The sequence below is a fragment of the Streptomyces sp. NPDC005423 genome (assembly GCF_040606415.1).
In the GTDB taxonomy this organism is placed as follows: Bacteria; Actinomycetota; Actinomycetes; order Streptomycetales; family Streptomycetaceae; genus Streptomyces.
In genome coordinates this window covers 1-111,711 of sequence record NZ_JBEXET010000017.1, presented here as the reverse complement: position 1 = coordinate 111,711, position 111,711 = coordinate 1, and the positions used below count along the sequence as shown (strand labels likewise).

The following is a 111,711-nucleotide window of genomic DNA, read 5'->3' as shown; positions in this document are numbered from 1 at the left end:
CAACGCCTGTGTGCCCACAGCCGTAGGTCTACGACCGTGGGCCAACGTCCGTGGGTCAATGTCCGTGGGTCAACGTCCGTGGGTCAACGAGGCGTGGGTCAACGTCCGTGTGCCAACGACCGTAGGCCAACGTCCGTAGGCCAACGTCCGTGGGTCAACGACCGTAGGTCAACGGGCGTGTGCCCACAGCCGTAGGTCTACGACCGTGGGTCAACGACCGTGTGCCCACAGCCGTAGGCCAACGCCCGTCGGCCCGCCATCAGCCGTACGCCAACGCCCACCCCTCCCCGCCAACAACCCTGCGCAAAAAGGCAGTTCTACGGCTACGGCTACGGGTACGGCGCCGGCTCCGGCTCCGGCTCCGGTTCCCGCGGTGGGGTGGGCGTGCCCGGGAGCCGTACGGTCGCTACCGTGCCGCCGCCCGGGGCGCGGGACAACGTCACCTCGCCGCCCGCCTGTTGTACGGTCCGGGCCACGATCGACAGGCCCAGGCCGGAGCCGGGCAGTGCGCGGGCGCTCGGGGAGCGCCAGAAGCGGTCGAAGACGTGCGGGAGTTCGTCGGCGGGGATGCCGGGGCCGTGGTCGCGGACGGTGAGGACGCCGTCGTTGAGCTGGACCTCGACCGTGCCGCCCTCGGGGCTGAACTTCACCGCGTTGTCGAGGATGTTGACCACCGCGCGCTCCAGCGCGGACGGCTCGGAACGGACGAACCAGGGCTGTACGTCCGCCGTGATCGTCAGCTCCGGGCCGCGCAGCCGGGCCCGGCGCAGGGCCGCCTCCACGGTGTCCTGCAACGCCACCACCTGGACGCGTTCGCCCCGCTGCCCCTCGGAGCGGGAGAGTTCCTGCAAGTCGCCGATGAGCGAGGCGAGTTCGGTCATCTGGGCCTTCACCGAGGCGAGCAGTGCCTTGCGGTCGGCCGGGGGGATCGGGCGGCCGGTCTCCTCGCTGCGGGTGAGGAGTTCGACGTTGGTGCGCAGCGAGGTGAGGGGGGTGCGGAGTTCGTGACCGGCGTCGGCGATGAGCTGCTGTTGCAGTTCGCGGGAGCTGGCCAGGGAGGACGTCATCGAGTTGAAGGAACGGGAGAGGCGCGCCACCTCGTCGTCGCTGTCGTCCTCGACCGGGATGCGGATGGTCAGGTCCTCGGTGCGGGCGACGTGTTCGACGGCCTCGGTGAGCTTGTCGACGGGGCGCAGACCCGCGCGGGCCACGGCGAGACCGGCGACGCCGGCTCCGAGCACGCCGATGCCGGAGACGAGGAGGAGCAGCAGCGCCAGTTCGTTGAGCGTGGACTCGGTGCCCGCGAGGGGCAGGGCGTACAGGAGGGCGGCGTCCGGGACGACCGTACGGTTGCCGTTGCTGTCGAGGGTGACGAGCGGTGTCGTCAGCACCCGTACGGACTTGCCGTTCTTGTCGACGCCGTTGTGGACGACGCTCTCCGTCGGGTTCTTGGCCACGCCGGTGTCGTCGCCGGTGACCTTCACGGTGCCCGGCGAGTCCGAGGGGACGCAGGACGACCCGTTCGACCGCACCACCTGGAAGTAGTACTCGGAGGGCGGGTGCAGGCCGTTGGTGTCCGGGGCCGACTGGGTCTGGCCGCAGTTGTTGATGGCGTCCATGAAGCTGCGCTGCTGCGGACGGGCCGCCGAGGTCTTGAGCTGGTTGTCGACCTGGGCGTACAGCTTCCCTTGCACGATGAACCAGCAGGTCACCGAGACCGCCGCCACCGCGAACGCCACCGCCGCCGCCACCAGCATCGCCAGCCGGGACCGGATCGGCAGGGTCCGGAAGCGGCGTACGAACCGGCTCACTCGGCCCCGCCCTGGCGCAGGACGTACCCCACGCCCCGGACCGTGTGGACGAGGCGCGGCTCGCCGCCGGCCTCGGTCTTGCGGCGGAGATACATGACGTAGACGTCGAGGGAGTTGGAGGACGGTTCGAAGTCGAAACCCCAGACCGCCTTGAGGATCTGCTCGCGGGTGAGGACCTGCCGGGGGTGGGCGAGGAACATCTCCAGGAGGGTGAACTCGGTACGGGTCAGCTCCACCGGGCGCCCGGCGCGGGTCACCTCGCGCGTCGACAGGTCCATGCGCAGGTCGGCGAAGGTCAGCGAGTCGTCCTCGGGGGCGCCGGCCGCGGCGGCCGCCGCGTAGGAGCTGCGGCGCAGCAACGCGCGGACCCGGGCGAAGAGTTCGTCGAGTTCGAACGGCTTGACCAGGTAGTCGTCGGCGCCGGCGTCGAGCCCCGTGACCCGGTCGCCCACCGTGTCGCGGGCGGTGAGCATCAGGATCGGCGTGGTGGTGCCGGCGCCCCGCATCCGGCGGGCCGCGGTGAGACCGTCCATCCGCGGCATCTGGATGTCGAGGACGACCAGGTCGGGCTGGTACGCGGTCGCCTTCTCCAGGGCGTCCGCGCCGTCGACGGCCACCTCGGTGTCGTACCCCTCGAAGGCGAGGCTGCGCTGGAGTGCTTCGCGCACCGCCGGCTCGTCGTCGACGATCAGGATGCGCTGGGTGTCACGGTCGCCTTCGGCGGGGCTCATGGGCTGGGTTCCTCGGATGCGGTGGGACGACGGGAGGCTGAACGCTTTCAGCCTCGCATGCTTCCCGGCCGGCGCGTGTAGGGGGCGAGCGGGTGCGGGCTCAGCCCCGGGCCGCCGCCGTACGGCGGCGGGTGCGGGGGGCCGTGGTGCGGCGGGCCGGAGCGCGGGTGACCGCGACCTCCGGCGCCCGTGCCGCCGGCGCGTGCAGTTGGTACGCCACCGCGAGGGCCAGGCCGAGACCGGCCGCGCCGGCGTCCTGCACCGTGTGCGAAACCTGCTTGATCATGACGTACTCCCTACGGGGTGGTTGCGGACCGGACGGGCCGGAGTCAGTTGTTGTCGGTGCCGCCGGCCCGCAGCGTGGCGAGGTCGGCCTTGACGGTGTTGATCGGGATGGCGAAGCCGAGGCCCACGCTGCCCGCGTCGGACGACGAGGACGAGGAGGACGAACTGGCCGAGTACATCGCGGAGTTGATGCCGATGATGTCGCCGCTCGCGTCGATCAGCGCGCCGCCGGAGTTGCCCGGGTTGAGGGACGCGTCGGTCTGGAGCGCCTTGTACGTGGTCGTGGAGGAGCCGGTGTCGCCGTTGAACTGCTGGCCGCCGAACTGGAACGGCCACTGGCCGTCGCCGCCCTGGCTCTGCCCCTGGCTCTCGTCGGTCGAGACCGTCACGTCACGGCTGAGGGCGGAGATGATGCCGCTGGTGACCGTGCCGGTCAGGCCCTCGGGGGAGCCGATCGCGACGACCGTGTCCCCGACCTGCACACCGGCGGAGTTGCCGAGGGTGGCGGGCTTGAGGCCGGAGGCGTTGGCGAGCTTGAGGAGGGCGAGGTCCTTCTTGCTGTCGGTGCCGACGACCTTGGCCGTGTACTCCTTGCCGTCGCTCGTCCTGACCTTGATGGTGGAGGCGCCGGAGATGACGTGGTTGTTGGTGACGATCTCGCCGTTGCTGGTGACGACCACGCCGGAGCCGGTGGACGTGCCGTTGCTCAGCGTCGCGTTGACCTCGACCACGCTGGGGGCGACGGTCGCCGCGATGGTGGCGACGTCACCCGTCTTGCTGGAGGGCACGACGCTCGTCGTGGTGCTGCTGGTGGCGATGGTGTTCTTGCCGGTCAGCTCCTGGAAGCCGTAGGCGGTGCCGCCGCCGATCGCCGCGGCGACGATGGCGACCGCCGCCAGCAGGGCTATCGGGCCGCGGGTCCGCTTCTTCGGCGCCGGGTCGGGCGTGACGGCGGTCAGGAGAGCCGTACCGCCGCCGTGTCCGTCACCGTGGCCGCCACTGTGTCCGTCGACCCCGTGTCCGTCGACTGCGGGTCCGTCGACTGCGGGTCCGTCGACTGCGGGTCCGGCGACCCCGTGGCCGGCGCCGGGGGCGTGGCCGTCGGCACCGAACGCGGTCTGCGGGGCCGGGGCGGGGGCCGGGGCCTGCGTGGACCACGCCGTGCCGGCGGGCTGCGCGGACCCGGCGGGCTGCGCGGGCTGGTAGGCCGGCGGGGCCGGCCACTCCGGGTTCACGGGGGAAGAGACGTGCTGCTGCTGGGGGTACGCCTGCGGCTGGTCGCCCTGGGGGGTCTCGTACTCGCCGCTGCGGCGGAAGCTCTCGGTCATGGAACAGAGACTCCCGCCTGATCATGAGAGCTGACTGAGTCCCCGCTGAGAAGCCCGGCAGAACCTCGTATGCCCGATATAAAGCCGCCCGAGGCCCGGGATACGGGGGAAGTGGAGGGTGCGGGGGAGTGAGGATCAGCTCGGTGCGGGGCGGCTGCAAGTCGTACGCCATCTCCGGCGACCTGACCCCATCGACCTGACCGGCGATCTGACCGGCGACGGCCGCGCCGACCTCCTGGTCCGCGACTCCTCCGGCGTCCTCTGCCTCTACGCCGACACCCGGAGCGAGCACAGCCCGTGGAAGGCCCGCGTCCAGGCCCGCACCGGCTGGGACTTCACCCCGTACGTCGTCCGGCGGCTCAGCCCACGCAGCCGCAGGACCGCCGGGTCACCAGCCGGGAGGGGAACACCCGCAGCCGCTCCCGGCGGGACCCGGCCACCCGCAGCCCGTCGTCGAGGACGAGGTCCACGGCGGCCCGGGCCATCGCGGAACGGTCCGATGCGATCGTTGTCATCGGCGGGTCCGCGAGCGCCGCTTCCTTGATGTCGTCGAAGCCGATCACGCCGAGCTCCCGGGGCACGTCGATGCGCAGCTCGCGGGCGGCCCGCAGCACCCCGATCGCCTGGTCGTCGGTGGAGCAGAAGACGGCCGGCGGGCGCCGGGGCCCGGCCAGGATGCCGAGGGCGACCTGGTAGGCGTCGTAGCGGTTGTACGGCGCCTCGAAGAGCCGGTCCTCGGTGGGGAGTCCGGCCTCGGACATCGCGCGCCGCCACCCCTCGACATGGTCGGAGACGGGGTCGCCGACGGCGGGGGTGTCGGCCGTACCGCCCATGCAGGCGACGTACTCGTAGCCGTGCTCCAGGAGGTGGCGGACGGCGAGCTGGGCGCCGCCCAGGTCGTCGGTGACGACGGCGACGTCGTCGATCGCCTCGGGCCGCTCGTGCAGCAGCACCACCCGGGCGTCCCACGCCTCGATCTCGGCGGCGGCCAGGTCGTTCAGCGCGTGGCTGACGAGGATCAGGCCCGAGACGCGCATCCCGAGGAAGGCGCGCAGATAGTGCACCTCGCGCTCGCCGACGTAGTCGGAGTTGCCGACCAGCACCATCTTCCCGCGCTCGGAGGCGGCCTGTTCGACCGCGTGCGCCATCTCGCCGAAGAAGGGCTGGCGCGCGTCCGGCACGATCAGTCCTATGAGGTCCGTCCGCCGCGACGCCATGGCCTGGGCGACCCGGTCGGGCCGGTACCCCAGTTCCTTGATCGCGGCGAGGACGCGCTCGCGCGTTGCCGGGGCGACCGGCCGGGGTCCGTTGTTGATGACATAACTGACTACGGCGGTCGAGGTACCCGCCAGCCGCGCCACATCATCCCGAGTCACCTTGGCCACCCGCGGAGTCTACGCGGATGGACCGGCTCTGGGCAGGGCTTATCGAAGCTTCCCCGGGTGCGAACGAGGAGCGCGTCCCCGCCGTGAGCCGCGTTACGCCTCGGCGGGGATCTCGGTGGCGTCCAGGGCGGCCGACTCGTCCGTTTTCTCCGGCTTCGGCGGGGTCGCCTTGGCCCGGGAGTCGTCCGTGGCCCGGTCGGCCTTCTCCGGGGTGACGAAGCGGTAGCCGACGTTGCGGACGGTCCCGATGAGCGACTCGTGCTCGGGGCCGAGCTTCGCGCGCAGCCGCCGCACGTGCACGTCGACGGTCCGGGTGCCGCCGAAGTAGTCGTAGCCCCAGACCTCCTGGAGCAGCTGGGCGCGGGTGAAGACCCGGCCCGGGTGCTGCGCCAGGTACTTCAGCAGCTCGAACTCCTTGAAGGTCAGGTCGAGGACCCGGCCCTTGAGCTTGGCGGAGTAGGTCGCCTCGTCCACCGACAGGTCGCCGTTGCGGATCTCCATCGGGGAGTCGTCGCTGACGATCTGCTGGCGGCCCATGGCGAGCCGCAGCCGCGCCTCGACCTCGGCGGGTCCGGCGGTGTCGAGGAGGACGTCGTCGATGCCCCAGTCGGCGGTGACGGCCGCGAGACCGCCCTCGGTCACGACGAGGATGAGCGGACAGCCAGGACCGGTGGAGCGGAGCAGCTGGCACAGGCTGCGCACCTGCGGGAGGTCCCGGCGGCCGTCGATCAGGATGACGTCGGCACCCGGGGTGTCGACGAGGGCGGGGCCTTCCGCCGGAGCCACGCGCACGTTGTGCAGCAGCAGGCCGAGGGCGGGAAGCACCTCCGTGGACGGCTGGAGGGCGTTGGTCAGGAGCAGCAGCGAACTCATATGTCTGGTTCCTCCTCGGTCCCTGCGAGGACGCTTACGGCACTACGGCACTACCTGTGCGGACCCGGTTCGCCCCGTACACCTGCGGTTTCCCGTTTCGTATACAACGCTTCCGAAAGCACAAAAGGACCCGGGGGCAACTCTGCCCAGGTCCTCTGTTCAGGAGAATAGCCCACATGAGCACTGGTAGGGCAGGTCATGCGGCACGTTCCACCGTTCGTCCGCACTCTGAGACGAGCAGACGCACACCTTTGCGGACGTTCCTGACCACGGTCGACGGGGTGGCGATCGATTCCGTATACGAACCCGGTGCGGTCGTATACGACACCTCGCGGCCACCCGCCGGCGACCTCGTGTTCGTCGTGGCGCACGGTTTCACCGGCGACGTGGACAAGCCGCACGTACGGCGGGTGGCCAGGGCTCTCGCGCGGTACGGGGCCGTGGTGACCTTCTCCTTCCGCGGCCACGGGGCCTCCGGCGGGCGCTCGACGGTCGGCGACCGCGAGGTGCTCGACATGGCCGCCGCGGTCCGCTGGGCCCGCGGGCAGGGGCACGCGCGCGTGGTCACCGTCGGCTTCTCGATGGGCGGCTCGGTGGCGCTGCGGCACGCGGCGCTGCACGCCCCGGACGCCCCGGACGCCCCGGACGCCCAAAGGGAAGAGGACGCGCACGCGGGAGCGCACACGGACGCGGTGGTCTCGGTGAGCGCCCCGGCCCGGTGGTACTACCGGGGTACGGCCCCCATGCGGCGCGTCCACTGGCTGGTGACGCGCCCGGAGGGCCGGTTCGTCAGCCGCTACGGATTCCGCACCCGTATCCACCACCGCGACTGGAACCCCGTCCCGCTCTCCCCGGTCGAGGCGGTCCCCGGGATCGCGCCGACCCCGCTGCTGATCGTGCACGGCGACCGGGACGGCTACTTCCCCGTCGACCACCCCCGGATGCTCGCCGCGGCGGCCGCCGGCCACGCCGAACTCTGGCTGGAGCCCGGCATGGGCCACGCCGAACACGCCGCCACCGACGACCTGCTGGCCCGCATCGGTCGCTGGGCTGTCGGTCAGGGCGGCTAGCCTGGCGGTGTTGACGCCGATCGATTACTGAGGAAGCAGATGCCAAAGGTCACGGTGCGCTACTGGGCGGCCGCGAAGGCCGCGGCGGGGTTCGCCGAGGAGCCGTTCGACGCGGTCACCCTCGCCGAGGCGCTCGCCGAGGTCCGCGAGCGGCACCCCGGGGAACTCACCCGCGTACTGGCGCGATGCTCGTTCCTCGTCGACGGTGACCCCGTGGGCACCCGCGCACATGAGACGGTACGGCTGGCCGAGGGCGGCACGGTCGAGGTGCTCCCGCCGTTCGCAGGAGGATGAGCGATGAGCAACCAGCCGTACGAGGGCTACGACGAGGGCCACGACCCCTACGCCCCGCACCCCCCGCACCCCCCGCACCAGCCGCCGCAGGCGTGGCCGGGGCAGCAGCAGTCCTATGACGACCCGCAGGCGGCCCAGCAGTACACGCAGCAGTGGCAGGGCCAGACCTGGGAGACCCAGATCCAGCCGACCACGGCCCCCGTGCCCGACCCGGCGTACCCGTCCCCCCAGAACCAGCAGCAACAGCAACAACAGCAGAGCTACGGCGTGACGGGCCACCCGCTGCCGCCGGAGGCCCCGGGGCAGCAGGGCCAGTACGGGCAGCACGCACAGCAGGGCCAGTACGGGCAGCAGGGGCAGCAGCAGGCCCAGGGCTGGAACTACCAGCAGCCCCAGTCCTACGCGCAGCCCCAGCAGCCCTACTACCCCCAGGCACCCGCCCCGGAGGCGCCCGCGCCCGCCGCCCCCGCGCCCGCCCCGGGCGCCGAGGAGGGCGCCGGTTACGGTCCCGCCACCGTCGTCGGCAACGCCCGGGTCACCGACGCCCAGCGCGCCCGCCTCGAAGGGCGTTCGCCCGTCATCGAACCGGGCATGCAGCCGGCCGCGCTCACGGCGGTGCTGGGGCTGCTGCTGTCCGTGACGGCGGCCGTCGGCTCGTACGCGCTGCTCGTGCCGCTGGTCGTCCTCCAGGCGGTCACCGCGGCGGGGTGGTTCCGGCTGAACGGCATGTGGCCCGCCCGGCAGGGCATCGCGCTGGCCTTCGCGGGCGCGGTCGTCGCCGACGCGGCCCTGCTGGCGGCCGGCCGGGAGCACGGCCCCGCCGCGATCCTGGGCACCCTCGGCGTCTGGGTCCTGCTCGCCCTCGTCATGCAGCTCCGTTCGCACGCCGACCCGGACGAGCGGATGTACGGCCTGACGGCGACGGTCACCTCGGCGGCCCTGTCGATCATCGCGGCCGGCCATCTCGCGGCCGACCCGGACGCGGTCACGGTCGGCGCGGCGGCGGTCGCGGTGGCGGTGCTGGCCCGCGCCCTCCCGCTGCCGACCCCCGCCTCGGTGATCGTCTCGCTGCTCGCGGCGGCGGGCGCGGGCATCGCGGTCGGCGGGGTGACGCACTTCGGTACGAAGGGTGCCGTGCTCGGCGCCGGGGCGGCGGTCTGCGCGCTCATCGGCCACCGGGTGGCGAGCTACGACTACCCGTCCCGCTTCGTCCACTTCACGGCGGGTGTGGCGCTGCCCCTGGCGGCGTCGGCACCGGCGGTCTACGTCCTGGGCCGCGCGCTCGGCTAGCGGAACAGGTCGAGCGTCCTGTCACAGGTGATCGACAATTCCGCTACGGCCGCCCGCCCAGGGTTACGCTCGCGCTCGGCGGTCACCCGGCCGCCGGTCACCGCTGTCCCGTCAAGGTGGGGGAAACACCGCATGCGCGCGCTGCGAATACTTCTGGTCGTCGTCGTGATCCTGGGCGGCCTGTTCGTCCTCGTCGATCGCGTGGCGGTGCACTTCGCGCAGGGCGAGGTCGCGGACCGGCTGAAGAGCCGGGAGAACCTGGCCGTCACGCCGTCCGTGTCGATCGAGGGCTTCCCGTTCCTCACCCAGGTGGCCGGCGGCGACCTGGACGACGTGAAGATCGGCATCAAGGAGTACGAGGCCTCCACCGGCACCGCGAGCGGCTCCGGCACCGCCACCATCCGGATCGACGACCTCAAGGCGGACATGAAGGGCGTCGAGTTCTCCGGCGACTACAGCTCCGCCACCGCGGACACCGCCACCGGCAGCGCGAACATCACCTACGCCGAGCTGCTGAAGGCCGCCAAGGGTGACGCCACCACCGTCGCCCCGGGTGTCACCGCACAGGTCATCGGCCTCTCCGACGGCGGCAACGGCAAGATCAAGGTCGCCGTGAAGGCGAAGGCGCTGGGGCACACGCTGCCTCCGATGTACGTCCTGAGCACGGTCACCGTCGTGGGCGACACCGTGAGGGTGCACGCCGACGGGCTGCCCGCCTTCGCCGGGGTCCAGCTCGCCGAGGCGAAGGTCCGGACGATCACCGACTTCCAGCAGACGATCGACCAACTCCCCGGCGGCATCAAGCTGGACAGCGTCGTCGCGGCGAAGAACGGCGTCGACATCACGGTCCGGGGTTCGAAGGTCAAACTGGCCGGGTAGTGGCTCGGGGGCGGGGCTAGGGGCCTCGGGGGCGGCCGGCGGCGGTCCGCCCGCCGACATCCGGCGCGGAACCGGGCACGACTGTCCGACAGGCGAGACATCCCCGTCCGTACCGCAGATGGCCCCAGCCGCGGCTTCGGATACATCACGGGTACTTCGGGCCGGAATCCGTGCGGCAGCGACCCTCACGCCTCCTCTTTCTCACATCGCGGACGATCGCGTCTCAAAATACGACACGCCGGTGACATGTCCCGCTGTCCGTCCCTACGATCGGGACCATGAAGAAGCGCCAGGCGGATCTCACGAAGCGGCGGGCAGTAGACCTGTGCCGCGTCGCCGCCATGCTCTGTCGCACCTTCTGAGCGGAAACGCAGACTTCCGCGTTCACTCCCCGCGCCCTGCTCAGGGCACCCGTGCGCTGCCCCCGTACGAGCGCGCACCTCTGTCTCCCGCACAGCACCGCCGCAACTGCCCCGGAGGAGAACGAACATGAGCCGCAGCGACGTCCTGGTCGACGCAGACTGGGTCGAGGCCAACCTCGACAACCCCGATGTGGCCATCGTCGAGGTCGACGAGGACACGTCCGCCTACGAGAAGAACCACATCCGCAACGCGATCCGGATCGACTGGACCGCGGACCTCCAGGACCCGGTCCGCCGTGACTTCGTCGACCAGGAGGGCTTCGAGAAGCTCCTCTCGGCGAAGGGCATCGCCAACGACACCCTGGTGATCCTCTACGGCGGCAACAACAACTGGTTCGCCTCGTACGCGTACTGGTACTTCAAGCTCTACGGCCACGACAACGTCAAGCTGCTCGACGGGGGCCGCAAGAAGTGGGAGCTGGACGCCCGCGAGCTGGTCGAGGAGGTCCCCGAGCGCGCGAGCACCCAGTACAAGGCCAAGCCGCAGAACACCGCGATCCGCGCCTTCCGTGACGACGTCGTCGCCGCGATCGGTTCGCAGAACCTGGTCGACGTGCGCTCGCCCGACGAGTTCTCCGGCAAGCTCCTCGCGCCGGCCCACCTCCCGCAGGAGCAGTCGCAGCGTCCGGGCCACGTCCCGTCCGCCCGCAACATCCCGTGGTCGAAGAACGCCAACGACGACGGCACCTTCAAGTCGGACGACGAGCTCAAGGAGCTCTACGTCGACGAGCGGGTCGACCTGGCCAAGGACACCATCGCGTACTGCCGCATCGGTGAGCGTTCCGCGCTCACCTGGTTCGTGCTGCACGAGCTGCTCGGCGTGGAGAACGTCAAGAACTACGACGGCTCCTGGACCGAGTACGGCTCCCTCGTCGGTGTCCCGATCGAGCTCGGCGCCAACAAGTAACCGCTGCGACCTGAAGGAAACCCAGACATGTGTGGAGCGAAGGCCGGTGGCCCCGACGCCTCGACGATCAAGCCCGGTGAGACCACGATCCAGGGCCAGGTGACGAAGGACGGCGAGCCCGTCGTCGGCTACGTCCGCCTGCTGGACTCGACCGGCGAGTTCACCGCGGAGGTCCCCACCTCCGCGACGGGCCAGTTCCGTTTCTACGCCGCCGAGGGCACCTGGACCGTCCGCGCCCTCGTCCCCGGCGCCACCGCCGACCGCACGGTCGTCGCCCAGACGGGCGGCCTCGCGGAGGTCGCGATCACCGTCTGACAAGCAAGCGGAAGGGCCGTGCCCGGGTCGCATCCCGAGGCACGGCCCTTCGTCGTCTCCGGGCCTACCCTTGAACCATGTACGCACGTCGCCGCCACGCGGCACCTCTTGATGGGCCCCTCGCACTGCTTCGCAGGCTTCGGGGCGCCGCGGCGGCCGCCGGCCGCCGGTAGCGGAGGGGTGTGACCCGTGCGGCTGTCCTCGGTGCGGGCCTACCCTTGAACCATGTACGCACGTCGCCGCCACGCGTATTTCGCCATGATGGGGATCTGTATCGGGCTCTTCGTCCTGGCCTGGGGAGTCGTGCGGATCTGGTCCGTGCCCGCCGCCGTGGGGATGTGCGTGGTGGCGATGGTGATCCCGCCGCTCGCCGCCGTCGTGGCCAACCGCCGCGGCCCCGACGACCGCTGGTGGGACGACCCCTCCGGCGACCCCAAGTCCGACGACTGGTGGGACGAGCTGGACGGCAAGAAACGGCGCCGCTGAGAGCGACGGCTGGGCTACTCTGCGTATTCACAGCCCAGTTCACGGAGGTGCGATGCCGCCGCGCAGGATGGTCACCGGCCGGAGCCAGGAGCCGAGGCGGCGCTACGCCGAGGAGTTGCGGTCGCTGCGCGCCGAACACGGCCTGAGCCTCCGGCAGTTGGCGGAGGTGGTGGGCTGGGACCCTTCCCTCTTCGGCAAGTTGGAGAGCGGTGCGACCCTCGGCAGCCCCGAGGTGGCGCAGGCGCTCGACCAGTACTACGGAACGCCGGGCTTGCTGCTCGCCTTGTGGGAACTGGCAGTTGGCGATCCGACGCAGTTCAAGGAGCAGTACAGGCGGTACATGGCCTTCGAGGCTGAGGCGGTGAGTCTTTGGCACTACGCCGCCAGCGCACCACCGGGCCTGCTCCAGACCGCCGGGTATGCGCGCGAAGCGCTCGCAGCCGGCGGTGCTAAGGGCAAAGAGCTGGAGCAGCAGGTCGAAGCACGAACAGGGCGAAGGAAGTTGCTGGAGGGCGAGGAAGCGCCGCCGTTTCGTGCCGTCCTCTCCGAAGCGGTGCTGCACATGGGACTGCGGGACCGGCGGGCGTGGCGGGAGCAGTTGGGATTTTTGGCGGAGATGGCCGAGCGGCCGAACATCACGCTTCACGTCCTGCCATTCGGCTCCGGAGTGCACGGCTTGACGAACACCGGAGTGATGTTCCTGCGGCTGCTGGACGGTCGTACCGTGGCCTATGCCGAGAACGATGTACGCGGTGAACTGCTCGAAGAAGCAAGCAGAGTTGAGCGCCTACAGCGGACTTATGATGCGGTACGCGACCTGGCGCTGTCCCCGGCCGAGTCGCTGCAACTCATCCTGCGGATGTTGGAGGAAGTCCCGTGCCAGCTATCGACTTGAGCAGCGTGACGTGGCGCAAGAGCAGTTACAGCAACACGGACGGCGGCGAATGCATAGAGGTCTCCGACGACTTCCTGAGCACCGCCGACTGGCGTAAAAGCAGCTACAGCAACTCTGAAGGCGGCGCATGCGTCGAGGTCGCCGACAATCTCCCCGCTCTTGTCCCCGTCCGTGACAGCAAGAACCCCGCCCACGGCACCCTCCTCTTCGCCGAGGGCACCTGGGCGATGTTTGTCGGTGCCGTCAGGGGCGGCGGGCTCAACGGCTGAGCCAGGCGCAGCCGTTCAGTAGACGAGGGCCTGCGTCTCGTCCGCCAGCGCCTCCTGGACGAAGACCTGCGCACCGGCGATGCGTACGCCCTCCAGGACGTCCTTCTCCGTGATGTCGCGGCGGGCCGCGCACTGCGTGCACAGGGTGACCCGGCCCGCCGCGATGACCGAGTCGAGCAGATCGGGCAGCGGCGCCGCGTGCGGCAGCTCGAACCCGGCCGCGCGGCCCGGCAGCGCGAACCACGCGGACTCCCCGGTCAGCCAGAGCGAGACGTCGACCCCGCTCGCCACGGCCACGGCCGCCACCGTGAACGCCTGGGAGCACCGCTCGGGCGCGTCGGCCCCCGCCGTCACCTTGATCACCAGCTTTTTCGCCATGCCCGAATCGTAATCAACTCCCTTACAACTCAGGGCAACCACGGTGGGTCTCCTGTGCGCGTGCATACGAAATGTACGCGTCACGTTCGTTGGGGGACGTCTTGGAAGTACCTGAAACAACAGTGGAGCCGGAGCCCGAAGCGGAGCCCGGACCCCCGTCGCGTCGCCCCGGGCGGATCACGCTTCTGATGGCCGCTGCCGCCGTACTCGGTGTCGTCGCCGGTACCTGCACGGGTTTCCTCGTCCAGGCGCACCGCGCGCCCGACCAGTTGCCCTCGCTGTCGCAGGCCACGCTCGCGCAGGCGAAGGGCAACGGTCCCGAGCCGCTGTCCGCTGCCGGGGACCGTGCGGTCAAGACCGACGGCGACCTGCGCAAACTGCTTCTGAAGAAGCCGAGCGACGCGCGGTCGACGGTCACCGGTCCCGGTGACGGCTGGCTGGACCTCGCCGACTACGCCGAGGAGTTCACGCAGCCCGACGTCGCCTTCCGCTACCAGATAGCCCAGGAGTTCCGGCGCGCGGCCGTCGCGAAGTGGTCGCAGGGCACGCGTAACGTCGAGATCGCCCTGGTGCAGTACCGGCAGGAGGACACCCGCGGGGCGTCCGACGCCGCCACCGACGCCTACTACTACGGCGAGCGTGAGTCCCACAGCCACAGTTGGGGCATCCCGGGAACGGGCGACGGGATGGTGTTCGTGCACGACTCCCGGACCGCCGGCGGCTACCAAGCCGAGGCACACGCCTGGCGCGGCGATGTCGCCATGGCGATCTGGGTCTACGACTCCAAGCCGGTCACCAAGAAGACGATCATGGATCTTGCCGAGCGGCAGATGGGGCGGCTGTGACCGAGAAGCAGTTTCTGGAGGAGACGCGGGAGGAGGCACCGGCCGAGGCGCCCGTGCCCGCACCCGTGCCCCCGGAGCCCGAGAGCACCGTGCCGGAGAGCACCGTGCCCGAGTCGGCGCCCCCCGCTCCGAAGCCGGCCGTGCGCAAGGGCCGTATCGCGGCGATCGCCGGTTCCGCCCTGCTCGCCGTCGCGCTGATCGGCGGCGTCGGATACACCGTGGTGACCGTGAACGGCGCCGACCGGGACGCCGGGGCCCCGACCTGGAAGTGGCCCGAGGCCGCTTCGAAACCGGACGCGAAAGCGCCGACGGCCAAGGGGCTGAGCGGCACGCTCGTGCCGTACGCCTCCAGCGGGTACGTCCGCGGCCCGGACATCGAGCAGTTCGGCTCCGAGGCCGAACTGAGCGGGCGCGAGGCCACCGCGTTGCGCAAGCAGGAGATCAGCGGTCTTCCCCGTTCCCAGCGGCTTCTGCTGGAGAAGCAGATCGACCGGGAGCAGATCAAGGGCCTGGCCATGCGCAGCTACCTCAACGTGGCCGGCGCGACGGACTCCACGGTCGAGGCGGCGCACGCCTACACCATCGACGTACAGCTGGCCCAGATGGACGAGCACGCCGTACGGAACATCGCCACCTACCAGGACGCGGTCCTGAACGCCCTGACCGTCTTCCGCAAGGGGCCTGCCGTACCCGGCCACAAGAACGCGCGGTGCGTCCTGCCGACCAAGGAGGCGGGGGAGAAGCTGACCGGGATGATCTGCTCCGCGTACGAGGGCGATGTACTCGTGACGCTCACCGCGTCCGGGACCAGCTCGATGGACTCGAAGGGGATCGCGTCGTTCCTGCGCGAGCAGCTCGACCGGATCAAGACGACGGGGACAGCGGTATGACCGAGCAGCAGCAGGCCGTGATTCCGCCGCCTCCCGGAGAGCCGCCGTCGGTGCCACCCGGCCCCGAGCAGCGCTCCGAGCCACAGCCCGAGCCACAGCCCGAGGCGGTGTCCGAGGCGGTGTCCGAGCCGCAGCCCCCGTCGCGCGGGAGCCGCCGTGGCCTGCGCGCCGTCCTGCGCTGGACCGCGGCCGTCGTGGTGTTCGCGGCGGTCGGTTCGGGGACGGCGTACGGCATCACCCGGATGGACCGTACCGACGTGCCCGGTCTCGCGACCACGTCGGACGGGCGCTGGGCGTTCCCGGAGCTGACCCTGCCGCCGCTGCCGAAGGGCAGCCCGGCGCCGTTCGACAAGGCGAACACGACGGAGTCGCACTACGCGGACCTGCGGGCGCTCGTGCTGCCGGCGCCCCAGGGCGCGACGGTGGACAAGGCGCTCGCCGGGACGGACGGCTGGCTGGCGACGAAGGGGTTCCTGGCGGAGTTCTCCGCCAGGAGCGACCGGGAGGAGCTCGCGCAGAAGCTCACCGACGACGGTCTGCGGCACCTCGCGGCCCGCGGCTGGACCACGCCGGACGGCACGCACACCAGGATCTACCTGCTCCAGTTCGACACCGCGGCCGTCGCCGAGGAACTGGTCACCGGCAACCTCTCCGGCTACGCGGCGCCGACGTACCCCATGCGGGGAGCCGACAGCTACGCGTCGGACGACCAGTTCCCGGACGCGGCCAAACTGCCGAACGTCTCGGACCTGCCGTACACCGAGTCGAAGCCGTACGGCGCCGAGCAGGTCCGGGTGGCCTATCTGTCCGCCGGCGACACCGTCGGAGTGATCGTGCAGTCCCGCGCGGGGCAGGCGGAGGCGGTGCCGTTCCAGCAGACGGTGACCCTCCAGAGCCAACTGCTCGACTGAGCCGCACCTCGCAGTGAGCACCGGGTCCCGGCCGACTAAGCTGGGGCCCGGTCCTGTGTACGTATCGCACCACGTTCATCCGAGGAGCACCCCGTGGAGACCTTCTACGAAATCCTGCTGGTCCTGGTCTGTGTCGGCGTGCTCGCCTTCGCCGGACTGACCGTGAAGAAGCTGTACCAGGGCCAGCGCTGACCCCCATCGAGGAACTGCCGACGCCATGATCGAGATTCCGTCCGACCTCCACAAGGACCTGGTCCCCCTCGTCTTCCTGCTCGGCGACTGGGCCGGAGCGGGTGTGCACGACTTCCCCGGCTCCGAGAAGTGCAACTTCGGGCAGGAGGTGTCGTTCTCGCACGACGGGCGCGACTTCCTGGAGTACCACTCCCGCACCTGGGTGCTGGACAACGACGGGAACAAGGTCCGCCCCCTGGAGACCGAGTCCGGCTTCTGGCGCGTCGACGCCGACCGCAAGGTCGAGGTCACGATGGTCCGCGACGACGGCGTGGTGGAGATCTGGTACGGCGAGTTGGCCAAGCAGAAGCCGCAGATCGACCTGGTCACGGACGCGGTCGCCCGCACCGCCGCCTCCGGCCCGTACACCGGCGGCAAGCGCCTCTACGGCTACGTCAAGAGCGACCTCATGTGGGTCGGCGAGAAGCAGACCCCCGACGTCGAACTGCGCCCCTACCTGTCGGCCCACCTGAAGAAGGTCGTCACCCCCGAGGACGTCGAACGCTGGGCGAAGGCCCTCCCGGACGACATGCCGGACGACGGCATCGCCTTCTTCAAGTAGTCCTAGACTCTGGGGTGTGGTGAGCACCGACTGGAAGAGCGATCTGCGGCAGCGCGGTTACCGGCTGACCCCGCAGCGGCAACTCGTGCTCGAAGCCGTGGACACCCTCGAACACGCGACCCCCGACGACATCCTCGTGGAAGTGCGGAAGACGGCGTCGGGGGTCAACATCTCCACCGTCTACCGGACCCTGGAGCTGTTGGAGGAGCTGAAGCTGGTCAGCCACGCGCACCTGGGGCACGGTGCGCCGACGTACCACCTCGCCGACCGGCACCACCACATCCACCTCGTCTGCCGTGACTGCACGAACGTCATCGAGGCCGATGTCGAGGTGGCCGCCGAGTTCCGGGCCAAACTACGGGACACCTTCGGGTTCGAGACGGACATGAAGCACTTCGCGATCTTCGGCAGCTGCCGGGAGTGCGTCCGCGGGAGATCGACCGCGGAGTCCGCACCTACCGAGTCGTAGGCTTACGGGTATGAAGAGCCCTCTGCTGTCCCTGCCCGGCGCCGTATCCGGCGAAGGCGTGGACGAAGGTGTCGCCGCCCACTACGGGGACCTGTTCCGCGAGCAGCGTGCCCTCGCCGACGGCACCGGTTTCGTGGACCTCGCCCACCGCGGTGTGGTCGCCGTCACCGGCCCGGACCGGCTGAGCTGGCTGCACCTGCTGCTCACCCAGCACGTCAGCGAGCTGCCCGTGGGCCTGGCCACCGAGGCGCTCGTACTCTCCGCGCACGGACACATCGAGCACGCCCTGTACCTCGTCGACGACGGCGAGACGGTCTGGGCGCACGTCGAACCCGGCACCCAGGACGCGCTGATCGCGTACCTGGAGTCGATGAAGTTCTTCTACCGCGTCGAAGTGACCGACCGCACAAGCGAGTTCGCGGTCGTCCACCTCCCGGCCGGCTCCATCGCGGAGCTCCCCGAGGGCGTCGTCGTACGCGAGACGGCGTACGGCCGTGACCTCTTCCTGCCGCGCTCGGAGCTGGAGGCGTACGCGGAGAAGGCCGGTCCGCCGGCCGGGATCCTGGCGTACGAGGCGCTCCGGGTGGAGCAGCACCGGCCGCGGCTCGGCTTCGAGACCGACCACCGGACCATCCCGCACGAGCTGGGCTGGATCGAGTCGGCGGTGCACCTCCAGAAGGGGTGCTACCGCGGGCAGGAGACGGTCGCCCGGGTGCAGAACCTCGGCAAGCCCCCGCGCCGGCTCGTCTTCCTCCACCTGGACGGCAGCGAGGTCTTCCTGCCCGGCCACGGCACGGTGCTCCGCCTCGCCGACGAGGGCGCCGACGGCCGCGCGCTCGGCTTCATCACGACCTCCGTACGCCACCACGAGCTGGGCCCGATCGCCCTCGCCCTGGTGAAGCGGAACGTTCCGCTGGATGCGCGGCTGCTCGCCGACACCACGGCGGCGGCCCAGGAAGTCGTCGTAGAGCCGTAGCCGTAGAGCCGTAGAGCCGTAGAGCTGTAATAACCGTACGGCCGTGGGGATTTGGGGCCGTGGGTCGGTGCGGGGAGCGCGGGGGCGGGGATGTGGGGGCCGGTGCGCGGGAGCCTGTCGCGGGGGCCTAGATCTCGACCAGCACCGTGAACGGGCCGTCGTTCGTGAGCGAGACGCGCATCGCGGCGCCGAAGCGGCCCGTCGCCACCGTCGCGCCCAGCGAGCGCAGCACCGCGACCACCTCCTCGACGAGGGGCTCGGCGACCTCGCCGGGGGCCGCCGCGTTCCAGGTGGGCCGGCGGCCCTTGCGGGCGTCTCCGTAGAGCGTGAACTGGCTGACGACCAGCAGCGGGGCGTCGATGTCGCTGCACGACTTCTCGTCCTGAAGCATGCGAAGTGACCAGAGTTTGCGGGCCAGTTGGGCCGCCTTCTCCTTGGTGTCGGCGTGGGTGACGCCGACCAGGACACAGAGCCCCTCGCCGTCGATCGCCCCGACCGTCTCGCCGTCCACGACGACGCTCGCGCCGTCCACCCTCTGCACCACCGCACGCATGGGGACATCATGCCCTGCGCCGGGAAAGCGGCCGACGAGGGGACCCGGGGAGTGCATTTATCTTCCCTAACCCCCCATCCGGGGCCGTTCGGGGGCACTCGGTCACATAGCGGCCACACGGGGTGGCACGATGCTTCCCACACGCGGGTCGATGGGACGGTAGAGGCACATGAGTTCACCGAGTACCGGGCGGTCCCCCGGGCCTGTCCCGACGGTCCGCGAGGGCGGCCACCGCGCTCGCCGGCCGCCCGGGCAGCGCACCGACAGCCCGCTGCCGGCCGTCGACCGGTCCGAGCCCGACCTGACCGTGCTGCGCCTGCCGGAGCTGCGCACCCTGCGCCGGGACGCCCAGCGCGACGAGGCCGACCTGAGTTACGTACGACGGCTGCTCCAGGGCCGTATCGACATCCTGGGGGCCGAGCTGGCGCGGCGCGGACACGCGGCGCTGCTCGAACCCGCCGAGCGGTCGGTCGTCGACCGGCTCTCCGAGATCCTCACCGACGCACCCGCCCGGCAGCGTTCCTCGGCCCGGCATGTGACCCTGGGCACCCCGCGCGGCGAGGAGTACCGGCTGCTGGCGGCCGAGATGCTCGCCGAGGTCGAGCTGTCGGACCTGGGCGCCCGGACGGACCTGGAGCTGAGGAGCGCGATGGGCCGGCTGGTCCGCTACGAGCAGACGGCGTCCCGGCGCCGCCAGCTGCTCCAGCACACCGCCGACGGGTGCGGCGCGGAGATCGCCCGCAGGTACCGTGAGGGTGAGGCGCAGGTCGACGACCTGCTGATGTGACGACGACACGGTGAGGTACGCGGTGCACAGGACGGCCGAGATTCCCGACAGCGCGCCCCCGGTGCTGGCCGAGGTGGTGCGGTCCGGTTTCGTGGAGGGGCGGCACCGGGGGAGCCTGGTGCTGCTGGCCGCGGACGGTTCGGTGGAGCTGGCGCTCGGCGATGTCACCGCACCGGTCTTCCCGCGCTCCGCCAACAAGCCCATGCAGGCGGCGGGCGTACTGCGGGCGGGCCTCGACCTCGCGGGGGAGCGGCTGGCGCTGGCGGCCGCGAGCCACTCCGGCGAACCGTTTCACCTCGCTCTGGTCCGTACGATGCTCGACGAACACGGCCTGTCCGCAGGGCAGTTGCGGTGCCCGCCGGACCTGCCCCTCGATCCGGTGGAGGCGGAGACCTACCTGGCGGCGGGCGGGGTCCGCGACCGGGTGGTCATGAACTGCTCCGGCAAGCACACCGCGATGCTCGCCGTGTGCGCGCTGCGGGAGTGGCCGCTGGACTCCTATCTCGACCCCGGCCATCCGCTCCAGCGGCTCATCCACAGCGGTGTGGAGGAGGCGGCGGGCGAGCCGGTGGCCGCGGTGGGCACGGACGGCTGCGGCGCACCCCTGGCGGCGATCAGCCTGACCGGCCTGGCCCGCGCCTACCGCTTCTTCGTCCGCGCCGCCCCCGGCAGCCCCGAACGCCGGGTCGCCGACGCCATGCGCGCCCACCCCGGCCATGTCGCGGGCACCCGCCGCCCCGACACCTGGCTGATGCGCGACCTGCCCGGCACCCTCTCCAAGATGGGCGCGGAGGCCGTCCAGGCCCTCGCCCTCCCCGACGGCCGCGCCCTCGCCTTCAAGGTGCAGGACGGCTCGGCCCGCGCCCTGGGCCCGGTCCTGGCCCGCGCGTTGACCCTGCTCGGCGTGGACGCGCCGGTGGTGGAACGGGTGGGCCGGGCGCCGGTGCTGGGCGGGGGCGACGAGGTGGGGGAGATCCGCGCGGTGTTCTGAGGGCGCCGGGGGACACCGGGGCCGGGCCGGGCGCGGGACCGGCAGGAACGGGGCCGTGGGGCGGGGACGGGCGGGGAAAATCTCCGCGACACCCGCTCCCCGCCGACCTACCGTGATCCCATGACCCGCCGCCCCGAGATCGCCGTCCGCCCCGTCACCGAATCCGAGATACCCGACTGGATCCGGGCCCTGAACACCGGGTTCCTGCGCACCCCGCACGTCAGCGGGGCGGAGATCGCCGACCGCGGCTCGTACCTCGTCCCGTCCCGCACCCTGGGCGCCTTCGACGCGGGACGGTGCGTGGCGACGCTCCGATCGTTCCCGCAGGAGCTCACGGCGGTGGGCGGCACCCCCGTCCCCGCCGACGCCATCACCAACGTCACCGTCACCGCCACCCACCGCCGGCAGGGCCTCCTCACCCGCATGATGGCCCTGGACCTCGCCGCCGCGAAGGAGCGCGGGGACGTCGTCGCCACGCTGATCGCCGCCGAGTACCGGATCTACGGCCGGTTCGGCTTCGGCCCGGCGACCTGGACGACCGAATGGGAGATCGACGTCCCGCGCGCCGGCCTGGACCCCCGCGACCCGGTCACGACGGACGGCGCCCGGATCGACCTGGTGGACGCCGAGGACGTACGCAAGCTCGGCCCCGAACTCTTCGAACGGCTGCGGCGGAGCCGGCCGGGCGCGGTCAGCCGGGACGAGCGCTGGTGGCAGGTGAACACCGGGGCCGTACTGCTGGACCGCGCCTCCTGGACGGAGCCCTTCTACGCGGTGTACCGGGCGCCGGGCGGCGAGATCGAGGGCCTGGCCGCCTACGTCTGCGACGACGTCTGGAACGACGCCAAGCAGCCGCTCGACACGGCCACCGTGAAGGGACTGATCGGCACGACGCCGGCGGCCGAGCGCGCCCTGTGGCGCTACCTCTGCTCGATCGACTGGATCACCAAGGTGCGGTCGGGCCCGCGCTCGCCGGACGATCTGCTGCCCTACTTCCTGCCGGACCCGCGCGCGGCGAGGATCGTCACCCAGGCGGACTGGCTCTGGGTCCGGATCCTGGATGTCGTACGGGCCCTGGAGGCACGGTCCTACGAGGGCGAGGGCTCGCTCGTGCTGGAGGTGACCGACGGGACGGGGCCGGCCGGCGGGCGCTATCGGCTGGACGCGTCGCCGGCCGGCGCGACCTGCGCAGCGACCACGGAGAGCGCCGAACTCACGCTGGATGTAGCGGAGTTGGCGTCGCTGTGGCTGGGCGGCGAGTCCGCGGTGCGGCTCGCGGCGCTGGACCGGGTGCGGGAAGAACGAGCGGGCGCCGCCCGAGTGGCCGACGCCCTGCTGCGTACGTCCGGGCGACCATGGTGCCCGGACAGTTTCTGAACTCTCCCTGTTCCGTTGTTGGTTGACTGGTTGGTGGACTCATCCGTAGCTGTTCAGTTGTGGTTGCGCGGTGCGACGACCGGCCGGGCCCTCGGCTCCCCTCCGGAAGAGAACCCGTTCGGTCGCGGTGCGATGGCCAACCTTCGAAAAAGTGTGCCATGTCTCAGAAGTTGGTCACCAACTTCTCTGTAGTTAATGCCACTTGGAAGCGGCTCATAACCACCTTCCTCTGAACTGCCCAAAGATGGCGGGAAGTTGTAGTGTGCGACTGTGGACCCGGAACACGCCACCGTCACTGGACGGAACAGGTCACCACGGCCACAGCGGTCCCACCACGAGGTGGCCGACGAACTCCGCACCCGGATCAGGTCCGGTCTGCTGCGGCCCGGCCAGCGCATGCCCACCCAGGCGAAGCTGGCCGACGAGTTCGGCGTGGAGCGCGGAGCCGTCCGCCAGGCGCTGCGCCTCCTCCAGGACGACGGCCTGCTCGCCAACGTCTCCAAGGGCAGCCCGGCGACCGTCGCCGCCGCCCCGGTACCCGCCCTGACCGGCCCCGGAGCGCCGCCGCAGCCCACGATGGTGGGCCTCGCCCCGCGCGTCGCGACCGCGTTCGCGGCCCCGCACGTCGAGATCGAGGCCCTCTGCCTCACCTCGGTCTCGCTCACGCTGGCCATCGGCGAGCCGCTGCGGCAGATCCACGCGGGGCGGCTGAAACCGGCCAAGGTCGACGTCCGGGTGCTGCTGCCGTCGCGCGACATCGACCTGGCCTTCCCGGCACCGGTGGACGCCTCGCCCGACGGCCGGCTGCAACAGCGCTGGCTGACCCAGCGCAACGCCCAGGGGCAGGTGCTCCGCCACAACCTGCTGGCGCTGCGCGCCACGCACGGTATCGACGTGCGCGTCTCCTTCCGCGCGCTGCCGTTCACGCCCCCGGTCAAGCTCTACCTGCTCAACGGGGCGGAGGCGCTGTTCGCCTACTACACCCTCACCCGCCGGGAGACGGAGATCGGCCAGGAGCAGGTGGAGACATACGACGCGGAGGGCACCCGGTCGATGCTGTTCGCCTTCCAGCAGGGCGCCGGTCCGCGCGACACCACGTTCGTGGAGCAGTCGATGCTGTGGTTCAACGCGCTGTGGGAGACGATCAGTTCGGAGCTGACGCTCACGAGCTGAGGTCTCCCACGGGGGTGGTGCGGGCCGGCCGTGCGGTCACAGGGCCGGTCCGGTGAGCAGCAGGGCGAGCAGGACGGCCCCGGCGGAGCTGACCGCCGGGCTCTTGGCCTTGGTCCCGACGCTGAGCAGCAGCAGGCCGACGACGCCGGTGGCGCCGTACTTCCACTGGACGAGCTGCTCGAAGCCGATGGACAAGACGGCGGAGAGGAGGGTGGTGACGGGCACGGTGGTACCCCCTTCGGGCAGTGAGGAGGCTGAGGGCGGAGAGGAAGCAGAACTTCCGCCAACTTGTCGAAGTTGGCAACCAACTACACTTAAGTTGTCCCCACTTGGTAGCCCGTCATAAACAGGTTCCGAACAACTCCCTCCAGCTGGGGCAGAGTTGTACCGTCTGGTCGTGACCCAGGAGAACGTGGCAGTGAACGGCAGCAGAAGGCTCTCGCCGCAGGAGATCGCCGACATCCTGCGGGAACGCATCCGGGCCGGAGAGCTGAGGCCGGGGGAGCGGCTGCCCACCCAGGCCCATCTCGCGGAGGAGTTCGCGGTGGAGCGCGGAGCCGTCCGCCAGGCGCTGCGCATCCTCCAGGACGACGGCCTGCTCACCCACGTCAGCAAGGGAAGCCCGCCCCGGGTCGCAAGGCCGTCCCCCGCACGGGGCGAACCGCAGCCGACGATGGTCGGCCTCGCTCCCCGGCTGGCCGCCGCGTTCTCGGCCCGGCACGTGCGGATCGACGCGGCCTGTCTGACGGCCGAGACCCTCATCCTCGCCCTGGGCGAACCCCTCCGTCAGATCCACCAGGGCCGGGTCCGCCCCGAGCGGATCGAGGTCCGCGTCCTGCTGCCGTCCCGCGACATCGAACTGGCCTTCCCGGTCCTGGTCGACGGCTCCGTCGACGACGACCCGATCCACCAGCGCTGGCTGGCGATGCGCAACGCCCAGGGCCAGGTCCTCCAGCACAACCTGCTCGCCCTGCGGGCCACCCACGGCATCGAGGTCGACGTCACCTTCCGCGCCCTGCCGTTCACCCCGCCGGTGAAGCTCTACCTCCTCAACGGCGAGGAGGCACTGCTGGGTTACTACATGCTCACCCGGCGCGAGGAGGAGTACCGCAGCCAGACCCTGGACATGTACGACGCGCTCGGCTCCAAGTCCCTCCTCTTCTCCTTCGAGGGACGCGCCGGTCAGCGTGACGCCGCGTTCCTGGAGCAATCCCAGAAGTGGTTCGACGCCCTCTGGGAAACCATCACGACGGACCTGACACTCTCCTAGTGACCTCTGACACGACGCAGACCGAACCGGTGGCAGCCGAGACCGAGTACGACACGCGAAGGCTTCACGAACTGATCGAACGCGCCCGTTTCGTGCTCTGGGACTTCGACGGCCCGATCTGCCGTCTCTTCGCCGGACACTCCGCGGAACGGGTGGCCGGCGACCTCGCCGACTGGCTCGAAGGGCGCGGTCTGCACGGCCTGTTGACGGAGACGGAACGGGAGTCGCTCGACCCGCACATCGTGCTGCGCGCCGTGGACCGCAGACACCCCGGCAGCGACCTCGTGGCCGAGCTGGAGGAACGCCTCACCAAACAGGAGATGCTCGCCGCCGGATCGGCGATGCCCACCGCCTACGCCGACCCGCTGATCCGCACCTGGAGCGCGGTCGGCGCCCGGCACTCGATCGCCACCAACAACTCGCCCGTGGTGGTCCGCACCTACCTCACCGGCCGCGACCTCATCGGCTGCTTCGCCCCGCACGTCTACGGCCGTACGCAGGACCTCCAGCGCCTCAAGCCGGACCCGCACTGCCTCAACCGGGCGTTGAGCGCGCTGGGCGCCGCCCCCGCCGCCGCCCTGATGATCGGCGACGCTCCCTCGGACCTCGAAGCCGCCCGCCTGGCCGGCGTCCCGTTCCTCGGCTACGCGCGTAACGAACGGAAGGCGAAGCTCCTGCGGGAGGCCGGAGCGCAGGACGTCGTCGGCTCGCTCGAACCACTCCTGAGCGTCCTGCGCGGTTAGCCGTGCCTGCGGCCGACCCACGACGCGCCCCCTCCCGCACCCCCGCGCCGGCTGTGTCAGGCGGTCAGGCCGGCGCTGACCAGCCAGATGTGTTCGCAGGCCGGGACGCCTTCCGCGGACTCTCCCGGGACTCCCGCGCCCGCCGGTGCCGGACAGCGGGCGAGGAGACCACGGCTCCGGACGCTGCGTTCGGAGCGGCCGGGTCTCTGCGCTACAGTGCCCGCACCGCGTGAGTGATCGCGCGTGTCCGTCCGTACGCAACGACGAAACACGCCATCCTCGAACCAGCCCGCGCCCGCGAGTGGCACACCACTCCCCGGGTCCACTCGGCCGTAGCTCCAGTTGCGGAGAGTTCAGTGGCTCTTAGCGTTGCCTCGTAGTCCACCAGTCCACCAGTCCCCCTCAGCGGCATCTCTCGCGCGAATCCCCGGAGCGGCCAGTGGGCGCACCTCCCCTTCCCCGCCTCCGCCCCGGGCAAGGCGTCGCCGGTGACGTACTGACCGCGACCGGCGAGGCCTTCAGGAGGAGCGCCGAGCGGCAGGGCCGGGCGAGCGGCGGACACCACCACCAGAACCACGTGCTGCCGCTCACCCCCGGACTCGCCCGCCTGCTGGGCCGCCCGCCCGGCGAGCCGGTGACCGTGCGTGTCCGGCGGCCGGACGCCCTGCCCGTGGTGATCAGGACCTGGCAGGACGAGGCGCGCGTCCTCGACGGCGTGCGGGACGTACTGCCGCACGCGCCGCGGTGCCTGTACGAGGGGAACGGGTTCGCCCTCCACAGCCATGTCGAAGGGGTGCCGCTCTCCAGCGTCTGCGGAGACGACGGACCCGTCGACGCCCCGCTGCTGAAGGCGCTGGCCGGAGTGCTCGCCGGCCTGGCCCAGGTGCGCCGCGGCGCGCTGCCGCCGCTGCCCTCGCACTGGCCCGGCAACCACACCGACAGCAAGGGCTTCCTGCGGACACTGGTACGGCTCGCCGACCGTCAGATCCGGCAGCCCAACCAACCTGAATTCGGTGGCCTGTTCGCGGCCCTGGGCATCCCCGAGGACGCCCTGGCCCGACTCGCCGAACGGGTCCCCGTCATGGCCCGCCGGCCGTACAGCCTGCTCCACACGGATCTGCACCGCGACAACGTGATCATGCCCCACGGCGGAGTGCCGCCGCTGGTCTGCGTGGACTGGGAGCTGGCCGGCTACGGCGACCCGCTGCACGATCTCGCCACCCATCTGGTCCGCATGCGCTACCCCGAAAACCAGTGGGCCGAGGTGGTCGACGCGTGGGCGGAGGCGATGCTGCGCGTCCGGCCGGCGGCCGTGAACGGGCTGGCCAAGGACCTGCGGCACTACGTCGCCTTCGAACGGGCGCAGTCCGTCTACCCGGACGTGATGCGCGCCGCGCGCTCCCTCCAGGACGGCTCCGGCCAGAAGGGCCTCGACGAGGCCACGGAGTCGGTCCGGCGGGCACTCGCCGCGGCCCAGGACCCGCTCCGGCTGCGCTGCGTGCCCGGCCCGGCGGAGATCGAGCGGATCCTCTTCCGCTGGCACGCCTCCCGCCCGGGGCCCCGTCCGGCCCGCGCCCCCGCCGGCCGCGGCATCGAATGGCGACGCGACAAACGGGTCCCGGCCCGCGACGACTTCACCGCCGAGGCGGTCCGCGACGCCCTTCTGGCGGAGGGAGCCGCACCGGCCGGCCGGGTCTTCAAGGGCACCGCGCACCTCAACTCCGTTGTCACCGTGGCCGGTTACCCCACACCGGTCGTCGTACGGCGCAAGGTGGCCGACGTGCCTCGGCGCGAGCAGGGCTTCCTGAGCGAACACGCCGTGCTGCGGGCCATCGAGGAGTCGGGCGTCGAGGTCGCCGCCCCGCGGATCCTCGCCCTCGGCCAGGGGTACCGGGGCGAGACCTTCGCCATCCACACCTACGTCGGGCCGGACGACATCGGCCGGCCGCCCGACCACCCCGTGCACGGGCTGCTGCCGCACGAGGCGGACCGGCTCGTCGACCAACTCCGGGCGCTGACCGGTGTGAACGCCCTGGAGGTCGACCCCGCCGCCGGAGAAGGCGACTTCCACTCCTGGCTGACCCGGCAACTGGTCCGACTGGTCGACGAGTTGCCCAGAAAATCCCGCCAACTGGCCCGTGTTCTCGATCTCCCCGACGGCGGACGCCTGCAACAGATTCTCGGCCGCCACAAGGTGAGCCGGCGCCACCCCGCCCTGCTGCACGGCGACCTCAACCCGTGGAACCTGGTCCGCAGGGACGACTCCCGCGCCCTGACCATCATCGACTGGGAGATGGCGGTGGTCGGCGACCCGCTCTACGACCTGGTCCGCCACATGCATCTGACGCCGACCAGACCGGAGATCCGCGACCGGATGTTCCGGCGCTGGGAACGCCTGCTGCCCGCCGAGTACACCGCCGACTGGGAGCGGGACTGGCGCGTCTACCGCTGGATCGAGATCGTCCGCTCCGCCTACGTCGACCTCGACCGCCTGGTCACCGGCGCGGGCCTGGACGCCCCCAACGTGCGGCGCGCCGTGGACTCGTACGCGATGACCCTGGCGGCGGCCCACGGATCGCTCGGCCTGCCCGGCCGCCCCGCCGTGAACCCCTGTCTCGCCCGCGTCCTGGCCGGCGGCCACCACACCGGGACCAGCGAACGGATCTGACGGGACCGGCCCGAGGCCGACCCGGCAGGCGCCGGTCACGGAAGGGGCGGCAGCGAGAAGTCAGGACCGCTCCCACGTCGGATCTCACCTGGCCGACGGAGGCGACGCCCGGACCGGTGTGACGCAGGGCACGGGAACTCGCCCGCGCGCACAGGCAGTTCAGGACGTGACCACAGATATGCGAACCCGAGTGCGGACGGGAGATCCGGACGCCTTCGCGGAACTCTTCGACGCATACGCCCGCGCGGTGTACAACCACGCCTTCCGGCTGACCGCCGACTGGTCCGCGGCCGAGGACGTCATGTCGACGACGTTCATGGAGGCGTGGCGGCGCCGAGCGTCGATCGAGACCGAAGGAGGCTCGCTGCGACCGTGGTTGCTGGGCATCGCGACCAACGTCGCCCGCTCCCAGTACCGCGGCAACCGGCGCTACCGGAACGCGGCCGAGGCGACGGCAGCGGCGGGCGCCGCCGGAGAACGGGTCGAGGACCACGCCGAGGAGACCGCGGGACGGCTCGACGACCGGCGTCGGATCGCCGCCACGCTCACCGCGCTCAGCCTGCTCGGACGCCCCGAACGCGAGGTCCTGACGCTCTGTCTGTGGGAGGGCATGGAGTACGCGGAGGCCGCTCGGGCCCTCGGCATCCCCGTCGGCACCGTCCGCTCCCGGCTCTCCCGTGCCCGCGGCAAGCTCCGCAAGCTCGCCGACGCGGAACTGCTCAGGAGGAAGAGCGCGGAACTGCTCAAGAGGAAGAGCGCGGAACTGCCTGGACGAGAACGGGAACTCACCACCGCGAGACGGCAGATGACAGGTGATCGCGGATACGTGATCCGGTCCGCACAGGAAGGAAACCAATGAAGGCCAGCCCCTCCCAGCCGCACCCGGCCGAGTGGACGGAGACCCAGGACCTCCTGCCCTCCGTCGCGCGGGACCTGCCGGCGGGCCGTCACCGGTTCCACAAGGAGCAGATGATGACCCAGATCCACCAGGACCTCCGCACCACCCGCACCGACAGCAGGCCGGCCGTCGCCCTGCGGCACCGCAACCCGTTCCTGCGCCGTGCGGTCCTGCTGCCCGCCGCGGCCTTCGGCCTCGCCGGCGCGGTCGTGGCCGGCGTCGCCCTGTCCGGCGGCGACGGGGGCGGCGGCAAAACCGCTCTGGCCACCGGTCCCGCGCTGACCACCCGGGTTGGCGCCGTCGACGCCGAGGGCGCCCCCAAAATGCTCGACCGCATCTCCCTGGCCGCCGCCGACGTCTCCGAACCGACGCCGCACGCCGGCCAGTTCGTCTACATCGCCTCGAAGGTGGACAGCACCTACCCCCGCACCATCGACGACAAGACCACCGTGGTCAGCCGGGGGCTGCACTCCCGCCAGGTCTGGAACTCCCCCGACGGCAAGCAGGGCTGGCTGATCGAGCCGGGCGAGACGAGCGACAAGGGCATGACGCTGTCCAGCGACACCCCGCTCGACTCGGCCTACGACGCCCTGGCCGAACTGCCCACCGACCCCGCCCTGCTGTTGCGGCGGATCTACCGGGACTCCGACGCCGTCCGGGACCACGAAGTCCCCCGCGACCAGGCCGCCTTCGTCGCCATCGGTGATCTGCTGTCCGAGAGCTACCCGCCGGCCGGTCTCGCCGCCGCCCTCTACAAGGCCGCGGCCAGGATCCCCGGGGTGGTGGCGGTGGACGACGCGGTCGACGCGGTGGGCCGTCACGGTGTGGCGATCGCGCGGCAGGACGACACCGCGGGTGAGCGCACCGAGTGGATCTTCGACAAGAAGACCCTGAAGTTCCTCGGCGAGCGGAACGTGGTGGTCAAGAAGGTGGCGGGCAGCCCGTTCAAGGTCGGCACCGTCACGTTCACCAGCGCGATCACCCAGCGCGCGGTCGTCGACGCCGCCAAGCAGGTTCCGGGGCGGGTCGGCTGATGCGCGTCGGTTCCTCGTCGGTGGCGTCGGCCGCCCTGCTCGTCGCGGGAGTGATGACGGGCGTCTCGCGAGGACGCCCTTGAGGCCGTCAGGACCGCGACCGAGCGGTGCACCGCGAGGCCCGCTCGAACGCCGCGTCGCGGCCCGGCCCGGCTCGTACTCGCCACGTGCCGGGCCGGTGTCGCGCGTCAGCGGTGGTCGACGCGGGCGACGAGTCCGCCGCCGGGCAGGCCCACCGCGCATCCGCGCTGGAAGTACACCCCGGCGCATGCGCGGGGGTACCGCGCGGCGGTCATCGCGTACGGCGCGCGGCCCGATGTCCACCCTCGTTGTCACGCCGACGGCGGGGTGATCCTGGCGGCCACGGCGTCGAGGACCCAGTCCAGGCCGGTCGCGAAGGATGCCTCGGCGTCCACGTGCGTGCCGTCGTGCACGGCCCTGGCCAGCGCCGGGAAGCGGCCCGTGGCCAACATCCTCGTCACATGCGGGCCGGAGGCGCGCTGCCAGTCGCGCTTGGACAGGCCCGTGGCGCGCTCGGCCCGCACATTCGCGATCTCGCGCCTGATCGCGCCGGTGACATAGGCGCTGACCGTCTCCACGGCGCGCAGGACGGTGTCCACATCGGCGAGACCGTCGAGGGCGGCCAGCTTGGCCTCGGTCACGGCGAGGCCGTTCGGGCCCAGGGCCGGGCGGCCGCCGAGCAGGTCGGCCAGCCATGCGTGACGGAGAGCGGCCTGCCTGGTGCGGTGGGCGAGGACGCGCAGCGCCTCCCGCCAGTCACCGGGCCGCTCCTCGGGGAGGATCTCGGCCTGGACCTCGTCCACCATGAGGTCGAACAGCTCCTCCTTGGTGGAGATGTATCCGTACAGCCGCATCGGGCCGGCGCCCAGCCGGGCGGCGACCTTGCGCAACGACACCGCCTCCAGCCCGCCCTTGTCGGCCAGCGCGACGGCGGCGGCGACGATCCGCTCCCGGTCGAGCGGCACGGGGCGAGTCGGCGGCTCCGGCCGGTCCCACACAGTCATGGTCACATCGTACTGTTGCGATGCACCGTACCGAGAAAATACAGTGTATAGGCATGAGACATCGCATCGCCGTGGTCGGCGGCGGCCCCGCCGGCCTCACCTTCGCCCGTGTCCTGCACCGCCATGACCACCCCGTCACCGTCCTCGAACGTGACTCCGGCCCCGACGCCCGCCCCCCGGGCGGCACGCTGGACCTGCACGAAGGGCTGGGCCAGCTCGCGCTGGACAAGGCGGGGCTGCTGGCGGAGTTCCAGGCCCTCTCGCGTCCCGAGGGGCAGGCCATGCGCATCCTGGACACGGACGGGACCGTCCTGCGCGACTGGCGACCCCGTGGCGATGACCGGGCCCATCCCGAGATCGACCGCGGGCACCTCCGTGACCTGCTGCTCGGCCCTCTCGACGTCCGGTGGGGGCGGGGCGTCACCCAGGTGGTGCCGGGGACCCCGGACGGCGTACTGGTCCGTTTCGCGGACGGCCGGCAGGAGACGTTCGACCTCGTGGTCGGCGCAGACGGCGCCTGGTCCCGGACCCGCCCGGCGGTCTCGCCGGTGACGCCGCACTACACCGGTATCACCGCGGTCGAGACCTCCCTGGACGACGTCGACACCCGCCACCCCGGCCTCGCCCGGATGATCGGCGACGGCTCCGTGGCCGTGTACGGCGTGAACCGGAAGCTCGTCGCCCAACGCAACAGCGGCGGCCACGTCAAGGTGTACGCCCAGTTCCGCGCGCCGCTGGACTGGCACACCGACCTGGACCTGGCCGACGCCGACGCCGTGCGATCGAGCCTGCTGACCCTCTTCGACGGCTGGGCCGCTCCCGTCCTCGACCTCCTCCACCACGGCACCGCCTTCGTCCACCGCCCCCTCCACGTCCTGCCCGTGACCCACACCTGGACCCACGTCTCCGGGGTGACGCTGCTGGGCGACGCCGCCCATCTGATGCCCCCGTTGGGTGCGGGCGCGAACCTCGCGATGCTGGACGGCGCCGAACTGGCCGAGTCCCTCGCCACCGGCCCCGGAAACCTGGACGACGCCGTCCGCGCCTTCGAGGAACGGATGTGGGCGCGGGCCGGCAGGTGGGCGAAGATCACGACGGCCGGTCTGGAACGCCTCGTGAGCCCGAATCCCGCCGAAGCCCTCGCCGTCTTCGACCAGGTCCAGCCATCCTGACCCCCGAGCCCGAAAGCACCGGCACCACCTGCCCACCACGGCTGCACGCCGCAGTACGGCACCACCCGCGATCCCTTCCGGCACCGCTGACTCGACGGGCAAGCGCGGCCGGACCGGGAGGGGGTGTGGGTGAGTGCGACCGGCGGCACCGGTCCCCGCGTGACGCGGCACACTTTTGCAAGCAGTTCGCTTGCAATAGTTAGCAAGGCGGGTGCAGAGTGGAGTCATGGCATCGCTCAACGTCGGCAATCTCGGTGAGTACCTGCGTGAACAGCGGCGCAACGCGCAGCTGTCGCTCAGGCAGCTCGCCGACGCCGCCGGGGTGTCGAATCCGTATCTGAGCCAGATCGAGCGCGGGCTGCGCAAGCCGAGCGCGGAGGTGTTGCAGCAGGTCGCCAAGGCGCTGCGGATCTCCGCCGAGACCCTCTACGTGCGCGCCGGCATCCTCGACGCCGAACGGGACCGTGACGAGGTGGAGACGCGCGCCGTCATCCTCGCCGACCCCACGCTCACCGAACGGCAGAAGCTGGTGCTCCTCCAGATCTACGAGTCCTTCCGCAAGGAGAACGGGTTCGAGATCTCCGGAGCGGACGCCCTCGCCGAGGCCGGCGAGGCGCGCGACGACGCGGAGACCGCCGACCGTACGGCCGACGGCGGCGACGCCGACCCGCGGGAAGAGACGGCCGGTTAGGACCGGTCGGAGTACTTTGATCCAGTTCAACATGGTTCGACACGGTCCGTCGGCCCACCGTGGACACACCCCAGACCCTCAGCCGAAAGCAACCACCAGGAGAACCGTCACCATGGCCATCACCGACGACCTGCGCAAGACCCTCAGCGACCCCACCCCCCTCTACTTCGCCGCCGGCACCGCCGACCTCGCCCTCCAGCAGGCCAAGAAGGTCCCCGGACTGGTCGAGCAGCTGCGTGCCGAGGCACCGGCCCGGATCGACACCGTGCGCAACACCGACCCGAAGGCCGTCCAGGAGAAGGCCGCCGCCCGGGCCAAGGAGGCGCGCGAGAAGGCGAGCGAAAGGGCGAAGGAGGCGCAGGAGACCGTACAGACCAGGGTCAACGAGTTCCTCAACGCCCTCGACGGTGACTTCAAGAAGCTCAGCAGCACGCTCGACGCCGACCTGAAGAAGTTCGGCGAGTCCGCGCAGGACTTCGCGCTGCGCGGTGTCGGCGTCGCCGCCGAGTACGCCGTCAAGGCCCGCGAGGCCTACGAGAAGGTCGCCGAGCACGGCGAGCAGGCCGTGAAGACCTGGCGCGGCGAGGCGGCCAACGAGATCGAGGAGCTGGCCGTCGCCGTCGAGCCCGACCCGGAGCCCGTCGTGGTGAAGGCCGAGGAGCCCGTCAAGCCCGCCGAGCCCCTCCGGCCCGTCCCGCCGGTCCAGGCCGCAGAGCCCGCCGCGCCCGCCCCGGCGAAGAAGCCGGCCGCCGCGAAGAAGGCTCCGGCCCGCAAGACCACCGCGAAGAAGACGACGCCGCCCGCCAAGTAACACGGACGGGTGATCCGTACCGGGCCGGGCACTCCACGAGTGTCCGGCCCGTTCTTCGGACAGCGGGTCTCCGGTTGCCGGTACGGTGACCGCTCAGGAACTAGCCGAGTCTGGTGGTGGACGTAGTGCTGATGCAGGGGTTCGCAGGGTTCATGTGGCTGCTGAGCGTCGCCCTGATCGTGTTCAGCGGCTTCGCGCTCGTCGACGCCGCCACGCGCCGCGAGGACGCCTATCGCGCGGCCGACAAGAAGACCAAGCCCTTCTGGCTGATCATCCTCGGGCTCGCCTTCGTGGTGAACCTGATCTTCGACATACTGTCGTTCCTGCCGGTCATCGGCCTCGTCGCCACCATCGTGTACATGGTCGACGTGCGCCCCGCCCTGCGCGGTCTCCCCGGCGGTGGCCGCATGCGCAGGGGAGGCTCCAGCAGCGACGGCCCGTACGGCCCGTACAACGGCGGCCGCTGAAACGCGCTGAAGCCGTACGACACCGGGCAGCAGGCTGCAGGCATCAGGCAGCAGTACCCGCGTCCGCGTACCGCCGTCCGTATCCCGTCCGCACGGCCGTCGCTACGACCGCCCCTACGGCCGTCCGTCTGCCGTATCCGAAGGCCGCCCGTGCCTACTCCGAAGGCCCGTGCCTACTCCGAAGGCCCGCGCCTACGACGCCCGGTCCAGCAGCAGCACCGCCACGTCGTCCGTCAGCTCGCCGCCGTTGAGTCCGCGCACCTCGTTCACCGCGGCCCGGAGCAGTTTCTCGCCGCGCAGTCCCTCCGCGAGCTGGCGGCGGACCATGGCCACCATGCCGTCCTGGCCCAGCCGTTCCCGGCCCTCGCCGACACGGCCCTCGATCAGGCCGTCGGTGTAGAGCATCAGGCTCCACTCCGAGCCCAGTTCCACCTGCGTCCGGGGCCAGCGGGCACCGGGCAACAGACCCAGAGCGGGACCGTTGTTGTCGTAGGGCAGGAGGTGGGCGGGGCGGCCGGGGCGGGCGAGCAACGGGGAGGGATGACCGGCCAGGCACAGGCCCGCGCGGCGGCCGTCGGGCGCGATGTCGACCGTGCAGAGCGTCGCGAAGATCTCCTCGTCGGAGCGCTCGTGCTCCAGGACCTGCTGCAACGTGCCGAGCAGCTGGTCGCCGCAGAGTCCCGCCAGCGTCAGCGCGCGCCACGCGATCCGCAGCTCCACACCGAGCGCGGCCTCGTCGGGCCCGTGGCCGCAGACGTCGCCGATCATGGCGTGCACGGTTCCGTCCGGCGTGCGCACGGTGTCGTAGAAGTCGCCGCCGAGCAGGGCGCGGGAGCGGCCGGGCCGGTAGCAGGCGGCGAAGCGCAGCGGGGAGCCGTCGAGGAGGGGGGTGGGCAGCAGGCCGCGTTCCAGGCGGGCGTTCTCCTGGGCCCGCAGCCTGGACTCGGTGAGCCGGCGCTCGGTGATGTCCGAGCGTTTCCTCTCCACGGCGTAGCGGATCGCGCGGCTCAGCAGCCGGCCGTCCAGCTCGTCCCGGAAGAGATAGTCCTGGGCGCCCACGCGTACCGCCTCCGCGCCGCGCTCGGCGTCGCCGGACGCGGTGAGGGCGAGGACGGCGTGCCGGGGGGCGATCTCCAGTACGTGCTTGAGCACGGCCAGCTCGTCGTCGTCCGCGCCGTCGGCGGCGCGGCCCGGGGCGGGCAGCGCGAGGTCCAGCATGATGCAGTGGACGTCGTCGGTGAGCAGCCGTCCGGCCTCGGTGAGGTTGCGGGCGGTACGCACCCGGATCGGCCGGCCGGCCGGGTCGAGCAGGTGGGGCACGAGCGGCGAACCGGCCGGGTCGTCCTCGATCAGCAGCAGGGTGAGCGGCGCGTCGCCGGGAGCGAGTGCCGGGCGCGCGCCGGCGTCGGCCGCGCAGCCCTTGACCCGGTCGCCCGCGCGCACGGCGTCGCCCACGGCGGGCGTGCGGTCCACGGCGCCCGTGCGGTCCGTGCCGGTTGCGCGGTCCTCCCCGGTCGGGTGGTCCGTGCGGTCCGCTCCGGCCGTTTGGCCCACGGCGGCCGTGCGGTCCGCCCCGGACGTGCGGTCCGTGCGGGTCGGGTGGGCGGTGTCGTCCATCCGGGCGGTGTCGTCCGTGCTGTCGGTGCGCTCCGTGCTGCGCGGGCGGGCCGAGCGGTCCGTGCGGGCCGGGTCGTCCTTGCGCGGGGCCGCTCGGGCGGGGCCGTGGGTCGCGGGCGGGGCCTGCGCGTGACCACACTCCACGGCCGGGATCGCTCTCTGCCGCGGTACGGGTACGGGCATTGTCCTGGTTCCTTCCCTCCCCCCGAGGGCGCGGCGGGGCGAGGGACCTCGACCCACCGACGGGGACCATAGCGGTAGTCGGCGCCGCAACGGAATGGTGTGAGGCAGGTCGCTCGGCGGGTCGCCACCGTCATATGCCCTGATCCGTACCGCAGTTGGACGGGGCGGCCGGAGAGCCGGGATGACGAAGGTCACGCGCGGCGGCTGCCCGGCGCCGCACGGGCGTGCGGTGGCTCACACCGTCCGGGGCGCCGGGTCGGGCCGGGGGAGTACACCGTCCCGGAGTGCGCGAACTGTGCGCAGTACCCACAAAGTACGTATCAGTTCGCATCAGGTCGCACAACGCCCAATATCGGCATGGAGCCCGCTCCGGCGATCGTCACCGTCCGCCCGGGGCGGGGGGCGTGGATGATCGCGCCGTCGCCGATGTACATGGCGACATGGCTGGCGTCGTCGAAGTAGATGATGAGGTCGCCGGGGCGCATGTCCCGCACGTCGACGTGGCGCAGCTGCTTCCACTGCTCCTGCGAGGTGCGCGGGACGGGGTCGCCGGCCGCCGCCCAGGCCTGTGAGGTGAGCCCGGAGCAGTCGTAGGAGTCCGGACCCTCGGCGCCCCAGACGTAGGGCTTGCCGAGCTGGGCCGTCGCGTACGCCACTGCGGCCTTGCCCTCCGCCGTCGCCTTGCCGTTGACGTCCTTGAGGACGCCGGAGTCGAGCCAGGCGGTCTGCGCCTTGTAGGCGGCCTGCCGCTCCAGCTCGGCCAGGCGCTCCTTGTCGCGCTTCTCCAGCCGGGACTCCAGTTTCTCGGCCGCCGCGATCTGGGTGGTGATCTTCTTCTTGGCGGTCGCCCTGGCCTTGCGGTCGGTCTCCAGCCGCGCCCACTGAGTGGAGGCGTCGGCCGCGTACTGCTTCAAGTCCTGCTGGGTGCGGGTCATTTCCTCGATCAGACCCCGGGTGGCGCGCTGGCCCTCGATCACCCGGCCGGCGCCGTCGAGGAACTCCCCCGGGTTGTCGCTCAGCATCAGCCGGGCCGCGTCCGGCAGCCCGCCGGTGCGGTACTGGGAGCGGGCCGCGGCGCCGGCGCGGTCCTTCAGGCCGTCCAGTCGGGCCTGGCCCGCGACGATCTTCTTCGCCAGCGCGACGATCTCGGCCGACTGCTTCTTCGTCTTCTCCTCGGCCGCGTTGTAGGCGTCGGTGGCGACGGCCGCGTCGTGGTAGAGGCCGTCGAGCTTCAGGCGTACGGCCTCAAGGTCCTTGCTGGGTGCGGGAGTCGGGGAGGCGGCAGGCGACGGGGTCGCCGTGGGTGTGGGTGTCGGGGCCGCGAACGCGGTGCCGGGTGCCGCCAGTACGCTGATCGCGCAGACCACGGTCACGGCCGTCGCGATCAGGGTGCGCCTGCCCGTTCCCATACCTCTGCCCCCAGATCTGATTTACCGTCAGTAACTTACGGATCTCCGGGGGATCGTGCCATGCCCGCGCGCAAAGTGACAGAGGTCGTACTCGTGCCGCTTGCGGTGCTTCCGGTACCTCTCGCTGCTTTCCCCGCTTCCCTCCCCGTCATGACGCTCCGGGCACTCGTGTGACGCACGGCTCACCGAGATCGTTCCCCAGGGCCGGGGAGGCGGCCAGATCTCACCCGCGCGGGGCCAACGCCGGCCACGCCACGGTCACTTCGCCCTGCCGCCACCGCGCCGGTCCGTCCGTCACCGGCCAGTCGGCCGCGAGGTCCCGCACCGCGCGGATCCAGCGCTGGCGTGCCCCGTAGGAGGCGTAGGGCGCGGCGGCGGCCCAGGCGCGGTCGAAGTCGCGGAGGAAGGCGTGCACCGGTTCGCCGGGCACATTGCGGTGGATGAGCGCTTTCGGGAGGCGTTCGGCGAGGTCGGAGGGGCGTTCCAGGGAGCCGAGCCGGGTCGCGAAGGTGACCGTGCGCGGCCCCTCGGGCCCCAGCGCCACCCATACGTGCCGCCGCCCGATCTCGTCGCAGGTCCCCTCCACGAGCAGCCCGCCCCGGGAGCCGTCGGCCGCCGGTGCGAGCCGTCCGCGGAGCCGCTCCCAGACCTCTGCGACGCGTTCCTCGTCGTACTGCCGCAGGACGTTCGCCGCGCGCACCAGCAGGGGCCGCTGAGGGAGGGGGATCTCGAACCCGCCGTGCCGGAAGGCGAGTCCGTCCCGTTCGTAGGGTTTCGCGGCGGCGACCCGGGCCGGTTCGATCTCGACGCCGACCACGCGCGTGTGCGGCGCGACCGTGCGCAGACGGCCCAGCAGTTCGACGGCGGTCCAGGGCGCGGCGCCGTAGCCGAGGTCGACGGCGACCGGGTCGGCGGCCCGGCGCAGTTCGGCGCCGTGCGTCGCGGCGATCCAGCGGTCCATGCGGCGCAGCCGGTTGGGGTTGGTCGTCCCGCGCGTCACCGTTCCCACGACGGGGGTCCTCCCGCTCGAACGGAGTCGAGCGTGGGGGAGGGCGGCTGCGCGGGCTGTCATGCGTACGAGGGTAGGCGGCCCCCGCAGCGCCGGCGTCAGCGTCAGCGTCAGTGCCAGTGCCGGTGTCAGTGCCAGTGCCGGTGTCAGCGCCGGTGCCAAGGCCAGAAGGTCGGGGTTAGAAGGTCTGGGCCGGGTGTCGTCGCCGGTCGTCGGGGCAGGCGTGCGTACGCCGTCGGGCCTCGAACGGTTGAGCGGGTGACGGCAATATTTCGGCAAAGCGGCCCGGGACGGAAATGGCCGCGGCCCCTCCCGGTGTTGCACATCCTTGGAGGGCTTCCCAGGCCCGCCGTCCGGCATGCCCGCAGCGAGGAGGAACGCCACGTGAGCCAGTACGCCAGCAGGCTCGGGCGCCGTTCCCCGGCGACGCCCCCGCGGCTTCGGCTGCACCGCAGGCCGCGGCGCGTGGCCATGCTCTCCGTGCACACCTCGCCGCTGCACCAGCCCGGCACGGGCGACGCCGGCGGCATGAACGTCTACATCGTGGAGCTGGCCCAGCGGCTCGCCGCGCTCAACATCGAGGTGGAGATCTTCACCCGGGCGACCACGGCCGCCCTCCCCCCCAAGGTGGAGCTGGCGCCCGGTGTCCTCGTCCGGCACGTGGACGCGGGGCCCTACGAGGGCCTCGCCAAGGAGGACCTCCCCGCCCAGCTGTGCGCCTTCACGCACGGCGTGATGCAGGCGTGGGCCGGCCACCGTCCCGGCTACTACGACCTCGTCCACTCGCACTACTGGCTCTCCGGCCATGTCGGCTGGCTCGCCGCCCAGCGCTGGGGCGTCCCCCTGGTGCACGCCATGCACACCATGGCCAAGGTCAAGAACGCCAGCCTGGCCGCGGGCGACACCCCCGAACCCGCCGCCCGGGTCATCGGCGAGACCCAGGTCGTGGCCGCCGCCGACCGCCTCATCGCCAACACGGCGGAGGAGGCGGACGAACTCGTACGGCACTACGCGGCCGACGCCGGCAAGGTCGCCGTGGTCCACCCGGGCGTCAACCTCGAACGCTTCCGGCCCGCCGACGGACGGGCCGCGGCCCGGGCCCGCCTCGGCCTGCCCCAGGACGCCCTGATCCCGCTCTTCGCGGGCCGCATCCAGCCCCTCAAGGCCCCGGACGTGCTGCTGCGGGCGGTGGCGGTGCTGCTCGACGAGCGGCCCGAGCTGCGGTCGAGGATCGTCGTGCCCGTCGTCGGCGGCCCGTCCGGCAGCGGCCTCGCCAAGCCCGAGGGGCTGCAGAAGCTGGCCGCGCGGCTCGGGGTCGCGGACGTCGTACGGTTCCGGCCGCCGGTGGGGCAGGAGCAGCTGGCGGACTGGTTCCGGGCCGCTTCCGTGCTGGTCATGCCGTCCTACAGCGAGTCCTTCGGCCTGGTCGCCATAGAGGCGCAGGCGACCGGTACGCCGGTGCTCGCGGCCTCGGTCGGCGGCCTCCCGGTCGCGGTGCGGGACGGGGAGACCGGCTTCCTGATCCCGGGCCACGATCCGGCGGCGTACGCGCGGGTGCTCGCGGCTCTCGCCGACGACCCGCACCGCGTCTCCCGGATGGGCGCCGCCGCCGCCCGGCACGCCCGGTCCTTCGGCTGGGACACCGCGGCCGGCGCTACCGCGGACGTCTACACGGCCGCCACGCAGGCCCACCGCCGTCGCGTACGCTCGCACCATGGGTGAGCATCGATGAGCGTCGCGGGCGAGCCGGAGCGACGGGCGGCGCAGGTCATCGAGGGTTTCCTCAAGAGCGCCGAACTCGACTGGGAGAGCCCGGAGTCCGGGTCCTACGTCGTCCGACTGCCCGGTGTGCGGAAGCTGTCGACGACCCTCTCGCTGCTCGTCGGCCGCCACTCCCTCTCCCTGAACGCCTTCGTCGTCCGTCACCCCGACGAGAACGAGCCGGCCGTCCACCGCTGGCTGCTGGAGCGCAACCTCAAGCTGTACGGCGTGAGTTACGCCGTCGACCGGCTCGGTGACGTGTACGTCACCGGCAAGCTGCCGCTGGCCGCCGTCGTCGAGGACGAGCTGGACCGGCTCTTCGGCCAGGTCCTGGAGGCGGCCGACGGCGCCTTCAACACGCTCCTCGAACTCGGCTTCGCCTCCGCGATCCGGCGGGAGTACGCGTGGCGGGTGGCGCGCGGCGAGTCGACGCGGAACCTGGACGCGTTCACGCACCTGACCCAGCGGCCGACGAACTGACCCGCTGATCCCACCCGGTCCGACCTCTTTCCCTGCGCGGTGGCCCCATGGCATGCTCACGGCTGACGCAGATCTGAACGTCGTTCACATCCATGAAGAGTCGCATGGAAGGACGTACGGGCATGAGCCGTATGCACGTCACCCGCCGCACCCTGCTCGGCGGCACGCTCGCCCTGGCGGCACCGTTCCCCGAGCGCGGGCCCGGCCCGGCCGGTGGCGAAGTCCCGTCCCTGTGGCGGGAGTTCACCCGCACCCCCTTCACCCACCCGCAGATCCCGTACATCGGCGGCGCGGGCGCCAAGCGCCACCCCCGCCGCCCGCTCGTGCTCGACGTCCGCCGCTACGGCGCCGTGGCGGACGGCACCACCGACTCCGCCCCCGCGATCAACCGTGCCCTCGCCGCTGCCGGCAGGGCCGGCGGCGGCACGGTGCTCATCCCGCCCGGCACCTTCCGCATCGACGACCTGATCCGCGTCGGCCACTCCGGGGTCGTGCTGCGGGGCGCCGGCAGCGACCGTACGAAGCTGTACGCGACGAAGAACCTCACCGAGCTGATCGGCGTCTACGGTTCGCGCTACGGCGGCGACAAGTCCTCGTGGTCCTGGGCCGGCGGCCTCATCTGGCTTGCCCCCAGCGCCCGTTGGGACTCGCTGGTCGCCGCGATCCGGGCCCGGGCATGGCCCTTCGAGGGCTGGACCGGCAACCGACGGGACGAGTGGCGGCCCCTGACAGCTGTCGAGCCGGCCCGGCAGGGCGCCTGGACGGTGCGGGTCACCGACCCGTCCGGCCTGCGCCCCGGCCGCCTGGTCCTGCTCCGCCTCGCCGACGACCCCGGCCACACCCTGCTGGAACACATGTCGGGCGGCGGCCCGGGACCCGAGGCGTACTACTGGGACGACAAGACCAAACTGCTGTCGTACGTCCCCTACGAGTGGCCCGTCCGCATCGCCCGCGTCCGGGGCCGCGAGGTCACGCTCGAACGCCCCCTCCCGCTCGACATACGCCCCGAGTGGAACCCCCAACTCACCACGCACGTAACGGAGTTGACGGGCTCCGGCGTGGAGGGGGTGACCCTCGAAGCGGTGGAGACCCCGCAGTCGCCGCACCTCCTGGACAAGGGCTACAACGGAGTCGTCCTCCAGTGCGCCTACGACTGCTGGATCGACGATGTGACGGTCCGTCACGTCGACAACGGCTTCGGGCTGGTGGCGGCGTCGGCGTGCACCCTGCGCGGGACGCGGGTGGCCGGCCGCGGCTCCCACCACCCGTACTTCTGCCGCGAGGGCTCGCACGACAACCTCGTCGAGGACTTCACCATCGAGCAGCGCACGGTCCCCGCACCCACCACCACCCAACTGCACGGCATCAACGTCGAGGGGCTCTCCTCCTACAACGTCTGGTCGCGCGGCACGATGGAGATGGGCACCTTCGACAGCCACCGCGGCCTGCCCTTCGCCAACGTCCGCACCGACATCACCGTCGACAACAACGGCCGCCACGGCGGTGACGCGAGCGCCGGCCCCCTCTTCGGCGCCCGCTTCACCCACTGGAACATCCGCGTCACCAACGGCCGCGCCGGCCTGATGCGCATCGACGGCCTCGCCCCCTTCTCGGCCACCGTCGGCATCAACGAGGTCACCGAGTCCGACCAGATCGACGTCCCCGACTTCACCGGCGACCTCCACTCCCGCCTGGAGCTCTACGGCACGACGGACGCCGTACGCCCGCGCAACCTGTACGAGGCACAACGGGAGCTGTGAGAAGGCGAGTTGGCGAGTCGGGACGCGGGGACGCGGGGACTCGGTGAGCAGGGAGACGGGGAGCCGGTTCAGGCGCGTGGCGGGCCCGGCCGTGGGCCGGTCCGCGCGTAGCGCCCCGGGGTGACGCCCACCAACTTCCGGAAGTGCCGGGTGAGATGGGACTGGTCGTAGAAGCCGGTCGTCGTCGCCACCTCGCTCGGCGGGCGCCCGTCGAGGAGGAGGCGGCGGGCGCGGTCGACGCGGCGGGACATCAGGTACTGGTGCGGTGCGATGCCGTACGCGCCGCTGAACGCCCGTACCAGATGGGCGGGATGGGCGTGCAGCAGGCGCGCGGCCTCGTCGAGGCCGATGCCCGGGGTGACGTGCGCGTCGAGGAGTTCGCGCAGGGTGCGGGCGAGAACGGGAGAGGTGCGGGGGGCCAGGACGGGAGCGGTGGGGCGGAGCCGCGCGCGCAGGCGTTCGGCGATGAGCGTCAGCCTGCTCTCGGCCTCCAGTTCGTCGCCGGGGTGACCGAGCGCGGTGTGCAACCGGCTCACCCGCGACCGTAGGTGCGCGTCCCGCAGATCGGGGCCGTCGACCGCCGCCCCGATGAGACCGTCCGGGAGGTGGGTGGCGTCGAGATAGACGACCCGTTTGCGGAACCCGTGCGCGGTGACCGGGGAACCGTTGTGGGGGACATGCGGCGGCAACAACGACACCGTGTCGTGCGGGGTGCCGTGCTCGTGCCGGTCCAGGTCGTACCGTACGGCCCCGTCGTCCACGATCAGCAGCGTCCACGCCTCGTGCACGTGCATCGGATACGCGTACTCGGTGAAGTGGGCGTGGAAGACCTCGACGACACCCGGGACACGCGGGCGCCAGGCGGAGACCTCCGGCGGAACGGCCATGCAAAGAACGTACAAGACGACGCCGTACGCCGGTCGGCAGTCTCGACGGGTGAACAGCGAACCGAACCCCCCGGCGCCCCCGGCCCCCGCCGTCCCTGCGGTCCCCCCGATCCGCTTCGACACGAAGCTCGTCGTCCTGCTCCGCGACGACCTGGAGACCTGGCAACGCCTGAACGTCACGTCCTTCCTGGTCAGCGGCTTGGGCACACAGATCCCCGAGGTGATCGGAGAGCCGTACGAGGACGCGGACGGGGTGCCCTACCTGCCGATGTTCCGGCAGCCGGTGCTGGTCTTCGAGGGCTCCAAGGAGACCCTGACGGCGGCCCACACGCGCGCCCTGTCCCGTGCCCTGCCCCGCGCCCTCTTCACCTCCGACCTCTTCGCCACCGGCAACGACCACGACAACCGTGCCGCGGTACGGGCCGTCCCCACCGCCGAGCTGGACGTGGTGGGCCTGGCGGTGTACGGACCCCGCAACGCGGTGGACAAGGTGGTCAAGGGGGCGCGGATGCACCCGTGAGGCCGCTCCCTCCCGGGGCGGCCCCCGCGTCAGGCCGCCCCGACCTCCGGCTCGGCCGGCACCGGGTCCCCGGCGCCCGCCCCCGCGCCGGGGCCCGTCTCCGCCGTCGGCACCCGCCGCATCAGCGCCCCGTACCCCACCGCCGCCCCCGTGCCGACGACGGCGCACGCGCCCCACAGCCAGTCGGCACCGAAACGGTCGATGACGAGGCCGGACACCAGCGGGGCGACGAGCGCGGCGACCGACCAGGACAGGGTGTACACGCCCTGGTAGCGACCGCGGCCGTGGGCCGGGGAGAGCCGGACGACCAGACCCGTCTGGGTGGGCGCGTTGATCATCTCGCCCACCGTCCACACACAGACCGTGAGCGCGAGGACGACGACCGGGCCGGCGAACGCCGTGAGGGCGAAACCGTAGCCCGCGAGAAGCGAGGAGACCATCAACAGCCGCTTGGCGTCCCGGTGTTGGATGAGGCGGGTGACCGGGATCTGGAGCGCGACGATCAGGAAGCCGTTGACGGCCATCGCGGCGCCGTACTCGGCGGGCGAGTGACCGGCCTCGCCCATCGCCACGGGCAGACCCACCGCCCCCTGCTGGAAGACCAGGGCGACGAGGAAGGACAGCCCGACGACGCTCATGAAACGCCCGTCCCGCAGCACGTTCGTGAGCCGCACCGCGTCGGCCGCGGCCCGGCCGGCCGGGGTGGCGACCGGCCGCGACTCGGGCAGCCGCAGGAAGACCACCACCGCGCAGGCCGCCGTCATGGCCGCCTCGATCAGGAACCCGGCGCGGTAGCTGTACCCGGCGACGAACCCGGCGGACAGGGAGGAGACGGCGAAGCCGAGGTTGATCGCCCAGTAGTTGAGCGAGAAGGCGCGCACGCGGTCCTCGGGCCGGACGATGTCCGCCATCATCGCCTGCACGGCGGGCCGGGAGGCGCTGCTCGCCATCCCGACGAGACAGGCGACACCGGCGATCGCGACGGGGTCCCGCACGAAGCCGAGCAGCGCGACGGACGCGGCGGTCGACGACTGCGCGAGCAGCAGCGTGGGCCGTCGCCCCAGCCGGTCGGCCAGCACGCCCGCGCCGAACGAGGAGACGACCCCGCCGAGACCGTGGAGCGAGGCGACGAGACCGGCGTAGGAGGCGGAGTAGCCGCGGTCGATCGTCAGATACAGGGCCATGAAGGTGGAGACGAACGCCCCGAGCCGGTTGACCAGGGTGCTGATCCAGAGCCACCAGAACGCACGGGGGAGACCGGAGACGGTCTCGCGGCTGGCACGCCTCAGCGCGGCGAGTGGCATGGTCGGATCCCCCACGGTCGGACAGGTACAGGCACGTGAACGACAGGCTGGTAAGCGTCTCAAGCGGTGCGCACACCTTACTTACCGGACGCCCTGGAGGGCCACTCGATTAACAGAAGGTGTCGGCTGTCCGGGTCCCGGGCGGGCGAGCGGCCGGACGAAGGCTTCCATTACGCTCGTACGCATGGCCGACGCACCGTACAAGCTGATCCTCCTCCGCCACGGCGAGAGCGAGTGGAACGCGAAGAACCTGTTCACCGGCTGGGTGGACGTCAACCTGAACGAGAAGGGCGAGAAGGAGGCAGTCCGCGGTGGCGAACTCCTGAAGGACGCCGATCTCCTCCCCGACGTGGTCCACACGTCCCTCCAGAAGCGCGCGATCCGCACGGCCCAGCTGGCCCTCGAATCCGCCGACCGCCACTGGATCCCCGTCCACCGCTCCTGGCGCCTGAACGAACGCCACTACGGCGCCCTCCAGGGCAAGGACAAGGCGCAGACCCTCGCCGAGTTCGGCGAGGAGCAGTTCATGCTCTGGCGCCGCTCCTACGACACCCCGCCCCCGCCCCTCGAGGACGGCACGGAGTTCTCCCAGTCGGACGACGCCCGCTACGCCTCCATCCCGCCGGAGCTGCGCCCCCGCACGGAGTGCCTGAAGGACGTCGTCCTCCGCATGCTCCCGTACTGGTACGACGGCATCGTCCCCGACCTCCTGACCGGCCGCACGGTCCTCGTCGCGGCCCACGGCAACTCCCTCCGCGCCCTGGTCAAGCACCTCGACGGCATCTCCGACGCCGACATCGCGGGCCTGAACATCCCCACGGGCATCCCCCTGGCCTACGAACTCGACGCCGACTTCAAGCCCCTCAACCCGGGCGGCACCTACCTCGACCCGGACGCAGCAGCGGCAGCGATCGAGGCGGTCAAAAACCAGGGCAAGAAGAAGTAGGGTTTGTGATCATGCCTCCCACCTGCGCGAACGGCGCGGATGGGAGGCATTTTCATGCGCTGGAACCTCTCTGGAACCTCAGCCCGTGGGGTCCTGCGGCCGGAGCGCTCGCCCGAGAGCCTTCCGGGCGCGGTCCCGGCTGCTCGGCATGAGGTGCGCGTACACCTTCAGCGTCAGCCCCGGATCGGAGTGCCCGAGGTACTCCGCGAGAGCCTTGATGCTCTCCCCGGCGTCCAAGAGCACGGACGCGTAGAAGTGCCGGAGGGCGTGCATCCCGTGCTCGCGAGCGGCGGCGTGCTCGCGGCTCTTGGCCTTGGGGATGACCCCGGCCTTGGCGAGCGCGGGCTTCCAGTGGTCTTCGTTCAGCGACGTACGCCAGACGTGCCCGCCGTTGGGGCCCGTGAAGATGAGCCGCCGGGTCACCGGCTGGCCGTTCGCCCGCATCCACGGGAGCTTGATCTCCACAGGCGGGAACCGCTTGATGTGCTCCTGCAGCGCCTCCGCCACGGGGTCGGGCAGAGGCACGTCACGGAGCTTGCCGCCCTTCGGGGGCGCGAACACGGCCTTGCTCAGACTCAGCTTGAGTTGCTGCACCACGTGCAGGGTGCCGCTGTCGAAGTCGATGTCATCGACGGACAGACCGAGGATCTCGCCTTGTCGCAGACCGCACCCTGCACCGACGTCGACCATGGGCCGGAAGCGTTCGACCATGGCGGCGCGCATGGCAAAGACGCGCTCAGGCTCCCAGGGGACGACACGGCGTGCACCGATGGCCGGCGGGGTCACCGTGTGCGAGTTGCAGGGGTTCCGGCGTAGGCATCCGTCCTCGACAGCGGCGGAGAGCACGGCGCGGACGTTGGAGAAGATGACGCGGGCGTACGAGCCGGACATGCCGGTCTCTTCGAGCTGCGTCACGAACTCGCGGATGTGGCTCGGCTGGAACGACCCGAGCTGACGCGACCCGATGCGCGGGAAGGCGTGCAACTTGAGCTGAGACTCCATCGACGCACGGGTGTTGGGGTCGCCGCTCTGGCTCGCGAGCCACTTCTCCGCGAACTCCTGAAACGTCGTACGGGACGCGTTCGGGTCGATGAAGTCGCCGCGGGCCACGTCCGCCTGCATGGCGCTCAGCCACTGCTCGGCGAGGCGCTTCTGTCCGTCGGGGAAGGATTTGTTCTTCCGCTTGCCGTCGGGTGTGAGGTAGCGGGCCTGGTAGCGCATCCCCGTGCCGTAACGGTCGGTCTTGACGCGGATGGTCTTGCCGTTGGCGTCGGTGGTGGTCTTGATCCAGCGGTCGAAGATGTGGCCAGCCATGAGGGCTGTCTCCTTCGGTTGGTAGCAGGGCGGGGCGGGGCCGGGTGGGTCCCGTCGGGCCGGTTTCGGGGTGTGCTGGGCCGGGCCCGCTACTCGCTACGGGCCTGATCACTTGGCGTTCGGGGTGCTAGCGGGGTTGCTACCGGTAGCGGGTGGGGGTGCTACCGGTAGCAGGGCCCGGCGGGGGTTCAGGGAGGCGGCGACAGGGGGTGCCGGGTGCCTTCCTGAGGGGGTTTCGGGGGCGCTGGGGGCGTGCCTCCCTGCCTCCCTGAGAGGCCATCTGCGCTGATCAGGTAGAGGGAGGCGGGTAAGGGAGGCGGTCAGGGAGTTCTCCCTGCCTCCCTTGGCGGGCGGGCCGTTCGTCCCTGTCTCGCGCCGTGTCCGCCGGGCCCGACGGGGAGGCGGGGACAGCGGCCCCGCGGGGCTCTGTGAGGGGGTGTTCGGGGCGGTTGCGGCGGCGCCTCCCCGCCTCCCCGAACGGGTCTTTGCACTGATCAGTGCGGGGGATGCGGGGCGGGGAAGCGGTTGGGGAGTTCTCCCCGCCTCCCCGGTCGGGCGGGGCTGCCTCCCCGCCCTTTAGCGCCGGTTCCGGCAGTGCCGGCGGGCGGGGTGCTAGACGCTAGGCCGCAGGCCAGAGGGGGGATTGGCTGCTAGCGGGGTTGCTAGACCTAGCGGGGGCGGGTGCTAGGTCTAGCAGCCGTTCACGCCGCGTCATCGAGGGCGGTCCGTTCCTTCTCCCATGCCTGTACGGCGGCCGGGTTGAAGCGGAGGTAACGCCCGACGCGGAAGCCGGGCGGGCCGATCCGCTTGCGGCGCCAGGCGTAGACGGTCTCGACGCTCGGGAGGCTGAACATCGTGACCAGGTCTTCGGGAGTGAGGTAGCGGTCCGGGAGGCCGCCGCGCAGGGTGGCGCGCGGGTTGGTCGGCTCGTCGGTGGCCATGGTGTTGGTGACTCCTCGTGTCCGTGGGGGCGGTGCGTGGGAGTGGTGCCGGTCGCCGTCCTAGAGAGTTGGTGTATTTCAGCGTCCGCAGCGTCCCAGCGTCCGCAACGCTGGATTAGCGCAGGTCAGTTGGGGGGAGGGTTGCGGACGCTAGTGCGGACGCTGGACGGCTGTAGCGTCCGCAGGTTCGACGTGTCCGGGCTGCTGTGTGCGGCCCGGCCCGGAGGGTTTTCCGGCTACGTCATCCCTGTTCAGGCCATGCCTCGCGCTCCCGGGGCGGGCCGGTCTCCGGCCAGAGAGAGGTCTGGTCGGGTGCGGACGCTGACTCGTCGTCGGGTGCGCGGGAGAGGGTGAGGAGCTTGTTCCGCATCCGGTCAGAGCTACGCTGCGTGTCGTCCACCATGATCCCGATGGACCGCAGCAGGGGCGCGAGCCGCTTGACCCGGCCGCCCGCGCGAGTGGCGTCCACAGGCCAGTTCTTCGGCCTCACCAGCGGGACGGGCAGGACTTCGAGCAACTGGCCAGCCGTGCCCTGCCAGATACCGGCCTGGTCGACCAGGTGGGCGATGGCCATCGCGAACGGGTCGCCCTCCATCGCGTCCGTGGCGACGTTCGCGGACGTGGCCAGGTAGTCGCCCAAGGTGTTCCAGCCCTGGGTCTGATCGACGGCCGCCAGCACGCGGGCGAAGTCGGCCATGCGCGGCATGGACTCCAGCCGGATGGACGGCAGGACCGCGAGCGCGCACGCCAGCACGTCGAACAGGGCCCCGAGGACGGCCGGACGGACCACGTCGAACGTGGCGTCCAACTCCTCTTCGGAACGGCGCCGGGTGGCGTCGATCAGTTGCAAGTCGAGCATGAGGACGCGTTCGGCCAGGTCCCCCGCGAGTGCCCCGGCGTCGATCGTGGTCATGGCGAGCACACGCTTGAAGGTGAGCACCACCACGTCGTCGTCGGTGTACAGGGCCCGGTCGACCACGCCGTCACCGGTCACGGCCTTGCACAGGGTGTCCGACAGCCACGGCGGGATGGTGGAGATGTTGTCCAGGCACAGCGCCCATGAGCTGAACGCCTGCCGCGACCACGCCTTTTCGTCCCGTGGCTGGCTGCGCTTGGCGGCCGGGGACGGGTCGATGAGGTTGATGAACATCTGCGCGGCCTTGGACTTGCCCGTGCCCTGTTCGCCCTTGCAGACGAGTGCCGGGTGCGGGATGTCCGGAATCCACGCGGCGATGAGCCAGGCAACGAGCTGATGGAACGCGGACTTATCCATGTTCAGCAGGGCGTGCAGCTTGGCCAGCCCGTCACCGTCCAGCACGGGTTCGGGCATGGGGGCCATCGCACCGGAGCGGCGGAAGAGCGCCGGGGCCCGGTCGACCACCTGCCAGCCGATCCCGGAGACGACGACCGCGCGGCCGTCGGCGCTGCCGAGGTCGACCACGATCGCGCCGGACGGGTCGCGGCCCACCCGCAGGTTCACGGGCACCGGGTCGTTGTCTTCGGCGATGCCTTCCAGGACCGTCATGGCGTCCGCGAGGGCGGACTGTGAGGCGACCTCCCCGGGGTAGGCGTCGGCGAACTTGCGGGCGAGACGCTGCCGTAGACCGGCCTTGCCCCGGAGCGGGAGGGCGATGTTCGGGCCGCCCAGGGCGACCGCGTAGGGGCGGCCGTCGGTGGACATGACGAACCGGTACTCCTCACGGGCCATGGCCACGATCCGCGCGGCGGCCGGCGGAGGCTTCCCGTCGTCACCCGCGCCCGTGGTCGACCGGCGCCGTGTGTTCACGGCCTTGCCGGGGGTGTTCACGGGACCGTTCATCGGGTTCACGGGTCGGGTCGACCCGTTCACGCGGGGGGTTGATCCGTTCACGCTGCCGTTCACAGCGTTCACGCGAACACCGCCTCTCCAGTCGGGCCCGTGCACGTCCGCACGGGTCGGGGCGCGCGCAGGCAGTCGGGTCGGATCGACGCACGGCGCACGACCGCGCGGCAGACCGGTCGGGCCGACCGTGCCGGGCCGTGACGCCGGGTGTGACGCGGCTCGTCACGCAGGTCAGGGGTCGATCGACGGTCGATCGGGTCGGGCGTCCACACCGCCTCGTATGTCGACCGGTTGGCGTGGGCGAGTCGGGCCAGCAGGGGCCAGACGGCCGGGTCGAGGGTCGGCTGAGTCGGGTCGGCCCACCGCAGCACGAACAGAGCGAGCGAGAGCGGGAGGCGGTCGGCCTTGGCCTGGTTGCAGTCGCCGCACGCCAGCATCAGCGAGGTGACCGACCACGACCGCCACAGCGACTTGGGCGCGATGTGATCGAGGGTGGCCTGAGTCAGGTCGGTGAACGGGCGGCAGCAGTAGGCGCAGTGCTCCCCGTGGCGGCGTGCGAGCTGTTCCTTGCGCACGCGCCGCTTGGCGGAGTTGATCGGGTGAACGCCCACGCCTACCACTCCGTCCGGGCCGACCGCAGCCACAGGCCGTCCGGTGCCGGGGGCGGGGTCAGTCCGACCAGGTAGCCCCCGGCGTCCGGGCGCACGATCAGGGGCGCGGGCTGGCTGCGGTCCCAGCGCACCAGGTCGAACGCGAACCGGCGGCGGTGGTAGTCCGGCAGAGCCTGCTTGTACAGCCACTCACGGTCCCGGTCGCGGTCGGCGGTCCGGCCGAACTCGTCGGACATGAACGCCCCGAGACGGATCAGGGTCTCGGTCGGCACGGCCGTCACACCCTCGTGGATGGCACGGGCCAGCATCAGCTTGCGGCGCGGGAGCTCCCGGAACTCCGTCATGCGGTACCGGTCCAGGCTGGACAGGTAGATGGCCACGCCGACTTCCCCGGCCGTCATCGGGCGGGAGCGGGCCCCCTCGTACCAGAACGACAGGGCGAGCCGGTAGGCGAACCGGCGGCAGTGCGCGACCTCGGGGAACTCATCTGCGGGCAGGTCTTCGAACGTGGGCGTGACGCCCGCGATCCCCGCCGGACCGAGCGTGCGCACGGCACCGTTGAGCGCGTCATAGAGGGTGTCGGTGTCGGGGACCGGCACGGCCAGTTCGTCGGCGGCCGTCTCGAACAGCGCGGCAGCGGCTTCCGTGACCGTCAGTTCCAACCCCATGATCGGGATGGTGGGGAAGTCCTCCCCGGCGGGGCGCCGGTCCATCTCCGCGAGGGAGAAGACCGGCGCCGCGCTCGGAGCGACCTGCGCGTACAGGGCGTCCGTCGCGTTCGTCACGCCGTGACCCCGTACACGCGGGTGATCGCGGCGGCCAGAGCACGGGCCCACTTCACGCTGTCCGTGTCCCCACGGCCGTGCAGGAGCGCCAGGGCATCGGCCGCCTGGTCCTCGAACATGACGACGTCGGTGGCCAGAAGCGCGAAGTTCAGCGCGTCCCGGACGGCTCGGTCGTCGTCCAGCTCCCCGTACACGAGGCCGCCCGACCCGATCAGCAACGCGAGCATGTCGGCGAACGACAGGTGCGCCACGACCGGAACTGCGACCCGAACGAACTCCTCTTCGTCCGGCTCGCCGAAGACGTTCACGCGTCGGCCGGGCAGGGCCGGAAGGCCGGACAGGAGGGTTGCAGGCATCATGGATGTACCCCTTCGAGGGTCAGGGAGCGGCTATCTGCTTGGCGGTGGAGGCCGCTCCTTGCTGTTTCCTGGTGTGACCAGGACTTTTACGCGGGATTCCCGAGTATTTCCGGGAGCCGCTTGATGACTAGCTTGCACTAGTCTGCTGTGGTGCACAACCCCTGTGGAGTGGTGTGCACTAGTCCGCTGTGATGGGTACGCTCAGGGCATGACTGTCACAGGAGGGCCCAAGCCCAAGGCGGTGCAGGTCGCGGACGCGCTCCGCGAGGAAGTCAAGCGGATGAAGCCCGGTGACAAGCTCCCCTCGCAGCGGGAGCTGATCGAGCGCTTCGGATTCGCGAGCCAGACCATCCAAAACGGGTTGGCCGCGCTTAGGGCCGAAGGGCTCATTGTGTCGGCCGGCAACCTCGGTAACTTCGTTGGTGACGGGACCGTTCCCCGTGACGACGTGCGGGCCGAGATCAATGAAATCCGCTCCCTGATTCAGGCGTTGGCTGAACGAGTGGAAGTGCTCGAAGAGCGCTCCACCGCGAGTGGTGCTTGATCTGCAACCAGCATGCGGGGAACGGAGCGTGTCCGGTAAGTGACACCGAGGGGGCAGACGTGAGAGCTGGGGACATGTCCGCTGTCCCTTCACTGTCCCCTTCCCTGTCCCCGGGGGCGAGGCGTGAGACTCGGCGGGTAGGCACTCGGAGGAGGAGCGTATGAGCGACGGCAGGCCTGCATGGGCACAGCGCATCGCGGCTGAGCGGGCCGCGCGTGATTGGTCTCAGCGGGACGCAGTGAAGGCGCTTCGAGCGCACGCTCAGGAAGAGCTTCCGGCCGATGAAAGCCTGATCCGGCAGTGGAAGCGGTGGGAGTCCGGACAGATCCCTAACGAGTTCTACCGGCCGCTTATCGCGGCGGTCTTCGGCACCGTGACGCACGCCCTCTTCCCTGCGCCGACGCGCCGCGACGGGGGCAGAGAGATCTTGGCCGTGAGCGGCATGGAGACGCTGGAAATCGTGAGCCGTCTCAACCGATCCGACGTCGACGCGGCCACGCTTGACGCGCTACGGATCACGACCGATCGGCTTTGCTCGGAGTACCCGTACATGCCGAGCGCACAGCTCCTCATTGAGGGGCGCCAGTGGCTCCGTCGGGTCGTTGAGCTGCACTCGAAGAGCCTCACTCTCTCGCAGCACCGCGAAGTCTTGGCGCTCTCCGGATGGCTCGCCCTCCTTGTCGGGTGCGTGGAGTACGACATGGGCGACCGGCACGCTGCCGAGTCGACGCGTCGGGCCGCGCTCTCGTTGGCGACCGAGTCCGAGCATGCCGAAGTCGCTGGTTGGGCTCACGAGATGCGAGCCTGGTTCGCCCTCACGACTGGCGACTATCGCGGGGTCATTGCCGCAGCGCAGGCGGGAACCGAGGTTGCCGCCCACCAGGGCGTAGCCGTTCAGCTTGCCGGACAGGAAGCCAAGGCGTGGGCCCGACTCGGGGACCGTCGGCGGGTTGAGGTCGCGCTCGATCGGGGCCGCAACCTGCTCGAAGCGATGCCGCACCCCGAGAACCTGGACAACCACTTCGTGGTGGACCCGGCAAAGTTCGACTTCTACGCGATGGACTGCTACCGCCTGGTGGGAGAGGACAAGTTGGCACGCACGCTCGCTGAGGAGGTTCTGCGCGCGGGCACGGACTTCGACGGCACGGAGCGATCGCCCATGCGTAACGCGGAAGCGCGGGTCACCTTGGGTGTGACGGCCGCGCGGGAGGGTGACCTCGAACAGGCGCTCATCATGGGGGAGCGGGCCCTCGAAGGGGAGCGCCGATCAATGCCGTCGCTCATCATGACGAGCCGCGAACTGGCGGCGGAGATGAGGCGGAGCTACGCGGCGGAACCTGCCGCTCAGGACTACCTTGCCCACCTGCGGGATCTAGGGCAGTCGGTTCCTGGCTTTCTCCCGCAGTGACCTACTAGGTGCGACCTACGGCCGCGCGTCCCTTGGCAGCTCGCTCCGCTCGCGCGCGGGGGCGCTCGGGAACTCCCGACCGTCGCGCTCTTGCGGTGAGCCAGTGGCAGAGGACGAAGAGACCACCCCGCCTCGATGGGGGTGGTCTCTTCGTCGTTCCGGAGCGGCCAGTGTCCGCAGCGTCCGCAGCCCTCCCGCTACTAAGAGCCGCCTTGACCTGGGGAAAAGCACTCTTAGTAGCTGGGGATAACCGGACGCTGCGGACGCTAGCGGACGCTAAACATTTTGTTTAGCGTCCGCGTGAACGGTGCAGGTCAGAGGGGGTGAGCGATGCCTAGCGGACGCTGCGGACGCTATCTTCCCTCAACTCTCTAGTAAGAGAGTGCAGGACGGCTCTTCAGGAGGGGGATCGCGGTGCTCACGGCCATCCGTCCCCACCTGAAGAGCCGTGGCGAGCCGGGCAGAGCGGGAGGGGCGGGCGGCGCTCACCCATGCCTGCCGTCCGCCCCTTGGGAGGTCCGAGGACGGCAATCCAGGCGGGGAGGCAGGTCCGTCAGGCCGAGTCTTCCCCGGCCGTGAACGACTCAGGCTCGTAGCGCTTCATGGCCTCGCGGCGTTCCTTCGCGTACTGAGCCTCGATCATCTCGGGAGTGATCCCCCGCTTCCTCGCCAGAGGGTCAAAGACCCTCTCGGTCAGACGCTCGTCTGTCTGGGTGAACAGCCGACAGTCCGCCTTGAGGTCTGCGCACATCTTGGCCCGACTCACCTCGGCGATTACCTCTTGGATGCGCTCACGCCAGAAGTGGTGAACCAGGAAGTTACGCCGCTTCAGGCTGTTGGTGAGGTCGCCGACCACTTCCGGGTAGGCGCTTACGTGCGGCTCGGCACGCCGGATGAGCTTGCCCATCATGTCCTTGAAGCCCTGCGCCCAAGGGTCGCGGATGAGCCGTTCCCCCTGCTCCTCCGCCGTGATGAGCCTGGCCATGGCGAGGGTGTTCACGAGGGTGTGTTCAAGGACGTTGGCCTTGTAGATGGCCAGCCCGAAGAGGGCGTACAAAGTCTTCTCGTCCGTGCCGTTGTCATACTCGTCGTCCGGCTCTGGGTCCGGCTCCTCCCGCCAGGTCGGCTCATGCCTGACCACATACAGTCCATCCATGCCTTCCAGTGTGCTGGGAAGATGCGCCAACTCGTACTGATTTTTGGGTAGTTGATCACCAGTCGTCATGAGCCGGCCGTCCGCCCCTTGGAGGGCCCGAGGGCGGCATTCCAGGCGAGGAGGCAGGTCTGCCGTCTCCTGGATTGCCCGGGCGTACATGCAAGAGGAGCACCGCGCGCCGCCCGGGGTGCTCCTCTTGCGTCAACGCTCTCGCGTGCCCGCGCCTTACGTCAGGTCGCCCTCCCGCCCGATTTGAGGTGGTTGATATCGCCAGTTGCGTCGATAGCGCCGGTTGACCCCTGCAACCGGCTCCGACCTGCGGGTTTCCAAGTTGCCACGGTTTCCGGGGAGGGGTCCCTACGCGCACGCGCGCGTAGGGACCCGGAAACTACCTCATCGCAGCGCTTCCGTGACGCCGTGGGCGGCCGTTTACGACCCTGGGGGTCTATCCATCCCGCGCAAGGGGGTCCAAGTGCCCTGGAAGGCATTCACGGCCTTCGCCCCCGACGACGGTAGCCGCGCGAGCGTAGCGAGCTGCCAAAGGGTGCGCGGCCGTAGGCCGTTCGTTCATGCCCTTCCTCCGCCGGGCGCGCCGGCACAGCAGATGCTCTTGTCGCTTGTCTTGTCACTTGTCGTGACAAGACGGGGCCGCACTGCGGGGTACCCCGATGCAGGCTTTGACCTGCGAGCCGACAAGCGACAAGCGACAAGACAAGCGACAAGCGGACCAGGCCCGTGGGTTAGCCCAGGCATGGCGGCGGAAGGATGCTGGCATGCCCAAGCCGAAGAGCTTCACCGCATGGTTGAAGACCCACGCCGATCAGCGCAATGCCATCGGAGATCTCGCGCGGGACGTCTCCGCTGATCCTGACTGGCCCTCTCGCAAGGGGAAGCAGGGACAGCTTGACTACCTCGAAGAGCGCGGTGCCATCGACGCGGCTATCGAGACGCTCGAACGTGCCTGGGCTCGGTACGAGGCATATCGGGCCGCTCAGACAGATACCTGAGCGGTCGGGAAGCGGATGACCTCATCCGTCGTAGACCATGTGCGCGCGGGCCCGGAACCTGTATGGAACCTCCGAGGTCAACAAGCAACGACCGACAACGACCACCAACGACAGCCCCGCCGCAGGTCAGTTGCGGTGCACGTCCCGCTGATCAGGGCCAAAACACGGGCGGTCGAAACCCAGGGCAAGAAGAAGTAACGCATCCTCACTTGCTGGTCAAGCCTCCTGCCTGCGGGTTCTCCGCTGGGGTAGGGGGCTTTTCCGTGCCCACGGCGTTCATCTCGCCGCTCCCGTCGCCCCCCGTCGCCTGTCTCCCCTCGTCCGGAAGTGGATCGGAAGTGGGTCGGCGGTGGTGGCGGAAGCGGTGGGGCTGGTGGCATGCAAGGTGTCAATCAGCCTTTCGCGCGCTGTTTTCCGCCGAGTCGTGCGGGGGTGCGGGGGTGCGTGTCAGTGCACTGTCGTGATCGTTGGGGTGCCCCATGAACCACTTCGGACCGCCGCTGTCCCCCGCCGCGCCGTCGCCTCCGTCGCCCTACCGGGCCGATGGGCTGATACCGCCCGCCGGGGCCGCGCGCACCTGGGGGCTCACCGTCATCGGAGTGCCCCTGTTGGTGCTTCTGCTGCTGAGTCTGGTCGGGGGAGGCTTCGGCGGCGAATCCGGAACCGCGGGTATCGGTTCCGGGTCCAGCGGCGGTAGCGGCAGTAGCAGCAGTAGCGACGGCAGCGGCATCGGTTCCGGCTCCGGGGGGCTGGAGCAGCCGTGGGCGTCGGCGGCGTCGTCCACCGGAACCGAGGTGCCGGACCCGTACGGCACCTCGTCCGCGACGCCGGGCCCGTACGGCACCGTCTCCGTGACGCCGGATCCGTATGGTGCCTCCGGTACGGCCGGGCCGCGGGAGGTGGTCGTCGGCTACTTCGCGGCGATCAACAAGCGTGACTTCGGGACCGCCTGGGAACTGGGCGGCAAGAACCTGGACGCCGACTACACCTCGTTCGCCTCGGGGTTCGCCACCACCCTGCGGGACACCGTCAGTCACGTGTCGGTGCGGGGTGACGTCGTGCGGTTGGTCCTCAACGCCCGTCAGACGGACGGCTCTTCGCGCTCGTACTCCGCCACGTACACCGTCCATGACGGTGTGATCACCGCCGGCAGCGCGACCCCCATCACCTGACCACCCGGGCGTACCCGGGCCGGGTACGCCCGCACGAGCGGAGCGCTGATCCATCGTGAGCACCCAGACACTGCATCCCCATCTCCCCGGCCGCCCGCCCGAGGCGCCGCGGGCCGGCCGCGCCTACGCGCGGACGAAGGCCACCCGTCTGCTCTCCGCGGGCACCTACCTCGACCCCGGTTACCGCCGGGCCGTCATCCGGGAACTGGTCGAGAACCGCTTCAGAGTGGTCGCGCCCGCGTACGGCTACGACGCGGTGTCGGTCCTCGCCCACGCGCTCGCGGCGCGCCGACTGCGCCGTATCCAATGGGCCGTCGCCGCCGGCTCGGCCGTCGGGCTCCTGATGCTGACGGGCGGGGGCACCCTGAATCCGCTGATCGCCGGGGCGCTGCTGTGCTGGGTGCTGTGGGGCACGGCCTATCTGCGCCGTGTCGTCACCCTGCACATCCTGATGACCCGGCTGAAGGAGACCGGTGCCGACGGTGGCTTCGACGGCGCCTATCCGACGGGCGGCAGGCTCACCGACGCGCTGGTCGGCAAGATCGATCGCGAGCAGTCCACCGACAGCGGCCTCGTCTTCTACGGCGGCTTCCGGCCGTTCGTCGGCGCCGGCGAGCCCCTGCGCGACTGGGCCAACGCCCAACTGCTGCTCGGCGCGCCGAAGAACCGCCTCGCGGCCCGCAAGGACTTCGACGCCTCCGGGGGTGACCTGGACGTCGTGGAGCGCGAGGCCGTGCTGCCGTTCACCGTCCACGACATCACCACGTACGTCGCCGCGCGGATGGGCGCGGAGCTGCGGGAGGAGGCCCGGCGGGACGAACGCATCGAGGGGCTCGCCGTCGAGCAGCGCCGCTTCACGACGGCGATCCGCACCAACGACCGTACTGTGGGCGCGGGTTGGTCCGAGCTGCCGGGTATGGACGAGCTGCCGGGCGTCCACTGGCGGGAGGACTACGACTCGGCCCGGGAGTACCTGTGCGTGCGGGTCGGCTCCTGGAACGAGGAGTTGGTGACCTCGATCTTCGTCGGCTTCGACCTCAAGGGCGACACCCTGCACACCGAGTTCCACACGTACGTCCTCGGGCCGCTCGTGCGGGAGTTCCACCTCGTCGACCGGCTGCCGGACCTCTTCGACGCGCGCCTCGCCCTGCGGGTCGCGTGGGACATGGTCAAGGCCGCGCCGCGTCGGTGCCTCATGCTCTCGTTCTGGCCGCTGCTCCTCATCCCGGAGCGGTTCCGGCCCGCGCGGGTACGCCGGCTGACGCGGCCCGGACGGGGCGGGCGGACGGCCGTCGAACTGACCGGGGAGAACACGGCGGCCGACACCAGTGAATTCCGGCTCGCCCGCTACGCGAACGCGTCGGTGGACTGCGGCGCGCTGACCAGCGTCCGGGAGATGGCCACCAGCGACACCTTCCACCACTTCTTCCAGAAGACCGACGCCCTGAAGTACGCGCAGATCGTCGAGCGCCGGCTGCTGCACACCATCCGTCTGTTCCTGAGCGAGCACCACGTGGATCTCGCCGACCACGACCGCGCGCAGACCAACATCCTCTTCGGCGACAACACCCAGGCGATCCTGGGCGGCCACAACGAGAACTTCTCCTACAACCACCAGACGCCGGGCCCCCACGCGCCCGGCGGCCGAGGAGCGCAGTCCGTATGAGCGAGAGCCACACTTTCGGGGACAACAGCCAGGTCGTCCTCGGCGGGGAGAACGCGCACTTCGGCTACAACTACCACGCGGCGCCGACAGGACCGGCCGCGCGGCCCGGGACGTCCGGACAGACGGGCAGGTCAGGGCAGGCGGCCGGACAGGAGGGCGGTCAGACGTCCGGGCAGGCCGCTCCCGGCCACGACCGGGAGCGCAGTGTCTTCGTCGTGCACGGGCGGGACGAGGAGGTGCGGCGGGCGATGTTCGGGCTGCTGCGCCGGCTCGACCTGCGACCGTTGGAGTGGGAGGAACTGGTGCGGGCCACCGGCAGGACCGCGCCCTTCCTCGGTGAGGTGGTCATGAACGCACCGGCGCAGGCGCAGGCCGCCCTGGTCCTGCTCACCCCGGACGACGTCGCCAAGCTCCACCCGCATCTGCTCGGCAACCAGGAGCGGGACGACGAGACCCAACTGACCGGCCAGCCACGGCAGAACGTACTGATCGAGCTGGGCATGGTGCTGATGGCCTACCCGGAGCGGACCGTCATCGTGGAGGTCGGCCGGCTGCGGCACGTCGCCGACACCGCCGGCATCAACGTCATCCGGTTCGACGGCACGGAGTCCTCCCTCGCCAAGATCGCCGCGCGGTTGCGGCTGGCCGGCTGCCGGCTCGACGACACCCGGCCGGAGTGGCGCGAGACCCGGCACTTCCGGAACCTCTCCGCCTACCGGCGGCTTGCCTGAACCGGCGCAGACACCGCTCGCCCGAACCGGCGGAAACACCGCTCGCCCGAACCGGCGGAAACACCGCTCGCCCGAACCGGCGGCGGCGGAGGCGCGGGGGCGGCTTCATACGCGGTCCAGTCCCGACGCGAGGCCGCCCAGGAACGCCCGCACCTCGCGCATGTCGATCCGTTCCAGGTCGGCGGGGCGCACCACCACCCGCAGCTCCCGGCAGACCGCGCCCTCGCGTGACCGCGCGACGAAGGACATCAGGATCAGCCGCAGCAGGCTGTCCTGGTCGAGGTGGTCGAGCCGGGCCAGCCCGGATCCGACCAACGGCATGGCCACCCGCTCCAGTTGGGCGTGCCGGTGCAGGGCGTCCCAGAGACGGCTGAGGCCGGACCAGAGTTCCTCCACGCTGGAGGCGGCCACACAGTCGTTGCCGATACGGCTGTAGGCGACGGCGAACACCAGCCGCGGGCGGGTTCCCAGGACCGCCACCGTGCCGACGGGGTACCGGTCCAGTTTGCCCAGCCGCTTGCGGTCCCGGTCCTCCCGCCCGGCCGGCGGGACCCCGGCGAGCGCCGCGACCAGTTCCGCGTCCAGCCGCTGTACGTCGTCGTCGTACCGCCGGGACAGCAACTGCCCTTGTACGCTGCCTGAGTTGATGACCGCGCCGTCGGCCGTCGCGGTGTCGAAGGTGTCGCAGAAGCCGACGACGAGGTGGGCCGGCTGGTCGAAGACGTCACCCGCCTCGACCACCACCCGCATGTCGGGGTGCCGGAACACCTGCTCCACCCGCAGCACCGGGCGGGCCCGGCTCAGCCCCCACACCAGGCACGCCGCCACCGACATTCCGGTCACCGTGCCGGGGCCGGGAAAGGTACGCGGGAAGAATTGCCCGACGAACTGCAGCACCGCGGATATTCCGCCGAAAGCCGCCATGGTGTTGCGGGCGAATACCGCGCGGGCGCGCCGGGTGCCGTAGAGCCGCAGGAATCGTACTGGTATCCGAAGTCGGGCCTGGATACGCGTTCGCCATTCCGCCCGGCCGCGCGCCGGATTCTGTCCACGGGAATCACGCGAACACACGGTTCCTCCAAGCCAACATGATAATCTGATCGTCACTTTGCAGTAACGCAGAGTGATATAGAGGCGCGGCGGGGGCGACGCGGGTGGCCGAGGGAAGAGCGCACATCCGGGTGAAGGTGCTGGGGCCGGTTCAGCTCGAAGTCGACGGAATCCCGGTCCGGCTCACCCCGCTCACCACCCGCCTGCTGGTCCGCCTGGTGGCCGCGGAGGGCGAGGCCGTGCCCGTACGGCGACTGCGGCGCGACGTGTGGGGGCTGGCGGACGAGCCGCGCCACCTGGACCAGCGCAATCGCAACGAGGTGCAGAAGCGTGTCCTGGAGCTGCGGCGCGCCCTCGACCCGGGCCAGGACGGCACCGCCGCCCGAGTGCTCCGCACCGAGCAGCAGGTCACCGTGCACGGCCCGGAGACCGCCTACCGTCTGGTGCTGCGGGCCGAGGAACTGGACAGCACACGCTTCACGGCGGTCGTCGGCGCCGGACTGCTCGCTCCGCCCGCCACCGCCGCCCACCGGCTCGCCGAGGCGCTCGCCCTGGTCCGCGGCCGGCCGCTGGCCGAGGTCAACGGCGAGAGCTTCGCGGACCCCCTCATCCGCCGGCTCACCGCCCTCCAGGACTCCGCCCGCCGCGAACTGGTGCGCGTTCAGGCCGACTTGGGCCGCCCCGACCTCGCGTTGCCGGTCGCGGAGCTGCTCGTCCGGGACCATCCGGACGACCCGGAGGCCGCCCGCACCCTCGACGCGCTGCGGGCCGCGCTCCGCGCCCGCCACGGCGCCGAACTGCTGCGCCACCGGGTGCCGTTGGCCGGACAGCGGGCGGACATCGCCCTCGTCCGGGGGGACTTGTTCGAGCAGCCGGAGTGCAATCTGGTGGTCGGCTTCACCGACACCTTCGACACGGAGACCGACGAGTCGATCGTCATCAGCCGCGACAGCGTGCAGAGTCAGCTGGTCGACCGCCTCTTCGACGGTCAACGCCGCCTGCTGGACGAGAAGTTGCAGGCCGGACTGCGCACCGTGCGGCCCGTCGGCACGGAGAGCGTCCGGGCCAAGCCGCGCGGCCGGCGGGTCCGCTACCCGGTGGGCACCACCGTGGTCGTACCCGTCGAGGGCCGCCGGATCTTCGCGGTCGCCTACTCCCGGCTCGGCAACGACCTGGTGGCCAGGTCGGACTACGCGGACCTGCGGTCGGGCCTGGACAACCTCTGGGCCGCGGTCGCCGTGCACGGCCTGTTCAAACCGGTCGCCGTCCCGCTCATCGGCTCCGGGCTCGCCCGCGTCACCGACCTCGACCGCGGCCAGCTGGTGGCGCTGATCGTCGACTCGTTCCTCGACGCGTGCGGCCGCTACCGCGCGCTCACTCCCGAACTCCGCATCGTGGTACGCCCGGAGGACCTGGCCAGGACCGATCTGTCGCCGGTGGAGCGCCGTTTCCACGAACTGGTCCCCGACCTGGAGCCGGGCGCGGACCGGACGGACTGACCGGCGGCGGGCCGCCCGCTCACGAGGCGGTACCGGGCGGAGTGACCGGCGGCGGCCCGCCTCGACCCGAGGTGAGGCCGGGCGGCTTCCGGTGCCCGCCCCCCGACCCGATGGCCTTCTCCGCATCCTCGGGCTCCCCATGCGGCCTCGTCCACCGGCGCGGGCCCGCCACCGCCGCCCGGCCTCACCGGAGCCCAGTGGACCGTCCCCGGCGCTTCCGCGGGTAGCCGCCGTCCGCTTCCGAACCGGTTCCGACGCGTGCGCTTCCGGTCGCGACGCGCGGGTGCGGGCGGCCGGTTCCGATTCCGGGCAGGCGGACGGCCCGGGTGCAGCACCCGGGCCGTCCGTCCCGCGGGACGCCCTGTGTCTGTGTCGACGTCAGGGCCAAGTCCCTTACGGGGAAGCTCCGTTCAGTGCCGTGCGTCAGCCGTGGCGGTTCGCCTTCGCCAGGGCCTGCACGAAGCGGTTCGCGTCCACCGTGCCGACGCCGGTGGCCATGTCGTAGCCGTTGACGGCCGTGTAGCCGGTGACGCCCGCGTACGTGTTGTTCGTGCCGTCGTTGACGTCGACGATGCCGTTGCCGGCGGCGTGGTGGTGCCCGGCCAGGGTGTAGAGGGCCGCGTTGATGTCGCCCACGCGGTGGCCGGCCGCCTGGTCGGCGAGGGCGATGATGCCCGAGAAGAGGGGGCTCGCCTCGCTCGTGCCGCCGTAGACGTCCCAGCCGACCGCGGTCGGGTCGAAGCTGGAGTAGGTCCAGGCGCCGCCGTCGACCGCGGCGGCCATCGACACGTCCGGGGTGCCGCGCCGGGAGCCGACGACGTTCTTCACGCCGTTCTGGAAGGACGGGCGGGTGAAGACGTGGGACTGGCCGCCGCCGCCCGCGCCGTAGTCGTTGTAGACGCTCTCCGGCGAGGTGCGCTCGCCCTTGTCGTTCAGGTGGAGCTGGGTGCCGCCGATCGACGTCACCAACGGGTCCGAGGACGGCCAGGAGTTGACGGGCTTGTCGTAGTAGCCGTTGCCGTCCGCCGTGCTGTCGGTGGCGCCGCCGTCGCCGGAGGAGGCGAGGACGGTCACGTGCTTGCGGCGCGCGTCCTCGAAGGCGTAGCGCAGCTTCCTGATGCTGGAGAAGTCGCCCTGGTCGAAGCCGGGAAAGGTGTTCTCGGTGGCGCCGAAGCTCTGCGTGATGACATCGCCGACGCCGCGGTCGATCAGGTGCTTCTCGGCGTTCATCATCTCCGGCAGACCGGTGACGCCCTCGGTCTCCGCCACGGCCGTCTCGACCAGCACGATCTTCGCGTCGGGCGCGACGGCGTGGGCCATCTCGACGTCCAGGGTGGTCTCGCCCGCCCAGCCGGTCATGTCCGCGTTCCTGGGGTCGAAGACGGGGACGTCGCCCCACTTGACCACGTCGACCTTGGCGCTGCGCAGCCCGAACTGCTTGCTGTAGACGTCGAGATCGTGCTGGATCGTCGGCGAGCCGAACGAGTCGACGATGACGATGGTCCGTCCCTTGCCCGTGATGCCCTTGCGGTAAAGGGAGTTGAGGTTGTACGCGGTGCGGTACTGGAGCGGGCCGTAGCAGGCGATCCCCCACTTCGCCTCGCACTGCGCGCTGGTGAGCGGAGTGGCCACGTCGTGTGCGAGGACGTGCCCGGCGACGGCCGGGACCGCCTTGGTGTGCGGTACGGCGACGGGCGCGGCGGAGACGCCGGCTGCCGGGGCGGTCGACAGCGCGGCGGCGGCGAGGGCGGCGGTGACGGCCGTCGAGGCCGCGACGCCCCGCCCGGTACGGGCTATGTGCATGAATCCCCTTGGGTGGTTCCGCGGACTCGCTCTCCGTGTGCGGTACCGGCGCAGCGAGTGGTCTGCGTGCATCTCACCGAGTAGGACATGGACAGGACAAGGGTAGGGGCGGAGGGTTGAACCGCCGATGCCGAACCCTTTACCGAAACACCACCTCCCGGCACCCGCCCGGGGACGCGGCGGCGGGGTGCGGGGTGTGAGGGTTTGTGGCGGCTATCTTCGATCCGGACATCAGACGTTCGGAGCCGCCAAGACGTCCGGAGCCGCTATGCAGGAAACGCAGGAACTGGTTGGGGGAACGGAGTCCCTCGCCCCAGGGCCCACGCCGGACGGCGGCGCCCCCGCCCGGGACCGGCCGCGCCTCTCACCGCTCTGGCTGGTGGCCGCCGCCGTGCTGCCGGGCACCCTGCTCTTCGTCATCGGCCGCTGGGCGGACGCGCCCGCCGTGCAGGCGTGGCGGACGGTGTGTCTCGCCATCACCGTGCAGGCGCTGCCGTTCCTGCTGCTCGGGACGGCCCTGTCCGGGGCGATCAACGCGTTCGTACCGGCGCGGGTCTTCACCCGGGTGCTGCCGAAGCGGCCGCTTTTCGCCGTTCCGGTCGCCGGCGTCGCCGGGGTCGTCCTGCCGGGCTGCGAGTGCGCGTCCGTGCCCGTCGCGAACAGCCTGATCGGCCGCGGGGTCCCCCCGGCCGCCGCCTTCGCGTTCCTGCTCTCGGCGCCCGCGATCAACCCGGTCGTCCTGACCGCCACCGCGATCGCCTTCCCCGGCAACCCCGCCATGGTGCTGGCCCGCCTCCTCGCCTCGCTCGCCACCGCCTCCGTCATGGGCTGGCTCTGGCTCTGGCTGGGCCGGGACACGTGGCTGCGCCCCGTCGTACGGCACAGCGGGCACGAGCCGGGGCACAGCCGCTGGACCGAGTTCCGGCAGGGGTTCCAGCACGACTTCCTGCACGCGGGCGGGTTCCTCGTTCTCGACGCGATGGCGGCGGCCACCTTCAACGTCACCGTGCCGCGTTCCGTGCTCGACACCTTCTCCGGCTCGCCCTGGCTGTCGGTGCTCTTCCTCGCCGCCCTCGCCATCGTGCTCGCCGTCTGCTCCGAGGCGGACGCGTTCGTCGCCGCCTCCCTCACCGGGTTCTCGCCGCTGGCCCGGCTGACGTTCATGGTCGTCGGGCCGATGGTCGACCTGAAACTGATCGCTCTTCAGGCCGGCACCTTCGGCCGCGCCTTCGCGGTGCGCTTCTCCGCCGCCACGACCGTCGTCGCCGTGCTGTGCAGCACGCTGATCGGAGGGACGCTGCTGTGAAGCGGCCCGCGCAGATCCTCCTGCTCGTCCTCAGCGGCCTCGGCCTGCTGCACGCCTCCCTTTTCACCGACCTCTGCCTCCGCTACGTCAAGGCCGGCATGCGCCCCCTGCTGATCGCCTCCGGAGTCCTGCTCCTCCTGCTGGGCGCGGCCGAGGCATGGTCGTACGCGAGGACGTTCCGGAGACGGCACCGGGCACCGCACGCACCGGGCGGCGCCTCCGGCGAGGACGCCGAAGCTCGTGCAATCCAGGCCGGCCAGGAGCACGCGGACACCCACGACAACGGTCACGGGCACGACCACTCCGCCGTCCCCCGCGTCGCCTGGCTCCTCTTCGTCCCCGCCCTGAGCCTGCTCTTCTACGCGCCCCCCGCGCTCGGCGCCTACACCGCCGCCCGCGCCGCCCCCAAGGCCGTACCGCGGGAGCAGTCCTTCGATCCGCTGCCAGCGACCTCGCCCGTCCCCATGACGCTCACCGACTTCACCAGCCGCGTCCAGCAGGACAAGAAGCTGGCCATCAAGGGGCGCAGCGTCCGGCTGACCGGGTTCGTCACGCCCGTCAAGGGCGGCGGGGGCTGGGATCTGACCCGGATCATCTTCTCCTGCTGCGCGGCGGACGCGCAGACCGTGAAGGTACGCATCGACGGCACCGAGCCGCTGGCCCCGAACACCTGGGTCGCGGTCACCGGCGTCTGGCACGCGGGCGGCACCCTGGGGACCAGGACGGCTCCGGCCGCCATGGACGCCCGTACCGTCGAGGAGATCGCCAAGCCGGTGAACGCCTTCACCGACGACCTTCCCCTCACCCCCTCCCGCTGACGGGCACCGTTCGGCCGCGAGCACGGGGAAGGGGCCCTTCGCGCGGGCCCCTTCGGCGTAGGACGTGCGACGTGACTACCGGCGTACGGCGGTCAGCCGCACTGGCACGGGTTGCCGGACTGGCACCCGCACCCGCAGCCCGAGCCGCAGCCGCAGGCGCCGAAGAGCGGGAGGCTCTTGGTCTCGGCGGGCTGCTGCGTCTCGCGTTCCTGCGTGGGATCGGGCGTCGTACCGGGAGATGCGGGGGATTGGGCCATGGGTCCCTCCTCGAGGCTGGAGCCTGTGTCCATTGGACGCCCGTTCCCGTGGGCGCATCAACGGCGCACTGAGGCTCCCGCACTCCCCGAGCAAGCCGCGCACGCCCCGCTCAGGGGCGGAAGCGGGGCCGGACCGCACGCCCCCCGCACCGCGTCAGGCCCCCTCGACGCCCGTCACCGGCTGGATCTCGGGGGTGAAGTCGTCCGCGTGCTCGCCCGTCACCAGGAACACCACACGCTTGGCGACCGACACCGCGTGGTCGGCGAACCGCTCGTAGTAGCGGCCGAGCAGCGTCACGTCGACCGCGGTCTCGATACCGTGCTTCCACTTGTCGTCCAGCAGGTGCTGGAAGAGGGTGCGGTGCAGCAGGTCCATCTCGTCGTCGTCCTGCTCCAGCTGGAGCGCCAGGTCGACGTCCTTGGTGATAATCACCTCGGCCGCCTTGGCCATCAGCCGCTGGGCGAGCTGGCCCATCTCCAGGACGGTGGAGTGCAGGTCGTGCGGTACCGCACGCTCGGGGAAGCGCAGCCGGGCGAGCTTCGCCACGTGCTGGGCGAGGTCGCCGGAGCGCTCCAGGTCGGCCGACATGCGCAGCGACGTGACGACGATGCGCAGATCGGTGGCGACCGGCTGCTGCCGGGCCAGCAGGGCTATGGCCCGAGCCTCCAGGTCGTGCTGGAGGTCGTCGACCTTCTTGTCGGCCTCGATGATGCTTTCGGCCAGCTTGAGATCGGAGTCGAGGATGGCCGTCGTGGCGCGTCCGATCGCGGACCCGACCAGCCGGGCCATCTCCACCAGACCGTCGCCGATCGAGTCAAGTTCCTCGTGGTACGCGTCCCGCATCAGGTGTCCCTCTCGTACGTTCGTTTCGGGGGCTGAGGGGGGCCGGGATCCGGCGGTCTGACTCAGAGACCGGCCCTTCGCACCCCACGCTCCCACGTTCCTGCGCCTACGCGACGGTTTCCGCCATCCCGAATGAACCCATACTGGCTCCAAGGTGAACTCTGGGCGACGAGTGTTCGAGGTCGCACTCCGATGGCTGTGGCCAGGACGTATCCCATGCCTAACCTGGGTGCATGGACGTGAACGCGGCGGTCGCCGCAGCGGCAGCGATCGCCGGGGTGCTCACCGGTGTCATCGCCGTGCTGGCGTTCCGCTGGAGCGAACGCGACCAGAAACGCCCCACCCGCAGCTCCCTGCACACCGACCCGATGCTGCCGCCGGGCGTGGACACCGTGCTGTCGGTGCTCCGCTCCTCGGCCGTCGTCCTCGACGAGGCGGACGCCGTGGTCAAGGCCAGCTCGGCGGCGTACGCCCTCGGGCTGGTCCGCGGCGGCAAACTCTCCGTCGAACCGATGCTCCAGATGGCCCGGGACACCCGGCGCGACGGGGAGATACGCCAGGTCGAACTGGACCTGCCCCGGCGCGGCACCGGCCGCGGCGAGGCGCTCGCCGTCTCCGCCCGGGTCGCGCCGCTCGGCTCCCGGCTCGTCCTCCTGCTCGTCGAGGACCTCACCGAGGCCCGCCGTATCGAAGCCGTACGACGGGACTTCGTGGCCAATGTCAGCCATGAGCTGAAGACCCCCGTGGGCGCCCTCTCCCTGCTGTCCGAGGCGGTCATGGACGCCTCCGAGGACCCCGAGGCGGTGCTGCGCTTCGCCGGCCGGATGCAGATAGAGGCGACCCGCCTCACCAACCTCGTGCAGGAACTCATCGACCTCTCCCGGGTGCAGAACGACGACCCGCTGGAGGACGCCGAGCCCGTCCGCGTGGACGAACTCGTCGCCGAGGCCATCGACCGGTGCCGGCACCAGGCCGGCGCCAAGCAGATCACCATGGCCTCCGGAGGCACCGCCGAGTTGCACGTCTGGGGAAACCGGGGCCAACTGGCCGCCGCCCTCGGCAACTTGGTCGAGAACGCCGTCAACTACTCGCCCGCCCGCACCCGCGTCGGCATCGCCGCCCGCCAGGTGACCGCACCCGGCGGCGACCACATCGAGGTCGCCGTGACCGACCAGGGCATAGGGATATCCGAGAAGGACAAGGAGCGCGTCTTCGAGCGCTTCTACCGAGTCGACCCGGCCCGCTCCCGCGCCACGGGCGGTACGGGGCTCGGGCTGGCGATCGTCAAGCACGTGGCCGCCTCGCACGGCGGGGAGGTCACGGTGTGGAGCTCCGAGGGACAGGGCTCCACGTTCACCCTGCGGCTGCCGGAGGCGGGTGCGGCCCGTGACCGCGCCCACCAGCACCCCGACCTCGACGACGAGGCCGGGGCGTCCCCTGACCCATCCCCGTACGAACCGCTTCCCGCCCCGGAGGTCCTTCCGTGACCCGAGTGCTTGTCGTCGAGGACGAGGAGTCCTTCTCCGACGCCCTGTCGTACATGCTCCGCAAGGAGGGCTTCGAGGTCGCCATCGCGACCACCGGGCCCGACGGTCTCGACGAGTTCGAGCGCAACGGCGCCGACCTCGTCCTGCTCGACCTGATGCTGCCCGGCCTGCCGGGCACGGAGGTCTGCCGCCAGCTGCGCAGCCGTTCCAACGTTCCCGTGATCATGGTCACCGCCAAGGACAGCGAGATCGACAAGGTGGTCGGGCTGGAAATAGGAGCCGACGACTATGTCACCAAGCCCTTCTCCTCACGCGAGCTGGTCGCCCGGATCCGGGCCGTCCTGCGCCGCCGCGGCGAGCCCGAGGAGGTCACCCCCGCCGCCCTCGAAGCCGGTCCGGTCCGTATGGACGTGGATCGCCACGTGGTCACCGTCTCCGGCGCCAAGGTCGACCTGCCCCTCAAGGAGTTCGACCTGCTGGAGATGCTCCTGCGCAACGCGGGCCGCGTCCTGACCCGTATGCAGCTCATCGACCGGGTCTGGGGCGCCGACTACGTGGGCGACACCAAGACCCTCGACGTCCACGTCAAGCGGCTCCGCGCGAAGATCGAGCCCGACCCGGGCGCGCCGCGCTACCTGGTGACGGTGCGCGGCCTGGGCTACAAGTTCGAGCCGTAGACCGCCCGGCCCTCACCGGCCCTCACCGGCCCTCACCGGCCCTCACCGGCCCTCACCGGCCCTACGGCGAAGGGCGGGACCTCGCGCAGAGGTCCCGCCCTTCGCCGTAGCCGCGCCTTGGTCAGCCGGCGGAGGCCGAGGACGACGGGCTGCCGCTCGCGGAGGCGGACGCCGAGCCGGTCGGGGTCGCGGAGCCCGACGCGCTGGTGGACGGCTGCGCGGAGCCGCCCGCCGTGGGCGTCGGGATCGAGCTGGGGCCCCACTTGGTGAAGTAGCTCGAGGCCGGCACGACGTAGGCGGCCAGGCTCACGTCACCGGTGCTGCTGAGGCTGAAGGTGACCTTCTGGGCGTTGCCGTCCACGATGCTCGCGCCGGGACTGCTCAGCGCGGCGGAGGCGTTGCCCCGGCCGCCGAGGATGAGCGAGCCGTGGGCGGGGACGACCAGCTTGCCCTTGCCCTTGGCGGGGGTGAGCGTCGCGGAGCCGGCCCCGCCGACGGAGACGGAGTCCAGCGTCTGCGGCGAGGAGCCGCTGTTGAACAGGGTGGCGGAGATCACCGCGGGGCCAGAGGAGGCGTTGGGCTGGGTGATGACGATGGCGCCCTGCACGCTGAGCGTGCCGACGGTGGCAGCCGCGTTGTCCGGCTGGACCTCCAGCGTCTGGGCGTTGTTGCCGGCACCGCACGCGGCGAGCGAGGCGATCGAGAACGCGATGGCGGCGGCGGCGAGGGCGCCGCGTCGAAGGCTGCTGCTCACGGCGGCGGCAACTCCTTGAACGTGGGCGGAGCAGGGCGACTTCCGGAATAAAGCCGCCCTAAGTGTCTGTCAGCGGGCTCAGGTTACCGAGCCGTTCCCGTGGCGCCGCACCCGACCCGCCTCTTCGGCCCCGCCGGTGCGGCCGGGACGTGCCGCCGGTGCCTCCGTCCCCGCGCCCGGGTGTCTCCTCGTGCGGCTCCCCAGTGACTTTCGAGCGGCTCCCCAGTGACTTCCGGCTCACTGGGGAGCGGTACTCGTCCTGCATTCACATAAGCACCTCGGACACCGGCTCGCGGATTCCGCGTGAAGAATGCGCGACGTCCGCGGAATTGATCACGGGTCACTCGTCCGGCCCGCTCGGGCCGCCGTGGTGATCAATTCCGGAAACGTTCCCCGACGCTCTCCGCATCCCTCTCGGCAACCCTCTCCGCACCCCTCCGCACACCGAACGGAGTAGCGGAAGTCGAGCACTTGGAACCAGACATTTGGGGACGTTCGTCCACTTGGGGCGGCCTTCGGGTGTGTGTAACGTACGCGTTTCACCTTGCCCGGAGAGCCGCTCCGACCTGCGAATACCCGCTTCCGTGTGGCCTCCGCAGCACGTTCCTGTTGCTGTTGTCAAGCCCCGAGATATGCCCTGACCTGCGAAAACGCCATTCAGAACCCGCGGTTTCCGTGTTACTCTGGATAGCCACGGAAGGGGTACCTGTCACATGACGTTCAAGGTTGGCGACACCGTGGTCTATCCCCATCACGGGGCCGCGCTGATCGAGGCTATCGAAACTCGCCAGATCAAAGGCGTGGACAAGACCTACTTGGTGCTGAAGGTCGCCCAGGGTGACCTGACGGTACGTGTGCCAGCGGACAATGCGGAGTTCGTCGGCGTGCGTGATGTGGTCGGTCAGGACGGGCTGGACCGGGTCTTCGAGGTGCTGCGCGCTCCGTACGCCGAGGAGCCCACGAACTGGTCCCGTCGATACAAGGCAAATCTGGAGAAGCTCGCCTCCGGCGATGTCATCAAGGTCGCGGAAGTCGTACGTGACCTGTGGCGTCGTGAGCGCGAGCGCGGACTCTCCGCGGGAGAGAAGCGCATGCTCGCCAAGGCCCGCCAGATCCTGGTGAGCGAGCTCGCCCTCGCGGAGAACACGAACGAGGACAAGGCCGAGGCCCTGCTCGACGAGGTCCTCGCGTCCTGACGCAGACGCTGAGCAAGCTCCGCTCTGCACACTGAACTGCCGCGGTGCCCGATGACATCTCCGCTGTCGCCGGGCGCTGCGGCATGTCCATGCCCGCTTCACCTGCCTGCCCTGCCCGCCTGCCCGGAAATCCGGGAAGAACACCCTCCGACCGCGGTGTGCCGGACCCGGGCAGCGGGTCGACCGGTGTCACGGAAGGGTCCGGTCAAGGCGTCGCGCCCGGCACTTCTGAGGCCATACCCACGTAGGTCGAGCACACAAACCTGACAGGAACCGATGTCTGACGATTCGCGCTCCGCACCCGTGGAGGCACCCTCGGCGACCCGCCGGGAGACCCGCCCCGAACTCCGGACGGCCGCGGTCATCCCGGCCGCCGGCCGGGGCGTACGGCTCGGCCCCGGCGCGCCCAAGGCGCTGCGCGCGCTGAACGGCACTCCCATGCTGATCCACGCGGTGCGCGCGCTCGCCGCGTCCCGGGCCGTCTCCCTGGTCGTCGTTGTGGCTCCGCCCGACGGCGCCGCCGAGGTCAAGACGCTCCTCGACGCCCACGCGCTCCCGGAGCGGACGGACTTCCTCGTCGTCCCCGGCGGCGACTCCCGCCAGGAGTCCGTGAAGCTCGGCCTGGACGCGCTGCCCCCCGGCTACGGCATCGTCCTCGTGCACGACGCGGCCCGCCCGCTGGTCCCGGTGGACACGGTCGACGCCGTCATCGAGGCCGTACGGGACGGGTCCCCGGCCGTCGTACCGGCGCTGCCGCTCGCGGACACCGTCAAGCAGGTGGAGCCGGCGGCCCTGCCCGGCGGCCCCGAGCCCGTCGTCGCCACCCCCGACCGGGCCCGGCTCCGTGCCGTGCAGACACCGCAGGGCTTCGACCGCGCCACGCTGGTCAGGGCCCACGAGACGGTCACCGACGACGTCACCGACGACGCGAGCATGGTCGAGCGGCTCGGCCTCCAGGTGGTGGTCGTCCCCGGCCACGAGGAGGCGTTCAAGGTCACCCGCCCGCTGGACCTCGTCCTCGCGGAGGCGGTCCTCGCCCGCAGGAGGCTCAACGATGGCTTCTGAGCCGTACCCGCTCCCCCAGGTCGGCATCGGCACCGACACCCACGCCTTCGAGGAGGGCCGCGAACTGTGGTGCGCCGGCCTGAGGTGGGAGGGCGAGGGCCCCGGGCTGGCCGGCCACTCCGACGCGGACGTGGTCGCCCACGCGGCCTGCAACGCCCTGTTCTCCGCGGCCGGCCTCGGTGACCTGGGCCGGCACTTCGGCACCGGCCGCCCCGAGTGGTCCGGCGCCTCCGGCCTCACCCTCCTCACGGAGGCCGCCCGGATCGTCCGCGAGGCCGGCTTCACGATCGGCAATGTCGCCGTCCAGGTGATCGGGCCCCGCCCCAAGATCGGCAGGCGCCGGGACGAGGCGCAGAAGCTGCTGTCGGAGGCGGCGGGAGCCCCCGTCTCGGTCTCCGGCGCGACGACGGACGGGCTGGGCTTTCCCGGCCGCGACGAGGGCCTGACGGCGGTGGCGACAGCGCTGGTGATCCGGCGGATCTGAGCGGGCCGCCCCTCCACCGCGGGGCGCGGCGTGCCCGACCCCGCGGGCCCGCGGGGGCCGAAATCCACCAAACCGCCGGAAGGCGTGAGGCACTGCCCATGGCCCACTACCCTGGTGGGGTGACCATTCGTCTGTACGACACCAGCGCCCGGCAGATTCGTGACTTCGCCCCGCTCACGCCGGGTTGTGTCTCGATCTACCTGTGTGGTGCCACCGTGCAGGCCGCCCCGCACATCGGCCACATCCGCTCGGGTCTCAACTTCGACATCCTGCGCCGGTGGTTCGAGTACCGGGGCTACGCCGTCACGTTCATCCGCAACGTCACCGACATCGACGACAAGATCATCGTCAAGTCGCGCGACCAGGGCCGCCCCTGGTGGTCCATCGGCTACGAGAACGAGCGCGCGTTCAACGACGGCTACCAGGCCCTCGGCTGCCTGCCCCCGACGTACGAACCGCGCGCGACCGGGCACGTCCCCGAGATGATCGAGATGATGCGCGGCCTCATCGAGCGCGGGCACGCCTACGAGGCCGACGGCAGCGTCTACTTCGACGTGCGCTCCTACCCGGAGTACCTGGAGCTCTCCAACCAGGACATCGACGATCTGCGCCAGCCCGCCGAGGACGGCATCACCGGCAAACGCGACCCGCGCGACTTCGCGATGTGGAAGGCGACCAAGCCGGGCGAGCCCGACTGGGAGACCCCGTGGGGCCGCGGCCGTCCCGGCTGGCACCTGGAGTGCTCGGCCATGGCGCACAAGTACCTGGGCTCCGCCTTCGACATCCACGGCGGCGGCCTCGACCTGATCTTCCCCCACCACGAGAACGAGATCGCCCAGGCCAAGGCGTACGGCGACGAGTTCGCCCGGTACTGGCTGCACAACGCCTGGGTCACCATGAGCGGCGAGAAGATGTCGAAGTCGCTCGGCAACAGCGTCCTCGTCTCCGAGATGGTCAAGCAGTGGCGGCCCGTCGTCCTGCGCTACTACCTCGGCACCCCGCACTACCGCTCCATGATCGAGTACAGCGAGGAGGCCCTGCGCGAGGCCGAGTCGGCGTTCGCGCGGATCGAGGGGTTCGTCCAGCGGGTCGTGGAGAAGGCCGGCGGAGTCGTCGAGCCGGCCGCCGAGGTGCCGCCCGCCTTCGCCGAGGCGATGGACGACGACCTGGGCGTACCACAGGCCCTCGCCGTCGTGCACACCACGGTCCGGCAGGGCAACAGCGCGCTGGCCGCCGACGACAAGGAGGCCGCCGTGGCCCGCCTCGCCGAGGTGCGCGCCATGCTGGGCGTCCTCGGACTCGACCCGCTCGACCCGCAGTGGGCCGGCGAGGGCGACCACGGCGAGGACCTCCACGGCGTGGTGGACACCCTGGTGCGGATGGTCCTCGACCAGCGCGAGGCCGCCCGGGGCCGTAAGGACTGGGGCACCGCGGACGCCATCCGCGACCAGCTCAACCAGTCCGGACTCGTCATCGAGGACGGCCCCCAGGGCCCCCGCTGGACCCTCGGCCCACGCTGAGCCCGCCCCGGTCACCGAAGATCGACTGTGCCGCCCGGCGCTCCGGGCGGCACACTGCATAGACGTACGTACGCACCGCACCCCCCGACGGATCACAGAGACAGGTAGGTCATGGCAGCCAACAACCGCCGCATGTCCGGCAAGAAGGGCGCGCAGGTCGGCAGTGGCGGCCAGCGGCGCCGGGGCCTCGAAGGCAAGGGCCCCACCCCGCCCGCCGAGATGCGCAAGGGCCACAAGAAGAACCGCATCGCGGGCGCCAAGTCCAAGGACGCCACGCGCCGTCCGCCGCCGCGCGGCCGGGGCGGCAAGGGCACCTCCGAGATGGTCGTCGGCCGCAACTCGGTCGTGGAGGCGCTGCGCGAGGGCGTCCCGGCGATCACGCTCTACGTGCAGCAGTTCATCGACAACGACGAGCGGGTGCGCGAGGCGCTCCAGCTCGCCGCCGAGCGCGGTGGCATCCACCTCATGGAGGCCCCCCGCCCCGAGCTGGACCGCATGACCAACGGCCTCAACCACCAGGGCCTGGTCCTCCAGGTCCCGCCGTACGAGTACGCGCACCCCGAGGACCTCGCCACCCAGGCGCACGACCAGGGCGAGGAGCCGCTGATCGTCGCCCTCGACGGGGTGACCGACCCGCGCAACCTCGGCGCGGTCGTCCGTTCCGTCTCGGCCTTCGGCGGCCACGGCGTCGTCGTGCCCGAGCGGCGCGCGGCCGGCATGACCGCCGGCGCCTGGAAGACGTCCGCCGGCGCCGCCGCCCGTACGCCCGTCGCCCGCGCCACCAATCTGACGCGCGCCCTGGAGGCGTACAAGAAGGCGGGCATCACGGTCGTCGGTCTCGCCGCCGACGGCGAGGCCGAGATCGGTGAACTGGACGCGCTGGCGGGCCCGGTCGTCATCGTCGTCGGCAGCGAGGGCAAGGGCCTCTCCCGGCTCGTCGGCGAGACGTGCGACTTCCGGGTGCGGATCCCGATGCCGGGCGGCACGGAATCCCTCAACGCGGGCGTCGCGGCCGGCATCGTCCTCTACGAGGCGACCCGCCGCCGCGCCTGAACGGGCGTTCGGTACCGTCCCCCACTCGGTTCGTTCGGGGCGTCCGGCACCACCTTGACGGGGTCCGGACACTTCCGGCGAGTCAAGGCAGTGTCCTAAACACACGTCACTCGGTTAGATGAGTGTGGACACCAGAACACCCCGCACACCCACGGGGGACGGCCCGTCGGGCTTCGACGACGCTCCCGCGCTGAGCATGGTGAAGGTGCCGAGCGATCCGGCGCAGATCATCGTCAATCATGCGAGCTTCCGCGTGCAGTTGGGCGCCTCGACGCGCTCCCCGTCCCCGCGGATCGCACGGCAGCCGAGCGCCGCCCAGGACGGCCGGATCCCCGCCGGTTCGTCGGCGAGAGCGGGCGCCGGCGCGCGCCGCCGGCCCGTCGTCTGGAGCGGCAGGTCCGCCCCGGACGACACCGGCGCCCACCGGCTGCTCCAGGCCGTGCGCGGCACGGGCGTCCGCCACGGTGACGCCCCGACCGGCGACTTCGGCGCCACACAGGTCATCCCCCGTATGGGCGGCGGCGGTTACGGCGGCGAGCCGACCGCGCAGACCGTCGAGACCCCCGTCGTCGGCGCCCAGCGCGGCCACGGCCACGACACCGGCGAAGGCCGACTGCTGCCGCCCATGCGGCCGGTGGACAGCGCCTACGACGAAGCCGCCTACGACGAATCGGCCTACGACGAGTCCGCTTACGACGAAACCGCCTACGCGGGCCCGGAGTTCGACGACTTCGAGGAGACGGAGCGCGAGCACCGCACCAGGCGGCGCTCCAACGAGCCGGTACGGCACGCCTATTACCCGGGCCGCCGGATGAACCTCGGCGTCGTCCTGCTCCCGCTGCGCATCTTCCTCGGCTTCATCTCCATCTACGCCGGCATGGGCAAGCTGTGCGACCCCCTCTACTTCGACGGCGGCAAACGCGGCTCGATGGCGAAGTGGCTCAACACCCTGCATCCGTGGGAAGTCGCCGAGCCACTGCGCCAGTTCGCCCTCCAGCACCCCGTCGGTTCCGGCCTCGTCATCGCCTTCCTCCAGGTCGTCGTCGGCGTACTGACCGTGCTCGGCCTGTGGCAGCGGGTCTCCGCCGTCTTCGGCGCGCTGCTCTCGGCGGCACTCATCGTCACCGTCAGCTGGAAGACCGTCCCGGTCTACGACGCGCCCGACATCATCTACCTCGCCGCCTGGTCCCCGCTGATCATCGCGGGCGCCCCCGTCTACTCGGTCGACGGCCGGCTCGCGGGCGGCGCCTGGCGCACCCTCGGCCCCCGCGTCGACATCTGGGAACTGCGCGGGTACGTCCTGCGCCGGGGCGCCCTCGTCACGGCCGTCGTGGTCGGTGTCACGTTGCTCGCGGGCTCGCTGCTCGGCGGCGCCGTACGCGACGTGGACCGGGTGGTCGTGCCCCGCCCCGGCGAGGCCCCGCGCAACGAACTGCCCGGCGCCCCGCTCCCGCAGGAGCCCGGCGAGCGGCACAGCGAGAGCCCGGTGGCCTCCGGCCGGCCCACCCGCCCGGCCTCCTCCGCCACTCCCTCCGGCGCCCCGACGACCCCGGGCGCGGTCCACAGCTCCTCCGCCCCGGCGACCGGCGGCGGTGCCCCCAGCCACAGCCAGGGCAGCACCACGGGCCGGATCCCGCCCCGGCAGCCACCTCCGGCCGGACAGGCCCCCAGCACCAGCTCCGGCCCCACGTCGGGCGGCAGCGCGGGCGCCTCCACCGGCACGAGCGGCTCCACCGGTTCCGGCTCTGGCTCCGGCTCCACCTCTTCCGGCCAACCCGGCCTGGTGGGCGGCCTGTTGGGGTAGCCGGGCCGGTGGGTGGCCTGCTGCCTCCGCCCACCGGCTGACCCGACGACGGCGAACGAAGGGGCCCCGCACGATCCACGTGCGGGGCCCCTTCGGCGTACGGGCGGGTTTCCTACCGTCCCAGGGCGGCCAGTTCCTTCGCGGCCTCCCGCAGGTCCTTGGCCGTGTCGATGGCGCGCCAGTACGCGCCCTGCGGGATCGGGAAGCCGGCCAGCCGCCGCTCACGGGCGAGGCGGGGGAACGTGGTGCGCTCGTGGTCGCCGCGGGCCGGCAGCAGGTCGGCGAAGCCGGCGGAGAAGACGTAGACCCCCGCGTTGATCTCGTTCGTCGTCGGCGGGGCCTCGATGAAGTCGGTGATGCGGCCGAAGCCGTCCGTCTTCACGGCGCCCCACGGGATGCGCGGCCGGGCCAGCGCGAGGGTGGCGACGGCGTCCCGCTCGGTGTGGAAGTCCGCCATGTCACGGAGCGAGAACCGGGTCCAGATGTCGCCGTTGGTGGCGTACCAGGCGCGCTCGGGGTGCGGCAGATGCGCGGCGGCGTACTTGAGACCGCCGCCGCGGCCGAGGGGCTCGGTCTCGACCACGGTGGTGACGTGGACGGGCAGGTCGGCCGTCGCCAGCCACTGCTGCAGGACCTCGGCGAGGTGGCCGCAGCTGACCACCACGTCGGTCACGCCCTCCTCGGCGAGCCAGACGAGCTGATGGCCGATGATCGGCGTCCCCGTGCCGGGGATCTCGACCATCGGCTTGGGCCGGTCGTCGGTGTACGGACGCAGTCGGGAGCCCTGGCCGCCGGCGAGGATGACGGCTTGGGTGGGGCGCGACGCGGCGTTCGGATCGGTCATGCCCGAACTGTACGTGGCGCCCGCACCGGGATTTTCGGCCGCAGCCGTTCCTTGATCAGCCGTTACCTTCTTCCGAAGTTCGGTAGTTCGGTAGTTCGGAAGTTCGGCGGTCCGGAAACGCGGAGATTCCGAGGTGTCGAGGTTCCGTACCCGTCGGACCTTCGTTCGGGGGGTGGGTCAGCTGTGCGCCGCCATGACCCCGGACGCGAAGGCCGTGTCGCACACGGGCCGGGCGTACGACTGGGCACGTGTCGCGCCGTAGATACGGACCGCGGCGCGGCCCAGGGCGCGGGCGATGGTCGAGCAGTGCGTGGCGAGCGACGGATGGCCGTTGACCGCCTCCTGGAGGTGGGTCAGGACGACGCCCGGGTCCCGCTCCTGGAGTTCGGTGAGGAGGTGGTCGCGCAGCACGTCCTGCGGGGCGCGTGCGGCTGCCCGGGAGGAGACGCCGACCGCCGTGACGTCGGTCGCGGTGAGCATCGAACTGGAGGGGCTCCCCGACCAGTTGACCCGGGTCACCGCCAGGGTCCCGGAGAGGACCATGACGACGGGCAGGACGAGGGCGAGGGTGCGGCCGACCCGGCGGGCGGGGCCCTGGCCGCGTCGCGTCTGATGGTTAGTGGAGTGCTTCACGCGTGAGAGGGTAGCGCCCGGTAATGCTTTGGCGACATGCAGTCACCGGTTCGGGGGATGCGGCGGTAGCTCCTACGGGGTACGAGGTTGACGCACACCGCTCGAAATGACCGGTCTGCCGGGGTACTTGCCGGCAACGGGGAGAAGGGCCCCGCGGAAACCCGCGAAGCCCTTCCCCGCATGCTCGTTCAGCCACCCACCGCGGCCACCACGTCCAGTCGGTCGCTCAGTCGGTGAGGCGCTCGCCCGTGGAGGTCGAGAAGACGTGGGTCTCGCCCGGCCGCGGCACGACGTGCAGCGTGGCGCCCTTGTCCGGGACCGCGCGGCCGCTGACGCGGACGACCAGGTCGGTGAGGGTGTCGTCGACCTTGGCGCTGCCGTAGACGTACCCGTCGGCGCCCAGTTCCTCGACGACGTTCACGGTGACGGCGAGGCCCGCCGGGGCGTCCTCGGAGTCCTTGGTCAGCGAGGAGGCGACGGCGCCGTTCTGCTCGACGATGTCGAAGTGCTCCGGGCGGACGCCCACGGTGACCGTGCGGTCGCCCTTGTCGGTGGCGGCCTTCAGGGCCTCGCGGTTGACCGGCACCACGCTGTTGCCGAACTTCACACCGCCGTCGGTGATCGGGACCTCGACCAGGTTCATGGCCGGGGAGCCGATGAAGCCGGCGACGAAGAGGTTGGCGGGACGGTCGTACATGTTGCGCGGGGAGTCGACCTGCTGGAGCAGACCGTCCTTGAGCACCGCCACCCGGTCGCCCATCGTCATGGCCTCGACCTGGTCGTGGGTGACGTAGACGGTGGTGATGCCGAGGCGGCGCTGGAGCGACGCGATCTGCGTACGGGTCGAGACGCGGAGCTTGGCGTCGAGGTTCGACAGCGGCTCGTCCATGAGGAAGACCTGGGGCTCACGCACGATGGCGCGGCCCATCGCGACCCGCTGGCGCTGACCGCCGGAGAGCGCCTTCGGCTTGCGGCCGAGGTAGTCGGTGAGGTCGAGGATCTTGGCCGCGTCCTCCACCTTCTGGCGGATCTCGGCCTTGTTGACGCCCGCGATCTTGAGCGCGAAGCCCATGTTGTCGGCGACTGTCATGTGCGGGTACAGCGCGTAGTTCTGGAACACCATGGCGATGTCCCGGTCCTTCGGCGGCAGGTGCGTGACGTCACGGTCGCCGATCCGGATGGCGCCGGCGTTGACGTCCTCGAGCCCCGCGAGCATCCGGAGCGAGGTGGACTTGCCGCAGCCGGACGGGCCGACCAGAACGAGGAACTCCCCGTCCTCGATCTCGATCTCCAGCGCGTCTACGGCGGGCTTCTCGGAACCCGGGTAGATCCGGGTCGCCTTGTCGAACGAAACAGTGGCCATGGTGAAGGACCCCTTCTACCGGCAGGAACGTGCCGGACGATCCGAGTAGGAAGGTGGTGGATGTAGTCCACACGGGTGAACTGGGTCAGGACGGTACCTGGCGTTCACCTGTTCTGTCAGTACCCGGACGACCCCGAACTTCGCGGAAACTCCCGCCAGGGGCCCCCGGCGACCTGGGTACACTGCACGGGCACGCGCTCACACCCGTGCACGCCTCCTTAGCTCAGCTGGCCAGAGCAACGCACTTGTAATGCGTAGGTCGTCGGTTCGAATCCGACAGGGGGCTCTGTGAATGTTCGGTGGAACTGCTCGGTGATGACGTTCGGTTGCGAGAATCGTCTGGAACGCTCTGGGTAGAGCTCGACCCCCGGTAGGGCCCGTCCCTCACCCCTCCTGACCAGGCAGAATGAAGTCAGGGGGTGAGGTTGCGGAGAGTTGGGGAAGAAGGTGCGGCAGCCGATGGGAGGTTGTCGTGGACGGTGGAGATCTGGAACTGGGCGAACTGCTGGCCGCCGCTGAGGCGGCCCCGCCCGGGGAGTCCGTCGACGTGGTGGCGCACGACCTGCAGAAGCGGTTCGGTGCCGAGCGCGTCTCCTTCCTGTTCGCCGACCTCATCGGCGAGCGGCTGGTACGGCTGGTCGCGGCCGGCGACGCCGACGAGGATCTCGGCGAGCCGATCGAGTTGCGGGGCAGTGTCTACGACCACGTCCTGACCAGCCAGCGCCAGCATGTGGAAGCGGACGGCAAGGGCGGCCGGCGCGTGATCACGCCGGTCACCAACCGGGGCGACCGCATCGGCGTCCTGGAGGTGACGTTGCAGGCCGCCGACGACACGGTGTTCCGGCAGGTCCGCGAAGCGGCCCACGCGCTGGCCTACATCATCGTCACGGACCGCCGTTTCACCGATCTGTACCATCTGGGCCGGCGCACCACCCGGACCAGTCTGGCCGCGGAGATCCAGCACCAGCTGCTTCCCTCCGCCCCCTGCTGCGAGGCGGCCGAGTTCACCCTCGCCGCCGGGCTGATCCCGGCCGACGACATCGGTGGCGACACCTACGATTACACCCTGGACCGCGACACCCTGCACCTGTCCATCACCGACGCGATGGGCCACGACACCAACTCCGCCCTGCTCGCCACCCTGTTGGTCGGAGCGCTGAGACAGGCGCGCCGCGGCGGCTGTGACGCCGTCAAGCAGGCCCACCAAGCCCACCAGGCACTGCTCACGCACAGCCGCGGCCTGGCCACCGGGCAGCTGTTCTGTGTCGACCTCGACACCGGCCTGTGCGAACTGGTCAACGCCGGCCACCCCCGCCCCCTGCGGCTGCGCGACGGCACCGTCGAAGAGGTCGAACTCGCCGTCAACCTGCCCTTCGGTGTGGCCGCCCCCACCGGCTACCACCTCCAGCAGCTCCAACTCCAGCCCGGGGACCGCCTGGTGCTGCTCACCGACGGCATGCAGGACCGCGGTGCGGCCGCCGTCGATCTCGCCTCGGTCATCCGGGACACCGGCGCGCTGCACCCGCGCGAAGCCGTCCGGAGCCTGACCGGCGCGGTGCTCGCCGCCTGTTACGGCAACCTCAAGGACGACGCCACGGTCCTGCTCCTGGACTGGCACGGCAACCGCCGCCGCCCCGCCGAGCCCGAGCCCGGGCGCGCCCGCCGCCGCTGACCCGCGCGGCTCCGCTCCTTTCCTCCCCTCTTCTCTTCTCTCTTACGTTTTTTCTCCTTCCCCGAGTCCTTCTCCCTGCCGCGGGGCCGAGTACCGCGTGGCGGGCCTACTCAGGGCGGTTGAGTACCGGCGCTCATCCCCGTCGCACTCCGTGCGGCCAGGATCGGTGCAGCGGCGCGGTCGAGCAGCGCCGGTCCGATCCAGTGCCGAAACAACCACGGAGAAACCCATGTCCCGACGTGTCGCCCTGTCCGTTGCCGCCGGTGTCGTCGTCCTCGGCGGGGCCGGTGCCTTCGCCCTCGCCTACGCCGGGGAGCAGCCCCCGGTGCTCGCGCACAGCACCGCCCGCTACACCGCCCCCGCCGCCCACCGCGCCGGCTCGCTCGCCTTCACCACGGACGTCACGGCGTCGTCCGGGGTCAGCAGCGTGAAGGTGCTGGCATGGCCGGCGCACTCGGCCTTCGCCAAGAAGCCGCTGACGGCCAAGGACATGGCGGAGGTGGAAGCGGCCGTCTGCGAGTCCGCCGGCAAGGAGACCGTGCGCTGCGCCTACACCGCCCGGTTCACTGATGCCGACGCCTCCTCGTCGCCGCGCGGCGCGTGGCACGTCGCCGTCCTGGCCACCGCGCAGGACGGCACCACGACCCTGGACACCAAGGCGGCCGGCTTCACCGTCCGGTGACCCGGAAGCGCGCGCGGGACCCCTCACCGCGCCGGTCCGGCGCCCTTCCGCAGCCTGCGGGCGATCTCCAGCCGCCCGGCCGCCGGCCGCCGGTTCTCCCGCAGGTCCCACAGCGCGTCCTGGAGGACCCGCCCCAGCGTCCAGGCCCGCGCCCGTTCCCGGTCCAGCCCGAGCAGGTCCGTCATCGCCTCGAAACGCCAGGTGATCTCGGCGGGGTTGAACCGGTTGCGGAGTGCGGGGAGGAGTTCGAAGCCCGGGTCGCCCGCGAGGGGTTTGGGGTCGATGGCCAGCCACGGTTCCCGACCGGCGGCGAGGACGTTGTCGTAGTGCAGGTCCCAGTGCAGGAGCCGGTCGCCCGGCGCGGAGGCGACCTCGCGTACGGCGGCGGCGCAGTCCTCGATGAGGCGGCGGTCCGCCGGGTCGGGGAGGCGGGGGAGGGCCCGGGGGACCTCGGCGAGCATGGCCCTGGTCAGGTCGCCGAGACGGCGGGGGAGGTCCGGGGGTGCGGGGAACGCCGTAAGACGGGCGAGCAGGTCGGCGATGACCAGGACGGCCGTACGGGTGTCCGGTTCGCGGGTGAGGGGGCGGGACGCGTCGAGGCGTTCCAGGAGCAGGGTGCCGGTCCCGGCGTCGTGGTCCAGCAGCCGTACGGCGCCGCCCCCGGCCCAGGTGCGCAGGGCGGCCGGTTCGCCTGCGGTCTCCTCGTCCAGGTACGGGAGTTTGAGGGCCGCCCCGCTGCCGTCGGCCCGGACGACCGGCAGGACGAGGGCGGAGACGCCGTGCGCCGGGGGACCGTCGCGCCGTAGCGACCACTCGTCCAGGAAGCGGGCGGCACGTTCGGGGAGCCGCGCGAGGAAGTCGCGGCCCGCCTGCCCGTTGTGCCTCACCTGCGCGGTGACCAGACCGTCCGGGATGTCGATCACGGACGGGACGATACCGGCGTGCGTGAATCGGCACATGCGAATGCGCCGGGGTCTCCACAGGGTGTGGACGTACGTCGCCAGTGCCCCCGGCACGTACGTGTGGCTGGGCATCCTGTTCCTGACGACGGTCGCCCTCCATCGCATGTCACCTGAGTTCGAGACGGACTTCCTGCGGCAGCGGTCGACCAACCTCCATGAGTTGTCGAACGATCCGGTGCGGGTGCTCTTCGCCAGCGCGATGTGGATCGACAGCGGGAAGTGGCTGCCGTACGCGGTGCTGTTCACCGTTTTCCACGCCCAGGCGGAACGCTGGATCGGTACGGCGCGCTGGCTGCTGGTGTGCGTGGCCGCGCACGTCCTGGCGACGCTGATCAGCGAGGGCGCCCTCCTGTGGGCGGTCAAGCATGGGGTGGCACCCCGGTCCGCGGTCAACACCCTTGACATCGGGGTCAGTTACGCGCTGGCAGGAGTCGTCGGGGTACTGGCGTACCGGATCGCGGTGCCGTGGCGGTACCCGTATCTGGTGGTCGTGCTGCTGATCTACGGCGTGCCGCTGGCGACCGGGCGGACCTTCACCGACCTGGGGCACTTCACCTCCGTGGTGATCGGCCTCGCCTGCTATCCGCTGGTCAGAGGCTGTGGAAAAGCCTGGAATCCGAAGGAGGCGGTGGTCGCGCTGATGCGGAACTAGCCGACCTGTGTCGCGTACGGCGGCGGCTTCACGCGGACCTCGCCCCCCGGGCACCGGCCGCAATCGCGGGGCTTCTCGGCGGCTGTGGCAGCAGTGCTGCATGACGGCCGTGCGGTTTCGGAGATCAGGCGACCGACTCGGGTACGGGTGCCCCGTCGGCCGCAGCCCCGTGCCGGGGCGCGCGTGCTGTCACCATCAGCCCCGCGACCAGCCCCGCCAGCAGCATCACGGCGACGGCCCACCAGATGGCGACCGTGTAGCCGTGCACGATGCCCTCGCGGGTGACCAGCGCCTTGCGCGCCGCGTTCGCCGGGTCGTGCAGCCGGGCGGCGATGTACGTCACGCTGGTGGTGGTGGCGATCGTGTTGAGGAGTGCCGTGCCGATCGAACCGCCCACCTGTTGCGCGGTGTTGACGGTCGCCGAGGTGACACCCGCGTCCTGCGGGGCGACCCCGGCGGTGGCGGTGGCGAACACCGGCATGAAGGTCAGGCCCATGCCGAGCCCCATCAGCAGCAGCCCGGGCAGCATCTCGCTGGTGTAGTCCGAGTTCACCGTCAGCTGGGTGAAGAAGACCATGCCGCCCGCCGCCAGGATCATGCCGGGGACCATCAGGGCGCGTGGCGGGAGGTGGTTCAGCAGCCGGGCCGAGATCTGGGTCGAGCCGATGATGATCGCGACGGTCAGCGGCAGGAAGGCCATGCCCGTCTTGACCGGCGAGTAGCCGAGGATGACCTGGAGGTAGTAGGTCAGGAACAGGAACATGCCGAACATGCCGATCACGGCCAGGCCCATGGTGAGGAAGCAGCCGGCCCGGTCGCGGTCCTTGATGATGTGCAGCGGCAGCAACGGGCTCGGCGCCCTGTTCTGCCACCACACGAACGCCGTCAGCAGCACGGCACCCGCCGCGAACAGACCCAGCACCACCGGGTCCGTCCAGCCGCGCGGCTCCGCCTCGCTGAACCCGTAGACGATCGCCACCAGACCGCCGCAGCCCAGCACCGCGCCGGGCACGTCCAGCCGGACGCCCTCGTGGCCTGGCCGGTCGTGCAGCAGGGCGAACGCGCCGACCACCGCGACGATCGCGATGGGGATGTTGACGTACAGGCACCAGCGCCAGTTCAGGTACTCGGTCAGCAGCCCGCCCGCGATGAAACCGATCGCCGAACCGCTGCCCGCCAGCGCGCCGTAGATCCCGAAGGCCTTTCCGCGCTCCTTGGGATCGGTGAAGGTCGTGGTCAGCAAAGAGAGCGCGGACGGGGCGAGGAGGGCGGCGAAGACGCCCTGGAGGGCGCGGGCGCCGAAGAGCATCCCCGAGGTGGTGGCCGCGCCGCCGAGCGCGGAGGCGCCGGCAAAACCGATCAGGCCGATGATGAACGTCCGTTTGCGCCCCACCAGGTCGGCGACCCGCCCGCCCAGCAGCAGCAGTCCGCCGAAGGCCAGCGTGTACGCGGTGATCACCCACTGCCGGTCGCCGTCGGACATCCCCAGGTCGCGCTGGGCGGAGGGGAGGGCGATGTTCACGATCGTCGCGTCGAGGACCACCATCAGCTGCGCGAGGGCGATGATCACCAGACCCCACCAGCGCCGGGGGTCGGGCTCCGCGGCGGCGGCCCTTCCGGGTTCACCTGAACGGGTGACACTCATCTGGTCAGAACACCATGAATCAGTACGTAGCGCATCCGCGCGGCGCCTTCATCCCAGCGCCTCCGGCCCCAGACTGCGCGCTCTTGGGTCGCCACTTCCGGGTCTCGGCTGCCGGGTGTCCGCTTCCGCGTGTTCGCTCCGGTGTCTCCGCTGCCGGGTGTCCGCTTCCGGATCTCTGCGCCCCGGCCTCATGAGCGCTGGGTGCCGAGGGGCAGCGCGCCGGGTGGTCGGCGCGTCCCGTGTGGCGGGGCCGGGCCGGGCCGGTTGTCAGTGGCGGGGTGCAGGATGGGGCCATGGTGAGGAAAGCGACGGGCGGGGCGGCCCGGACCGGGCGGACCGACAGGGCCGGTGCCTCCGAAGGGTCCGGTTCGCGTACGGCGGTGAAGGCGGCCCGGCGGCCGGAGGTGCGGTTGCCCGGTCTTGAGCCGTACGGCGGCGGGGAGTTGGAGCCGGACGGCGACTACGACGGGCTGGACTTCCAGGAGCAGGACTTCGTCGGGCAGGACGGCGCGGGCGCCCGTTTCATGGACTGCGCGCTGACGGGTTGCGCCCTGGACGAGACGCGGCTGCACCACGCGCGCGTGCTCGACTCGGTCCTGACCGGCATACGGGGCGTCGGCACCGACCTGGCGGAGTCCACCCTGCGTGACGTCGAACTGATCGACACCCGGATGGGCGGGGTCCAGCTGCACGGCGCCGTGCTGGAGCGGGTGGTGATCCGCGGCGGCAAGATCGACTATCTCAACCTGCGCAGGGCCCGGCTCCGGGACGTCGTCTTCGAGAGCTGCGTCCTGGTCGAGCCGGACTTCATGGGCGCCCGGCTGGAACGGGTCGAGTTCTTGGACTGCACGCTGAAGGGGGCTGACTTCACCGACGTGACGTTCACCGACGTGGATCTGCGGGGGGCGGCGGAACTGGAGATCGCGCGAGGAGTCGAGCGGCTGGCGGGCGCGGTGATCAGCATGAGCCAACTACTGGACCTGGCACCGGTGTTGGCGGGACAGCTGGGAATCCGGGTGGAGGGATAGACGGGGGCGGGGGACGGGGTGGGGGCTGGGTAGGGGTTAGGGATGGGTGCAGCGGCAGGGATGAGGACAAGAGGCGAGGGCAGGGACGGGGAGGGGTAGGGGCGGCGACGGGGACGGAATGGGGGGCGTCGCTTTCGACCCGGGCCCCGGCAGGGACGCTCACCGCACCCTGGGGAACCGGGCCTGCAACGTCCAGACCGCCGGATTCTCGCCCAACTCCTCGTGCAGATCGACCAGATCGGCGATCAGGTCGTGCAGAAAGTCCCGCGCCTCGCGCCGCAGCTCGGCGTGCGAGAAGGTCAGCGCCTTCTCGTCCCGCCGCATCCAGTCCGCCTCGACGTCGACCCACCCGAAGCGCCGCTCGAACAGCATCCGGTCCGTGGACTCGGTGAAATCCAGCTCCGCCCGCTGGGGCCGGGACGCGCGCGACCTCGCCGGGTCCTGGTCGATCCGCTCGACGATGTCGCACAGCGCCCAAGCGAAATCGAGCACCGGCACCCACCCCCACGCCGTGGACAGCTCCCGGTCCGCCTTGGTGTCGGCGAGGTAGACGTCACCGCAGAACAAGTCGTGCCGCAGCGCGCGGACGTCCGCGCGCCGGTAGTCGGTCTGCGGGGGGTCGGGGAAGCGGTTGGAGAGGGCATAGCCGATGTCGAGCACGTAGGAGATGGTGTCACGCGCCCCGCCGGGTACCCGCGTCCGCTCCCTGCGGGGCCGGGCCTGCGGGCACGCGTTGGCGTATCGCCGTATCGCCGTATCGCCGTATCGCCGTATCGCCGTATCGCCGTGTCGCGCCGTGGCGGAGTATCGGGGCTTGGGGGCTTGGAGGGCTGGGTTATCGATCGCGCCGCCGGACGTTCCTCGCGTTGCTTGTGCTCGCGGCGTCGGCTTGTGTGCGCGGGGCTTCTGAGAGTTACGGGTCAACTGGGTTCACGGGACTTGCTTTTGTGCACGGCGCTTCTCGGGCTTACGGCGTATGTCGCGTTCACGGCGCTGTTCGTGGTTACGACGCCTTTCGCGCACTCTGCGCTGGTTCGTGCTCACAGTGGTCTTCCCGTTCACAGCGCCGGCCCGCGAATACGCCGCTTCTCGCTAACTCGGAGCTGGTCGCGTTCGGCGCCGCTCACCTCCACCCACGCTCCTCGCAAACACAGCCCTGGCCGGTGTTCATAGAGTTACCCGCGTTCACGGCCCTCGCTCGTGTGAACGCCGTCTCCCCTCCGGCCCCGCGACCTTGGCGCTCCTAGTGTGAATGCCGCCTCCCCTCCGCCCCCGCCAACTCGGCGCTCTTCGTGTGAACGCCGTTCCCCCCGCCGCCCCCCGAACTCGGCGCTCTCCGCACGCACCCGTTCCCCATGTTCCCTGCGTCCGCTCGTGTTCACCGTGGGGCTCGCGCTCGTAGGATCGCGGTCGTGTACCGACCCGTGCCGTTCGCGTCCAGGCTCACCCCCGCCGCCTCCGTCCCGGCTGCCGTTCTGGCTGTTGTGCTGGCCGTTGCCCTGACGGCGTGTGCCGGGGTCGGGGTCCGGGGCACGCCAGGGGGTTCCGGTGTGCGCGATCCGTACTTTCCGAAGGCGGGCAACGGCGGCTACGACGTCACGCATTACGCCCTGGCCCTCGCCTACGACCCCGGTACCCACCACCTCACCGGCACGGCGCGGATCACGGCCCGGGCGACGCGGGACCTCTCCGCGTTCGACCTGGACTTCGAGGGCATGGACGTCCGCTCGCTCGGCGTCGACGGGAAGGACGCCCGCTGGAACCGCTCCGGCCAGGAACTGACCGTCCGCCCGCGGGAGGATCTGCGCAAGGGCAGGACGTTCCGTACGACGGTCCGCTACTCCGGCACTCCGGTGACGATCACCGACCCGGACGGTTCGCGGGAGGGCTGGCTGCGGACGGCGGACGGCGCGCTGGCGCTCGGCGAACCGACGGGCTCGATGGCGTGGTTCCCCGGTGACGACCACCCCTCGGACAAGGCGTCGTACGACATCGCGGTGACGGTTCCGAAGGGGCTGCAGGCGGTGTCCAACGGGGAGTTGGCAGCCGGGCCGACGACGCGCGGCAACCGCACGACCTACACCTGGCACACCGCGGAACCCATGGCGACCTATCTCGCCACGGTCGCGATCGGCCACTACGACATCAGCCGTACGACGACAAGAAGCGGCCTCCCGGTCTACGTGGCGGTCGACCCGCAGCAGGCGGCCGCGAGCCGGAAGGTGCTGGCGAAACTGCCGGAGATCATCGCCTGGGAGGAGGCCGCCTTCGGTCCGTACCCCTTCTCGTCCACCGGCGCGATCGTCGACCGTCCCGAGGACGCCGGCTACGCGCTGGAGACCCAGAACCGCCCCGTCTTCCCCGGCGCCCCCGAAACCGGCACCCTCGTCCACGAACTCGCCCACCAGTGGTACGGCGACTCCGTCACCCCGAAGAGTTGGCGCGACATGTGGCTCAACGAGGGGTTCGCGACCTACGCGGAGTGGCTCTGGGACGAGGACCACGGCGGCGACACGGCACAGCAGAGCTTCGACGCGAACTACAGACGCAAGTCGGCCTGGACCTTCCCGCCCGCCGACCCGCCGGGCGCCGCCCACATCTCCGACAGCCCGGTCTACGAACGCGGCGCGATGGTCCTCCACAAGATCCGCCTGACCGTGGGCGACGCGGCCTTCCGTGCCATCCTCACGGGCTGGGCGGCCACCCACCGCCACGGCAGCGCGAACACCGCGGACTTCACGGCGTACGTCGAGAAGAAGGCCCCGGGCAAGGACTTCGACGAGATCTGGAAGGACTGGCTCTACGGCAAGGGGCGGCCGGCCCACGAGTAAGGGGACGACGGTTCCGGGAGCAAGGGGGGCGTGGCTTCGGCGCGGTCGTCGGGCCGGCCGGCGTCATCCGCTCCATGCGCCCAGCTTGCCCTCCTCCAACTCGTCGAGGTAGCGGGCGAGTTCGGGTGGCCACACGGCCTCCGTCGTGGTGGCGAGTTCCGTTCGCGGCCACCAGCGCCAGTCCAGGATGCCGTCCTCGGCGTGGGCGGCGGCGAGGGGGCCGGTGGGTTCGCGGTGCGGGCCGTGGGCGACGTAGATGTGCTCGTGCTGGTGGACGGGGATGTCGAAGCGGGTGAAGTCGTGCTCCCAGGTACACAGCAGCGGGCCGGGCCGCAGGTCGGTCCAGCCGGTCTCCTCGGCCAACTCCCGCAGGGCGCCCTGGCGCGGTGTCTCGGCGCCTTCGATGCCTCCGCCGGGGAGCGCCCAGTGGGCGCCGACCTCGTCGTTGTCGTACCGGAAGAGGAAGACGGAGCCGGCGGGGTCGAGTACGGCGACCCGGGCGGCGCGGCGGGGGGTGCGCAGGACCTTGCGCAGCACGGCGCGGCGGCGGCCGGGGCGGCGGTCCTCGCGGTGGCCGACGACCTCGTAGCCGAGGGCGGTCCAGAGGGCGAGGTCGTCGGCGTTGTCTTCCGGCACGGCCAGCCGCACGCCGTACCGGCCGTCCGCCCGCAGGCGTTCCTCGACCAGGGAGGCCAACTTCCCTGCGGCGTCCTGCCGTTGACCGACTGCCCCTGCCCCAACCCTTGAGCCCGCGCCCGCGCCCGCCTCCGCGTTCCCGCCCGTGTCCGCGTCCGCGTTCCCGTACCGGCCGTCCGCCCGCAGCCGTTCCTCGGCCCGGGAGGGCAACTTCCGGACGCCTCCCTGCCGTTGACCGCCCGCGCCCGCGTCCACCATCAGCAGCCCGATCCACGGATCGGGATCGGCGTCGGGGCCGTCCTGTCCGGCGAGGGTGATGACGACTCCGGTCAGTCGTCCGGCGCTCCGCCCGACCAGTACCCGCGCCCCGGGGCGGGCCAGTTCGTCCGCCAGCGCGGTCGCCGCCTGTTCCGGGCGGACGTCGTGCGGGTCCGTGAACTCCCCGGTGTACGCGTGGAAGCGATGGTCGGCGGCGTAGAGCGCGGTGAGTTCGGTGAGCAGCTCACCGGGGAAGGCACCGTCGTCCGTCAGCGAGAGCGATTCGAGGAACATGGGGGCACGCTAGCCGGTGCCGGGAATGTCGCGTTCGGGCGGCGTGCCCGGGCAGGGGGAGTTCCCTGGCGCGCGGAAGCCCCCTGTCGCGGTCGACCGCAGCAGGGGGCTTCCGCGCATCGCGCATCGCGCGTCGCGTCGCGCGCGCCGTGTGTCCGTCAGACGGTCACGCCGAAGTCCTGGGCGATACCGACCAGGCCGGAGGCGTAACCCTGGCCCACGGCGCGGAACTTCCACTCCGCGCCGTTGCGGTACAGCTCGCCGAAGACCATGGCCGTCTCGGTGGCCGCGTCCTCGGAGAGGTCGTAGCGGGCGATCTCGGCGCCGCCGGCCTGGTTGACGATGCGGATGTAGGCGTTGCGGACCTGGCCGAAGTTCTGCGAGCGGGTCTCGGCGTCGTAGATCGAGACCGGGAAGACGATCTTTTCGACGTCGGCCGGGAGGCCGGCCAGGTTGACGTTGATCGCCTCGTCGTCGCCGGCGCCCTCACCCGTGCGGTTGTCGCCCGTGTGGACGATGGTCTGGTCCGGCGTCTGCTTGTTGTTGAAGAAGACGAAGTGTCCGTCCGAGTAGACCTTGCCCTCCGGGTTCACCGCGATCGCCGAGGCGTCGAGGTCGAAGTCCGTGCCGGTGGTGGTGCGGACGTCCCAGCCGAGGCCCACGGTGACGGCGGTCAGGCCCGGAGCCTCCTTGGTGAGCGAGACGTTGCCACCCTTGGACAGGCTTACAGCCATTGTGGGGAGTCCTTCCCTCGTTGCGGTGCGGGCTTCGCACTGTGGACGAAGCTACCGGTACCTCTATGAACGCCAAGGGGGGTGTCAAAGGTTCCGGTGGCTTTACTTCCTTTACCCGGAACACCTGGGGTAATCGGGGTGACGTGGGCCGGATGGACGCGCGACCATGGGGCCATGTCCGGTCCCTATCTGATCCGTGGCTCCGTCTCCCTGCCCGAGGCCGAGCTGATGTGGCGTTTCTCGCGGTCGTCCGGGCCCGGCGGACAGCACGTCAACACCAGCGACACCCAGGTGGAGCTGCGGTTCGACCTGGCCGGGACGGAGGCGCTGCCCGACGTCTGGAAGCGGCGGGCGCTGGAGCGGCTGGCGGCGCGGCTCGTCGACGGCGTCGTCACCGTCCGTTCCTCCGAGCACCGTTCCCAGTGGCGCAACCGGGAGACCGCCGCCGTGCGCCTCGCGTCGCTCCTCGCCGAGGCCACCGCGCCGCCGCCCAGGCCCCGCCGGGCCACCCGCATTCCCCGGGGCATCAACGAACGGCGGCTGCGCGAGAAGAAGCAGCGTTCCGACACCAAGCGGGGGCGCTCCGGCCGCGACTGGGGTTAGCGGACCGTCGCCTTCCTGTCCCTGCTGCCCCTCCCGTCCCGCCCGCCGCGTGTCCCGGCGCGGCCCCCTCAGCCCAACTGCCGGTAGCGGCCCCGGAAATACGCCAGCGGTCCGGCGTCCGCGCTGCCCACCTCCGCCGTCAGCACCCGGCCGACGACCAGGACGTGGTCGCCGGCCGGCACCCGCTGCTCCGTGCGGCATTCCAGGGTGGCGAGGGCGCCGCGCACCAAGAGGGCGCCGGTCGCGCCGCCGCGGGCGTAGGGGATGTCGTCGAAGAGGAGGCGGTCGCTGATGCGGCCCTTCATGGCGAAGCGGCCGGCGATGTGGCGCTGGCTCTCGGAGAGGACCGAGACCGCCCACAGGGGCTGTTCGTCGAGCAGGTCGTCCATCCGGGAGCCCTCGCGCAGGCTGACCATGACCAGCGGCGGGTCCAGGGAAACCGACAGGAACGCGGTCGCGGTCATGCCCACGTCCTCGCCGTCCGGTGCGTGCGGGTCGTCCGGGTCGAGCGGCGGCTCGTGGGCGGTCACCAGGACCACGCCCGCGGCCAGCCGGGACATGGCGGCGCGGAACTCGTCGTTGCTCACCCCCACAGGATGCCCGGCGGGGGCGGCGGCGAGGGCGGGAGACGGGGCGGGGGGAGTGTTCAACACCTTCGGAACGCTAGTCTCCGGTCCCCGCGCCCGCATCGGACCTCGGTCTTGTTCCGGACCTAGGACCAGCGGACGACGATCTCGTGCATCATGTCCCCCACCGACAAACTTTGCGATCAGGAAGCGCACAGAGAAAATGCAGAATCTCCACTCAATTGTTCATGTTTCGCTGTGACTTGAGTCACAAGGGGCATCAATTGTTGACCCTGTGTACCGAGTGGGCAGCGCGCTGTGATTCAGTGGCGGGGAGGATGCAAGAGCACCACCGACGAGAAGCGCCGACAAGAGCACGGACAGGAAGCGCCGAACAGAACCCTTGATTCGCTGCGAGGTCTCGGGGGGAGGGCGAGCATGGAGACCGAGTCGGAACCCTACGTCCGCCTCACGACCCTGCGACAGCTGCATCAGGTCATGGCGGACATGAACACGGCCCGCAGCCTGGCGGACACGCTGCAGACCGTCGCGGACGGCGTCGTGAACGGCCTCGGCTACGAGCTGGCCTGCGTCAACCTCGTCCGCGGGGACGGCGATCTGGTCGTCGCCGCCTTCGCCGGGAACGCGGCCGCCGAGGCGCTCATCACCGGCCGGGTCGGTTCGCGCCCCTCCTGGGAGCGCCGGCTCACCATGGGCGAGGCCTGGGGCGATCTGCGCTTCATCCCGCACACCGAGGGCTGGGTCCTCGACGAGGACGACGTACCGCAGTGGTACACCGACGGTCCCGCGCCCCGCTTCGAGGACGAATGGCACCCCGCCGACCGGCTCTTCGCGCCCATGTACACGCCCGGCGGCCCCGGCAACGCCTGCGGCGAGCTGATCGGCGTCCTCTCCGTGGACCGGCCGCGCAACGGACGACGGCCGGGCGCGTGGGGGCGCGAGGCGCTCCAGATGTACGCGTTCCAGGCGGCCATAGCGATCAGCAACGCGCGGCTGCGCGCCAACATGCAGCGCGCCCTGGTCCGGCTCGAAAGGGAGCAGCAGGCGCTGCGCGCCAGTGAGGAAAGCTTCCGGCAGGCCTTCGAGTACGCGCCCTCCGGCATGGCGATAGCCGAGATGGGCGGCGACCAGCACGGCCGCATCCTGCGCAGCAACGACGCCCTGTGCCGGCTGCTCGGCCGGCCCGCCTCCGCGATGCGCCGCTACTCCTTCTCCGACCTCGTGCACCCCGAGGACATAGGCACCCTGCTGAGAACCTCGGCGGAGGGCGGACGCGCGGAGCTGCGGCTCGGCCGCCGTGACGGCACCTACCTCTGGGTCTCGCTGCGCAACTCGGTCGTCGCGGACGCCGCCGACGGACCCCGCTTCCTGCTCACCCACGTCGAGGACATAGAGGACCGCAAGCGCCGCGAGCTCCAGCTCGCCCACCGGGCCTCGCACGACGCGCTGACCGGCCTGCCGAACTCGGCGGAGCTGCGCACCCGCCTCTCCTCCCGCATCTGCCAGCGCCCGCACTCCACGCACCCCGGCGAGATCGAGTCCATCGACGCCGCGTACGGGCATCCGGCCTACGACGGGACCGCGCCCGCGACCGGGAGCGGCTTCGACTTCCGGTCCGACGCGGACGTCCTGGACGCCTACGACCACCATGTGCACGCCATCGCCCCCGAGGGGGAGCGCGACGACGGCACCAAGGGGCTCGCGGTCCTCTTCTGCGACCTCGACGGCTTCAAGTCGATCAACGACCGGTTCGGGCACAATGCGGGCGACGCGGTCCTCATCGAGGTCGCCCGGCGGCTCGGCCGGGCCGTGCGCGACGGCGACACGGTCGCCCGGCTGGGCGGCGACGAGTTCGTGGTGCTGGCCGACGGGCTCGGCAAGGCCGACGCCCAGGACCTCGCCGTACGGCTGCGGAACGAGATAATCCAGCCCATCCGGGTGGACGGGCGCGCCGTGCGGGTCGGGGCGAGTTTCGGCATCGGATGGGCACACTGCGGCAAGACGGCGGACGAGGTGTTGAAATCCGCTGACGAACGGATGTACGTCGAGAAACGATCTCGTCCCAAACAGCACAGACGCGCGGGATGATCTCCAGGTCGGCGAGCTGACACGGTCCGAGCCGCCCCTTCCGGCACCCGTCGGGGGTCCCCCCGTTCGAGCGCGTTCGAGAATGGGGGAGGGTAGGCTCGCTGTTCACCAGACGCAACGCATCCGACCCGCACCTGTTGAGGAGTACCTAGGGATGACGCCCGGCAACAACGGCGCGAGCACGCCCGAGGACGACGACCCGTTCGGCTATCTGTACGCGGATGGCCAGGCCAACGGAGCCCAGCCGCCCTCCGGTGGCGGCGGCTATGGCTACCCGGGATCGGTCAACCGGGTGCGCGCCGTCGGCGAGCGCCAGTACGGCGGCGGCCAGCAGGCCGCGACCGCGCCCTACCAGCAGTACGGCCAGACGGTCCCGCAGCAGCAGCCCTACGGTGCCGCCCCGTCGAACACGCGCTACCAGGCCCCGGAGACCTTGCCCGGCGGCCCGCCCGGAGGCCAGCAGCCCCCCTCGCACGGCGGTGGCGGCGGCCGGCGTGGCCCCAACACCAAGGGCCTGCTGATCGGCGCGGTCGCGGTGGTCGCCGCCGTGGTGATCGGGATCAGCGTCGCGATGATGAACGGCAGCGACGACAACAAGGACGCGAGCGGCTCGGGCGCCTCTCCGGCGGCGTCGCAGAGTGCGGCGCCGAGCCCGTCGGCCAGCAACAGCGCGGCGAGCGAGGAGGACCTTCCGACGATCGACGCGAAGGCCCTGCTGCTCGGTGGCGGCGCCGCCACCGCGTCCGACGTCAAGGGCGCGAAGGCGGACGGCGGCGTCTACGTCAGCGGCTTCAACCAGGTCGGCTCGTCGGTGACGTGGAACGTCAGCGGCATCCCCAAGTCCGGCAAGTACAGCGTGTACATCGGCTACAGCGTCCCCGGCAAGGACGGCAACGCGACGCTCACGGTGAACGGCACGGCCTCCGACACACCGGTCGGCCTGAAGAACTGGGCGTCCGCCGCCGAGGGCGACTACGCGAAGGGCTGGACGAAGACCTACAACTACATCCAGCTCAACAAGGGCACGAACAGCATCAAGGTCTCGTGCGAGCAGGGCAACCAGTGCGACGCCCTGCTGGACCAGATGTGGCTGGTCAAGGGCTGGGTCAAGTCCGGCGGCTGAGCCCCGAAGCGGCGTCCGGGCCGCCGCCCACGCCGGAGGGGTCGCCCTGCCGGTGCCGAACGGAACGCTAGGCGGTCCCGGGCCGCGGGAGCCCCTTGAGCCCCTTGCCGGGACGCGCCCCTCCCGTCACGGTCACCCGTCCCGCCAGCTCCTCGTACGCCGCCCGGTCGAACTCGCCCGCGACGGGGGAGTGAACCGTCGCCGCCGACAGCGCGACCGCGCGGGACAGCCGCTCCGGCCACGGAAGTTGTTCGACCAGGCCGGAGACGAGGCCCGCGACCGCCGAGTCGCCCGCGCCCGTCGGGTTGCCGCGGACGCGGGTGGGCGGGGCCGCCTGCCAGCGTCCCTCCGGGGTGAGCGCGAGCAGGCCCCGCGGGCCCAGGGAGGCGACCACCGCGCGGGCGCCCCGGCGGCGCGCGTCCTGCGCCCCGCGCAACGGCTCGTGGGAGCCGGTGAGTTCGGCCAGTTCGTCGGCGTTCGGCTTGACGATGTCGGGGCGGGCGGCCACCCCGCGCCGCAGCGGCTCCCCGCTGGTGTCGAGCAGCACCGGCACCCCGGCCGCCCGCGCACTCCTGATCAGCCCCGCGTACGCCCCCACCGGCACTCCCGGCGGGAGACTTCCGCACAGGGCCACCACCGAGGCGCTGCCCAGGAGTTGACCGTACGCCTCCTGCAACGCCGACCACTCGGCCCGATCCACCGTCGGGCCGGGCTCGTTGAGCTGGGTCGTGTCGCCGGTCCGTCCGTCCACGACGGCTATCGTGCGCCGGGTCGCGCCGGCGACCGGGACGAGCGCGTCGAACACCCCTGTCGTACGGGCCAGTTGCTCCTTTACGACGTGTCCGGTCGCGCCGCCCGTGAAGCCGGTGACCGTCACCTCGTGGCCGAGGGCGGCGAGTACGCGGGCGACGTTCAGCCCCTTGCCGCCCGGCCGTTCGGTCACCTCCAGGACGCGGTGCGAGCCGTGCGGGCGCAACTCCCGTACCCGGTAGGTGAGGTCGAGGGCGGTGTTCAGCGTGACCGTGAGGATCACCTGGTCCGACCTCCCCCGCACAGGCGCGCACACGCTCGCCGTCGCTGTTCCGGCGGCTCGATCATGTCAAAGAGACCGGGGCCGGCCCAGATCCGGACCGGCCACCCCTCTCCCGCGATCCGCCACGGGTCAGCCCAGTCGGGGATCGACCACCCAACTGCCGTGCCGCATCACGCCCTTGAGGTCGAACGCGGAGTCCAGCAGCACCAGGTCGGCGTACTTGCCGGGCTCCAGTGAGCCGATCTCGTCGTACCTCCCCAGCAGCCTGGCCGGGTTCACCGACAGGGCGGTGACGACGTCCTCCACCGGCAGCCGGTCGACGGTGACCGCGCGTGTGAAGGCCCGGTCCAGGGTGAGCGTGGAGCCGGCGATCGAACCGCCCTCCACCAGCCGGGCCACGCCCTCGCTGACCTCGACCTCCAGCGGGCCGAGCAGGTACCGCCCGTCGCCGAAGCCGGCCGCGTCCATCGCGTCCGTGATGAACGCCACCCGCTCCGCGCCCGCGTGATGGAACGCCAACTGGAGTGCGGCCGGGTGGAGATGAGTGCCGTCGTTGATCAACTCGACGGTGACGCGGCCGTCTTCGAGGAGCGCGGTGATCGGGCCCGGCTCACGGTGGCCGAGCGGTGGCATCGCGTTGAAGAGGTGCGTGGCGACGGTCGCGCCGGCGTCGATCGCCTCGACCGTCTGCTCGTACGTCGCGTCCGTGTGACCGATCGCGGCGATCACGCCCTGCTCGGCGAGGAGCCGCACGGAGTCGATGCCGCCGGGCAGTTCGGTCGCGAGGGTGACCATCGCGGCCCGGCCGCGCGCCGCGTCGAGCAGCTTGCGCACGGCCGCCGGGTCCGGGTCGCGCAGCAGCGCCTCGGAGTGCGCGCCCTTGCGGCACGGCGAGATGAACGGGCCCTCGAAGTGGACGCCGGCCAGGTCGCCCTGCTCGACCAGTTCGGAGAGCAGCCCCGCGCGCCGCACGAGGAAGTCCATCTCGCCGGTGACGGTGGAGGCGACCAGGGTCGTCGTGCCGTGCAGCCGGTGGGTGCGGATGCCCTTGAGGACCTCCTCGACCGTGCCGGAGGTGAAGGAGGCGCCGCCGCCGCCGTGGTTGTGGAGGTCGACGAAGCCGGGCACCAGCCAGTGGCCGGACACGTCGATCACCTCGGCCTGCTCCGGGGCGCTCCCGGCGATGCGTTCGCCGTCGACGACCACCCGGCCGCCGCCGACGGTTCCGGTGGGCAGGACCACCCGGGCGCCGGACAGGACGAGGGGCGCCGGGCCGGTCGCGGGCCGCGGGGGGTGGGTGGCTGGTCGCGCCTCCGGGTCGGCTGCCATCAGGTGGTTACCTCCGTACGGTCGGTCGTGGTCAGGAGATCCCAGGCCAGCAGCCCGGCACCGAGGCATCCGGCGGTGTCCCCGAGGGCCGCGGGGACCAGGGACGGCAGCTTCTGGAAGGTGACGCGCCGCCGGACGGCGTCCCGCAGCGGTGCGAACAGGGTCTCGCCCGCCTCGGCCAGCCCGCCGCCGATGATGAGCGTGCGCGGGTCCAGCAGGGTGAGGGCGGTGACCAGGCCGTCGGCGAGCGCGTCGACGGCGTCCTGCCAGACCTGCCGGGCCCGGTGGTCCCCGGATGCGACGGCCCGGGCGCAGTCGGCCGCGTCCGCCGCCGGGTCGCCGGACGCGGCGGCCCAGGCCGCGCTGACGGCCGCCGCCGACGCGTACCGCTCCAGGCAGCCGCGCTGCCCGCACGGGCAGGGGGTTCCGCCGGGCCGTACGACGACATGGCCGATCTCGCCCGCGAAGCCGTGCGCGCCCGCCTCGATCCGGCCGTCGATGCCGATCGCGCCCGCGATGCCGGTGCCGAGCGGTACGAAGAGGAACCGGTCGGCTCCCCGGCCCGCGCCGATCCGGCCCTCCGCGAGGCCGCCGGCGCGCACGTCGTGGCCGAGGGCCACCGGGACCCCGCCGAGCCGGGCGGCCAGCAGGTCGCGCAGGGGCACGTCGCGCCAGCCCAGGTTGGCCGAGTAGGCGGCGACGCCCCGCTCGGCGTCGACGATGCCGGGGACGGCGACCCCGGCGGCGGACGCGGGCTCGCCGAACCGCTCCTCGCCGTGGGCGCGCAGCTCGGCGGCGAAGCCGAGGATCGAGGCGACGACCGCCTGCGGTCCGCGCTCGCGGCCGGTCGCCCGACGGTCGGTGTGGAGCAGCTCGCCGGCGGCGCCGACCAGGGCGGCCTTCATTCCGGTGCCGCCCACGTCGAGGGCGATGACATGTCTCACGGGGAACAGTGTGACCCGTAGACCCATAAGAGGTCTAGTCCACTCACGTGGTGTAGACCTTATGGGTCCAGACAGCGAGCGGCGTGACGGCCGGGCAGGGGATCTCAGCGGTGCAGCGGCGGAGTACAGGAACGATCGCGGGTATGTCCGCATTGGGTATGACAGCGCTCCTCGGGGGCTGCGGCCTGACCGGACACTCCGGTGACGTCACCCTGAGACTCGTCGCCGCCGACTACGGCGACTCCAAGGCCAACAGCTCGCGTGCGTACTGGGACGGCCTGGCCAAGGAGTACGAGGCCAAGCACTCCGGAGTGCGCGTCGACGTCAGCGTCTACTCCTGGAACGACGTCGACCGCAAGGTCGCGGAGATGGTCGACGCCGGGCGGGCGCCCGACATGGCGCAGATCGGCGCCTACGCCGACTACGCGGCGGCCGGAAAGCTCTACAGCGCCGCCGACCTGCTCTCCATCCCGGTCGAGGCCGACCTGACGGGACCGCTCGCCGACGCGGGCCAGGTGAAGCAGGTGCAGTACGGCATCCCGTTCGCCGCCTCCACCCGCGTCCTCTTCTACAACAAGACGCTCTTCGCCCGCGCCGGGCTGACCCCGCCGGCCAACTGGAGCGAACTGGCCGCCGACGCCTGGGCGCTGAAGGCGCAGGGCGTGAAGTACCCCTTCGCGCTGCCGCTCGGTTCCGAGGAGGCGCAGGCCGAGACGATGCAGTGGCTGCTCGGCGGGGACGGCGGCTACACCGACGACGTCGGTACGTACACCCTCGACTCGGCTCAGAACGTGGCCACCTTCAGCTGGCTCAAGGACGAACTCGTCGGCAAGGGGCTGACCGGTCCCGTCGCGCCGGCGAAGCTCAACCGGGCCGACGCCTTCGCGGCCTTCGCCGACGGCGACGTCGGCATGCTCAACGGGCACCCGACCCTCATCCAGCAGGCCGTCAAGAAGGGCGTCGAGTTCGGTACGGTCCCGCTGCCCGGGCGGACCGGCAAGGCCAAGAACACGATGGGCGTCTGCGACTGGATGACCGCCTTCAAGCAGAGCGGCCACCGCGACCAGATCGGCGACTTCCTCGACTTCGTCTACGACGACAAGAACGTGCTCGCCTTCTCCCGCGAGTACGACCTGCTGCCGGTGACCAACTCCGCCTCCGACGTCATGGCGGCGGACAAGCGGGACGCCGCCCTCGGCCCGTTCCTCTCCGAACTCCCGCTCTCCCAGCTCTACCCGGTCGGCAAGACCTCCTGGGCCACCGTCAGCGCCGACATAAAGAAGGACATCGGCCGGGCGGTCGCCCCGGACGGCAGCCCCACGGCCGTGCTCAGCGGGCTCCAGGCGTCGGCCTCGCTGGCGGAGAGCGCCGAGTAGTCCGCGCGGTCCGTCCGGCCGCCCCGGCCGGACGGGCGTTGTCAGTGGCGGCAGCTACCGTTTCTGGCATGGAACAGGAGCCGCTGCACCGGAGGGAACAGGACATCCTCGCCCTGGAACGCAGGGGCTTCCCGGGCCCCGGCGCCAAGGAGCGCGCGATACGCGAGGAGCTGGGCCTGGCACCGGTGCGCTACTACCAGCTCCTGAACGCGTTGCTGGACGACGTACGGGCGCTGGCCCACGACCCGGTGACGGTGAACAGGCTGCGCAGGGTCCGGGAGGTACGCCGGTCCGAGAGGTGAGGAAAACGGGCGGCCCGGATAGGGTCGGAGGTATGGGCAGCCCTCATCAGGACTCCACCGACCCCACCGACCCCCCGGCCCCCCTGCCGACCCCGCTCACCCCGGTCGGCCGCGACGGGCTCGACGCGATGCTCGCCCGGCCCGCGAAAGCGGTGATCGGGCTCGACTTCGACGGCACGCTCGCGCCGATCGTGGCCGACCCGGAGCAGGCACGGGCCCACCCGGACGCGGTCCGCGCGCTCGCCGCGCTCGCCCCGAAGGTGGCCGCCGTCGCCGTCGTCACCGGCCGCCCGGCCGGCGTCGCGGTCCGGCACGGCGGCTTCGCGGGCGTTCCCGGCCTGGAACACCTCGTCGTCCTCGGCCACTACGGCGCCGAGCGCTGGGACGCCGTCACCGGCACCGTCAGCGCCCCCGCTCCGCACCCCGGGGTCGCCGCCGTCCGGGCCGAACTGCCGGGCTTCCTCGACCGGATCGGTGCCTGGCAGGGCACCTGGATCGAGGAGAAGGGCCGCGCGGTCGCCGTCCACACCCGCCGGGCGGCCGACCCCCAGGCCGCGTTCGAGACCCTGCGCGCGCCGCTCACCGAGCTGGCCGCCCGCCACGGCCTGATCGTCGAACCGGGCCGCATGGTCCTGGAGCTGCGCCCGCCGGGCATGGACAAGGGCGTCGCGCTCCTCGAATACGTGAGGGAGACCGGCGCCGAGTCCGTCCTCTACGCCGGCGACGACCTGGGCGACCTGCCCGCCTTCACCGCCGTCGACAAACTCCGCTCCGACGGCGTGGCCGGCCTGCTGGTGTGCAGCGGCAGCTCCGAGGTGGCCGAACTGGCCGACCGCGCCGACCTGGTGGTGGACGGCCCGGCCGGGGTCGTGGCACTGCTGTCGGCGATCGCGGCCCGGCTGGACTGACGGGCCGGGCCGGGGCCGGTCAGCCGGGCTGGGGCGCCGGGGTTCAGCGCTCCAGTGCGTGCAGCTGCTCCAGGAACCACTGGGCCGGCGGAAGCGCCGTGGCCGCCGCCGCCAGCCGCTTGGTCCGCTCGGCCCGCTCCCCGGCCGGCATGGTCAGCGCCTCGTGCAGGGCCGCCGCGGTGCCGGTCACGTCGTAGGGGTTCACCGTGATCGCGTCCTCGCGCAGCTCCTCGTAGGCGCCCGCCTCCCGGGAGAGCACCAGCACGCAGCCCTCGTCGGAGACGACCGGTACCTCCTTGGCGACGAGGTTCATGCCGTCCCGGATCGGGTTCACGAGCGCCACGTCGGCGAGCCGGTAGGCGGCCAGGGAGCGGGCGAAGTCGTCCTTCACGTGCAGCACGACCGGAGTCCAACCAGGCGTCCCGTACCGGGAGTTGATCTCCTCGGCGAGCCGCTGCACCGCGGCCGTGTACTCCCGGTAGACCGCGAGGTCCTGCCGGGAGGGGTAGGCGAACGCGACGTGCACGACCCGCTCGCGCCACTCCGGGCGGTCGTCGAGGAGCTGCCGGTAGGCGAGCAGCCCGCGCACGATGTTCTTCGACAGTTCGGTGCGGTCGACCCGCACGATCGCCCTGCGGTCCTCGCCGATCTCCGCGCGCAGGGCCGTCATCCGCTCCTCGACATCCGGGCGGTGCGCGCGCTCGCGCAGGAACTCGGCGTCCGCGCCCAGTCCGTGCACCCCGATCCGGGTCTCCCCGAGGCCCCCGGCGAACTCCGTACAGCAGGCCGTGAACGCGTCCGCCCAGCGGTGGGTCAGGAAACCCAGCCGGTCCGCCCCGAGCATGCCCGTCAGGATCTGCCGGCCGATGTCGTCGGGCAGCATCCGGAAGTACTCCGGCGGCGCCCACGGCGTGTGCGAGAAGTGCCCGATGCGCAGGTCGGGGCGGAGCTCCCGGAGCATCCCGGGGACCAGCGTCAGGTGGTAGTCCTGCACGATCGCGACGGCCCCCTCGGCCGCCTCCTCCGCCAGCGCCCGCGCGAACGCCCGGTTGTACTCCTCGTACGACGCCCACTGGCGCCGGAACTCCGCGTCGAAGACCGGCTCCAGGGGCGTCTGGTACAGCATGTGGTGGACGAACCAGAGCACCGAGTTGGCGATGCCGTTGTACGCGTCGGCGTGCACCTCGGCCGGGACGGCGAGCATCCGCACGCCCTCCTCGCCGACCCCGCGCCGGACCGCTTCCCGGTCACCGTCGGAGAGCGCGGAGCACACCCACAGCGCGCCCGCGTCCGGCCCGATCGCGGAGAGTCCGGAGACCAGACCGCCGCCACCGCGCCGGGCGTTCAGCGAACCGTCGTCACCCACCTCGTACGAGACCGGGCCGCGGTTGGACGCGACGAGGACCTGGGCAGCACCGTACGTGGAAGTCATATGCCACTACCTAGCCCGGCCCGGAAACGCTCAAACGCACGATCCGTATACGGACTCCTAAGCAACCCTGCGTGACCGGTACTCCCGGATCTCCGCCATCGGCGGGCGCTCCTCGGTGTCCACGGAGTACGTCCGCGGTTCGAAGCCGTCCGGGCCCCGCACGAACTGGGTGAGGGACGGCCGGAGGAGGTGTCCGCGGGCCAGCCTCAGCTGGGCGGTGCGGTAGATCTGGGCGGCCATCCGGCCCAGCGCCTGGCCGTCCTGGTGGCGGTGCTTGCGCACCCCGACGTCGACCTGGGCGAGGGCGTCCAGGCCCACCAGGTGCAGCGAGTCGACGAGCATGCCCAGCTCGACGCCGTACCCGACCGGGAACGGCAGCTGTTCGAGCAGGGAGCGGCGGGCCGCGTACTCGCCGCCGAGCGGCTGCACGAAGCCGGCCAGCTGCGGCCAGTGCATGTTCAGCAACGGGCGCGCCATCAGCTCGGTGACCCGGCCGCCCTGTCCCGCCGCGCCGCCGAGCGGACGGTCGTACATCGCCTTGACGAGGTCGATCCCCGGGTCGGTCAGCAGCGGTCCGACGATGCCGGTGACGAAGTCGGAGGAGAACTCCTTCAGGTCGGCGTCGACGAAACAGACAATGTCACCGCCGGTGACCAGCAGTGAGCGCCACAGCACCTCGCCCTTGCCGGGCACGGCGGGGAGCCGGGGCAGGATGTCGTCGCGGTGGACGACCCGGGCGCCCGCCGCGGCGGCCACCTCGGAGGTGCGGTCGGTGGACCCGGAGTCGACGACGACTATCTCGTCGACGAGCGGGACCTGCCGCACCAGGTCGTGGCGGAGGACGGCGACGATCTCGCCGACCGTCTCCTCCTCGTTGAGAGCGGGCAGCACGACACTGACCGACTGGCCGGTGCGCTGCTTGGCGGCCAGGATCTGGTGGAGCGGGCGATCGGTCAGGGACCAGGAGCGGGTGCTCAGCCAGCGCTCGACTTCCTTCAGCACGTTGCGCGGCTCCTCTGCGTTCTATCGGCGAGCGGACACGGAGCGTGTCCGGTTGATCCATCTCGCGGTTCGGACGGCTCTCTCAACTGTCCTGGCCTTCGGTTACAGTCTTGGACAACGCTGATGACCATCGCATGTCGGGGGTCACCGGCGCCCACAATCGAATACCGCTCATCCAGAGGGGCAGAGGGATACGGCCCGTTGAAGCCCCGGCAACCCTCCAGCCGGTCTTGCTCGCATGTGGTGAAAGAACTGCCATGTGGCGGGGCTCCCGGCTCGGGAAGGTGCCAAATCCGTCTCACGGCGAGATGCGTCGTGAGGAAGATGAGGAGAAAGGGCCTCGCCTCCATGGCTGCGCAGACTGTCGCACACACCCCGAATCCGGTGAACGCCGTCGATCTCGGACCCGCCGCCGCCCTCTCGTGCCGCGAATGCGGCCACCGCGTCCCGCTCGGCCCGGTCTTCGCCTGCGAGGAGTGTTTCGGCCCGCTGGAGATCGCCTACGACTTCTCGGGCTACGACACCGAGGACCTCCGCAAGCGCATCGAAGCGGGACCCGCGAACATCTGGCGGTACGCGCCGCTGCTGCCCGTCCCCGCCGACGTGGCCGGCAAGCCGAACATCAACCCGGGGTGGACCAAGCTCGTCCAGGCCGACAACCTCGCCCGGGAGCTGGGCGTCGACGCCGGCAAGCTCTTCGTCAAGGACGACTCCGGCAACCCGACGCACTCCTTCAAGGACCGCGTCGTGGCCCAGGCCATCGAGGCCGCCCGCGCCTTCGGCTTCACCACCCTCTCCTGCTCCTCCACCGGCAACCTGGCCGGCGCGGTCGGCGCCGCCGCCGCCCGGGCCGGCTTCCGCTCCTGCGTGTTCATCCCGCACGACCTGGAGCAGGCCAAGATCGTCATGGCGGCGGTCTACGGCGGCGAACTCGTCGGCATCGAGGGCAACTACGACGACGTGAACCGGTTCTGCTCCGAGCTGATCGGCGACCCGGCCGGCGAGGGCTGGGGCTTCGTCAACGTCAACCTGCGGCCGTACTACGCGGAGGGCTCCAAGACCCTGGCGTACGAGATCTGCGAGCAGCTGGGGTGGCGCCTGCCCGACCAGCTCGTGGTGCCGATCGCCTCGGGTTCCCAGCTCACGAAGATCGACAAGGGGCTGCGCGAGCTGATCGAGCTCGGGCTCGTCGAGGAGAAGCCGTACAAGATCTTCGGCGCCCAGGCCGAGGGCTGCTCGCCGGTCTCCGCCGCCTACAAGGCCGGCCACGACGTGGTGCGCCCGCAGAAGCCGGACACCATCGCCAAGTCGCTGGCGATCGGCAACCCGGCCGACGGGCCGTACGTCCTCGACATCGCGCGCCGGACCGGCGGAGCGGTCGAAGATGTCAACGACGAGCAGGTGGTGGACGCCATCAGGCTGCTCGCCCGGACCGAGGGCATCTTCGCGGAGACCGCCGGCGGTGTGACGGTCGGGGTGACGCGGAAGCTGATCGAGAACGGTCTGCTGGACCCGGCGCTCACCACGGTCGTCCTCAACACGGGCGACGGCCTCAAGACGCTGGACGCGGTCGCCGGCACCGGCCTGACCGCTACCATCCGCCCGAACCTGGACTCCTTCCGAGAGGCTGGCCTCGCATGAGCGTGACCGTCCGCATCCCCACCATCCTGCGCACCTACACCGGAGGCCGGGCCGAGGTCGCCGCCGAGGGGGCCACCCTCGGCGACGTCATCGCCGACCTGGAGAAGAACCACACGGGCATCTCGGCACGCGTCCTCGACGACCAGGGCAAGCTGCGCCGGTTCGTCAACGTCTACGTCAACGACGACGACGTGCGCTTCGAGCAGGGTCTGCAGACGGCCACGCCGGACGGTGCGGGAGTGTCGATCATCCCGGCCGTCGCCGGAGGCTGACCGACCGGTTGGTTACCCTTGGTAAGGCCGATTACCGAGAGTTCATCGAATTGCCCCCTCCGTGAGAGAAACGGAGGGGGCAATTCTGTATGGTTGAGCGCGGTACAGTTGGGGAACCGGCTCGCCGCGCCCCTCCGAGTTCACGCTCCGAGGCCCGCGAGAAGTAGCCAAAGTAGGCAGGTCTTTTGTGGCCAATGTTCCCTTTGTGGGGCCCGACTTGCCCTGAATCCCGACTAATTCTCCGGAATTCACCGAACGCCGATGCCCAGAATTCTCGTCCGATTGACCTGTTGCAGACGGCAGTTGGACAGATACATTCGGCCGCGGTCGACGCGTTCCGGCGCACGCCCCCAACCTGTGGGGGGTGAGGTCTGACCCGGATCCGCGAAGTGTGGATCTGTGCAAGGGCCAGTAATAGGGGAGTTAGGCATGGCTCAGGGCACCGTCAAATGGTTCAACGCGGAGAAGGGGTACGGCTTCATCGCGGTCGACGGTGGTGCGGATGTTTTCGTCCACTACAGCGCGATTCAGATGGACGGCTACCGCACCCTGGAAGAGGGTCAGCGGGTCGATTTCGAGATCTCGCAGGGACAGAAGGGGCCGCAGGCGGACATGGTCCGGCTCGCGACCAGCTGAAGCACGCGCCGACTTTACTGCAGCGTCGTTCTTCTGTTCGCCATAGAAGTTCACAGCAGTTCACAGCAGTGCGCCGAAGGGCTCGTACTCGCGGGTACGGGCCCTTCGGCATGCCCGCCCGGCCTCCCCGGCGGCCCCCGGACGAGGGTCGAACCGTGGGAGCCGCTTGCACTCGGCAGGGGCGAGTGCTAATCATTGGCGTTAGCACTCTGCAGGTGAGAGTGACAACGAGGATCGGGTCGGTGAGGCCCGCAGGCCAAGTGGGGCAAGGAACCACGCGGTCGGCGAGCCGTCCGTCGCGGGCGCCAGCGCGGTCCGGAGCAATCCACCCCAGTCCGGGAGGACCACTTCACATGGCCAAGATCATCGCGTTCGACGAGGAGGCACGGCGCGGCCTCGAGCGCGGCATGAACCAGCTCGCGGACGCCGTCAAGGTGACGCTCGGCCCCAAGGGCCGCAACGTCGTCCTCGAGAAGAAGTGGGGCGCCCCCACGATCACCAACGATGGTGTTTCCATCGCCAAGGAGATCGAGCTCGAGGACCCGTACGAGAAGATCGGCGCCGAGCTGGTCAAGGAAGTCGCCAAGAAGACGGACGACGTCGCCGGCGACGGTACGACCACCGCCACCGTTCTCGCCCAGGCCCTGGTCAAGGAAGGCCTGCGCAACGTAGCCGCCGGTGCCAACCCGATGGCCCTCAAGCGCGGTATCGAGAAGGCCGTCGAGGCCGTCTCCGGTGCCCTCCTGGAGCAGGCCAAGGACGTGGAGACGAAGGAGCAGATCGCCTCCACCGCCTCCATCTCCGCCGCCGACACCCAGATCGGCGAGCTCATCGCCGAGGCGATGGACAAGGTCGGCAAGGAAGGCGTCATCACCGTCGAGGAGTCGCAGACCTTCGGTCTGGAGCTTGAGCTCACCGAGGGCATGCGCTTCGACAAGGGCTACATCTCGGCGTACTTCGCCACCGACATGGAGCGTATGGAGTCCGTCCTGGACGACCCGTACATCCTGATCGCCAACTCGAAGATCGCCAACGTCAAGGACCTGCTCCCGCTCCTGGAGAAGGTCATGCAGTCGGGCAAGCCGCTGCTGATCATCGCCGAGGACGTCGAGGGCGAGGCCCTGTCGACCCTGGTCGTCAACAAGATCCGCGGGACCTTCAAGTCCGTCGCGGTCAAGGCCCCGGGCTTCGGCGACCGCCGCAAGGCGATGCTGAACGACATCGCCATCCTCACGGGCGGCGAGGTCATCTCCGAAGAGGTCGGCCTCAAGCTGGAGAACACCGGCATCGAGCTGCTCGGCCGGGCCCGCAAGGTCGTCATCACCAAGGACGAGACGACGATCGTCGACGGCTCCGGCTCCGCCGACCAGGTCGCCGGCCGCGTCAACCAGATCCGTGCCGAGATCGAGAACAGCGACTCGGACTACGACCGCGAGAAGCTCCAGGAGCGCCTCGCCAAGCTCGCCGGTGGCGTCGCCGTCATCAAGGCGGGCGCGGCCACCGAGGTCGAGCTCAAGGAGCGCAAGCACCGCATCGAGGACGCCGTTCGCAACGCGAAGGCGGCCGTCGAGGAGGGCATCGTCGCCGGTGGCGGCGTGGCGCTCATCCAGGCCTCCAACGTCTTCGAGAAGCTCGAGCTCGAAGGTGACGAGGCCACCGGTGCCGCGATCGTGAAGCTGGCGCTCGAGGCCCCGCTGAAGCAGATCGCCGTCAACGGTGGTCTCGAAGGCGGAGTCGTCGTCGAGAAGGTCCGCAACCTGCCCATCGGTCACGGCCTCAACGCCGCCACCGGTGAGTACGTGGACATGATCGCCGAGGGCATCATCGACCCGGCGAAGGTCACGCGCTCTGCTCTGCAGAACGCCGCGTCCATCGCCGCGCTCTTCCTCACCACCGAGGCCGTCATCGCCGACAAGCCGGAGAAGAACGCCGCGCCGGCCGGCGGCGGCATGCCGGGCGGTGACATGGACTTCTGATCCGCCGCTGGCTGATCAACGTCCTTGCGGAGGGCGGTACTTCCTGGAGACAGGAGGTGCCGCCCTCCGGCGTGTCCGGCATCACAGGGAGACGGCCGGTGGGGCGGGAATGTGGTGGGCGGCGGGGGAGTTGGACTTGACGGACATTCAATGCATACGCACATACCGTCTGGTACCGAGGAGTTCCCCCACGTGACTGTCAACGCCTCCGCCTCCCGCGCCGCCGAGATCCTGGGCCGCCCGATCGCCCTCAACGGCCTCACCGTTCCCAACCGGATCGTCATGGCGCCGATGACCCGCGAGTTCTCCCCGGGCGGCGTGCCCGGTGCGGACGTGGCCGGCTACTACGCGCGCCGGGCCGCCGCGGGCGTGGGCCTGATCGTCACCGAGGGCACCTACGTGGGCCACGAGTCCGCGGGACAGAGTGACCGCGTCCCGCGTTTCCACGGCGAGGAGCAGCTCGCGGGCTGGGCGAAGGTCGCCGAGGGCGTGCACGCCGCGGGCGGCACGATCGTGCCCCAGCTGTGGCACATCGGCATGGTCCGTGAGCAGGGCCAGCCCCCGTTCGCCGAGGCGCCCGCGGTCGGCCCCTCCGGTCTGCGGATCGGCGCCGACGAGCCCACCGGCAGGGCGATGACCCAGGGCGACCTGGACGACGTGATCGGCGCGTTCGCCGAGGCCGCCGCCGCGGCCGAGCGCATCGGCTTCGACGGGATCGAACTGCACGGCGCCCACGGCTACCTCCTCGACCAGTTCCTCTGGGCGGGCACCAACCGCCGTGCGGACGGTTACGGCGGTGACCCGGTCGCCCGTACCCGGTTCGCGGCGGAGATCGTCGCGGCGGTCCGGGGGGCGGTCTCCGCCGACTTCCCGATCCTGTTCCGTTACTCGCAGTGGAAGCAGGACGTCTACCGGGCCCGGCTCGCCGAGACCCCGGCGGAGCTGGAGTCGATCCTGACTCCGCTGGCGGCGGCCGGTGTCGACGTCTTCCACGCCTCCACGCGCCGTTACTGGCTCCCGGAGTTCGAGGGTTCGGACCTGAACCTCGCGGGCTGGACCAAGAAGCTCACCGGCAAGCAGACCATCACCGTCGGCTCGGTCGGCCTCGACGGCGACTTCGTCAAGGCGTTCCAGGGCGAGGGTGCCCCGCTCAAGGGTCTCGACGACCTGCTGGACCGCCTGGAGCGCGACGAGTTCGACATGGTTGCCGTAGGCCGCGCCCTGCTCCAGGACCCCGAGTGGGCGGCGAAGATCCTCGCGGGCCGCGTCGGGGAGCTGGCGCCGTACGACGCCGCGGCACTGGCAACGCTCAGCTAGCACGCCCGTCCGCCGCCGCCGTCGGCCGTGGACCGTGCCGAGGTGGCCGTCTCTCCTGTGGAGGCGGCCACCTCTCTGTGCGGGGCGTTCCACGAGACGGCGGCCACCCCTCCGCCGATTTAGCTTGCGTAAGTCAAGCAAGTGATTTATGTTTGAGTAAGTCAAGCAAACTTCACCTGCTCATGACGGAGGAACCGCCATGTCCCACACTTCTGCCCGACCCGCCGCGGCGGGCTCCGCGGCCCCGCCGAGGGCGAACGCCGTGGTGGCGGTGCTGGCCCTGGCCGGAATCGTCGTCTCGCTGATGCAGACCCTGGTCATCCCGATCGTGCCCGAGCTGCCGAAACTGCTCCACGCGCCGGCCTCCGACACCGCGTGGGCCGTCACCGCCACGCTGCTGGCCGCCGCCGTCGCCACCCCGGTCGTGGGCCGCCTCGGCGACATGTTCGGCAAGCGGCGGATGCTGCTGACCAGTGTCGTCCTGCTGGTGGCCGGTTCGGTGGTGTGCGCGTTCTCCGACTCGCTGATCCCCATGGTCGTCGGCCGCGCCCTCCAGGGCCTCGCCGCCGCCGTGGTCCCGCTCGGCATCAGCATCATGCGAGATGTGCTGCCCGCCGACCGGCTGGCCGGTTCCACCGCCCTGATGAGCGCCTCCCTCGGTGTCGGCGGCGCGCTCGGCCTGCCGTCGGCCGCCTTCATCGCGGACAACTTCGACTGGCACTTCCTCTTCTGGACGTCCGCCGTCCTCGGCGTCGTCTCCTTCCTGCTGATCCTGCTGATCGTCCCCGAGTCGGCCACCCGCTCCGGCGGCCGTTTCGACCTGGTGGGCTCGCTCGGCCTCTCCGCGGGTCTGCTCTCCCTGCTGCTGGCCGTCTCCAAGGGCTCCGACTGGGGCTGGACGAGCGGTACCACCCTCGGCCTGTTCGCCGCGTCCGCTCTTGTCCTGCTCGCCTGGGGCTGGTGGGAGCTGCGGTCCGAGCAGCCGCTGGTCGACCTGCGCACCACCGCCCGCCCCCAGGTGCTCTTCACCAACATGGCCTCCATAGCGCTCGGCTTCTCGATGTTCGCGATGTCCCTCGTCCTGCCGCAGCTCCTCCAACTGCCCACGCAGACCGGCTACGGCCTGGGCAAGTCGATGATGACCGTAGGACTGGTGCTGGCCCCGCAGGGGCTGGTCATGATGGCGATGGCGCCGCTGTCCGCCGCGATCACCAGGACCCGGGGCCCCAAGGTGACCCTGATGACCGGCACGCTGATCGTGGCCTCCGGCTACGCCCTGAACATCCTGCTGATGTCCCAGGTGTGGCACCTGGTCCTGGTCTCCTGCGTGATCGGCGCCGGCATCGGCTTCACCTACGGCGCGCTGCCCGCCCTGATCATGGGCGCGGTCGACCCGGCCCAGACGGGCGCCGCGAACAGTCTCAACACCCTGATGCGGTCGCTGGGTACGTCCTTCGCCAGCGCGATCGCCGGAGTGGTCCTGGCCCAGATGACCACCAACTTCGGCTCCGCCGCCCTGCCCTCGGAGAACGGCTTCAAGACCGTCATGGCGCTCGGCGCGGGGGCGGCCCTGCTCGCCTTCCTGATCGCCACGTTCATCCCCGCCCGGCGCGCTCCGGGCGCCGCGGACGCGGCCCCGGCGGCTCGACCTTGACGAGCCGGGCCGTGACGCAGTCGTGCAGCAGGACACGCATCCGGTCGACCGTGTCGACGAGGATGCCGCGGATGGCCGCGTTG

The 111,711-nt window shown here is 71.2% G+C and carries 109 protein-coding genes, 1 tRNA gene and 1 riboswitch; of the genes, 69 read left to right on the top strand and 41 right to left on the bottom strand.

Annotation, left to right across the window (positions count from 1 at the left end):
• Positions 1-329: 329 nt before the first annotated feature.
• The 6 genes from ABZT12_RS19840 to ABZT12_RS19815 all read right to left on the bottom strand — a co-directional run bounded on the left by ABZT12_RS19840 (position 330) and on the right by ABZT12_RS19815 (position 6,413).
• Positions 330-1,811: a HAMP domain-containing sensor histidine kinase gene (locus ABZT12_RS19840; RefSeq protein ID WP_356385793.1), complete on the bottom strand. Its 1,482-nt coding sequence runs from the start codon at positions 1,809-1,811 to the stop codon at positions 330-332.
• Positions 1,808-2,542: a response regulator transcription factor gene (locus ABZT12_RS19835; RefSeq protein ID WP_356385790.1), complete on the bottom strand. Its 735-nt coding sequence runs from the start codon at positions 2,540-2,542 to the stop codon at positions 1,808-1,810. The genes ABZT12_RS19840 and ABZT12_RS19835 overlap by 4 nt, the downstream gene beginning before the upstream one ends.
• A gap of 100 nt (positions 2,543-2,642) precedes the next feature.
• The gene (locus tag ABZT12_RS19830; protein WP_356385787.1) at positions 2,643-2,828 is read right to left on the bottom strand and encodes a hypothetical protein; all 186 of its coding nucleotides are present in this window, start codon (positions 2,826-2,828) and stop codon (positions 2,643-2,645) included.
• Between the two features lie 43 nt (positions 2,829-2,871).
• Positions 2,872-4,155 carry a trypsin-like peptidase domain-containing protein gene (locus ABZT12_RS19825; protein ID WP_356385785.1) on the bottom strand — a complete coding sequence of 428 codons (1,284 nt, stop codon included), beginning with the start codon at positions 4,153-4,155 and terminating at the stop codon, positions 2,872-2,874.
• Positions 4,156-4,514: 359 nt separating this feature from the next.
• A complete protein-coding gene (locus ABZT12_RS19820) occupies positions 4,515-5,540 on the bottom strand; it encodes a LacI family DNA-binding transcriptional regulator (protein ID WP_356385782.1) in 1,026 nt (341 codons plus the stop codon).
• A gap of 93 nt (positions 5,541-5,633) precedes the next feature.
• Positions 5,634-6,413: a response regulator transcription factor gene (locus ABZT12_RS19815; RefSeq protein ID WP_356385779.1), complete on the bottom strand. Its 780-nt coding sequence runs from the start codon at positions 6,411-6,413 to the stop codon at positions 5,634-5,636.
• Positions 6,414-6,589: 176 nt separating this feature from the next.
• Here ABZT12_RS19815 and ABZT12_RS19810 point away from each other — a divergent pair, with 176 nt between their 5' ends.
• The 10 genes from ABZT12_RS19810 (at position 6,590) to ABZT12_RS19765 (ending at position 13,240) form a co-directional block, all read left to right on the top strand.
• Positions 6,590-7,483 carry an alpha/beta fold hydrolase gene (locus tag ABZT12_RS19810; protein ID WP_356385776.1) on the top strand — a complete coding sequence of 298 codons (894 nt, stop codon included), beginning with the start codon at positions 6,590-6,592 and terminating at the stop codon, positions 7,481-7,483.
• 39 nt (positions 7,484-7,522) lie between these two features.
• Positions 7,523-7,777, top strand: a complete 255-nt coding sequence (locus ABZT12_RS19805) for a MoaD/ThiS family protein (RefSeq protein ID WP_356385773.1) — start codon at positions 7,523-7,525, stop codon at positions 7,775-7,777.
• A gap of 3 nt (positions 7,778-7,780) precedes the next feature.
• Positions 7,781-9,067, top strand: coding sequence for a hypothetical protein (locus tag ABZT12_RS19800; protein WP_356385770.1), 1,287 nt, complete (start codon positions 7,781-7,783; stop codon positions 9,065-9,067).
• 132 nt (positions 9,068-9,199) lie between these two features.
• Positions 9,200-9,946 carry a DUF2993 domain-containing protein gene (locus ABZT12_RS19795; RefSeq protein ID WP_356385767.1) on the top strand — a complete coding sequence of 249 codons (747 nt, stop codon included), beginning with the start codon at positions 9,200-9,202 and terminating at the stop codon, positions 9,944-9,946.
• Between the two features lie 278 nt (positions 9,947-10,224).
• Positions 10,225-10,308 (top strand): putative leader peptide, encoded by an 84-nt coding sequence (locus ABZT12_RS19790; RefSeq protein WP_356385913.1) that lies wholly within the window; start codon positions 10,225-10,227, stop codon positions 10,306-10,308.
• A gap of 127 nt (positions 10,309-10,435) precedes the next feature.
• Positions 10,436-11,275 (top strand): sulfurtransferase, encoded by an 840-nt coding sequence (locus tag ABZT12_RS19785; RefSeq protein ID WP_356385764.1) that lies wholly within the window; start codon positions 10,436-10,438, stop codon positions 11,273-11,275.
• A 27-nt stretch (positions 11,276-11,302) separates the two neighbouring features.
• Complete coding sequence (locus ABZT12_RS19780) at positions 11,303-11,590, top strand: DUF1416 domain-containing protein (RefSeq protein WP_356385761.1); 288 nt, start codon at positions 11,303-11,305, stop codon at positions 11,588-11,590.
• Positions 11,591-11,815: 225 nt separating this feature from the next.
• Positions 11,816-12,076, top strand: a complete 261-nt coding sequence (locus ABZT12_RS19775) for a DUF3099 domain-containing protein (RefSeq protein WP_356385759.1) — start codon at positions 11,816-11,818, stop codon at positions 12,074-12,076.
• A gap of 52 nt (positions 12,077-12,128) precedes the next feature.
• Entirely contained in the window at positions 12,129-12,971 is an 843-nt protein-coding gene (locus ABZT12_RS19770) for a helix-turn-helix transcriptional regulator (protein ID WP_356385756.1), read from the top strand.
• Entirely contained in the window at positions 12,953-13,240 is a 288-nt protein-coding gene (locus tag ABZT12_RS19765) for a DUF397 domain-containing protein (protein WP_356385753.1), read from the top strand. Before ABZT12_RS19770 ends, ABZT12_RS19765 begins: the two co-directional genes overlap by 19 nt.
• 15 nt (positions 13,241-13,255) lie before the next feature.
• Here ABZT12_RS19765 and ABZT12_RS19760 read toward each other — a convergent pair whose 3' ends face one another.
• Positions 13,256-13,618 carry a DsrE family protein gene (locus tag ABZT12_RS19760; protein ID WP_356385750.1) on the bottom strand — a complete coding sequence of 121 codons (363 nt, stop codon included), beginning with the start codon at positions 13,616-13,618 and terminating at the stop codon, positions 13,256-13,258.
• A gap of 188 nt (positions 13,619-13,806) precedes the next feature.
• Between ABZT12_RS19760 and ABZT12_RS19755 the strand changes: the two genes are divergently transcribed.
• From ABZT12_RS19755 to ABZT12_RS19730, 6 genes are all read left to right on the top strand, one after another.
• Positions 13,807-14,463, top strand: a complete 657-nt coding sequence (locus ABZT12_RS19755) for a hypothetical protein (RefSeq protein ID WP_356385747.1) — start codon at positions 13,807-13,809, stop codon at positions 14,461-14,463.
• Positions 14,460-15,353 carry a hypothetical protein gene (locus tag ABZT12_RS19750; protein WP_356385744.1) on the top strand — a complete coding sequence of 298 codons (894 nt, stop codon included), beginning with the start codon at positions 14,460-14,462 and terminating at the stop codon, positions 15,351-15,353. Before ABZT12_RS19755 ends, ABZT12_RS19750 begins: the two co-directional genes overlap by 4 nt.
• Complete coding sequence (locus ABZT12_RS19745) at positions 15,350-16,264, top strand: hypothetical protein (RefSeq protein WP_356385741.1); 915 nt, start codon at positions 15,350-15,352, stop codon at positions 16,262-16,264. The genes ABZT12_RS19750 and ABZT12_RS19745 overlap by 4 nt, the downstream gene beginning before the upstream one ends.
• A gap of 217 nt (positions 16,265-16,481) precedes the next feature.
• Positions 16,482-17,057 carry an FABP family protein gene (locus tag ABZT12_RS19740; RefSeq protein ID WP_356385738.1) on the top strand — a complete coding sequence of 192 codons (576 nt, stop codon included), beginning with the start codon at positions 16,482-16,484 and terminating at the stop codon, positions 17,055-17,057.
• A 16-nt stretch (positions 17,058-17,073) separates the two neighbouring features.
• Positions 17,074-17,526 (top strand): transcriptional repressor, encoded by a 453-nt coding sequence (locus tag ABZT12_RS19735; protein WP_356385735.1) that lies wholly within the window; start codon positions 17,074-17,076, stop codon positions 17,524-17,526.
• 10 nt (positions 17,527-17,536) lie between these two features.
• The gene (locus tag ABZT12_RS19730; protein WP_356385732.1) at positions 17,537-18,502 is read left to right on the top strand and encodes a folate-binding protein; all 966 of its coding nucleotides are present in this window, start codon (positions 17,537-17,539) and stop codon (positions 18,500-18,502) included.
• A 127-nt stretch (positions 18,503-18,629) separates the two neighbouring features.
• Here ABZT12_RS19730 and dtd read toward each other — a convergent pair whose 3' ends face one another.
• Positions 18,630-19,055: a D-aminoacyl-tRNA deacylase gene (gene dtd / locus ABZT12_RS19725; RefSeq protein WP_356385729.1), complete on the bottom strand. Its 426-nt coding sequence runs from the start codon at positions 19,053-19,055 to the stop codon at positions 18,630-18,632.
• Positions 19,056-19,224: 169 nt separating this feature from the next.
• On the opposite strand from dtd, the gene ABZT12_RS19720 reads away from it, so the two are divergent.
• The 4 genes from ABZT12_RS19720 (at position 19,225) to ABZT12_RS19705 (ending at position 23,383) form a co-directional block, all read left to right on the top strand.
• Positions 19,225-19,842, top strand: a complete 618-nt coding sequence (locus ABZT12_RS19720) for a hypothetical protein (RefSeq protein ID WP_356385726.1) — start codon at positions 19,225-19,227, stop codon at positions 19,840-19,842.
• 22 nt (positions 19,843-19,864) lie between these two features.
• Positions 19,865-20,833 (top strand): asparaginase, encoded by a 969-nt coding sequence (locus ABZT12_RS19715; RefSeq protein WP_356385723.1) that lies wholly within the window; start codon positions 19,865-19,867, stop codon positions 20,831-20,833.
• Positions 20,834-20,953: 120 nt separating this feature from the next.
• Positions 20,954-22,210 (top strand): GNAT family N-acetyltransferase, encoded by a 1,257-nt coding sequence (locus ABZT12_RS19710; protein ID WP_356385721.1) that lies wholly within the window; start codon positions 20,954-20,956, stop codon positions 22,208-22,210.
• A 270-nt stretch (positions 22,211-22,480) separates the two neighbouring features.
• A complete protein-coding gene (locus ABZT12_RS19705; RefSeq protein WP_356385718.1) occupies positions 22,481-23,383 on the top strand; it encodes a winged helix-turn-helix domain-containing protein in 903 nt (300 codons plus the stop codon).
• A 36-nt stretch (positions 23,384-23,419) separates the two neighbouring features.
• Here the strand turns inward: ABZT12_RS19705 and ABZT12_RS19700 are convergent, their stop codons facing one another.
• A complete protein-coding gene (locus ABZT12_RS19700; RefSeq protein ID WP_356385715.1) occupies positions 23,420-23,608 on the bottom strand; it encodes a hypothetical protein in 189 nt (62 codons plus the stop codon).
• A gap of 166 nt (positions 23,609-23,774) precedes the next feature.
• Between ABZT12_RS19700 and ABZT12_RS19695 the strand changes: the two genes are divergently transcribed.
• The 5 genes from ABZT12_RS19695 (at position 23,775) to ABZT12_RS19675 (ending at position 29,996) form a co-directional block, all read left to right on the top strand.
• The gene (locus tag ABZT12_RS19695) at positions 23,775-24,653 is read left to right on the top strand and encodes a winged helix-turn-helix domain-containing protein (protein WP_356385910.1); all 879 of its coding nucleotides are present in this window, start codon (positions 23,775-23,777) and stop codon (positions 24,651-24,653) included.
• On the top strand, positions 24,602-25,396 hold the full coding sequence (locus tag ABZT12_RS19690; RefSeq protein ID WP_356385712.1) for an HAD family hydrolase: 795 nt from the start codon (positions 24,602-24,604) through the stop codon (positions 25,394-25,396). The genes ABZT12_RS19695 and ABZT12_RS19690 overlap by 52 nt, the downstream gene beginning before the upstream one ends.
• Positions 25,397-25,835: 439 nt before the next feature.
• The gene (locus ABZT12_RS19685; RefSeq protein ID WP_356385710.1) at positions 25,836-28,064 is read left to right on the top strand and encodes an aminoglycoside phosphotransferase family protein; all 2,229 of its coding nucleotides are present in this window, start codon (positions 25,836-25,838) and stop codon (positions 28,062-28,064) included.
• 178 nt (positions 28,065-28,242) lie between these two features.
• A complete protein-coding gene (locus tag ABZT12_RS19680; RefSeq protein ID WP_356385707.1) occupies positions 28,243-28,923 on the top strand; it encodes an RNA polymerase sigma factor in 681 nt (226 codons plus the stop codon).
• Entirely contained in the window at positions 28,920-29,996 is a 1,077-nt protein-coding gene (locus ABZT12_RS19675; protein ID WP_356385704.1) for a CU044_5270 family protein, read from the top strand. The genes ABZT12_RS19680 and ABZT12_RS19675 overlap by 4 nt, the downstream gene beginning before the upstream one ends.
• Positions 29,997-30,328: 332 nt before the next feature.
• Here ABZT12_RS19675 and ABZT12_RS19670 read toward each other — a convergent pair whose 3' ends face one another.
• Positions 30,329-31,021 carry a TetR/AcrR family transcriptional regulator gene (locus ABZT12_RS19670; protein WP_356385701.1) on the bottom strand — a complete coding sequence of 231 codons (693 nt, stop codon included), beginning with the start codon at positions 31,019-31,021 and terminating at the stop codon, positions 30,329-30,331.
• Positions 31,022-31,074: 53 nt separating this feature from the next.
• On the opposite strand from ABZT12_RS19670, the gene ABZT12_RS19665 reads away from it, so the two are divergent.
• From ABZT12_RS19665 to ABZT12_RS19650, 4 genes are all read left to right on the top strand, one after another.
• Positions 31,075-32,193, top strand: coding sequence for an NAD(P)/FAD-dependent oxidoreductase (locus ABZT12_RS19665; RefSeq protein ID WP_356385698.1), 1,119 nt, complete (start codon positions 31,075-31,077; stop codon positions 32,191-32,193).
• A 226-nt stretch (positions 32,194-32,419) separates the two neighbouring features.
• Entirely contained in the window at positions 32,420-32,884 is a 465-nt protein-coding gene (locus tag ABZT12_RS19660) for a helix-turn-helix transcriptional regulator (RefSeq protein WP_356385695.1), read from the top strand.
• 112 nt (positions 32,885-32,996) lie between these two features.
• Complete coding sequence (locus ABZT12_RS19655; RefSeq protein WP_356385692.1) at positions 32,997-33,695, top strand: hypothetical protein; 699 nt, start codon at positions 32,997-32,999, stop codon at positions 33,693-33,695.
• 131 nt (positions 33,696-33,826) lie between these two features.
• On the top strand, positions 33,827-34,162 hold the full coding sequence (locus ABZT12_RS19650; RefSeq protein WP_356385907.1) for a DUF2516 family protein: 336 nt from the start codon (positions 33,827-33,829) through the stop codon (positions 34,160-34,162).
• 192 nt (positions 34,163-34,354) lie between these two features.
• On the opposite strand, the gene ABZT12_RS19645 is transcribed toward ABZT12_RS19650, so the two are convergent.
• The 3 genes from ABZT12_RS19645 to ABZT12_RS19635 form a co-directional block, all read right to left on the bottom strand.
• The gene (locus ABZT12_RS19645) at positions 34,355-35,962 is read right to left on the bottom strand and encodes a SpoIIE family protein phosphatase (protein WP_356385689.1); all 1,608 of its coding nucleotides are present in this window, start codon (positions 35,960-35,962) and stop codon (positions 34,355-34,357) included.
• A gap of 320 nt (positions 35,963-36,282) precedes the next feature.
• Positions 36,283-37,371 carry an NlpC/P60 family protein gene (locus ABZT12_RS19640; RefSeq protein ID WP_356385686.1) on the bottom strand — a complete coding sequence of 363 codons (1,089 nt, stop codon included), beginning with the start codon at positions 37,369-37,371 and terminating at the stop codon, positions 36,283-36,285.
• A gap of 223 nt (positions 37,372-37,594) precedes the next feature.
• Entirely contained in the window at positions 37,595-38,380 is a 786-nt protein-coding gene (locus ABZT12_RS19635; RefSeq protein WP_356385683.1) for a class I SAM-dependent methyltransferase, read from the bottom strand.
• Between the two features lie 384 nt (positions 38,381-38,764).
• Between ABZT12_RS19635 and mshA the strand changes: the two genes are divergently transcribed.
• From mshA to ABZT12_RS19620, 3 genes are all read left to right on the top strand, one after another.
• Positions 38,765-40,102, top strand: coding sequence for a D-inositol-3-phosphate glycosyltransferase (gene mshA, locus ABZT12_RS19630; protein ID WP_356385680.1), 1,338 nt, complete (start codon positions 38,765-38,767; stop codon positions 40,100-40,102).
• A 6-nt stretch (positions 40,103-40,108) separates the two neighbouring features.
• On the top strand, positions 40,109-40,621 hold the full coding sequence (locus tag ABZT12_RS19625; protein ID WP_356385678.1) for a YbjN domain-containing protein: 513 nt from the start codon (positions 40,109-40,111) through the stop codon (positions 40,619-40,621).
• A 122-nt stretch (positions 40,622-40,743) separates the two neighbouring features.
• Positions 40,744-42,381: a glycosyl hydrolase family 28-related protein gene (locus ABZT12_RS19620; RefSeq protein ID WP_356385675.1), complete on the top strand. Its 1,638-nt coding sequence runs from the start codon at positions 40,744-40,746 to the stop codon at positions 42,379-42,381.
• Between the two features lie 68 nt (positions 42,382-42,449).
• Here the strand turns inward: ABZT12_RS19620 and ABZT12_RS19615 are convergent, their stop codons facing one another.
• Positions 42,450-43,268, bottom strand: coding sequence for an AraC family transcriptional regulator (locus ABZT12_RS19615; RefSeq protein ID WP_356385673.1), 819 nt, complete (start codon positions 43,266-43,268; stop codon positions 42,450-42,452).
• Here ABZT12_RS19615 and ABZT12_RS19610 point away from each other — a divergent pair.
• Positions 43,267-43,788: a DUF2000 domain-containing protein gene (locus tag ABZT12_RS19610; RefSeq protein WP_356385670.1), complete on the top strand. Its 522-nt coding sequence runs from the start codon at positions 43,267-43,269 to the stop codon at positions 43,786-43,788. The genes ABZT12_RS19615 and ABZT12_RS19610 overlap by 2 nt on opposite strands.
• 29 nt (positions 43,789-43,817) lie before the next feature.
• Here the strand turns inward: ABZT12_RS19610 and ABZT12_RS19605 are convergent, their stop codons facing one another.
• Positions 43,818-45,092 carry an MFS transporter gene (locus ABZT12_RS19605; protein ID WP_356385667.1) on the bottom strand — a complete coding sequence of 425 codons (1,275 nt, stop codon included), beginning with the start codon at positions 45,090-45,092 and terminating at the stop codon, positions 43,818-43,820.
• Positions 45,093-45,276: 184 nt separating this feature from the next.
• On the opposite strand from ABZT12_RS19605, the gene ABZT12_RS19600 reads away from it, so the two are divergent.
• Complete coding sequence (locus tag ABZT12_RS19600) at positions 45,277-46,038, top strand: phosphoglyceromutase (protein WP_356385664.1); 762 nt, start codon at positions 45,277-45,279, stop codon at positions 46,036-46,038.
• Between the two features lie 78 nt (positions 46,039-46,116).
• Here ABZT12_RS19600 and ABZT12_RS19595 read toward each other — a convergent pair whose 3' ends face one another.
• The 6 genes from ABZT12_RS19595 to ABZT12_RS19570 all read right to left on the bottom strand — a co-directional run bounded on the left by ABZT12_RS19595 (position 46,117) and on the right by ABZT12_RS19570 (position 51,870).
• Positions 46,117-47,352 (bottom strand): site-specific integrase, encoded by a 1,236-nt coding sequence (locus ABZT12_RS19595; RefSeq protein ID WP_356385661.1) that lies wholly within the window; start codon positions 47,350-47,352, stop codon positions 46,117-46,119.
• A 701-nt stretch (positions 47,353-48,053) separates the two neighbouring features.
• On the bottom strand, positions 48,054-48,293 hold the full coding sequence (locus ABZT12_RS19590; protein ID WP_356385658.1) for a helix-turn-helix domain-containing protein: 240 nt from the start codon (positions 48,291-48,293) through the stop codon (positions 48,054-48,056).
• 241 nt (positions 48,294-48,534) lie between these two features.
• Entirely contained in the window at positions 48,535-50,112 is a 1,578-nt protein-coding gene (locus ABZT12_RS19585) for an ATP-binding protein (RefSeq protein WP_356385655.1), read from the bottom strand.
• Between the two features lie 68 nt (positions 50,113-50,180).
• Positions 50,181-50,726, bottom strand: coding sequence for an HNH endonuclease (locus tag ABZT12_RS19580; RefSeq protein WP_356385652.1), 546 nt, complete (start codon positions 50,724-50,726; stop codon positions 50,181-50,183).
• Positions 50,727-50,728: 2 nt separating this feature from the next.
• On the bottom strand, positions 50,729-51,511 hold the full coding sequence (locus tag ABZT12_RS19575) for a hypothetical protein (protein WP_356385649.1): 783 nt from the start codon (positions 51,509-51,511) through the stop codon (positions 50,729-50,731).
• Entirely contained in the window at positions 51,508-51,870 is a 363-nt protein-coding gene (locus ABZT12_RS19570; protein WP_356385646.1) for a hypothetical protein, read from the bottom strand. The genes ABZT12_RS19575 and ABZT12_RS19570 overlap by 4 nt, the downstream gene beginning before the upstream one ends.
• A 208-nt stretch (positions 51,871-52,078) precedes the next feature.
• Here ABZT12_RS19570 and ABZT12_RS19565 point away from each other — a divergent pair, with 208 nt between their 5' ends.
• On the top strand, positions 52,079-52,414 hold the full coding sequence (locus tag ABZT12_RS19565; RefSeq protein ID WP_356385643.1) for a winged helix-turn-helix domain-containing protein: 336 nt from the start codon (positions 52,079-52,081) through the stop codon (positions 52,412-52,414).
• A 160-nt stretch (positions 52,415-52,574) separates the two neighbouring features.
• Positions 52,575-53,822: an XRE family transcriptional regulator gene (locus ABZT12_RS19560; protein WP_356385640.1), complete on the top strand. Its 1,248-nt coding sequence runs from the start codon at positions 52,575-52,577 to the stop codon at positions 53,820-53,822.
• Positions 53,823-54,375: 553 nt separating this feature from the next.
• Here ABZT12_RS19560 and ABZT12_RS19555 read toward each other — a convergent pair.
• Positions 54,376-54,978 (bottom strand): hypothetical protein, encoded by a 603-nt coding sequence (locus ABZT12_RS19555; protein ID WP_356385637.1) that lies wholly within the window; start codon positions 54,976-54,978, stop codon positions 54,376-54,378.
• A 773-nt stretch (positions 54,979-55,751) separates the two neighbouring features.
• Between ABZT12_RS19555 and ABZT12_RS19550 the strand changes: the two genes are divergently transcribed.
• The 4 genes from ABZT12_RS19550 (at position 55,752) to ABZT12_RS19535 (ending at position 59,554) form a co-directional block, all read left to right on the top strand.
• Positions 55,752-55,985 (top strand): YozE family protein, encoded by a 234-nt coding sequence (locus ABZT12_RS19550; RefSeq protein WP_356385634.1) that lies wholly within the window; start codon positions 55,752-55,754, stop codon positions 55,983-55,985.
• 479 nt (positions 55,986-56,464) lie between these two features.
• A complete protein-coding gene (locus tag ABZT12_RS19545) occupies positions 56,465-57,157 on the top strand; it encodes a hypothetical protein (protein ID WP_356385631.1) in 693 nt (230 codons plus the stop codon).
• 55 nt (positions 57,158-57,212) lie between these two features.
• Positions 57,213-58,823: a hypothetical protein gene (locus ABZT12_RS19540; RefSeq protein WP_356385628.1), complete on the top strand. Its 1,611-nt coding sequence runs from the start codon at positions 57,213-57,215 to the stop codon at positions 58,821-58,823.
• Positions 58,820-59,554, top strand: coding sequence for a nucleotide-binding protein (locus ABZT12_RS19535; RefSeq protein WP_356385625.1), 735 nt, complete (start codon positions 58,820-58,822; stop codon positions 59,552-59,554). Before ABZT12_RS19540 ends, ABZT12_RS19535 begins: the two co-directional genes overlap by 4 nt.
• 105 nt (positions 59,555-59,659) lie before the next feature.
• Here the strand turns inward: ABZT12_RS19535 and ABZT12_RS19530 are convergent, their stop codons facing one another.
• Entirely contained in the window at positions 59,660-60,451 is a 792-nt protein-coding gene (locus tag ABZT12_RS19530; RefSeq protein WP_356385622.1) for a macro domain-containing protein, read from the bottom strand.
• Between the two features lie 257 nt (positions 60,452-60,708).
• Here ABZT12_RS19530 and ABZT12_RS19525 point away from each other — a divergent pair, with 257 nt between their 5' ends.
• Complete coding sequence (locus ABZT12_RS19525; RefSeq protein ID WP_356385619.1) at positions 60,709-62,103, top strand: macro domain-containing protein; 1,395 nt, start codon at positions 60,709-60,711, stop codon at positions 62,101-62,103.
• Positions 62,104-62,526: 423 nt separating this feature from the next.
• Here the strand turns inward: ABZT12_RS19525 and ABZT12_RS19520 are convergent, their stop codons facing one another.
• Entirely contained in the window at positions 62,527-63,906 is a 1,380-nt protein-coding gene (locus ABZT12_RS19520) for a S53 family peptidase (protein ID WP_356385616.1), read from the bottom strand.
• 268 nt (positions 63,907-64,174) lie between these two features.
• On the opposite strand from ABZT12_RS19520, the gene ABZT12_RS19515 reads away from it, so the two are divergent.
• Positions 64,175-65,212 (top strand): permease, encoded by a 1,038-nt coding sequence (locus tag ABZT12_RS19515; RefSeq protein ID WP_356385613.1) that lies wholly within the window; start codon positions 64,175-64,177, stop codon positions 65,210-65,212.
• Positions 65,209-66,030: a TIGR03943 family protein gene (locus ABZT12_RS19510; protein ID WP_356385610.1), complete on the top strand. Its 822-nt coding sequence runs from the start codon at positions 65,209-65,211 to the stop codon at positions 66,028-66,030. The genes ABZT12_RS19515 and ABZT12_RS19510 overlap by 4 nt, the downstream gene beginning before the upstream one ends.
• Positions 66,031-66,122: 92 nt before the next feature.
• On the opposite strand, the gene ABZT12_RS19505 is transcribed toward ABZT12_RS19510, so the two are convergent.
• Both ABZT12_RS19505 and phoU read right to left on the bottom strand, forming a co-directional pair.
• A complete protein-coding gene (locus ABZT12_RS19505) occupies positions 66,123-66,287 on the bottom strand; it encodes a hypothetical protein (RefSeq protein ID WP_356385607.1) in 165 nt (54 codons plus the stop codon).
• Positions 66,288-66,441: 154 nt separating this feature from the next.
• Entirely contained in the window at positions 66,442-67,131 is a 690-nt protein-coding gene (gene phoU / locus ABZT12_RS19500; protein ID WP_356385604.1) for a phosphate signaling complex protein PhoU, read from the bottom strand.
• 233 nt (positions 67,132-67,364) lie between these two features.
• On the opposite strand from phoU, the gene ABZT12_RS19495 reads away from it, so the two are divergent.
• Both ABZT12_RS19495 and ABZT12_RS19490 read left to right on the top strand, forming a co-directional pair.
• The gene (locus tag ABZT12_RS19495) at positions 67,365-68,618 is read left to right on the top strand and encodes an ATP-binding protein (RefSeq protein ID WP_356385601.1); all 1,254 of its coding nucleotides are present in this window, start codon (positions 67,365-67,367) and stop codon (positions 68,616-68,618) included.
• Positions 68,615-69,295, top strand: coding sequence for a response regulator transcription factor (locus tag ABZT12_RS19490; protein WP_356385598.1), 681 nt, complete (start codon positions 68,615-68,617; stop codon positions 69,293-69,295). Before ABZT12_RS19495 ends, ABZT12_RS19490 begins: the two co-directional genes overlap by 4 nt.
• Positions 69,296-69,416: 121 nt before the next feature.
• Here ABZT12_RS19490 and ABZT12_RS19485 read toward each other — a convergent pair whose 3' ends face one another.
• Positions 69,417-70,049, bottom strand: coding sequence for a DUF461 domain-containing protein (locus ABZT12_RS19485; protein WP_356385595.1), 633 nt, complete (start codon positions 70,047-70,049; stop codon positions 69,417-69,419).
• A gap of 713 nt (positions 70,050-70,762) precedes the next feature.
• Here ABZT12_RS19485 and ABZT12_RS19480 point away from each other — a divergent pair.
• The 6 genes from ABZT12_RS19480 (at position 70,763) to ABZT12_RS19455 (ending at position 77,171) form a co-directional block, all read left to right on the top strand.
• The gene (locus ABZT12_RS19480; RefSeq protein ID WP_003953493.1) at positions 70,763-71,245 is read left to right on the top strand and encodes a CarD family transcriptional regulator; all 483 of its coding nucleotides are present in this window, start codon (positions 70,763-70,765) and stop codon (positions 71,243-71,245) included.
• A gap of 276 nt (positions 71,246-71,521) precedes the next feature.
• A complete protein-coding gene (gene ispD, locus ABZT12_RS19475) occupies positions 71,522-72,310 on the top strand; it encodes a 2-C-methyl-D-erythritol 4-phosphate cytidylyltransferase (RefSeq protein ID WP_356385592.1) in 789 nt (262 codons plus the stop codon).
• Positions 72,300-72,794 carry a 2-C-methyl-D-erythritol 2,4-cyclodiphosphate synthase gene (gene ispF / locus ABZT12_RS19470; RefSeq protein ID WP_356385589.1) on the top strand — a complete coding sequence of 165 codons (495 nt, stop codon included), beginning with the start codon at positions 72,300-72,302 and terminating at the stop codon, positions 72,792-72,794. Before ispD ends, ispF begins: the two co-directional genes overlap by 11 nt.
• Before the next feature lie 119 nt (positions 72,795-72,913).
• Positions 72,914-74,314, top strand: coding sequence for a cysteine--tRNA ligase (gene cysS, locus ABZT12_RS19465; protein ID WP_356385587.1), 1,401 nt, complete (start codon positions 72,914-72,916; stop codon positions 74,312-74,314).
• A gap of 111 nt (positions 74,315-74,425) precedes the next feature.
• Positions 74,426-75,367, top strand: a complete 942-nt coding sequence (gene rlmB / locus ABZT12_RS19460; protein ID WP_356385584.1) for a 23S rRNA (guanosine(2251)-2'-O)-methyltransferase RlmB — start codon at positions 74,426-74,428, stop codon at positions 75,365-75,367.
• Positions 75,368-75,485: 118 nt separating this feature from the next.
• On the top strand, positions 75,486-77,171 hold the full coding sequence (locus ABZT12_RS19455) for a DoxX family membrane protein (protein ID WP_356385581.1): 1,686 nt from the start codon (positions 75,486-75,488) through the stop codon (positions 77,169-77,171).
• Between the two features lie 112 nt (positions 77,172-77,283).
• Here ABZT12_RS19455 and ABZT12_RS19450 read toward each other — a convergent pair whose 3' ends face one another.
• From ABZT12_RS19450 to ugpC, 3 genes are all read right to left on the bottom strand, one after another.
• On the bottom strand, positions 77,284-78,015 hold the full coding sequence (locus ABZT12_RS19450) for a nucleotidyltransferase family protein (protein ID WP_356385579.1): 732 nt from the start codon (positions 78,013-78,015) through the stop codon (positions 77,284-77,286).
• A 177-nt stretch (positions 78,016-78,192) separates the two neighbouring features.
• Complete coding sequence (locus ABZT12_RS19445; RefSeq protein ID WP_356385577.1) at positions 78,193-78,648, bottom strand: hypothetical protein; 456 nt, start codon at positions 78,646-78,648, stop codon at positions 78,193-78,195.
• Between the two features lie 226 nt (positions 78,649-78,874).
• Positions 78,875-80,011 (bottom strand): sn-glycerol-3-phosphate ABC transporter ATP-binding protein UgpC, encoded by a 1,137-nt coding sequence (gene ugpC, locus ABZT12_RS19440; RefSeq protein WP_356385574.1) that lies wholly within the window; start codon positions 80,009-80,011, stop codon positions 78,875-78,877.
• 212 nt (positions 80,012-80,223) lie between these two features.
• On the opposite strand from ugpC, the gene ABZT12_RS19435 reads away from it, so the two are divergent.
• The 3 genes from ABZT12_RS19435 (at position 80,224) to ABZT12_RS19425 (ending at position 82,365) form a co-directional block, all read left to right on the top strand.
• Positions 80,224-80,297, top strand: a tRNA-Thr gene (locus ABZT12_RS19435).
• A 186-nt stretch (positions 80,298-80,483) separates the two neighbouring features.
• Positions 80,484-81,683, top strand: a complete 1,200-nt coding sequence (locus tag ABZT12_RS19430; RefSeq protein ID WP_356385571.1) for a PP2C family protein-serine/threonine phosphatase — start codon at positions 80,484-80,486, stop codon at positions 81,681-81,683.
• 229 nt (positions 81,684-81,912) lie between these two features.
• Complete coding sequence (locus ABZT12_RS19425) at positions 81,913-82,365, top strand: DUF5707 domain-containing protein (protein WP_356385568.1); 453 nt, start codon at positions 81,913-81,915, stop codon at positions 82,363-82,365.
• A 23-nt stretch (positions 82,366-82,388) separates the two neighbouring features.
• Here ABZT12_RS19425 and ABZT12_RS19420 read toward each other — a convergent pair whose 3' ends face one another.
• Complete coding sequence (locus tag ABZT12_RS19420; protein ID WP_356385565.1) at positions 82,389-83,288, bottom strand: aminoglycoside phosphotransferase family protein; 900 nt, start codon at positions 83,286-83,288, stop codon at positions 82,389-82,391.
• 34 nt (positions 83,289-83,322) lie between these two features.
• On the opposite strand from ABZT12_RS19420, the gene ABZT12_RS19415 reads away from it, so the two are divergent.
• The gene (locus tag ABZT12_RS19415; RefSeq protein ID WP_356385562.1) at positions 83,323-83,979 is read left to right on the top strand and encodes a rhomboid-like protein; all 657 of its coding nucleotides are present in this window, start codon (positions 83,323-83,325) and stop codon (positions 83,977-83,979) included.
• Between the two features lie 124 nt (positions 83,980-84,103).
• On the opposite strand, the gene ABZT12_RS19410 is transcribed toward ABZT12_RS19415, so the two are convergent.
• Entirely contained in the window at positions 84,104-85,624 is a 1,521-nt protein-coding gene (locus ABZT12_RS19410; RefSeq protein ID WP_356385559.1) for an MFS transporter, read from the bottom strand.
• 293 nt (positions 85,625-85,917) lie between these two features.
• On the opposite strand from ABZT12_RS19410, the gene ABZT12_RS19405 reads away from it, so the two are divergent.
• On the top strand, positions 85,918-86,652 hold the full coding sequence (locus ABZT12_RS19405; protein ID WP_356385556.1) for a pentapeptide repeat-containing protein: 735 nt from the start codon (positions 85,918-85,920) through the stop codon (positions 86,650-86,652).
• Between the two features lie 159 nt (positions 86,653-86,811).
• Here ABZT12_RS19405 and ABZT12_RS19400 read toward each other — a convergent pair whose 3' ends face one another.
• Positions 86,812-87,312 (bottom strand): hypothetical protein, encoded by a 501-nt coding sequence (locus ABZT12_RS19400; protein WP_356385553.1) that lies wholly within the window; start codon positions 87,310-87,312, stop codon positions 86,812-86,814.
• A gap of 890 nt (positions 87,313-88,202) precedes the next feature.
• Here ABZT12_RS19400 and ABZT12_RS19395 point away from each other — a divergent pair.
• Positions 88,203-89,483: a M1 family metallopeptidase gene (locus ABZT12_RS19395; RefSeq protein WP_356385550.1), complete on the top strand. Its 1,281-nt coding sequence runs from the start codon at positions 88,203-88,205 to the stop codon at positions 89,481-89,483.
• 63 nt (positions 89,484-89,546) lie between these two features.
• Here the strand turns inward: ABZT12_RS19395 and ABZT12_RS19390 are convergent, their stop codons facing one another.
• Entirely contained in the window at positions 89,547-90,671 is a 1,125-nt protein-coding gene (locus ABZT12_RS19390) for an NUDIX domain-containing protein (protein ID WP_356385547.1), read from the bottom strand.
• 158 nt (positions 90,672-90,829) lie between these two features.
• Positions 90,830-91,405 (bottom strand): TerD family protein, encoded by a 576-nt coding sequence (locus ABZT12_RS19385; RefSeq protein WP_356385544.1) that lies wholly within the window; start codon positions 91,403-91,405, stop codon positions 90,830-90,832.
• Between the two features lie 174 nt (positions 91,406-91,579).
• Between ABZT12_RS19385 and arfB the strand changes: the two genes are divergently transcribed.
• Positions 91,580-92,008 (top strand): alternative ribosome rescue aminoacyl-tRNA hydrolase ArfB, encoded by a 429-nt coding sequence (gene arfB, locus ABZT12_RS19380; RefSeq protein ID WP_356385541.1) that lies wholly within the window; start codon positions 91,580-91,582, stop codon positions 92,006-92,008.
• Positions 92,009-92,076: 68 nt separating this feature from the next.
• Here the strand turns inward: arfB and ABZT12_RS19375 are convergent, their stop codons facing one another.
• A complete protein-coding gene (locus ABZT12_RS19375; protein ID WP_356385538.1) occupies positions 92,077-92,661 on the bottom strand; it encodes a flavin reductase family protein in 585 nt (194 codons plus the stop codon).
• Positions 92,662-93,012: 351 nt separating this feature from the next.
• Here ABZT12_RS19375 and cdgB point away from each other — a divergent pair, with 351 nt between their 5' ends.
• Entirely contained in the window at positions 93,013-94,683 is a 1,671-nt protein-coding gene (cdgB, locus tag ABZT12_RS19370; RefSeq protein WP_356385534.1) for a diguanylate cyclase CdgB, read from the top strand.
• A 154-nt stretch (positions 94,684-94,837) separates the two neighbouring features.
• Entirely contained in the window at positions 94,838-95,806 is a 969-nt protein-coding gene (locus ABZT12_RS19365; RefSeq protein ID WP_356385531.1) for a CBM35 domain-containing protein, read from the top strand.
• Positions 95,807-95,873: 67 nt separating this feature from the next.
• Here the strand turns inward: ABZT12_RS19365 and ABZT12_RS19360 are convergent, their stop codons facing one another.
• The 3 genes from ABZT12_RS19360 to ABZT12_RS19350 form a co-directional block, all read right to left on the bottom strand.
• A complete protein-coding gene (locus ABZT12_RS19360; protein ID WP_356385528.1) occupies positions 95,874-96,839 on the bottom strand; it encodes a 1-phosphofructokinase family hexose kinase in 966 nt (321 codons plus the stop codon).
• Positions 96,840-96,968: 129 nt separating this feature from the next.
• Positions 96,969-98,168: an N-acetylglucosamine-6-phosphate deacetylase gene (nagA, locus tag ABZT12_RS19355; protein ID WP_356385525.1), complete on the bottom strand. Its 1,200-nt coding sequence runs from the start codon at positions 98,166-98,168 to the stop codon at positions 96,969-96,971.
• Positions 98,168-99,112, bottom strand: a complete 945-nt coding sequence (locus tag ABZT12_RS19350; RefSeq protein ID WP_356385522.1) for an ROK family protein — start codon at positions 99,110-99,112, stop codon at positions 98,168-98,170. The genes nagA and ABZT12_RS19350 overlap by 1 nt, the downstream gene beginning before the upstream one ends.
• A gap of 143 nt (positions 99,113-99,255) precedes the next feature.
• Between ABZT12_RS19350 and ABZT12_RS19345 the strand changes: the two genes are divergently transcribed.
• The 3 genes from ABZT12_RS19345 (at position 99,256) to otsB (ending at position 101,698) form a co-directional block, all read left to right on the top strand.
• Entirely contained in the window at positions 99,256-100,488 is a 1,233-nt protein-coding gene (locus ABZT12_RS19345) for an extracellular solute-binding protein (RefSeq protein WP_356385520.1), read from the top strand.
• A 68-nt stretch (positions 100,489-100,556) separates the two neighbouring features.
• Positions 100,557-100,790: a DUF3263 domain-containing protein gene (locus ABZT12_RS19340; RefSeq protein ID WP_356385517.1), complete on the top strand. Its 234-nt coding sequence runs from the start codon at positions 100,557-100,559 to the stop codon at positions 100,788-100,790.
• A 32-nt stretch (positions 100,791-100,822) separates the two neighbouring features.
• On the top strand, positions 100,823-101,698 hold the full coding sequence (otsB, locus tag ABZT12_RS19335; RefSeq protein WP_356385514.1) for a trehalose-phosphatase: 876 nt from the start codon (positions 100,823-100,825) through the stop codon (positions 101,696-101,698).
• A 43-nt stretch (positions 101,699-101,741) separates the two neighbouring features.
• Here otsB and ABZT12_RS19330 read toward each other — a convergent pair whose 3' ends face one another.
• Both ABZT12_RS19330 and ABZT12_RS19325 read right to left on the bottom strand, forming a co-directional pair.
• A complete protein-coding gene (locus ABZT12_RS19330) occupies positions 101,742-103,130 on the bottom strand; it encodes a trehalose-6-phosphate synthase (RefSeq protein WP_356385511.1) in 1,389 nt (462 codons plus the stop codon).
• Between the two features lie 57 nt (positions 103,131-103,187).
• On the bottom strand, positions 103,188-104,132 hold the full coding sequence (locus ABZT12_RS19325; RefSeq protein WP_356385508.1) for a glucosyl-3-phosphoglycerate synthase: 945 nt from the start codon (positions 104,130-104,132) through the stop codon (positions 103,188-103,190).
• Between the two features lie 168 nt (positions 104,133-104,300).
• A riboswitch (SAM riboswitch) is annotated at positions 104,301-104,463 on the top strand.
• A 17-nt stretch (positions 104,464-104,480) separates the two neighbouring features.
• On the opposite strand from ABZT12_RS19325, the gene thrC reads away from it, so the two are divergent.
• The 6 genes from thrC to ABZT12_RS19295 all read left to right on the top strand — a co-directional run bounded on the left by thrC (position 104,481) and on the right by ABZT12_RS19295 (position 111,628).
• Positions 104,481-105,773, top strand: a complete 1,293-nt coding sequence (gene thrC / locus ABZT12_RS19320) for a threonine synthase (protein WP_356385505.1) — start codon at positions 104,481-104,483, stop codon at positions 105,771-105,773.
• A complete protein-coding gene (locus tag ABZT12_RS19315; RefSeq protein ID WP_356385502.1) occupies positions 105,770-106,045 on the top strand; it encodes a ubiquitin-like small modifier protein 1 in 276 nt (91 codons plus the stop codon). The genes thrC and ABZT12_RS19315 overlap by 4 nt, the downstream gene beginning before the upstream one ends.
• Before the next feature lie 429 nt (positions 106,046-106,474).
• On the top strand, positions 106,475-106,681 hold the full coding sequence (locus tag ABZT12_RS19310) for a cold-shock protein (protein WP_019057200.1): 207 nt from the start codon (positions 106,475-106,477) through the stop codon (positions 106,679-106,681).
• Positions 106,682-107,034: 353 nt separating this feature from the next.
• Positions 107,035-108,657, top strand: a complete 1,623-nt coding sequence (groL, locus tag ABZT12_RS19305; RefSeq protein ID WP_356385498.1) for a chaperonin GroEL — start codon at positions 107,035-107,037, stop codon at positions 108,655-108,657.
• A 192-nt stretch (positions 108,658-108,849) separates the two neighbouring features.
• Complete coding sequence (locus ABZT12_RS19300) at positions 108,850-109,974, top strand: NADH:flavin oxidoreductase (RefSeq protein WP_356385495.1); 1,125 nt, start codon at positions 108,850-108,852, stop codon at positions 109,972-109,974.
• A 199-nt stretch (positions 109,975-110,173) separates the two neighbouring features.
• Positions 110,174-111,628 carry an MFS transporter gene (locus tag ABZT12_RS19295; RefSeq protein WP_356385492.1) on the top strand — a complete coding sequence of 485 codons (1,455 nt, stop codon included), beginning with the start codon at positions 110,174-110,176 and terminating at the stop codon, positions 111,626-111,628.
• The last annotated feature ends 83 nt before the right edge of the window (positions 111,629-111,711 follow it).

Coding starts and splice junctions, on each gene's coding strand:
- ABZT12_RS19410 (WP_356385559.1), bottom strand. CDS start 85,624: ATGAGTGTCACCCGTTCAGGTGAACCCGGAAGGGCCGCCGCCGCGGAG.
- ispD (WP_356385592.1), top strand. CDS start 71,522: ATGTCTGACGATTCGCGCTCCGCACCCGTGGAGGCACCCTCGGCGACC.
- ABZT12_RS19390 (WP_356385547.1), bottom strand. CDS start 90,671: ATGTTCCTCGAATCGCTCTCGCTGACGGACGACGGTGCCTTCCCCGGT.
- otsB (WP_356385514.1), top strand. CDS start 100,823: ATGGGCAGCCCTCATCAGGACTCCACCGACCCCACCGACCCCCCGGCC.
- ugpC (WP_356385574.1), bottom strand. CDS start 80,011: ATGGCCACTGTTTCGTTCGACAAGGCGACCCGGATCTACCCGGGTTCC.
- ABZT12_RS19730 (WP_356385732.1), top strand. CDS start 17,537: ATGAAGAGCCCTCTGCTGTCCCTGCCCGGCGCCGTATCCGGCGAAGGC.
- ABZT12_RS19365 (WP_356385531.1), top strand. CDS start 94,838: ATGACGCCCGGCAACAACGGCGCGAGCACGCCCGAGGACGACGACCCG.
- ABZT12_RS19565 (WP_356385643.1), top strand. CDS start 52,079: ATGACTGTCACAGGAGGGCCCAAGCCCAAGGCGGTGCAGGTCGCGGAC.
- dtd (WP_356385729.1), bottom strand. CDS start 19,055: ATGCGTGCGGTGGTGCAGAGGGTGGACGGCGCGAGCGTCGTCGTGGAC.
- ABZT12_RS19520 (WP_356385616.1), bottom strand. CDS start 63,906: ATGCACATAGCCCGTACCGGGCGGGGCGTCGCGGCCTCGACGGCCGTC.
- ABZT12_RS19780 (WP_356385761.1), top strand. CDS start 11,303: ATGTGTGGAGCGAAGGCCGGTGGCCCCGACGCCTCGACGATCAAGCCC.
- ABZT12_RS19670 (WP_356385701.1), bottom strand. CDS start 31,021: ATGACTGTGTGGGACCGGCCGGAGCCGCCGACTCGCCCCGTGCCGCTC.
- ABZT12_RS19795 (WP_356385767.1), top strand. CDS start 9,200: ATGCGCGCGCTGCGAATACTTCTGGTCGTCGTCGTGATCCTGGGCGGC.
- ABZT12_RS19655 (WP_356385692.1), top strand. CDS start 32,997: ATGGCCATCACCGACGACCTGCGCAAGACCCTCAGCGACCCCACCCCC.
- ABZT12_RS19330 (WP_356385511.1), bottom strand. CDS start 103,130: ATGACTTCCACGTACGGTGCTGCCCAGGTCCTCGTCGCGTCCAACCGC.
- ABZT12_RS19790 (WP_356385913.1), top strand. CDS start 10,225: ATGAAGAAGCGCCAGGCGGATCTCACGAAGCGGCGGGCAGTAGACCTG.
- ABZT12_RS19495 (WP_356385601.1), top strand. CDS start 67,365: ATGGACGTGAACGCGGCGGTCGCCGCAGCGGCAGCGATCGCCGGGGTG.
- ABZT12_RS19560 (WP_356385640.1), top strand. CDS start 52,575: ATGAGCGACGGCAGGCCTGCATGGGCACAGCGCATCGCGGCTGAGCGG.
- ABZT12_RS19480 (WP_003953493.1), top strand. CDS start 70,763: ATGACGTTCAAGGTTGGCGACACCGTGGTCTATCCCCATCACGGGGCC.
- ABZT12_RS19585 (WP_356385655.1), bottom strand. CDS start 50,112: ATGAACGGTCCCGTGAACACCCCCGGCAAGGCCGTGAACACACGGCGC.
- ABZT12_RS19545 (WP_356385631.1), top strand. CDS start 56,465: ATGAACCACTTCGGACCGCCGCTGTCCCCCGCCGCGCCGTCGCCTCCG.
- ABZT12_RS19640 (WP_356385686.1), bottom strand. CDS start 37,371: ATGGGAACGGGCAGGCGCACCCTGATCGCGACGGCCGTGACCGTGGTC.
- ABZT12_RS19745 (WP_356385741.1), top strand. CDS start 15,350: ATGACCGAGCAGCAGCAGGCCGTGATTCCGCCGCCTCCCGGAGAGCCG.
- ABZT12_RS19720 (WP_356385726.1), top strand. CDS start 19,225: ATGAGTTCACCGAGTACCGGGCGGTCCCCCGGGCCTGTCCCGACGGTC.
- ABZT12_RS19425 (WP_356385568.1), top strand. CDS start 81,913: ATGTCCCGACGTGTCGCCCTGTCCGTTGCCGCCGGTGTCGTCGTCCTC.
- ABZT12_RS19590 (WP_356385658.1), bottom strand. CDS start 48,293: ATGGCCACCGACGAGCCGACCAACCCGCGCGCCACCCTGCGCGGCGGC.
- ABZT12_RS19770 (WP_356385756.1), top strand. CDS start 12,129: ATGCCGCCGCGCAGGATGGTCACCGGCCGGAGCCAGGAGCCGAGGCGG.
- ABZT12_RS19800 (WP_356385770.1), top strand. CDS start 7,781: ATGAGCAACCAGCCGTACGAGGGCTACGACGAGGGCCACGACCCCTAC.
- ABZT12_RS19645 (WP_356385689.1), bottom strand. CDS start 35,962: ATGCCCGTACCCGTACCGCGGCAGAGAGCGATCCCGGCCGTGGAGTGT.
- ABZT12_RS19825 (WP_356385785.1), bottom strand. CDS start 4,155: ATGACCGAGAGCTTCCGCCGCAGCGGCGAGTACGAGACCCCCCAGGGC.
- ABZT12_RS19740 (WP_356385738.1), top strand. CDS start 16,482: ATGATCGAGATTCCGTCCGACCTCCACAAGGACCTGGTCCCCCTCGTC.
- ABZT12_RS19595 (WP_356385661.1), bottom strand. CDS start 47,352: ATGGCTGGCCACATCTTCGACCGCTGGATCAAGACCACCACCGACGCC.
- ABZT12_RS19315 (WP_356385502.1), top strand. CDS start 105,770: ATGAGCGTGACCGTCCGCATCCCCACCATCCTGCGCACCTACACCGGA.
- ABZT12_RS19815 (WP_356385779.1), bottom strand. CDS start 6,413: ATGAGTTCGCTGCTGCTCCTGACCAACGCCCTCCAGCCGTCCACGGAG.
- ABZT12_RS19295 (WP_356385492.1), top strand. CDS start 110,174: ATGTCCCACACTTCTGCCCGACCCGCCGCGGCGGGCTCCGCGGCCCCG.
- ABZT12_RS19570 (WP_356385646.1), bottom strand. CDS start 51,870: ATGATGCCTGCAACCCTCCTGTCCGGCCTTCCGGCCCTGCCCGGCCGA.
- ABZT12_RS19615 (WP_356385673.1), bottom strand. CDS start 43,268: ATGGCCGTTCCGCCGGAGGTCTCCGCCTGGCGCCCGCGTGTCCCGGGT.
- phoU (WP_356385604.1), bottom strand. CDS start 67,131: ATGCGGGACGCGTACCACGAGGAACTTGACTCGATCGGCGACGGTCTG.
- ABZT12_RS19810 (WP_356385776.1), top strand. CDS start 6,590: ATGAGCACTGGTAGGGCAGGTCATGCGGCACGTTCCACCGTTCGTCCG.
- arfB (WP_356385541.1), top strand. CDS start 91,580: ATGTCCGGTCCCTATCTGATCCGTGGCTCCGTCTCCCTGCCCGAGGCC.
- ABZT12_RS19805 (WP_356385773.1), top strand. CDS start 7,523: ATGCCAAAGGTCACGGTGCGCTACTGGGCGGCCGCGAAGGCCGCGGCG.
- ABZT12_RS19535 (WP_356385625.1), top strand. CDS start 58,820: ATGAGCGAGAGCCACACTTTCGGGGACAACAGCCAGGTCGTCCTCGGC.
- ABZT12_RS19405 (WP_356385556.1), top strand. CDS start 85,918: ATGGTGAGGAAAGCGACGGGCGGGGCGGCCCGGACCGGGCGGACCGAC.
- ABZT12_RS19680 (WP_356385707.1), top strand. CDS start 28,243: ATGCGAACCCGAGTGCGGACGGGAGATCCGGACGCCTTCGCGGAACTC.
- ABZT12_RS19555 (WP_356385637.1), bottom strand. CDS start 54,978: ATGGATGGACTGTATGTGGTCAGGCATGAGCCGACCTGGCGGGAGGAG.
- ABZT12_RS19605 (WP_356385667.1), bottom strand. CDS start 45,092: ATGCCACTCGCCGCGCTGAGGCGTGCCAGCCGCGAGACCGTCTCCGGT.
- ABZT12_RS19415 (WP_356385562.1), top strand. CDS start 83,323: ATGCGAATGCGCCGGGGTCTCCACAGGGTGTGGACGTACGTCGCCAGT.
- ABZT12_RS19550 (WP_356385634.1), top strand. CDS start 55,752: ATGCCCAAGCCGAAGAGCTTCACCGCATGGTTGAAGACCCACGCCGAT.
- thrC (WP_356385505.1), top strand. CDS start 104,481: ATGGCTGCGCAGACTGTCGCACACACCCCGAATCCGGTGAACGCCGTC.
- ABZT12_RS19310 (WP_019057200.1), top strand. CDS start 106,475: ATGGCTCAGGGCACCGTCAAATGGTTCAACGCGGAGAAGGGGTACGGC.
- ABZT12_RS19385 (WP_356385544.1), bottom strand. CDS start 91,405: ATGGCTGTAAGCCTGTCCAAGGGTGGCAACGTCTCGCTCACCAAGGAG.
- ABZT12_RS19515 (WP_356385613.1), top strand. CDS start 64,175: ATGCAGGAAACGCAGGAACTGGTTGGGGGAACGGAGTCCCTCGCCCCA.
- ABZT12_RS19755 (WP_356385747.1), top strand. CDS start 13,807: ATGGCCGCTGCCGCCGTACTCGGTGTCGTCGCCGGTACCTGCACGGGT.
- ispF (WP_356385589.1), top strand. CDS start 72,300: ATGGCTTCTGAGCCGTACCCGCTCCCCCAGGTCGGCATCGGCACCGAC.
- ABZT12_RS19625 (WP_356385678.1), top strand. CDS start 40,109: ATGAGCGTCGCGGGCGAGCCGGAGCGACGGGCGGCGCAGGTCATCGAG.
- ABZT12_RS19600 (WP_356385664.1), top strand. CDS start 45,277: ATGGCCGACGCACCGTACAAGCTGATCCTCCTCCGCCACGGCGAGAGC.
- ABZT12_RS19775 (WP_356385759.1), top strand. CDS start 11,816: ATGTACGCACGTCGCCGCCACGCGTATTTCGCCATGATGGGGATCTGT.
- ABZT12_RS19835 (WP_356385790.1), bottom strand. CDS start 2,542: ATGAGCCCCGCCGAAGGCGACCGTGACACCCAGCGCATCCTGATCGTC.
- ABZT12_RS19345 (WP_356385520.1), top strand. CDS start 99,256: ATGTCCGCATTGGGTATGACAGCGCTCCTCGGGGGCTGCGGCCTGACC.
- ABZT12_RS19455 (WP_356385581.1), top strand. CDS start 75,486: ATGAGTGTGGACACCAGAACACCCCGCACACCCACGGGGGACGGCCCG.
- ABZT12_RS19450 (WP_356385579.1), bottom strand. CDS start 78,015: ATGACCGATCCGAACGCCGCGTCGCGCCCCACCCAAGCCGTCATCCTC.
- rlmB (WP_356385584.1), top strand. CDS start 74,426: ATGGCAGCCAACAACCGCCGCATGTCCGGCAAGAAGGGCGCGCAGGTC.
- ABZT12_RS19760 (WP_356385750.1), bottom strand. CDS start 13,618: ATGGCGAAAAAGCTGGTGATCAAGGTGACGGCGGGGGCCGACGCGCCC.
- ABZT12_RS19830 (WP_356385787.1), bottom strand. CDS start 2,828: ATGATCAAGCAGGTTTCGCACACGGTGCAGGACGCCGGCGCGGCCGGT.
- ABZT12_RS19675 (WP_356385704.1), top strand. CDS start 28,920: ATGAAGGCCAGCCCCTCCCAGCCGCACCCGGCCGAGTGGACGGAGACC.
- ABZT12_RS19340 (WP_356385517.1), top strand. CDS start 100,557: ATGGAACAGGAGCCGCTGCACCGGAGGGAACAGGACATCCTCGCCCTG.
- ABZT12_RS19505 (WP_356385607.1), bottom strand. CDS start 66,287: ATGGCCCAATCCCCCGCATCTCCCGGTACGACGCCCGATCCCACGCAG.
- ABZT12_RS19785 (WP_356385764.1), top strand. CDS start 10,436: ATGAGCCGCAGCGACGTCCTGGTCGACGCAGACTGGGTCGAGGCCAAC.
- ABZT12_RS19710 (WP_356385721.1), top strand. CDS start 20,954: ATGACCCGCCGCCCCGAGATCGCCGTCCGCCCCGTCACCGAATCCGAG.
- ABZT12_RS19650 (WP_356385907.1), top strand. CDS start 33,827: ATGCAGGGGTTCGCAGGGTTCATGTGGCTGCTGAGCGTCGCCCTGATC.
- groL (WP_356385498.1), top strand. CDS start 107,035: ATGGCCAAGATCATCGCGTTCGACGAGGAGGCACGGCGCGGCCTCGAG.
- ABZT12_RS19665 (WP_356385698.1), top strand. CDS start 31,075: ATGAGACATCGCATCGCCGTGGTCGGCGGCGGCCCCGCCGGCCTCACC.
- ABZT12_RS19660 (WP_356385695.1), top strand. CDS start 32,420: ATGGCATCGCTCAACGTCGGCAATCTCGGTGAGTACCTGCGTGAACAG.
- ABZT12_RS19610 (WP_356385670.1), top strand. CDS start 43,267: ATGCAAAGAACGTACAAGACGACGCCGTACGCCGGTCGGCAGTCTCGA.
- ABZT12_RS19620 (WP_356385675.1), top strand. CDS start 40,744: ATGAGCCGTATGCACGTCACCCGCCGCACCCTGCTCGGCGGCACGCTC.
- cdgB (WP_356385534.1), top strand. CDS start 93,013: ATGGAGACCGAGTCGGAACCCTACGTCCGCCTCACGACCCTGCGACAG.
- nagA (WP_356385525.1), bottom strand. CDS start 98,168: ATGGCAGCCGACCCGGAGGCGCGACCAGCCACCCACCCCCCGCGGCCC.